Origin of the sequence: Bradyrhizobium sp., assembly GCF_016219575.1 — a bacterium.
GTDB lineage: Bacteria > Pseudomonadota > Alphaproteobacteria > Rhizobiales > Xanthobacteraceae > Bradyrhizobium.
Map to the genome: position 1 here is coordinate 113,744 of NZ_JACRMG010000020.1, position 113,904 is coordinate 227,647.

At 64.7% G+C, this 113,904-nt stretch carries 104 protein-coding genes and 2 pseudogenes (2 of these 106 only partly in view); 59 read left to right on the plus strand and 47 right to left on the minus strand.

Going from position 1 to position 113,904, the window contains the following annotated elements:
* On the minus strand, positions 1–288 hold the 5' portion of the coding sequence (gene hcrC / locus HZB49_RS17445; RefSeq protein ID WP_291613530.1) for a 4-hydroxybenzoyl-CoA reductase subunit gamma. 210 nt of this gene lie to the left of the window's left edge; the window shows 288 of its 498 coding nt (coding positions 1–288); the start codon lies at positions 286–288; its stop codon lies off the left edge, out of view.
* 179 nt (positions 289–467) lie between these two features.
* Between hcrC and HZB49_RS17450 the strand changes: the two genes are divergently transcribed.
* From HZB49_RS17450 to HZB49_RS17475, 6 genes are all read left to right on the plus strand, one after another.
* Positions 468–2,039, plus strand: a complete 1,572-nt coding sequence (locus tag HZB49_RS17450) for a benzoate-CoA ligase family protein (RefSeq protein ID WP_291613531.1) — start codon at positions 468–470, stop codon at positions 2,037–2,039.
* Positions 2,040–2,059: 20 nt separating this feature from the next.
* Positions 2,060–2,575, plus strand: coding sequence for a hemerythrin family protein (locus HZB49_RS17455; protein ID WP_291613532.1), 516 nt, complete (start codon positions 2,060–2,062; stop codon positions 2,573–2,575).
* Between the two features lie 9 nt (positions 2,576–2,584).
* Positions 2,585–3,358: an enoyl-CoA hydratase/isomerase family protein gene (locus HZB49_RS17460; RefSeq protein WP_291613534.1), complete on the plus strand. Its 774-nt coding sequence runs from the start codon at positions 2,585–2,587 to the stop codon at positions 3,356–3,358.
* Between the two features lie 22 nt (positions 3,359–3,380).
* The gene (locus HZB49_RS17465; protein WP_291613536.1) at positions 3,381–4,127 is read left to right on the plus strand and encodes an SDR family NAD(P)-dependent oxidoreductase; all 747 of its coding nucleotides are present in this window, start codon (positions 3,381–3,383) and stop codon (positions 4,125–4,127) included.
* A gap of 47 nt (positions 4,128–4,174) precedes the next feature.
* Positions 4,175–5,032, plus strand: coding sequence for an enoyl-CoA hydratase family protein (locus HZB49_RS17470; RefSeq protein ID WP_291613537.1), 858 nt, complete (start codon positions 4,175–4,177; stop codon positions 5,030–5,032).
* A gap of 112 nt (positions 5,033–5,144) precedes the next feature.
* Positions 5,145–5,600: a thioesterase family protein gene (locus HZB49_RS17475; RefSeq protein ID WP_291613540.1), complete on the plus strand. Its 456-nt coding sequence runs from the start codon at positions 5,145–5,147 to the stop codon at positions 5,598–5,600.
* Between the two features lie 16 nt (positions 5,601–5,616).
* Here HZB49_RS17475 and HZB49_RS17480 read toward each other — a convergent pair whose 3' ends face one another.
* Positions 5,617–7,170, minus strand: coding sequence for an indolepyruvate oxidoreductase subunit beta family protein (locus HZB49_RS17480; protein WP_291613542.1), 1,554 nt, complete (start codon positions 7,168–7,170; stop codon positions 5,617–5,619).
* On the minus strand, positions 7,167–9,317 hold the full coding sequence (locus HZB49_RS17485) for an indolepyruvate ferredoxin oxidoreductase subunit alpha (RefSeq protein ID WP_291613544.1): 2,151 nt from the start codon (positions 9,315–9,317) through the stop codon (positions 7,167–7,169). The genes HZB49_RS17480 and HZB49_RS17485 overlap by 4 nt, the downstream gene beginning before the upstream one ends.
* A 512-nt stretch (positions 9,318–9,829) precedes the next feature.
* Here HZB49_RS17485 and HZB49_RS17490 point away from each other — a divergent pair.
* A complete protein-coding gene (locus HZB49_RS17490; protein ID WP_291613749.1) occupies positions 9,830–10,909 on the plus strand; it encodes a TRAP transporter substrate-binding protein in 1,080 nt (359 codons plus the stop codon).
* A gap of 336 nt (positions 10,910–11,245) precedes the next feature.
* Here the strand turns inward: HZB49_RS17490 and HZB49_RS17495 are convergent, their stop codons facing one another.
* Both HZB49_RS17495 and HZB49_RS17500 read right to left on the minus strand, forming a co-directional pair.
* Positions 11,246–12,781, minus strand: coding sequence for a TRAP transporter large permease subunit (locus tag HZB49_RS17495; protein WP_291613546.1), 1,536 nt, complete (start codon positions 12,779–12,781; stop codon positions 11,246–11,248).
* A 2-nt stretch (positions 12,782–12,783) separates the two neighbouring features.
* Positions 12,784–13,368, minus strand: coding sequence for a TRAP transporter small permease subunit (locus HZB49_RS17500; RefSeq protein ID WP_291613548.1), 585 nt, complete (start codon positions 13,366–13,368; stop codon positions 12,784–12,786).
* Between the two features lie 289 nt (positions 13,369–13,657).
* Between HZB49_RS17500 and HZB49_RS17505 the strand changes: the two genes are divergently transcribed.
* Both HZB49_RS17505 and HZB49_RS17510 read left to right on the plus strand, forming a co-directional pair.
* The gene (locus HZB49_RS17505; protein WP_291613550.1) at positions 13,658–14,629 is read left to right on the plus strand and encodes a tripartite tricarboxylate transporter substrate binding protein; all 972 of its coding nucleotides are present in this window, start codon (positions 13,658–13,660) and stop codon (positions 14,627–14,629) included.
* Positions 14,630–14,672: 43 nt separating this feature from the next.
* Entirely contained in the window at positions 14,673–15,698 is a 1,026-nt protein-coding gene (locus HZB49_RS17510; RefSeq protein ID WP_291613553.1) for a histone deacetylase family protein, read from the plus strand.
* A 75-nt stretch (positions 15,699–15,773) separates the two neighbouring features.
* Here HZB49_RS17510 and HZB49_RS17515 read toward each other — a convergent pair whose 3' ends face one another.
* Together HZB49_RS17515 and HZB49_RS17520 are read right to left on the minus strand one after the other, a co-directional pair.
* On the minus strand, positions 15,774–17,876 hold the full coding sequence (locus tag HZB49_RS17515; RefSeq protein WP_291613555.1) for an ABC transporter permease: 2,103 nt from the start codon (positions 17,874–17,876) through the stop codon (positions 15,774–15,776).
* Positions 17,877–17,902: 26 nt separating this feature from the next.
* Entirely contained in the window at positions 17,903–19,174 is a 1,272-nt protein-coding gene (locus HZB49_RS17520; RefSeq protein WP_291613556.1) for an efflux RND transporter periplasmic adaptor subunit, read from the minus strand.
* Between the two features lie 322 nt (positions 19,175–19,496).
* Here HZB49_RS17520 and HZB49_RS17525 point away from each other — a divergent pair.
* Positions 19,497–19,649, plus strand: a pseudogene (locus HZB49_RS17525) (histone deacetylase family protein); the annotation flags it as partial.
* A 21-nt stretch (positions 19,650–19,670) separates the two neighbouring features.
* Here the strand turns inward: HZB49_RS17525 and HZB49_RS17530 are convergent.
* The gene (locus HZB49_RS17530) at positions 19,671–20,582 is read right to left on the minus strand and encodes a LysR family transcriptional regulator (RefSeq protein ID WP_291613558.1); all 912 of its coding nucleotides are present in this window, start codon (positions 20,580–20,582) and stop codon (positions 19,671–19,673) included.
* A gap of 122 nt (positions 20,583–20,704) precedes the next feature.
* On the opposite strand from HZB49_RS17530, the gene HZB49_RS17535 reads away from it, so the two are divergent.
* On the plus strand, positions 20,705–22,384 hold the full coding sequence (locus HZB49_RS17535) for an FAD-dependent oxidoreductase (protein ID WP_291613560.1): 1,680 nt from the start codon (positions 20,705–20,707) through the stop codon (positions 22,382–22,384).
* A gap of 66 nt (positions 22,385–22,450) precedes the next feature.
* Positions 22,451–23,431 carry a tripartite tricarboxylate transporter substrate binding protein gene (locus HZB49_RS17540; protein WP_291613562.1) on the plus strand — a complete coding sequence of 327 codons (981 nt, stop codon included), beginning with the start codon at positions 22,451–22,453 and terminating at the stop codon, positions 23,429–23,431.
* Positions 23,432–24,243: 812 nt separating this feature from the next.
* Here HZB49_RS17540 and HZB49_RS17545 read toward each other — a convergent pair.
* From HZB49_RS17545 to HZB49_RS17595, 11 genes are all read right to left on the minus strand, one after another.
* Positions 24,244–25,854 (minus strand): NAD-dependent malic enzyme, encoded by a 1,611-nt coding sequence (locus tag HZB49_RS17545; protein ID WP_291613751.1) that lies wholly within the window; start codon positions 25,852–25,854, stop codon positions 24,244–24,246.
* 144 nt (positions 25,855–25,998) lie between these two features.
* Positions 25,999–26,439, minus strand: coding sequence for a hypothetical protein (locus tag HZB49_RS17550; protein WP_291613564.1), 441 nt, complete (start codon positions 26,437–26,439; stop codon positions 25,999–26,001).
* Between the two features lie 101 nt (positions 26,440–26,540).
* Entirely contained in the window at positions 26,541–26,936 is a 396-nt protein-coding gene (locus HZB49_RS17555; protein ID WP_291613566.1) for a GrlR family regulatory protein, read from the minus strand.
* 90 nt (positions 26,937–27,026) lie between these two features.
* On the minus strand, positions 27,027–27,554 hold the full coding sequence (locus HZB49_RS17560; protein ID WP_291613568.1) for an NADH-quinone oxidoreductase subunit B family protein: 528 nt from the start codon (positions 27,552–27,554) through the stop codon (positions 27,027–27,029).
* Positions 27,554–29,068 carry an NADH-quinone oxidoreductase subunit C gene (locus tag HZB49_RS17565; RefSeq protein WP_291613570.1) on the minus strand — a complete coding sequence of 505 codons (1,515 nt, stop codon included), beginning with the start codon at positions 29,066–29,068 and terminating at the stop codon, positions 27,554–27,556. The genes HZB49_RS17560 and HZB49_RS17565 overlap by 1 nt, the downstream gene beginning before the upstream one ends.
* A gap of 6 nt (positions 29,069–29,074) precedes the next feature.
* On the minus strand, positions 29,075–30,526 hold the full coding sequence (locus tag HZB49_RS17570; protein WP_291613572.1) for a hydrogenase 4 subunit F: 1,452 nt from the start codon (positions 30,524–30,526) through the stop codon (positions 29,075–29,077).
* Positions 30,523–31,188: a hydrogenase-4 component E gene (locus HZB49_RS17575; RefSeq protein ID WP_291613574.1), complete on the minus strand. Its 666-nt coding sequence runs from the start codon at positions 31,186–31,188 to the stop codon at positions 30,523–30,525. The genes HZB49_RS17570 and HZB49_RS17575 overlap by 4 nt, the downstream gene beginning before the upstream one ends.
* A complete protein-coding gene (locus HZB49_RS17580; protein WP_291613576.1) occupies positions 31,189–32,145 on the minus strand; it encodes an NADH-quinone oxidoreductase subunit H in 957 nt (318 codons plus the stop codon).
* Positions 32,136–34,148 (minus strand): hydrogenase 4 subunit B, encoded by a 2,013-nt coding sequence (gene hyfB / locus HZB49_RS17585; protein ID WP_291613578.1) that lies wholly within the window; start codon positions 34,146–34,148, stop codon positions 32,136–32,138. Before hyfB ends, HZB49_RS17580 begins: the two co-directional genes overlap by 10 nt.
* Before the next feature lie 12 nt (positions 34,149–34,160).
* On the minus strand, positions 34,161–34,454 hold the full coding sequence (locus HZB49_RS17590) for a helix-turn-helix transcriptional regulator (protein ID WP_291613581.1): 294 nt from the start codon (positions 34,452–34,454) through the stop codon (positions 34,161–34,163).
* Between the two features lie 115 nt (positions 34,455–34,569).
* Complete coding sequence (locus HZB49_RS17595; RefSeq protein ID WP_291613582.1) at positions 34,570–36,093, minus strand: mannitol dehydrogenase family protein; 1,524 nt, start codon at positions 36,091–36,093, stop codon at positions 34,570–34,572.
* A 115-nt stretch (positions 36,094–36,208) separates the two neighbouring features.
* On the opposite strand from HZB49_RS17595, the gene HZB49_RS17600 reads away from it, so the two are divergent.
* From HZB49_RS17600 to HZB49_RS17635, 8 genes are all read left to right on the plus strand, one after another.
* Entirely contained in the window at positions 36,209–36,937 is a 729-nt protein-coding gene (locus tag HZB49_RS17600) for a FadR/GntR family transcriptional regulator (protein ID WP_291613753.1), read from the plus strand.
* 72 nt (positions 36,938–37,009) lie between these two features.
* Positions 37,010–37,969 (plus strand): sialic acid TRAP transporter substrate-binding protein SiaP, encoded by a 960-nt coding sequence (locus HZB49_RS17605; protein WP_291613755.1) that lies wholly within the window; start codon positions 37,010–37,012, stop codon positions 37,967–37,969.
* 87 nt (positions 37,970–38,056) lie between these two features.
* Positions 38,057–38,635: a TRAP transporter small permease gene (locus HZB49_RS17610; RefSeq protein WP_291613584.1), complete on the plus strand. Its 579-nt coding sequence runs from the start codon at positions 38,057–38,059 to the stop codon at positions 38,633–38,635.
* A 4-nt stretch (positions 38,636–38,639) separates the two neighbouring features.
* Positions 38,640–40,046: a TRAP transporter large permease gene (locus tag HZB49_RS17615; RefSeq protein ID WP_291613585.1), complete on the plus strand. Its 1,407-nt coding sequence runs from the start codon at positions 38,640–38,642 to the stop codon at positions 40,044–40,046.
* Complete coding sequence (locus tag HZB49_RS17620) at positions 40,043–41,092, plus strand: L-idonate 5-dehydrogenase (RefSeq protein ID WP_291613586.1); 1,050 nt, start codon at positions 40,043–40,045, stop codon at positions 41,090–41,092. Before HZB49_RS17615 ends, HZB49_RS17620 begins: the two co-directional genes overlap by 4 nt.
* A 25-nt stretch (positions 41,093–41,117) precedes the next feature.
* Positions 41,118–42,320, plus strand: a complete 1,203-nt coding sequence (uxuA, locus tag HZB49_RS17625; protein WP_291613587.1) for a mannonate dehydratase — start codon at positions 41,118–41,120, stop codon at positions 42,318–42,320.
* Positions 42,321–42,337: 17 nt separating this feature from the next.
* Positions 42,338–42,958, plus strand: coding sequence for a class I SAM-dependent methyltransferase (locus HZB49_RS17630; RefSeq protein WP_291613588.1), 621 nt, complete (start codon positions 42,338–42,340; stop codon positions 42,956–42,958).
* Positions 42,959–42,976: 18 nt separating this feature from the next.
* Positions 42,977–43,393, plus strand: a complete 417-nt coding sequence (locus HZB49_RS17635; protein ID WP_291613590.1) for a DOPA 4,5-dioxygenase family protein — start codon at positions 42,977–42,979, stop codon at positions 43,391–43,393.
* On the opposite strand, the gene HZB49_RS17640 is transcribed toward HZB49_RS17635, so the two are convergent.
* Positions 43,394–45,433 carry an acetoacetate--CoA ligase gene (locus tag HZB49_RS17640; RefSeq protein WP_291613592.1) on the minus strand — a complete coding sequence of 680 codons (2,040 nt, stop codon included), beginning with the start codon at positions 45,431–45,433 and terminating at the stop codon, positions 43,394–43,396. It abuts the gene before it with no gap.
* A 50-nt stretch (positions 45,434–45,483) separates the two neighbouring features.
* Complete coding sequence (locus HZB49_RS17645) at positions 45,484–46,524, minus strand: 5-methyltetrahydropteroyltriglutamate--homocysteine methyltransferase (protein ID WP_291613593.1); 1,041 nt, start codon at positions 46,522–46,524, stop codon at positions 45,484–45,486.
* Between the two features lie 143 nt (positions 46,525–46,667).
* Here HZB49_RS17645 and HZB49_RS17650 point away from each other — a divergent pair, with 143 nt between their 5' ends.
* The 6 genes from HZB49_RS17650 to hemC all read left to right on the plus strand — a co-directional run bounded on the left by HZB49_RS17650 (position 46,668) and on the right by hemC (position 53,809).
* On the plus strand, positions 46,668–47,693 hold the full coding sequence (locus tag HZB49_RS17650) for an aromatic ring-hydroxylating dioxygenase subunit alpha (protein ID WP_291613757.1): 1,026 nt from the start codon (positions 46,668–46,670) through the stop codon (positions 47,691–47,693).
* Between the two features lie 15 nt (positions 47,694–47,708).
* A complete protein-coding gene (locus HZB49_RS17655; RefSeq protein WP_291613595.1) occupies positions 47,709–48,461 on the plus strand; it encodes a GntR family transcriptional regulator in 753 nt (250 codons plus the stop codon).
* An 11-nt stretch (positions 48,462–48,472) separates the two neighbouring features.
* Positions 48,473–49,450 carry a PDR/VanB family oxidoreductase gene (locus tag HZB49_RS17660; protein WP_291613597.1) on the plus strand — a complete coding sequence of 326 codons (978 nt, stop codon included), beginning with the start codon at positions 48,473–48,475 and terminating at the stop codon, positions 49,448–49,450.
* Between the two features lie 110 nt (positions 49,451–49,560).
* Entirely contained in the window at positions 49,561–51,210 is a 1,650-nt protein-coding gene (locus HZB49_RS17665; protein ID WP_291613599.1) for a bifunctional 3-(3-hydroxy-phenyl)propionate/3-hydroxycinnamic acid hydroxylase, read from the plus strand.
* The gene (locus HZB49_RS17670) at positions 51,200–52,813 is read left to right on the plus strand and encodes a choline dehydrogenase (RefSeq protein ID WP_291613602.1); all 1,614 of its coding nucleotides are present in this window, start codon (positions 51,200–51,202) and stop codon (positions 52,811–52,813) included. The genes HZB49_RS17665 and HZB49_RS17670 overlap by 11 nt, the downstream gene beginning before the upstream one ends.
* An 18-nt stretch (positions 52,814–52,831) precedes the next feature.
* Complete coding sequence (hemC, locus tag HZB49_RS17675; protein WP_291613604.1) at positions 52,832–53,809, plus strand: hydroxymethylbilane synthase; 978 nt, start codon at positions 52,832–52,834, stop codon at positions 53,807–53,809.
* Between the two features lie 142 nt (positions 53,810–53,951).
* Here hemC and hemE read toward each other — a convergent pair whose 3' ends face one another.
* Positions 53,952–54,983, minus strand: coding sequence for a uroporphyrinogen decarboxylase (gene hemE / locus HZB49_RS17680; protein ID WP_291613606.1), 1,032 nt, complete (start codon positions 54,981–54,983; stop codon positions 53,952–53,954).
* Between the two features lie 63 nt (positions 54,984–55,046).
* The gene (locus tag HZB49_RS17685; protein ID WP_291613608.1) at positions 55,047–56,090 is read right to left on the minus strand and encodes a low specificity L-threonine aldolase; all 1,044 of its coding nucleotides are present in this window, start codon (positions 56,088–56,090) and stop codon (positions 55,047–55,049) included.
* Between the two features lie 118 nt (positions 56,091–56,208).
* Between HZB49_RS17685 and HZB49_RS17690 the strand changes: the two genes are divergently transcribed.
* Positions 56,209–56,430 (plus strand): hypothetical protein, encoded by a 222-nt coding sequence (locus tag HZB49_RS17690; RefSeq protein WP_291613759.1) that lies wholly within the window; start codon positions 56,209–56,211, stop codon positions 56,428–56,430.
* 7 nt (positions 56,431–56,437) lie between these two features.
* Here the strand turns inward: HZB49_RS17690 and HZB49_RS17695 are convergent, their stop codons facing one another.
* A complete protein-coding gene (locus HZB49_RS17695; RefSeq protein ID WP_291613610.1) occupies positions 56,438–56,653 on the minus strand; it encodes a SlyX family protein in 216 nt (71 codons plus the stop codon).
* The gene (locus HZB49_RS17700) at positions 56,650–57,381 is read right to left on the minus strand and encodes a rhodanese-related sulfurtransferase (protein WP_291613612.1); all 732 of its coding nucleotides are present in this window, start codon (positions 57,379–57,381) and stop codon (positions 56,650–56,652) included. Before HZB49_RS17700 ends, HZB49_RS17695 begins: the two co-directional genes overlap by 4 nt.
* Positions 57,382–57,564: 183 nt before the next feature.
* Between HZB49_RS17700 and ggt the strand changes: the two genes are divergently transcribed.
* Positions 57,565–59,151 carry a gamma-glutamyltransferase gene (ggt, locus tag HZB49_RS17705; protein WP_291613614.1) on the plus strand — a complete coding sequence of 529 codons (1,587 nt, stop codon included), beginning with the start codon at positions 57,565–57,567 and terminating at the stop codon, positions 59,149–59,151.
* Positions 59,152–59,267: 116 nt separating this feature from the next.
* Positions 59,268–59,678 carry an FKBP-type peptidyl-prolyl cis-trans isomerase gene (locus tag HZB49_RS17710; RefSeq protein WP_291613761.1) on the plus strand — a complete coding sequence of 137 codons (411 nt, stop codon included), beginning with the start codon at positions 59,268–59,270 and terminating at the stop codon, positions 59,676–59,678.
* Between the two features lie 228 nt (positions 59,679–59,906).
* On the opposite strand, the gene HZB49_RS17715 is transcribed toward HZB49_RS17710, so the two are convergent.
* Positions 59,907–60,122 carry a CsbD family protein gene (locus HZB49_RS17715; RefSeq protein WP_291613616.1) on the minus strand — a complete coding sequence of 72 codons (216 nt, stop codon included), beginning with the start codon at positions 60,120–60,122 and terminating at the stop codon, positions 59,907–59,909.
* Between the two features lie 136 nt (positions 60,123–60,258).
* Between HZB49_RS17715 and HZB49_RS17720 the strand changes: the two genes are divergently transcribed.
* From HZB49_RS17720 to HZB49_RS17730, 3 genes are all read left to right on the plus strand, one after another.
* Positions 60,259–60,783 carry a cupin domain-containing protein gene (locus tag HZB49_RS17720; RefSeq protein WP_291613618.1) on the plus strand — a complete coding sequence of 175 codons (525 nt, stop codon included), beginning with the start codon at positions 60,259–60,261 and terminating at the stop codon, positions 60,781–60,783.
* Positions 60,784–60,910: 127 nt separating this feature from the next.
* On the plus strand, positions 60,911–61,336 hold the full coding sequence (locus HZB49_RS17725; RefSeq protein WP_291613620.1) for a VOC family protein: 426 nt from the start codon (positions 60,911–60,913) through the stop codon (positions 61,334–61,336).
* 27 nt (positions 61,337–61,363) lie between these two features.
* Positions 61,364–61,852: a VOC family protein gene (locus HZB49_RS17730; RefSeq protein WP_291613622.1), complete on the plus strand. Its 489-nt coding sequence runs from the start codon at positions 61,364–61,366 to the stop codon at positions 61,850–61,852.
* A gap of 111 nt (positions 61,853–61,963) precedes the next feature.
* On the opposite strand, the gene HZB49_RS17735 is transcribed toward HZB49_RS17730, so the two are convergent.
* Positions 61,964–63,100 carry a hypothetical protein gene (locus tag HZB49_RS17735; RefSeq protein ID WP_291613624.1) on the minus strand — a complete coding sequence of 379 codons (1,137 nt, stop codon included), beginning with the start codon at positions 63,098–63,100 and terminating at the stop codon, positions 61,964–61,966.
* A gap of 2 nt (positions 63,101–63,102) precedes the next feature.
* Entirely contained in the window at positions 63,103–63,819 is a 717-nt protein-coding gene (locus tag HZB49_RS17740; RefSeq protein WP_291613627.1) for a FecR family protein, read from the minus strand.
* Positions 63,820–64,051: 232 nt separating this feature from the next.
* Between HZB49_RS17740 and HZB49_RS17745 the strand changes: the two genes are divergently transcribed.
* On the plus strand, positions 64,052–65,311 hold the full coding sequence (locus HZB49_RS17745) for a phospholipid carrier-dependent glycosyltransferase (RefSeq protein ID WP_291613629.1): 1,260 nt from the start codon (positions 64,052–64,054) through the stop codon (positions 65,309–65,311).
* Position 65,312: 1 nt separating this feature from the next.
* Here the strand turns inward: HZB49_RS17745 and HZB49_RS17750 are convergent, their stop codons facing one another.
* Positions 65,313–65,657, minus strand: coding sequence for a hypothetical protein (locus HZB49_RS17750; protein ID WP_291613631.1), 345 nt, complete (start codon positions 65,655–65,657; stop codon positions 65,313–65,315).
* A 62-nt stretch (positions 65,658–65,719) separates the two neighbouring features.
* Complete coding sequence (locus tag HZB49_RS17755; protein ID WP_291613633.1) at positions 65,720–66,367, minus strand: OmpA family protein; 648 nt, start codon at positions 66,365–66,367, stop codon at positions 65,720–65,722.
* Positions 66,368–66,773: 406 nt separating this feature from the next.
* Here HZB49_RS17755 and HZB49_RS17760 point away from each other — a divergent pair, with 406 nt between their 5' ends.
* From HZB49_RS17760 to HZB49_RS17770, 3 genes are all read left to right on the plus strand, one after another.
* Positions 66,774–68,171 carry a caspase family protein gene (locus HZB49_RS17760; protein WP_291613635.1) on the plus strand — a complete coding sequence of 466 codons (1,398 nt, stop codon included), beginning with the start codon at positions 66,774–66,776 and terminating at the stop codon, positions 68,169–68,171.
* A 383-nt stretch (positions 68,172–68,554) separates the two neighbouring features.
* Entirely contained in the window at positions 68,555–68,788 is a 234-nt protein-coding gene (locus HZB49_RS17765; protein ID WP_291613764.1) for a hypothetical protein, read from the plus strand.
* Between the two features lie 52 nt (positions 68,789–68,840).
* On the plus strand, positions 68,841–70,010 hold the full coding sequence (locus tag HZB49_RS17770; protein ID WP_291613637.1) for a crosslink repair DNA glycosylase YcaQ family protein: 1,170 nt from the start codon (positions 68,841–68,843) through the stop codon (positions 70,008–70,010).
* A 108-nt stretch (positions 70,011–70,118) separates the two neighbouring features.
* On the opposite strand, the gene HZB49_RS17775 is transcribed toward HZB49_RS17770, so the two are convergent.
* A complete protein-coding gene (locus tag HZB49_RS17775) occupies positions 70,119–70,958 on the minus strand; it encodes a class I SAM-dependent methyltransferase (RefSeq protein ID WP_291613639.1) in 840 nt (279 codons plus the stop codon).
* Between the two features lie 176 nt (positions 70,959–71,134).
* Between HZB49_RS17775 and HZB49_RS17780 the strand changes: the two genes are divergently transcribed.
* The 9 genes from HZB49_RS17780 (at position 71,135) to HZB49_RS17820 (ending at position 83,666) form a co-directional block, all read left to right on the plus strand.
* Positions 71,135–72,241, plus strand: coding sequence for an efflux RND transporter periplasmic adaptor subunit (locus HZB49_RS17780; protein ID WP_291613640.1), 1,107 nt, complete (start codon positions 71,135–71,137; stop codon positions 72,239–72,241).
* Positions 72,242–72,355: 114 nt separating this feature from the next.
* The gene (locus HZB49_RS17785) at positions 72,356–75,496 is read left to right on the plus strand and encodes an efflux RND transporter permease subunit (protein ID WP_291613642.1); all 3,141 of its coding nucleotides are present in this window, start codon (positions 72,356–72,358) and stop codon (positions 75,494–75,496) included.
* Between the two features lie 21 nt (positions 75,497–75,517).
* Positions 75,518–76,123, plus strand: a complete 606-nt coding sequence (locus tag HZB49_RS17790) for a TetR/AcrR family transcriptional regulator (RefSeq protein ID WP_291613644.1) — start codon at positions 75,518–75,520, stop codon at positions 76,121–76,123.
* A 123-nt stretch (positions 76,124–76,246) separates the two neighbouring features.
* Positions 76,247–76,870, plus strand: coding sequence for a flavin reductase family protein (locus HZB49_RS17795; RefSeq protein ID WP_291613646.1), 624 nt, complete (start codon positions 76,247–76,249; stop codon positions 76,868–76,870).
* Positions 76,871–77,123: 253 nt separating this feature from the next.
* Positions 77,124–77,366 (plus strand): hypothetical protein, encoded by a 243-nt coding sequence (locus HZB49_RS17800; protein ID WP_291613648.1) that lies wholly within the window; start codon positions 77,124–77,126, stop codon positions 77,364–77,366.
* 207 nt (positions 77,367–77,573) lie between these two features.
* Positions 77,574–79,841, plus strand: a complete 2,268-nt coding sequence (locus HZB49_RS17805) for an acyl-CoA dehydrogenase (RefSeq protein ID WP_291613650.1) — start codon at positions 77,574–77,576, stop codon at positions 79,839–79,841.
* Positions 79,841–81,124 (plus strand): acetyl-CoA C-acetyltransferase, encoded by a 1,284-nt coding sequence (locus HZB49_RS17810; RefSeq protein ID WP_291613652.1) that lies wholly within the window; start codon positions 79,841–79,843, stop codon positions 81,122–81,124. The genes HZB49_RS17805 and HZB49_RS17810 overlap by 1 nt, the downstream gene beginning before the upstream one ends.
* A gap of 2 nt (positions 81,125–81,126) precedes the next feature.
* The gene (locus HZB49_RS17815) at positions 81,127–83,241 is read left to right on the plus strand and encodes a 3-hydroxyacyl-CoA dehydrogenase NAD-binding domain-containing protein (protein WP_291613654.1); all 2,115 of its coding nucleotides are present in this window, start codon (positions 81,127–81,129) and stop codon (positions 83,239–83,241) included.
* A complete protein-coding gene (locus HZB49_RS17820; RefSeq protein ID WP_291613656.1) occupies positions 83,238–83,666 on the plus strand; it encodes an acyl-CoA thioesterase in 429 nt (142 codons plus the stop codon). Before HZB49_RS17815 ends, HZB49_RS17820 begins: the two co-directional genes overlap by 4 nt.
* Before the next feature lie 253 nt (positions 83,667–83,919).
* On the opposite strand, the pseudogene HZB49_RS17825 reads toward HZB49_RS17820, so the two are convergent.
* A pseudogene (locus HZB49_RS17825) lies at positions 83,920–84,216 on the minus strand (hypothetical protein); the annotation flags it as partial.
* A 185-nt stretch (positions 84,217–84,401) separates the two neighbouring features.
* On the minus strand, positions 84,402–84,845 hold the full coding sequence (locus HZB49_RS17830) for a nuclear transport factor 2 family protein (protein WP_291613658.1): 444 nt from the start codon (positions 84,843–84,845) through the stop codon (positions 84,402–84,404).
* A gap of 247 nt (positions 84,846–85,092) precedes the next feature.
* Here HZB49_RS17830 and HZB49_RS17835 point away from each other — a divergent pair, with 247 nt between their 5' ends.
* The 8 genes from HZB49_RS17835 (at position 85,093) to HZB49_RS17870 (ending at position 93,989) form a co-directional block, all read left to right on the plus strand.
* The gene (locus HZB49_RS17835) at positions 85,093–85,923 is read left to right on the plus strand and encodes a DeoR/GlpR family DNA-binding transcription regulator (protein ID WP_291613660.1); all 831 of its coding nucleotides are present in this window, start codon (positions 85,093–85,095) and stop codon (positions 85,921–85,923) included.
* Between the two features lie 392 nt (positions 85,924–86,315).
* The gene (glpD, locus tag HZB49_RS17840; protein ID WP_291613662.1) at positions 86,316–87,860 is read left to right on the plus strand and encodes a glycerol-3-phosphate dehydrogenase; all 1,545 of its coding nucleotides are present in this window, start codon (positions 86,316–86,318) and stop codon (positions 87,858–87,860) included.
* Positions 87,857–88,936, plus strand: coding sequence for an ABC transporter ATP-binding protein (locus tag HZB49_RS17845; RefSeq protein WP_291613664.1), 1,080 nt, complete (start codon positions 87,857–87,859; stop codon positions 88,934–88,936). Before glpD ends, HZB49_RS17845 begins: the two co-directional genes overlap by 4 nt.
* A 12-nt stretch (positions 88,937–88,948) precedes the next feature.
* Positions 88,949–90,034: an ABC transporter ATP-binding protein gene (locus tag HZB49_RS17850; RefSeq protein WP_291613666.1), complete on the plus strand. Its 1,086-nt coding sequence runs from the start codon at positions 88,949–88,951 to the stop codon at positions 90,032–90,034.
* Complete coding sequence (locus HZB49_RS17855) at positions 90,034–90,939, plus strand: sugar ABC transporter permease (RefSeq protein ID WP_291613668.1); 906 nt, start codon at positions 90,034–90,036, stop codon at positions 90,937–90,939. Before HZB49_RS17850 ends, HZB49_RS17855 begins: the two co-directional genes overlap by 1 nt.
* Complete coding sequence (locus HZB49_RS17860) at positions 90,936–91,742, plus strand: carbohydrate ABC transporter permease (RefSeq protein WP_291613671.1); 807 nt, start codon at positions 90,936–90,938, stop codon at positions 91,740–91,742. Before HZB49_RS17855 ends, HZB49_RS17860 begins: the two co-directional genes overlap by 4 nt.
* A gap of 2 nt (positions 91,743–91,744) precedes the next feature.
* The gene (locus HZB49_RS17865; protein ID WP_291613673.1) at positions 91,745–92,071 is read left to right on the plus strand and encodes a DUF2160 domain-containing protein; all 327 of its coding nucleotides are present in this window, start codon (positions 91,745–91,747) and stop codon (positions 92,069–92,071) included.
* Between the two features lie 136 nt (positions 92,072–92,207).
* Positions 92,208–93,989 (plus strand): ABC transporter substrate-binding protein, encoded by a 1,782-nt coding sequence (locus tag HZB49_RS17870; protein ID WP_291613675.1) that lies wholly within the window; start codon positions 92,208–92,210, stop codon positions 93,987–93,989.
* Between the two features lie 186 nt (positions 93,990–94,175).
* On the opposite strand, the gene HZB49_RS17875 is transcribed toward HZB49_RS17870, so the two are convergent.
* From HZB49_RS17875 to HZB49_RS17900, 6 genes are all read right to left on the minus strand, one after another.
* Complete coding sequence (locus tag HZB49_RS17875) at positions 94,176–95,162, minus strand: SGNH/GDSL hydrolase family protein (protein WP_291613678.1); 987 nt, start codon at positions 95,160–95,162, stop codon at positions 94,176–94,178.
* A 277-nt stretch (positions 95,163–95,439) separates the two neighbouring features.
* Positions 95,440–96,540, minus strand: a complete 1,101-nt coding sequence (locus HZB49_RS17880) for an alkene reductase (protein WP_291613680.1) — start codon at positions 96,538–96,540, stop codon at positions 95,440–95,442.
* Between the two features lie 86 nt (positions 96,541–96,626).
* Entirely contained in the window at positions 96,627–97,487 is an 861-nt protein-coding gene (locus HZB49_RS17885; protein ID WP_291613682.1) for an SDR family oxidoreductase, read from the minus strand.
* A gap of 118 nt (positions 97,488–97,605) precedes the next feature.
* Complete coding sequence (locus tag HZB49_RS17890; RefSeq protein WP_291613684.1) at positions 97,606–98,109, minus strand: DUF1993 domain-containing protein; 504 nt, start codon at positions 98,107–98,109, stop codon at positions 97,606–97,608.
* 201 nt (positions 98,110–98,310) lie between these two features.
* Positions 98,311–99,708, minus strand: coding sequence for a lytic murein transglycosylase (locus HZB49_RS17895; protein WP_291613685.1), 1,398 nt, complete (start codon positions 99,706–99,708; stop codon positions 98,311–98,313).
* 199 nt (positions 99,709–99,907) lie between these two features.
* Positions 99,908–102,223 (minus strand): lytic transglycosylase domain-containing protein, encoded by a 2,316-nt coding sequence (locus HZB49_RS17900; RefSeq protein ID WP_291613687.1) that lies wholly within the window; start codon positions 102,221–102,223, stop codon positions 99,908–99,910.
* A 504-nt stretch (positions 102,224–102,727) separates the two neighbouring features.
* Between HZB49_RS17900 and HZB49_RS17905 the strand changes: the two genes are divergently transcribed.
* Both HZB49_RS17905 and htpX read left to right on the plus strand, forming a co-directional pair.
* Positions 102,728–103,699, plus strand: coding sequence for a calcium-binding protein (locus HZB49_RS17905; protein ID WP_291613689.1), 972 nt, complete (start codon positions 102,728–102,730; stop codon positions 103,697–103,699).
* Positions 103,700–103,960: 261 nt separating this feature from the next.
* Positions 103,961–104,890, plus strand: a complete 930-nt coding sequence (gene htpX, locus HZB49_RS17910; RefSeq protein ID WP_291613691.1) for a zinc metalloprotease HtpX — start codon at positions 103,961–103,963, stop codon at positions 104,888–104,890.
* A gap of 62 nt (positions 104,891–104,952) precedes the next feature.
* On the opposite strand, the gene HZB49_RS17915 is transcribed toward htpX, so the two are convergent.
* Positions 104,953–106,146 carry a metallophosphoesterase gene (locus HZB49_RS17915; RefSeq protein WP_291613693.1) on the minus strand — a complete coding sequence of 398 codons (1,194 nt, stop codon included), beginning with the start codon at positions 106,144–106,146 and terminating at the stop codon, positions 104,953–104,955.
* Between the two features lie 285 nt (positions 106,147–106,431).
* Between HZB49_RS17915 and HZB49_RS17920 the strand changes: the two genes are divergently transcribed.
* Positions 106,432–106,941: a GFA family protein gene (locus HZB49_RS17920; protein ID WP_291613695.1), complete on the plus strand. Its 510-nt coding sequence runs from the start codon at positions 106,432–106,434 to the stop codon at positions 106,939–106,941.
* 12 nt (positions 106,942–106,953) lie between these two features.
* On the opposite strand, the gene HZB49_RS17925 is transcribed toward HZB49_RS17920, so the two are convergent.
* The 7 genes from HZB49_RS17925 to HZB49_RS17955 form a co-directional block, all read right to left on the minus strand.
* On the minus strand, positions 106,954–107,424 hold the full coding sequence (locus HZB49_RS17925) for a TspO/MBR family protein (RefSeq protein WP_291613697.1): 471 nt from the start codon (positions 107,422–107,424) through the stop codon (positions 106,954–106,956).
* 76 nt (positions 107,425–107,500) lie between these two features.
* Entirely contained in the window at positions 107,501–108,337 is an 837-nt protein-coding gene (locus HZB49_RS17930; protein WP_291613699.1) for a MipA/OmpV family protein, read from the minus strand.
* Positions 108,338–108,646: 309 nt separating this feature from the next.
* Positions 108,647–109,123 (minus strand): fasciclin domain-containing protein, encoded by a 477-nt coding sequence (locus HZB49_RS17935; protein ID WP_291613701.1) that lies wholly within the window; start codon positions 109,121–109,123, stop codon positions 108,647–108,649.
* Between the two features lie 445 nt (positions 109,124–109,568).
* Positions 109,569–110,075 (minus strand): DUF2177 family protein, encoded by a 507-nt coding sequence (locus HZB49_RS17940; RefSeq protein ID WP_365858326.1) that lies wholly within the window; start codon positions 110,073–110,075, stop codon positions 109,569–109,571.
* A complete protein-coding gene (folE, locus tag HZB49_RS17945) occupies positions 110,072–110,677 on the minus strand; it encodes a GTP cyclohydrolase I FolE (RefSeq protein WP_291613703.1) in 606 nt (201 codons plus the stop codon). The genes HZB49_RS17940 and folE overlap by 4 nt, the downstream gene beginning before the upstream one ends.
* 432 nt (positions 110,678–111,109) lie before the next feature.
* The gene (locus tag HZB49_RS17950) at positions 111,110–111,895 is read right to left on the minus strand and encodes a TerC family protein (RefSeq protein ID WP_291613705.1); all 786 of its coding nucleotides are present in this window, start codon (positions 111,893–111,895) and stop codon (positions 111,110–111,112) included.
* On the minus strand, positions 111,883–112,206 hold the full coding sequence (locus HZB49_RS17955) for a tryptophan-rich sensory protein (protein ID WP_291613707.1): 324 nt from the start codon (positions 112,204–112,206) through the stop codon (positions 111,883–111,885). The genes HZB49_RS17950 and HZB49_RS17955 overlap by 13 nt, the downstream gene beginning before the upstream one ends.
* Positions 112,207–112,407: 201 nt before the next feature.
* On the opposite strand from HZB49_RS17955, the gene HZB49_RS17960 reads away from it, so the two are divergent.
* The 3 genes from HZB49_RS17960 to HZB49_RS17970 all read left to right on the plus strand — a co-directional run.
* Positions 112,408–112,953, plus strand: a complete 546-nt coding sequence (locus HZB49_RS17960) for a sigma-70 family RNA polymerase sigma factor (RefSeq protein ID WP_291613768.1) — start codon at positions 112,408–112,410, stop codon at positions 112,951–112,953.
* Positions 112,950–113,600 (plus strand): ChrR family anti-sigma-E factor, encoded by a 651-nt coding sequence (locus HZB49_RS17965; RefSeq protein ID WP_291613709.1) that lies wholly within the window; start codon positions 112,950–112,952, stop codon positions 113,598–113,600. The genes HZB49_RS17960 and HZB49_RS17965 overlap by 4 nt, the downstream gene beginning before the upstream one ends.
* A gap of 143 nt (positions 113,601–113,743) precedes the next feature.
* On the plus strand, positions 113,744–113,904 hold the 5' end (the start) of the coding sequence (locus tag HZB49_RS17970) for a sigma-70 family RNA polymerase sigma factor (protein WP_291613711.1). 439 nt of this gene lie beyond the right edge of the window; 161 of the gene's 600 nt are visible here — the first part of the coding sequence; it begins with the start codon at positions 113,744–113,746; its stop codon lies beyond the right edge, outside the window.

Consider the following 113,904-nt stretch of genomic DNA (forward strand, 5'->3'; position numbering starts at 1 on the left):
CAGCCTGCCGAGGCGGCCCTGCGTTGCCAAGGCCTCGATTGTCTCGACACTCCGTCCCTCGCAGCGTACCGCAAGCGTGATGCAGGAAGGCACCGCCTCGCCGTCCACCAGGACGGTGCACGCGCCGCACTCGCCGCCGTCACAACCGGTTTTCGTGCCGGTGAGATGCGCGACCTCGCGCAGATAGTCGACCAGCAATGCCGTTTCGCTCACGGCGTCTTCGCGCCAGCGGCCGTTCACTCTCAGTCTCAGCAGGCGCTTCTTTGCTTCCGGGCCCGGTGCATGCATCTTGGGACGACCTCTGATCGAGAAGACGAGGCTGCGCCCTCCGGCATCATCCTTCCATGACAAAAATCAAGGCCATGCATCGCGTTGGCGCGTGCCGGACATTCGGCCTGACAGAAGTCAAGGATCGGCTTGCGCCCAGCCGGTAAGTGTGAGCGACGATAAACGCTCGGGCGACGCTCATGACAGCGCTTCGCGATTACAATGCCGCGGTTGATTTCGTGGATCGTCACGTTGCCGAAGGGCGCGGCGACAAGATCGCCTTTATCGATCCTTCCCGCAATCTCACCTATGGCGAACTGCGCGATGCGGCGGCGCGTATCGGCCCGATGCTGGCGCGCATGGGGGTCGAGCCGGAAAGCCGGATTGCGCTGGTCCTGCTCGACACCGTCGACTTTCCCATCCTGTTCTGGGGCGCGATCCGCGCCGGCGTGATCCCGGTTCTGGTCAACACGCGCCTGACGGTCGACCAGTATCGCTACCTCTTCGAGGACTCGCGAACCAAGGCCGTGTTTGTCTCGCCGGCGCTGCTGCCGGACGTCCAGGAAGCGGCCAGGGACCTGCCGGGCCTGAAGGGAATTGTCGTCGTCGGTGGCGGCCCGGATTCGTTGCCGCGGCTGGACTCGCTGCTGGCTGCCGAGAACGAGGGCTCGGCGCCGGCAAGGACGGTGGCCGACGAAGTCGCCTACTGGCTCTATTCATCCGGCACGACCGGAATGCCCAAGGGCGTCATGCATGTGCACTCCAGCCCGAGGATCATGGCGCAGAGTGCGGGGCAGCGGCGCATCGGCTACCGCGAAGACGACGTGGTGTTCTCCGCCGCCAAGCTGTTCTTCGCCTACGGTCTCGGCAACGCCATGATCTGCCCGATGTGGGTGGGAGCAACTTCGGTCTTCTATCCCGAGCGGCCGACGCCGCAAACCGTGCTCGAGATGCTGCGCGGCTATCAGCCGACGCTGTTCTTTGCGGTGCCGACGCTTTACACCGCCATGCTTGCCGATCCTGAATGCAGGCCGGAAAACATGTCCAGCCGGCTGCGGCTCTGCTTTTCAGCCGGGGAGGCGCTGCCTTCGCATGTCGGCATGGCCTGGAAGCAGCGGTTCGGCCTCGACATCGTCAATGGCGTCGGTTCGACCGAGCTGGGCCATCTGTTTCTGACGAACCTTCCCGGCGCCGTCGAGTACGGGACATCCGGCGTGCCGGTCGACGGCTTCAAGCTCAGGCTTGTTGATGAAAACGCGCAGGACGTCGGCGACAACGAGATCGGGGAGCTTCTCGTCAAGGGCGAGTCGGCGGCGGCGGGCTACTGGAACCAGCGCGAGAAATCGCGTCGTACCTTTCTCGGCGAGTGGACCCGCACGGGCGACAAGTACACGCGGCGGCCGGACGGGGTCTACACTTACTGCGGCCGCACCGACGACATGTTCAAGGTGAGCGGGATCTGGGTGTCTCCGTTCGAGATCGAGGAGGCCCTGATAGCCCATCCCGAAGTGCTCGAAGCCGCGGTCGTGCCGGCCGAGGATGACAACGGCCTGATCAAGCCGAAGGCCTTCATCGTGCTCAGGGACTGCGCGGACAAGGAGGTCGGCCGGGCGCTCTATGAGGAACTCAAGGTGCATGTGAAGCGCGCCATTGGTCCGTGGAAATATCCGCGGTGGATTGAATTCGTCGACAGCCTGCCGAAGACCGCGACCGGAAAGATCCAGCGCTTCATGCTTCGCGACCACGGCGTCGCCAACGGCGGAGATCACTGAAGTCGCGGAGTGCGCGCGACTTGCCGTTGACTTCAGTCAAGACCGTGCCGCGATTGCCCTTGTATCCTTCTCTTAATGACCGCCGCTTGCCGCTGATCGATGCCGGCAAACTCGTATTGAGGAGAATGGTCATGATCCTTGTGCAGTGGAGGGACGACTACAGTGTCGGAGCCAGGTCGGTCGATGATGAGCACAAGGCGCTCATCGGCCGGATCAACCGGCTTTACGATCAACTGATGGTCGAGGACGATCCTCTCGCGGTTTCGACCTTCTTCGAGAGCCTCATCAAGGCGATCACGGAACACTTCCTGCGCGAAGAGCGGTTCATGCGCGAGCGCGGCTACGATCAACTGCCGCAACACCGGGAGGACTACGAGCGGCTGCTCGATGAGATCGAGGCCTTGACCGACGAGTTCGATCGCAACGAGGAGGCGGGCCGGGAGGATCTTGCGATGCGGATCGACGGCTGGCTCTCGGATCATTTCGAAACTCATGATGCCCGCCTCGAAGAGGTGTTCGACCGGCGCAAGAACTGAGCGGAAGCGATGGCCGCGGCGATGTTCCAGACTTGCGTGGCCGGGCAGATCGCGACACTGACCATGAGTTCGCCGCCGGTCAATGCGCTCAGCGAGGCTTGGCTCTCGGGGCTTGCGCGCGAGATTGCGGCACTCGAGGCGCGCCAGGACTGGAAAGTTTTGCATCTGCGTTCCGGCCAGAAGGTGTTTTGTGCCGGCGCCGATCTCAAGGAGATGCGCGCGCGGTTCGACGCCGCCGACGGTCCCGACCGCACCTACGCTTATGTTGCCTCGATCCAGCGGCTGTATGCGCGAATTGAAGCGTTGCCGCAGGTGACGCTGGCGGAAATCGGCGGCGCCGCGCTCGGTGGCGGCTTCGAGCTTGCGCTGGCCTGTGACCTGCGCATCGCGGCCGTTGAAGCGAAGCTCGGTCTGCCCGAGGTGAATCTCGGTCTCATTCCCGGCGGCGGCGGCACCCAGCGGTTGACCCGGCTGGTCGGCCGCGGTCTGGCCGGCCGGCTCATTCTCGGCGCGGAAGCGGTCGACGGCGCCACGGCAGAGCGGCTCGGCCTCGTGCAATGGGCCTGTCCTCGCGCCGAACTCGCCGCTCGCGCGGAAGCAATCGCCGCTCGCATCGCCGCCTTGCCGGCGGCCGCGCTTGCCGCGGCCAAGCGCTGCGTGGCGTCGGCAGCCACGCCCGGCCGCGGCGGTTATGGCGACGAAATTGAATTCACACGCGACCTTCAGACCAACGCCGAGACGCGGGAGCGCATCAGCGCCTTCATCGCCGGAGCGCGGGCATGACCAATAGCAGGAGGAAGACGACATGGAATTCGAGGGCAAGATCGCGCTGGTGACCGGCGGCGCGTCCGGGATCGGCAAGGCGACCGTGATGGAGCTGGCACGCAACGGGGCGCGGGTGATCTGCGCCGACATCAACGAGACCGCGGGCCGGGCGCTGGCCGAGGAGGCGCGGCGCTGCAATCTCGACGTCGAATATGAACCGATCGACCTGACCGACAGCGCATCGGTGCGCCGCTGCGCCGCCGTCGTCACCGCGCGCCATCCCAGGATCGACATCCTGGTCAACGCCGCCGGCTTCAGCGCTTTCCATCCCTTCCTGGAAACGCCGCCCGAATATTTCGACAAGGTGATCGCCGGCAACCTGACCGGATCGCTGCACCTGACGCAGGCGCTGCTGCCCTCGATTATCGCCGCCGGCAACGGCCACATCGTCAACGTGGCGAGCGACGCCGGCCGAGTCGGCTCGACCGGCGAGACTGCCTATGCGGCGGCCAAGGGCGGCATGATCGCCTTCACCAAGTCGCTTGCCCGCGAAGTGGCGCGGCAGGGGGTTTGCGTCAACTGCGTGTGTCCGGGACCGACCGACACGCCGCTGCTCGACACCCGCTCCGACAAGCTGAAGGACGCCTTCGTCAGGGCGATCGCCTTCCGCCGGCTCGGCAAGCCGCAGGAGATCGCCGACGCCATCGTGTTCTTCGCCGGAGCGAAATCGAGCTACGTCACCGCGCAGGTGCTGAGCGTCAGCGGCGGTCTCACCTTCGCCGGCTGAGCGCGCCACCGCGCAATCGGCCGCTCCCAGCAACGAGGATTCTCAACATGACGGCAACTACCCTTCGCTTCAACCCGACCCGGGTCGATTTCTCGAACTTCACGCCGCGGCACTTCCAGTGGCGCCGCGACGGCAAGGTCGCGACCATCACGCTGAACCGGCCGGAGCGCAAGAATCCGCTGACGCTGGAGTCCTACGCTGAGCTGCGCGACACTTTTCGCGACCTGGTCTATTGCAGCGACATCGCCAACGTCGTCATCACCGGCGCCGGCGGCAATTTCTGCTCCGGCGGCGACGTGCACGAGATCATCGGTCCGCTGGTCGAGATGCAGCGCAAGGACGACATGGCGGGACTGCTCGCCTTCACCCGCATGACCGGTGATCTGGTCAAGGCAATGCGGGGCTGCCCGCAGCCGATCGTCGCCGCGATCGACGGCATCTGCGCCGGCGCCGGCGCGATCCTGGCGATGGCCTCGGACCTGCGCTTCGGCACGGCGCGCAGCAAGGTCGCGTTCCTGTTCGTCCGCGTCGGCCTTGCCGGCGCCGACATGGGCGCCTGCAACATGCTTCCGCGCATCATCGGTTCGGGTCGCGCCGCCGAACTCCTGTATACCGGCCGGGCGATGGACGGCGCTGAGGCCGAGCGCTGGGGTTTCTACAACAAGCTCTGCGAGCCCGACGCCGTGCTGGCGGACGCGCAGGCGATGGCAAAGACGCTGGCCGACGGTCCGACCTTTGCGAATGCCATGACCAAGAAGTGCATCCACCAGGAATGGAACATGGGCATCGACGAGTCCATCGAGGCCGAGGCCCAGGCCCAGGCGATCTGCATGCAGACCAGGGACTACGAACGCGCCTACGAGGCGTTCGTGGCAAAGCAGAAGCCAGTATTCCAGGGCAATTGAGCGGACGATGCTCCAGATCAAGTCCGGACTCCCCGGGATGCGCTAGACAGGGCGCGTGCCGGCGGGGGATGAGTCCTTGGTCCGTGCACGATCCTTGTTCGGGGTGATCGAGATGGCCAAACTGGAAATAGAAGGCATCGAGGCAGCGATCGGGGCTGCCTTCGAGCGAATGATCCCGTTCAATCGCGTGCTCGGTCTGCAGATCGAATCGCTCGATACCGAGGCGCCGAAACTGAAATTCGACATGCGGCCGGAGCTGGTGGGCAATCCGGTCCGCCAGATCCTGCATGGCGGCGTGATCTCGGCGACCCTCGACGTGGTCGGCGGCCTCGCCATTGCGCTCGCCTCGCTTGCCGCCAAACCGGAATTGCTGACCGTGACGCAATTCCCAAACATCGGCACCATCGATTTGCGCGTCGACTATCTGCGGCCGGGTCGCGGCAAGCATTTCGTGGCCACCGGCCGGGTGGTCAGGCTGGGCGGCCGCGTGGCGGTGGTCCATATGGACCTCGTCAACGATACCGGCGAGCAGATCGCGACCGGCTCGGCGGCCTATATCGTCGATTGAAGTAGAGCGGGCCGGGTCATCCCGCCTGCAACGCGCGGCTTCGCGGCGTATCGGACACCGTCCGGCTGCCGGCATCCAGGCTCTTGAGCCTGTCGATTTCCGCCTCAAGCGCCGCGCCGTCCTCGTCCTTGCCGGCTGCCGCGATCAGGCCCCGCAGCTGCATCGCCGCCGACGGATGATGCAGCCTGTCCGACATGAACGTGCAGATCGCCTGATATTTGGCGTGCCCGTGCTTGTTGGTGTCGCCGTATCCCTTGACGAGATTGCGCAGGCGGGCAAAGGCGATCGCAAGCGGGGCGTCGATGCCGGCTGCCCGGCGGACGCTCTCCAGCCATTCGCCGATGAAATGCATCTCGCGCGCATGGCGCAGCGAGCCGCGCCGCAACGGCTTGAGCGAGGCCACGCAATAAAGCAGCAGAAAGCCGCGCAGGGAGGTCGTGCGCACCATGCGTCCGCGCGACGTCAACCGGTTCAGCAGCGCCTTGACGGACCTGTTGCGCAGTATCCAGCGTCCGGTCGAGGCCGGCATGGTATCGGCGATCTCTTCGGTGCGGGGATGCATGAATTCGACGATCTCGACCACCTGGCCGGGATCGGCGCCGACTTCGGCGCGAACGCGGTCGAACCGGGCGCGCCGGATCTTCAGCTCGGCGACCCGTATGGTGTCCTCATATGTCATTCCCAGCGCGAGCTGACGCGCGAGCTCCGAAAGCAGTTGCTGCCCGGCATGTCCCATGGAGCTTGCGAGCGCCACAAACGGCGTGAGCCGCTCGACATATTCCCGTGCATAGGCCTTGTCCTGGTACTCCGCGGTGCGAGCGATGCCCATCGCGGTCAGCGCGCGTGCTTCGCCATCGAGGCCGGTCGGCAGAATTGCATCAGGCCCGCCGGCCGCCGGTTGATCTGATCCCTTGCCCGCAGCCGTCGGCGTGCCCGTGGGCCGCTCGGCGGCAGCAAAGGCCGCGGCGAATGCCGCTAGGCTCGCACTGACGCCGACGCCGTCGCTGCGGATGGCCGCTTCACAGGCCTCGCGCCCGAACGGCAGCGCCTGCGATCCGGCGATGGCGCCGAACAGCGCCGCGCTGATCACGCTTCGGTTTGCTTCCGCCAGCCGCGCCATGTCGAAACCAGTGAGTTTTCGGGCGGCGGCTTCGCAAGCCCCGATGATGGCGTCCGCATCGACGCGACCGTCCTCCAGCGCGGTCCTTTCGGTCATCGAGTAGACGCGATGCGTCGACGTCACCAGATGGGTGCGGTCCGGTGTGACCAGACCGCGCTGGATCGCGCGGCCGGCTTCCATCAGTTCGGATGCGACGACCAGGTCGACATCGCCCGGCATCGGCATCAGGCCGAGCACCGGCATCCGTCCGTCGCCGGGCAGGGCACTCTTCGGGAACAGTTCGAGATAATAGATCGTGGCGCCGGTCCGTTGCGACACGCCCGGGACCGACGTCGTCTGGGCAAGGTAGCCGCTGCTCTCGCCAACCTTCACCAGCCAGTCGGCCAGCACGCCGCCGCCTTCGCCGCCCATGGCGAGGATCGCGATATTGATCGATCTGGCGGCATTCATGCGCGCACTCCTGCCTCGCTCGCCCTGTCCAGCCGCCGCTGCAGGGCGGATATCACGACATTCCGCAGCCAGGCCCGCGCGCGATCCCACCGCGATGGATTGCTGACGATCGAGACGCGATAGAAGGACGGGCACAGCACCGCAGCATGCGCGACCTCGCCGCAAAGCCCGCAGCCGACGCAGGACTGCAGGACCTTGGTCACCGGCTCCCGCCGCAGCGGATCCGGATTCGGCGCGATGGTCAGCGAAGGACAGCCGGACAGGCGAATGCAGGAATGATCGCCCGTGCAGGTGTCGGGATCGACGCCGAAGCGTTCCTGCACCGTGCGCAGGCCCGCCTTGATCTGCTTCTGCAGCAGCGGCCGCTCGCGGCGCTGCCGGTTCAGCATGCATTCGGAACGGGCGACGATGACCTTGGGGCCGCGGGTCGCGGTCAGCAATGCCTCCTTCAGCGTGTCGCGCATCTGCCTCACGTCGTAGGTGCGCGAGATCGTGCGAACCCAGCCGACGCCGACGCCTCTCACGGCGCGCTCGATCGTGTTCCGCGTCGTGCGCTGGCGATTGTCCGCCTCCGAGGACATGATGTCCTGGCCGCCGGTCGCCGCCGAATAGCCGTTGTCGATGATGATCTGGACGCCGTCGTTCTTGTTGAACACGGAATTGCCGATCGAGGAGACCAGCCCGTTGTGCCAGAAACCGCCGTCGCCCAGGATCGCGATCGCGCGCTTGCCTTCGGCCGAGCCCATTGCGGCCGCGCCGGCGCCGCCGAGGCCGTAGCCCATCACGGTATTGCCGATCTCGAACGGCGGGAACGTCGAGAACAGATGGCAGCCGATGTCGCAGCTGATGTGATGTTGACCGAGCTCGCGCTCGGCGAGCTTGATGGCGGCGAAGATGGGTCGCTCCGGACATCCCGTGCAGAACGAGGGAGGTCGCCCCTGCACATGCGGCGCGACCAGCGACAGCGCGGTCTCCATCTTGCCATTGGCCGTCGCCGGCCCGGAGGCCGGCAGCAGGTCGGGACGATAGCTGCCGAGAAAGCGCACGAGCCCGGCCTTGACAACGGCGCCGGTATACTCGCCCGCCAGCGGCAGCATGCCCTTGCCTTCGAGTATCGTCGGCGCGGAGGCGCGACGCAGGATCGTGTTGATCGAATGCTCGATGAATTCCGGTTGGCCTTCCTCGACCAGGAGAATCGCGCGCTTGCCGTTGCAGAACGCGACGACCTCCGAATCCACCAGCGGATAGGTGACGTTCAGGACGTAGACCGGCACGCGGGTCTCGCCGAAGGCGTCGGCAAGTCCGATGGTCTGCAGCGCGCGCATCACGGTGTTGTAGAGCCCGCCCTGCACGACGATGCCGATGTCACGGGCCTCGCCGTCGAAGATTTCGTTCAATTTGTGGTCTTCGATGAACCTGACGGCCGCGGGCCAGCGCTGTTCGACCTTCTCCTTCTCGTGCTGATAGCTTGCGGGCGGCAGAATGATGCGGTCGGCGGCGCGCCGCGGCGAGGTGCGTGCATCCTGCAAGGTGAAGGCCGGCTGCACATTGTCCCTGGCCGTGAAAGCGCCGTAGACGTGGCACGCGCGAATGCGCAGCTCCAGCATGACGGGCGTGTGCGACGCCTCGGACAGGGCAAAGCCGGTTTCGACGGCTCGCACGATCGAGGGCAGGTTCGGGCGGGGATCGAGCAGCCAGATCTGCGATTTCATCGCGAAAGCATGGCTGCGCTCCTGCATGATCGAGGAGCCCTCGCCGTAATCCTCGCCTAGGATGATCAGCGCGCCGCCGGTCACGCCGCTGGACGACAGGTTGGCGAGTGCGTCGGAGGCGACGTTGACGCCGACGACTCCCTTGAACGTGATGGCGCCGCGCAGCGGATAGTTGACCGATGCCGCCAGCGTAGCGGCGGCCGTCGCCTCATTGGCGCTCATCTCGAAGCGGATACCGAGCTCGTCGAGGATGTCCTGCGCGTCCGACAGGACGTCGACGAGATGCGAGATCGGCGCGCCCTGGTAACCCGCGACGTAGTTGACGCCCGATTGCAGCAGCGCCTTGGTGACGGCCAGGATGCCTTCGCCCCGAAATTCCTGCCCGGCGCCGAGGCGCAGCAGCTCCACTTCCTTCTTGAACGAGCGCTCCGCCATGACCATTGCCTCTCGCCGCCGCTGCCGGCGCCGCGTTCCAAGCAGACGCATTTGAGACCAAAATTTGCCGCCGATACTTGACCGAAGTCATCCCGGCCGCCGCCGCGGCCGATAGGGTGGCGCAAGGCGAACGCGGCATCGGCGGACCTCGCCGTGTCGCGCTTGCCGGTCGGAAGCTCCGTTGGGCCGGACCTTCCGATCAATTCCTCGGGTACGGGACCTGCCATTCCAGCCTTGGCCTGGAGTGGCAGGTCGCGAGCCATGTGTACGATGCGATTCGCCTCTCCTCCGCGCGACCGCATTCGGTCAGAGCCCGTTCTGCTCGCACTGCAAGATGAACTCGCTGCCGCAGGCGGGATGCCGGGCAGGCGCTGGCGGATGGCGTTCAACTCGCGTAGGCTCCCGCGCAGGCGGGCTCGTCGCTTGCCTGCAATTTCTTGAGGGGAGAAACGACCAACAACAGGGAGGAATGACCGATGAGATACGCTTGGCTTGCAGGAGCGGCCTTGGCTGTGGCGATCGCCGCCACCTCGGGGTTCGCGGACAGCGCACACGCGCAACAGGCGCGAACGCTGAAGGTCCAGTCGGCGGTGCCTCCGTCGTCCACGGCGCAGGATGCCTTGAAGTTCTTCGCCGAGCGGGTCGACAAGTTGACGGCGGGCCAGCTCAAGATCGAGGCGCTGCCGGGCGGCGCGATCGTTCCGCCGTTCGAGATTCTCGACGCAGCGCACAAGAAGGTCATCGACGGTGCCTGGGGCATCTCCTACTGGTGGTTCGGCAAGAACAAGGCTGCGACCCTGTTCGCCAATACGCCCGCCGGCATCGCCGGCATGGATCCGGTCGACTTCATCGGCTGGGTGTACGAGGGCGGCGGCCTCGATCTGTGGAACGAGTTCTACCAGAAGGAGCTCAAGCTCAACCTCGTCGCATTCCCCAGCATGCCGCCGAGCCCGCAGGCGCTCGGCTGGTTCAAGCGCCCGATCAAGGACCTCGGCGACTTCAGGGGCATGAAGTGCCGCCAGACCGGCATCGTCGCCGAGCTCTATTCCAAGATGGGCATGGCTGTCGTCAACATGCCCGGCGGCGAAATCCTCCCCGCGGCCGAGCGCGGCACCATCGACTGTGCCGAGTGGGTCGGCGGCATCGAGGATTATCGGCTCGGGCTGCACACGGTGTGGAAGTATCACTACACGCCCGGCATGCACGAGAGCGCCTCGGTGGCGGAAATGGCCTTCAACAAGGAGGTGTGGGACAGCCTGCCGGACCAGAACAGGGAAGCCATCAGGTCGGCATTGTCGGAAACCTTCCTGCGCTGGTGGGCGAGCTATCAGCGGCAGAACGCGGATGCGATTGCCGAATTCGCCGAGAAGCACAATGTGAAGCTCCTGACCACGCCGCCCGAGATCAACCAGGCCTTCCTCAAGACCTGGGATGAATTCGCGGCCGCCGAGGCGGCGAAGAATCCCTTCTTCAAGAAGGTCTACGAATCCCAGCGGGCCTATGCCGCCAAGGTGGTGCCGGCCAAGCGCTTCATGTTCCCGCCCTACGCTTTCCAGGCGGACTATTACTGGCCGCCCAAGGAAGGCAAGTAGCAGCCGGGCAATGCCGGATCGAAGGGCGGCGGCAACGCCGCCCCTTTTTTCGAGAGGCGGCATCGGAATTCACCTCTCCCCGCCCTTTTGCGGGGAGAGGTCGACGCCGGAGCGCAGCGAAGGCGGCGGGTGAGGGGCAAGCCGAGAAGCTTGCCGCACAACATCGCTTACCGAATCTTTGGCTCAAAAAATTCGAGTCGGAAGGATTGTTGTCGCGGAGCCGCCGCGCCAGGCCCCTCACCCAGATTGCATTTCATGCCAATCCGACCTCTCCCCGCAAAGAGCGGGGAGAGGTGCTCCGAGCTGCCTCCTGCGATCCAACCAAAAGCCATCGCGCTACCGCACCATGTGCGGCAGCCACAGCGCGATCTGCGGCCACACCAGCAGCATGATAAGGGCGATGACCTGGATCACCATGTAGTCGGCCATGCCCTTGTAGATCGTCGAGAGACTCCAGCTCGGCACGACGTTGCGCAGATAGTAGGCGGACATGGCCACCGGTGGACTCAAATAGGCGGTCTGCATGTTGACGGCGGTCAGCGCGCCGAACCAGATCAGGAGGTCGAGCTTGCCGAGGCCGAGCTGGAGCTTTTCCACCACCGGCAGCGCGATCGGCAGGAACACCAGGATGATCACCGGCCATTCGAACGGCCATCCCAGCACGAAGAAGATCGCCATGATGAGGGCGAGCTTCCACCAGTCGCCCAGGGGGACCGCGAGCAGATAGCTGGTGATCAGGTTGGCCGAGCCGAGCTTGGTGAAGACGGCGCCGAACACGGTCGAGGCCACCGCCAGGAACAGCACCATGGCCGACGTCACCATGGTGCCGATGCCGGCGTTCTTCAGCGACTGCACGCTGAGCCGGCCGTACACCAGCGCCAGGACGCCGGCGCCGAACGCCCCGCAGGAGGCGGCCTCGGTTGGCGTCGCGAGCCCCCCGACAATGGTGCCGAGCGTGAAGCCGATCAGCGCGCTCAGCGGTGCGATGCCCAGCACCACGGCGCGGAAATAGGCGTTCTGGACATAGGCCCACGCCGCCAGCAGCGCCGGCAGCAGCGCCGTGACCGACAGATTGACGCGGCCGACCGGCACCGGCAGCGACGGGACACCGGCAAGTCCGAACACGAAGTCGGCAAGCAGATAGACCATGGCCATGAGACAGAACAGCGCCAGGACCAGCACCGGAAATCCGACCTTCTCGGTGGTCATCTCCTGGTAGGCCGTCTCGCGCTCCTCCATCGTCATGGCCGGGCCGAGCTTGGGGTTCACGAAGCTTCGCACCAGCGTGTAGGCGATGTAACAGCCGGCGAGCAGGAAGCCGGGGCCGAACGCGGCCGAGTAGAGCAGATTGACGGGAACGCCCATCACCGGGCCCATCACCACCAGCATGACGCTGGGCGGAATGAGAATCCCGAGCGTGCCGCCGGCCGCGATCGCGCCGGAAGACAGCCGGGCGTCGTAGCCGCTCTTGATCATCATTGGAGCTGCCATGATGCCGAGCACCGTGACGGCCGCGCCGACAATGCCCGTTGCCATGGCGAAGATGGTCGCCGTCAGGATGACGGCCAGGTAGAGCGAACCGCGCACCGGTGCGAGCAGGCTGCGCATGGCGCCGAACAGGCGCTCCATCAGTCCGGCCTGCTCGGTCATGTAGCCCATGAAGATGAACAGCGGCACGGCCGGAAAGATCTCGTCCTTCATCGTGCCCCAGATCTGCAAATAGCTGAGGTTGAAGGTCTGCTCCCAGCCCAGTCCCAGGCCGCCGAACAGGATGGCGAGGAACAGCAGCGTGAAGGAGATCGGGAATCCGATGAAGATGACGGCGACCATGCCGACGAGCATGATGAGGCCGAGAAGCTCCGATTGGCTCATGTTCAGACCTCGATCTTCTCGTGCCTGGTCAGGAACTCGCCGGTGCGCCACGCCCACAGGCTCTTCATCAATTCGGAGATGCCCTGCAGGCCCAGCATGAAGGCGGTGAGCGGGATGACCCCGCGCAGCGGCCACAATATCGGCGTCCAGGCGCCGGAGCTCGAGCGCTCGTCGATCGAGACCGAGTAGAAGAAGTCGTCGATGGAAATGTAGAACAGCACGGCCATCGTCGGCAGGAAGAACAGGATGAAGGCGAGGCTGTCGATCATGCCCTTGGTGCGGTCGGAAAACCCTTCCCACAGCATGTCGGTACGCACATGCGCTCCCTTGAGCAGCGCCAGCGCCGATCCCAGCATGAACAGCGCCGCATACGACATGGTCGTCACGTCGAGCGCCCAGATGGTGGGGCTCTTGAGGAAGTAGCGGGCGAAGACCTCGTAGACGTTGGCGAACACCAGCGGAATGATGAAGAGCACGAACAGGTGGCCGGTCCAGGTCGTGAACCTGTCGATGATGCGGATGACAGCCAGAAAGGACTGCGGCGGCAACGGTCTGGGCCTCGCCGCAGGCTCGTCTTGCGATTCCATCGCTGCTCCTCCCTCGTACTGTCACGCACGTGGTTGCGCTCTGTCCGCTCGGTTCTTCTTGACGAGGGCGCCGGGCTTACCGAACTGCCCCCTTTGCCGGCTTGCGTGGCATTGTTGATCGCTGGCGCCGCCTTGGCAAGGCTGACCGGTTTCACCCGGGACGAAGCCGCGGCGAGCCCGGGCTCACGCGTGCAGTGCGCCATTGCGGCATAGCCTGACGTGGCGGGGACCGCGCCGGTTGATGGCGGCGCGATCCCGCGGCAGTATCGCCGATCGAGGAGAACGTCCGATGGTCTTTTTGCGTCGCTTCGTCATTGCTTGCTGCGCCGCCGTCCTGTTCGCTCCCGCCGCCGCGGCGCAGGATTATCCCGCCCGTCCGGTCAAGATCGTGGTGCCGTATCCGGCCGGCGGCTCCAACGACATCATCGCCCGCATCGTGGCGCAGAAGCTCGGCGAGCGCAGCGGGCTGAATTTTCTGGTCGAGAATCGCGGCGGCGCCGGCGGCAATGTCGGCGCGGAAGCCGTCGCGGGCAGCGAGCCCGACGGCTACACGCTGCTGCTGACGGCGCCGCCGCCGCTTACGATCAATGCCGCGCTGTACAAGAACCTGCCGTTCGACCCCTCGAAGGCCTTTGCGCCGGTGGCGCTGATCGCCTCGGTGCCGATCGTGCTGGCGGTGCATCCCTCGCTCGGTGCAAAGGACGTCAAGGAGCTGGTTGCGCTCGCCAGGGCAAAGCCGGGCACGATCAATTTCGGCTCGTCGGGCATCGGCACGACCAATCATCTCGCCGGGGAACTGCTCAAGACGAAGACCGGCATCGACATCGTGCACGTCCCCTACAAGGGCGCCGCGCCCGCGATGAACGACCTGCTCGCCGGCCATATTCCGATGATGTTCGACAACATCCCGGCCGTGCTGCCGCAGGTGCAGGGAAAGTCGATCAACGCCATCGCGGTGGCAGGCGCGAGCCGCGCCAGCGCACTGCCCGACGTGCCGACCGTCGCCGAGCAGGGCGTCGCGGGCTTTGAAGCTTCCGCCTGGTTCGGCCTGGTCGCACCCGCCAAGACGCCGGCGCCCGTGCTTGCCAAACTGCAGGCCGAGGTCGCCGCCGTCCTGCAACTACCCGACGTGAAGAAGCGCTTCGTCGAGTTGGGCGCCGAGCCCGGCACGGTGTCGGGCGAGGCCTTTGCAAAATTCCTCGCCGAGGAAACCGTGAAGTGGGGCGGCATCATCCGCGCTTCCGGCGCGACGGCGAACTAGGGCGGCCGACCCTGTCACCGCGCGACAACAAGGGAAGTTTCAAGTGAAAGCCGTCTACACCGAACTCCATCGCTCCCACGATCCGCAATTCTTCCTCATCCGCGGCGTGGTCAGGCGCACGACCGAGCAGCCCGAGCGCGCCGACCGCCTGCTCGCCGGGCTCGCGGCGGGCAGGCACCAGCTGGTCGCGCCCGTCGTGTTCGGGCAGGGGCCGCGGACGCGCGTGCACAGTCCCGAATATCTGGATTTTCTCGAAACCGCCTGGGACGCCTGGTCGGCGCTCGGCGATGCCGGGCCCGAGATGGTCGCCAACGTGCATCCGGTGCGTCATGCCGCGACATACCCCACGCACATCGTCGGCCGGCTGGGCTGGCACACCGCCGACACCGGCTGTCCGATCGGGCCGGGCACCTGGGCCGCCGCCTGCGCCGCCACCGACGTCGCGGCCACGGCGGCGCAGATGGTGATGGACGGCGAGGAGGCCGTCTACGCGCTGTGCCGGCCGCCCGGCCATCACGCTTTCCGCGATGTCGCCGGCGGCTTCTGCTTTCTCAACAACAGCGCGGTGGCGGCGGCGCATCTGCGGCTCCGCCACGAGCGCGTCGCCATCCTCGACGTCGACGTCCACCACGGCAACGGCACGCAGGGCATCTTTTACGAGCGGCCCGACGTCCTCACCGTTTCCATCCATGCCGATCCGGCGTTCTACTACCCTTACGTCTGGGGCTATGCCCACGAGCGTGGCGAAGGCGCGGGCCTGGGGGCCAACCTCAACATTCCCCTGCCGCTCGGCACCAAGGACGACGGTTATCTCGCTGCGTTCGAAACTGCGGCAAGGACCGTCCGTGCGTTTGCGCCCGGCGCGCTCGTGGTCGCGCTTGGGCTCGACGCCTCCGAGCACGATCCGCTGGCGGGTCTCGCCGTCACCACCGACGGCTTCCGCCGCATCGGTGCCGCGATTGCGCGGCTAGGATTGCCGACCGTGCTGGTGCAGGAAGGCGGCTATCTCTCGGACATTCTCGGCGCCAATCTGACGGCAATGCTGGCGGGATTCGAGGCGGCGCGCTGACGGGCAGGGCCGCGTCCCCGGGGCTGCAGGTCCGTGACATGGGAAGCTGACAAAGCCGGGTCGCCCGGTTCTTGCCTACTCGTAGCGCAGCGCTTCGATGGGATCGAGGCGGGCGGCCTTTCGAGCGGGGTAGTAGCCGAAGAATATGCCGACGGCTGCCGAGAACAGGAACCCTCCGGCTATCGCTCCCGGCGATATCGGCGCGGGCCAGCCGGTGAGGACGGAAATGGCGGCGGAAAATGCCGCGCCAATGATAATTCCGACGATGCCGCCGCTGACGCTGATGAATATCGCCTCGGCAAGAAACTGCAGCAGGACGTGCAATCTCCGGGCGCCAATCGCCATCCGCAGTCCGATCTCCCGCGTTCGCTCTGTCACCGAGACGAGCAGGATATTCATGATGCCGATGCCGCCGACCACAAGCGATATCGAAGCCACTGCGGCCAGGAGGAGCGCCATGATGCGGCTGCTGCCTTCTGCGGTCTGCGCGATCTGACTGAGGTTACGAACGGAAAAATCGTTCATGCTCCCTGGCCGGATGCGGTGACGGCGCGCCAGGATTTCGGTGGCCTGACTGATCGCTGCTTCAATGCTGGTCTGATCGACCGCCTGCACGTAGATCTGATTCACATACCCGGTCATGCGCGGTTGAAGCCCATATGGATTCGGCGGCGCCGGATAAATCCAGTTAATAGCAGTTTGCTGCTGGCTTGGGGCCGCTACGCCGATAATCTTGCGCTCGGCCGTTGTGAAGGGAACCATGACCAGATCGTCCTGGTCCTGCCCAAAGGATGTCTGCCCCTTCGAGTCGAGAATTCCGATCACCCGCAACGACACGCCCTTCACCTGCACCATCGCGCCGATCGGGTTTTCAAAGGTGCCGAAGAGTTGCCGGCGCACGGTCTCACCAAGAACGGCAACAAGCGCCGAACTTCGCTCATCCTCCGGAGTGATCGCCCGCCCAGCGGCGATCTGCCAGTTCGTCATCGGAGGATAATTCGCGCTTACGCCCTGGATGCCGGCGGTCCAGTTCTGGTTCGCGAAGCGGATCAGCCCAGACTGGCGGATGAGATAGCTCACTGCCCCGACGGCAGGCGCCTCCTGTCGGAGTGCCCGCACGTCGGCAACGGTCAGCGTCGAAGCGCTTCCGGAGCCGCCGCGAGCGCCCCCGCTCGTGGCGGCGCCCGGCAGAACAACCACGAGGTTCGTTCCAAGCCTTGCGATTTCCTTGCGGACCGCCTCGTTCGCTCCCTGGCCGACAGATACCATGACGATCAATGCGGCGACGCCGATGAAGACCCCGAGCATTGTCAACGCGGAACGCATCTTGTTGCGCCAGATCGCCTCGGCCGCCGCCGTCATCACCATCCAGGCAAAGGGCCATGACGCGCCCGGCATTCCGATATGGGCCGGCGGTTCTCCGGGCTGGGTCAATTTTCCCCCTGCCTCGCTTGCTGGCCGGGGCGCCTTGTCGCGCCTTGTCCTCTTCACATCCGAGATGATCTGGCCGTCGCGCATGGTCAGCACGCGATCCGCAAAGGCAGCGACATCAGGCTCGTGGGTTACCACGATGATGGTGACACCTTGTTCGCGATTGAGCGAAGTGAGCGTCTGCATGATCTCATTGGAGGTGCGGGTATCGAGATTGCCCGTCGGCTCGTCCGCCAGCAGCAGGCTCGGCTGATTGATCAGGGCTCGAGCGATTGCAACGCGCTGCTGCTGCCCGCCGGACAGCTGGCCCGGCGTGTTGCGCTCCCGATCGCGCAGCCCAAGCTTGTCCAGAACTGCGCGAGCCCGCGCGAAGCGAGCGCGGGCATGGCTTCGGCCGGACATCGCGTAGAGAAGCGGCAAGGCAACATTGTCGATGGCGCTGGTGCGCGGCAACAGATTGAAGCTCTGGAATACGAAACCCAGCCGCTCGCTTCGAAGGCCGGCCAGATCCGGCTCCGCGAGCTGCGCGACATCGATGCCGTCGAACCAGTAACGACCGCTCGTAGGCCGATCGAGGCAACCAAGGATCGACATCAGCGTCGACTTGCCCGATCCGGACGCGCCCATGATGGCGATGAACTCGCCGTGTTCGACGATCAGGTTTGCGTCGGAAAGCGCGCGAACATCTATATCGCCGACATGATATATTCGCGATACTCCTTCAATCCTGATGACCGGCTCTGCCATGTCTTCAATCGCTGCGGCTGTTGTGACTAGAGTCGTGGTGGCGGTACGTTGGAACGCGCCTTCGGCGAATTCCGTTGCTCCGCGACGATCACCCTGTCGTTGACCTTCAGGCCGCCTTGCACAATCTCCGTAAACTCGTCGTCATCGAGCCCGACGGTAACCTCGACCGGAATTGGTGAACCGTCCCGGAGCACCCAAACGCGCGCTTGCCTGGTATCGCCTGGGAGGGTTCCGGACGGGACATAGCGTAAGGCCCGGTTCGGAACGCGGAGCACGTCGCTCCGCCTGTCGACGATGATCCTCGTCGCCGCCGTGAGGCCCGGCTTGAGCGCCAGATCAGGATTGTTGACGCTTATGACGACATCGTAAGTGATGACGTTCTGCACGGTTTGCGGGGACTGGCGGACCTGAGTTACCGCTCCTTCGAACAGACGTTTGGGATAGGCGTCCACGGTAAATGTCGCCTTGTCGCCCTTCTTGATGCCGCCAATGTCGCTTTCGCTTACATTGGCGTCCACCTGCATCCTGGTGAGATCAGTCGCAATCAGGAACAATGTGGGAGTCTGGAAGCTCGCCGCGACCGTCTGCCCGATGGTTACGGCGCGCGAAACGACCGTGCCATCGACCGGCGAGATGATGTTCGTATAATCGAGATTGACCTGTGCCGCAGCGAGCGCGGCCTGGCGCTGCTGGATGGTGGCTTCATCAAATGTAATTTGTGCCAGAGCCTGATCGTACACACTCTTTGCATTGTCGTAGGCGTCTTCCGACACGGCGCTTGTCTTGACGAGAGTTGCGAGGCGTCCCAAGTTGGTCTTGGCATAGGAGAGCGATGCCTTGTCCTTTTCCAGCTGTGCTTTCGCGATGGCGAGACTGGCCTTGGCTTGATCGACGATGCTCTGATACGGGCGTGGATCGATCTTGGCGCAAGTCTGTCCGCGTTTGACTTGCGTATTGTAGTCGCAGCTCAATTCCTGGATGACGCCGGATACATAAGTCCCGACAATGATCGTCAGTTCTGGGTTGACCGAGCCCGTGGCGTTTATGCCGCGCGCAATGTCGCCGATCGCGACGGGCGCCGTCTCATATCCAACTGCACCGTCGCTGCCAGCCGACCACCAGGTGCCCAGGGATGCAGCGAGTAGCAGCGCCGCGATGCCTGCGAAAATCCAGCGCTTGACGGCATGTTGTGGGTGTGCGCGTTGCTCCCCGATTGGGCACCGAGTCGACGGGCGCGGCACGTAGGGCAGAGCTTCCGTGCTTTCGGTTGTCGCCGCAGTGTCGGGCTGTATGTCCATTTTCGTATTATAGCTTTGACGGGGTCGAAATTGTTGATTGGGATCAAGTCGATCTCCTGGAGTGGGAGGTGGAACATGATGAAGGATGCCGGAGCCCTGTCGCGTGACAAATTCAGCACGACGGGCAAAAGGGTGCGGATTGCCAGAAAGGTATCAAGCCCAAACTCAAAAATATTTTGCTTTATCGGAATTACGATTCACGGCATCAATCGCCTGTCCCGGTCCGCTGACGGGCGTTTCGCGATCGTCACGATACGTTGGGCCAGTGATGCGATGGACGCGGCTATCTCAGTCGCTTCGGCTGCGGAGAGAGGTGGGCTTCCTCGCCGTCACCACCGACGGCTTCCGCCGCATCGGTGCGGAGCTTGCGCGGCTCGGATTGCCGACCGTGCTGGTGCAGGAAGGCGGCTATCTCTCGGACATTCTCGGCGCCAATTTGACGGCGGTGCTGGCGGGGTTCGAGGCGGCACGCTGACGGCCTTGGCTCGTCGGCAACTCATGGCAGCGTTCGCTCATGCTGATGCGCCAGCGTCTTCCGCGCGATGGCGACAAATGCTTGTGCGGCCGGCGACAGCGTTCGGCCCTCGCGCCGCAGCAGCGACACGGCCCGCGTGATGGCCGGCCGCGTCAGCGGCCTTGCGGCCAATGTCGGAAACTGGTCGGCCGGCAGCATCGTCGCCGGCAGGATGGCGAGCCCCAGCCCCTGCGCGGTCATGGCAAGCGCAGTATTGATCAGCGTCACCTCGTAGGTCGGCGTCAGGCGTTTGCCCGCATCGCCGAGCGCCCGGTCGATCTGCATGCGGATTCGCGTTTCGCGACGCATGGCGATCGTCGGCTGTTGCGCCAGTTCGTCCCAGGTCAGCGAGCGCCGCGCGGCAAACTCGCCGGTGCGGCGGCCGATCGCGCTCAGCCGCCCGCTGATCATGGTTTCGATCGTCATTTCCGCAATCTCGCCCTCGACGCTGCCGATGGCGAACTCCGCATCGCTCGCCATCATCCGCGGCACCAGATCGTCGGCGGCGACGTCGCGCATGTCGACGTCGATGTCGGGATATGCCGCGCGGAACCGCGCCAGCACCCGCGGCAGCAGGGCCGAGGCCGTGCCGGCGGAAGCGAGAAACGCGACGCGTCCGGCGCGTGCCTCGGCGAGATCGCGCATGCGCCGCGACAAGCCGTCCGCGTCGTTGAGCATTCGTTCGGCGGCATGAAAGGCCTCTTCGGCCGCCGGTGTCGGCTGCACGGCGCGCGTGGAGCGGTCGAACAGTTTCACGCCGAGCTGGGATTCCAGTTGCTGGATCAGCAGGCTCGCGGCCGACTGCGTGATTCCGAGCTCTCGCGCGGCCCGCGTGATGCTGCGCGCGCGATAGACGCCGGCGAACGCCCGAAGCTGCCGCAGGGTGACATTCATAGGAAAACCTCATCAATCAATGAGTTCTTTCAGACTTATCTCATAAAGCATGCTTTTCTAGAATGCACCCCGCACCGCAACGACGGGGCGCCGCAAGGCAGGCAAGGGCGATGGGGGAGGCGATGAAGACGCAGGTACTGATCGTGGGCGCCGGTCCGGTGGGGCTCACGGCAGCCATGGATCTGGCGTCGCGCGGCATCGACGTTCTGGTTGCCGAAATCCGGCACGCCGGCGATCCGCCCAGCGTCAAGTGCAATCACGTCTCTGCCCGCTCGATGGAAGTCTTTCGCCGGCTCGGCGTGGCCGCAAGGCTGCGCGCAGCGGGATTGCCCGCGGACTTCCCCAATGATTGCTCATACCGGACCACTGCGACCGGCATCGAACTCTGCCGCATCGAAATTCCTGGCCGCTCGACCCGCTACAGCGCAACCGGCGGTCCCGATACGTGGTGGCCGACGCCGGAGCCGCCGCACCGCATCAACCAGATCTATCTCGAGCCGATCCTGTTCAGCCATGCGGTCGCCCAGCCGCGCATCACCATTCTGGCGCGCACGGAGGTCGTGGCGATCGAACAGAACGAAGCGGGTGTCGTTGTACGGGCCTGCAACCTCGATGACGGCAGTTCGATCCGGATCGAAGCCGCCTATGCGATCGGGTGCGACGGGAGCCGCTCGCTGGTTCGCAAGTCGATCGGCGCGAGCCTGTCGGGGACCGAAGTGATCCAGCGCGTGCAGTCGACCTACATCGAGGCGCCGCAGCTCAGGGAATTGATGGCGCCGCACAAGCCCGCCTGGATGGTGCTCTCGCTCAACCCTCGCCGCTCGGGTACCACGGTTGCCATCGACGGTCATGATCGCTGGCTGATTCACAATCACCTCAGGCCTGACGAGCCCGAGTTCGACTCCGTCGACCGCGACTGGGCCATCCGCGCCATCCTGGGCGTCGGCGCGGATTTCCAGTATCGCATCATCAGCAGGGAAGACTGGGTCGGACGCCGGCTGGTCGCCGATCGATTCCGCGATCGCAGGATATTCATCTGCGGTGACGCTGCGCATCTGTGGATGCCCTATGCCGGCTATGGCATGAATGCGGGGATCGCGGATGCCGTCGATCTCTGCTGGCAATTGGCCGCGCATCTGAACGGATGGGCGCCGGCGTCGATCCTCGACGCCTACGAGGCGGAGCGCCAGCCGATCACCGAGCAGGTGTCGCGCTTTGCGATGGACCATGCACTTGCCATGATGGCGCAGCGTGGTGGCGTGCCCGTCGAGATCGAGGACGATACGCCGCGCGGTCATGCGGCGCGCGCCGCACTGGCCAGGGCGGCCTATGATCTCAACGTCCAGCAATATTGCTGTGCCGGATTGAATTTCGGCTACTACTACGACGCCTCGCCGATCATCGCCTATGACGGCGAGACCCCGCCGTCCTACACGATGGGCGGCTTCACGCCGTCGACCGTTCCCGGCGCGCGCGCGCCACACCTGTTCCTGCGCGACGGCCGGTCGCTCTATGACGCGTTCGGTCCCGGCTACACCCTGCTGCGGCTTGATCCGGCGATCGGCGTTGCGCCGTTGCTCGCCGCCGCGGAGAAGCGCGGCGTGCCGCTTGCGCTGGTCGACCTGATGCCGGGCGATACCGGCAATGCCTATGCCGAGAAGCTGGTGCTGGTGCGGCCGGACCAGCATATCGCCTGGCGCGGACAGGTCGCGCCTGAGGATCCCGATGCGCTGATCGCGCGCATCACGGGCGCTGCGGGCGTCGCGGCGGGAGCAAGGCCTGCTGTCGCGGTGCCGGCCTGACAGGAAATCGGTGAGCGTGCCGCGGCGGTCCGCCGGCAGGAAGAAGCAGACCCGGAGGGAGGAAATATGTTTCATATCGGAAGGCGTCAGCTTTTGGCCGCGCTGCTCGGCGCGGCGATCGCCATCGTGCCGTTGCAGGTCTGCTACGCAGGCTATCCCGAGCAATTGATCAAGATCATCGTCACGTTCCCGCCGGGCGGCAGCGCCGACATCGTGATCCGTGCGCTCGAGCCCGTTGTCGCCGCCGATCTCAAGCAGGGTCTGGTGATCGAGAACCGCGCAGGCGCCGGCGGCAACATCGGTATGGCCGCGGTCGCCCAGGCCAAGCCGGACGGCTACACGCTCGGCGTGGCGCCCGCCGGCGCGCTGACGGTCAATCCGCACTTGAACCAGGGGATGCCCTTCGATCCCAGGGATCTCGCGCCGATCACGCTGCTTGCGGAAATCCCCTTTGTCCTCGTCGCGTCCGCCGACGTGCCGGCGCGCAACACGGCAGAGCTGATTGCGCTTGCCAAATCGCAGCCAGGCAAGCTGTCGATCGGCCATGGCGGCAATTCGACCGCGATGCACCTGACCGCGGCCCTGTTCGCGCACAAGGCAGGCGTCACCATGGAACTGGTCCCCTATCGCGGCACGGCGCCGGCGGCTGTCGACGTGCTCGCCGGCCATGTCCCTTTCGCGGTGCTGGATATCCCTGCGTCGCGGCAGTTGATCCTCGATGGCAAGCTCAAACCCATCGGCGTTTCCTCCGCGCGCCGGTTGCCGTCCTTGCCCGATGTGCCGACGCTGGCCGAGAGCGGCATCGCCGGCTTCGAGTCCGTCGGCTGGTTCGGTCTCGTTGCGCCTGCCGGCACGCCGGCCGAGATCATTGCGAAGCTCAACGACGCCTTCGTCAAGGCGCTGAAGGATCCCGCAGTGGTCGAGAAAATCCGCACCCTCGGCGCCGAGCCGTCGCCGACGTCGCCGGGGGACTTCGCGCGCTTCATCGGGAGCGAGAGCGAAAAATGGGGCAAGCTCGTCAAGGAGGCCGGCATCAAGGCCAACTGACCGCGGGCATGGCCGGCGTTCGCTGCCGGCGTTCGCTAGCCAACTGCCCGACGGGCAAGTCAGTTCGGCCAGCCAGAATCGCTGTCAAGCCCCGACATCGAAAATAATTCGCTTTACACGAATTCTGATTTACGGTATGGATCGCGTGTCCCGGCCCGCTGAGGGGCGTTTCGCGATCGTCACGACACGTTGGGCCGGTGATGCGATGGACGTGGCTATCTCAGGCGTTTCGGCATGGTCCGTAAGGGGCATGGTCCGGGCGCCCGACGAAAGGGCGCCGCGTACGGCGAAGTCGTGTGGTCCTGGCGCCGCGACCCTGGCGTCTATCCGGTCCGCCTGTGCGGGCCCGGCAACGGTGACAATAAAGGCCGCTCACCGGGGAGAGTACGTATAAGCCGTAAAGCCATTGCGCGGGGAAAGCCGGGTTGCCTCGGCTGTACCTGTCAGATCCGTGTGCATCTTCTGTAGCACTTTTCGCACACGGCAATGCGGGCGCAGCCAGCGCCCGGCTTTCCCTGCGCCCTCTTCAAGGAAAGAGGGCCGACGACATGCAAAAACCCGGGCAGACCATGCCGCGGGAACGATCGCGCTCATCCCTCACGCTGTTTGAAATTTGAAGCCGCAACCTCGGTGTCGTCCCGTACAAGCGAGCGATAGTTGTAGCGAAAGTCGTAGGATGGGTTGAGCGCAGCGAAACCCATCATCGCATCCGCAGAAAGAAAAGTGATGGGTTTCGCGAAGGGCTCAACCCATCCTACGGCTGTGGTTATGGGTCCCGGCGTGCGCCGGGACGACAGTACTATGCCCCGCCCTCAATAATGCGGGTCGTACATCTGCTTTTCGACGAACCCCGACAGGTCGTTCGGCGGCGGGCCGTCGGCGAGGCCGTTCTGCCAGGCGACGTTGGCAACTGCGGTCGCGATGCGCGCGGAGACCTCGCGGATGCGCGGCAGCGCCGGATAGAGGCTGCCCTGGTCGAGATCGTCGGGGTTGACGCAGTCGGCGAGCGTATGCGCCGCCGTCATGAACATCTCGTCGGTCACCAGCCGCGATCCGCTGGCGATCGCACCGAGGCCGACGCCGGGGAAGATGTAGGAATTGTTGCCCTGGCGCGGCACGAAGGTCTTGCCGTTCAGCTTCACCGGATCGTAGGGACTGCCGCAGGCGAACAGTGCGCGTCCCTCGGTGTAGCGATAGGCCTCCTCCGCCGAACATTCCGCCTTCGAGGTGGGATTGGAAAGCGCGAACACGATCGGCCGCGCGTTGAGCTCAGCCATCATGCGCAGCACCTCCGGCGTGAAGGCGCCGCCGACGGCGGCCACGCCGACGATCGCTGTCGGCTTCAGTGTTTTGATCGCGGTGGCAAAGTCGGCAATCCCTGCGTGATCGTGGGCGTAGCGCAGCTTGTGGCCGGAAAGGCCGTCGCGGCCGCGCACGACGAGGCCGCGCGAATCCACCAGCCAGTTGCGCCGCAACGCCTCCGCCTCGGACATGCCCTCGGCCATCATCGCTGACACCACGAGGTCGGCAATACCGGTGGCGGCTTCGCCGGCGCCGAGGAACAGCAGCCTCTGGTCGGCGAGCTTGCCGCCGCTGACGCGCAGCGCCGAGAACAGCCCGGCGAGCGCCACCGCTGCGGTACCCTGGATGTCGTCGTTGAAGACGGGGGCCTCGCTGCGGTATTTGTGCAAGAAGCGAAAGGCCGAATGGTTGGCGAAATCCTCGAACTGGATCAGCACGCCCGGAAAGGTCTTGCGCGCCGCTGTCATGAACTCGTCGACGAATTCGTCATAGGCGGCTCCGGTCAGGCGCTTCTGCCGCAGGCCGAGATAATAGGGATCGCGCAGCAGCTCCTCGTTGTTGGTGCCGACGTCTAGCACGACCGGCAGGCACAGCTCGGGATGTACGCCCGCGCAGGCCGAATAAAGCGACAGCTTGCCGACGGGAATGCCCATGCCGTTGGCGCCGAGATCGCCGAGCCCCAGGATGCGCTCGCCGTCGGTGACGACGATCAGCTTCGCCTGATAGGGCCAGTTCTTCAGCACCTCGGCGATTTTCCCGCGCTCGTTGGCGGAAATGAACATGCCGCGCGGACGCTGGAAGATCAGGCCGTATTTCTGGCAGGCGAGCCCCACCGTCGGCGTGTAGATGATCGGCTGGATCTCGTCGATGTTGTCGCAGACGACGCGGAAGAACAGTGCTTCATTGCGGTCGTGCAGCGCGTTGAGCGCGACATACTTCTCGAGATCGGTGGGCAGGTTGCGCAAATTGATCAGCACGCGATCGGCCTGTTCCTGCATCGTCAGCACGCAGGGCGGCAGCAGGCCGCGCAATCCGAACCGGTCGCGCTCGGCTTCCGAAAACGCGGTGCCCTTGTTGAGAAGCGGATCGCGGAGCAGGGTCATGCCGTGCAGCAACGTCATGTCCTGGAATGGCGCCGGCTGTTTGCCGATCTTGTCAGGCTGGTGCACGCGTTCCCCCACACAATACTTCGAGGCGATGATAGTCACACCCGTTCGCGGCGGAAGGCAAGGCGAAATGCCGTTTGCGGCGATGCGGCAAGACGCCTATTCCTGCAGGAAAAGCCGGCGCGGAAGCTTGTAGGATCTTACCCATTCCTCCCACACGACGTCGGTCGGAAGGAAGGCTTCCTGCACGACGATCCACGACGCGCCGCTGCGACGCAGCAGCACCAGGACGAGGTCGCTGTCGAGATCGGGAACATAATCCCTGGCATATCGTGTTCTGCGATAGTCGATCCGCCCGCCCGCCTCGGTGCGCGGGTGCACTTCGGCAAATGCCCAGTCGCCGAATATGGCCAGCCGCTCGACCTCGAAGATGACCTTGATGCCGAGCCGCCGCTCGACCGGCACGCGCACGACGTCGAGGATCGCCTTTCGCTCGGGCGCACCGCGCGGGACGAGGACGATCGACTGGGCCTCGGCGCGCGTGGACGGGAGGATGGCAGTGAGGGCGAGAGCGGCAAGTATCGTGCGTCGGGACAACATGAGTGGTCCGTTCCGGAAAGTCGCGTGAACGCTACCGATACGGAACAACGGCGCGCGGCTCCTTGATACGGATCAACCCGCGGCGGGAGATGGCTTCCGCCTCATCCCGGCACCTTGAGCGCCAGCTGCGCGCGAAAGGGGATGCTGTAGGGGCCGACCAGCGCCGTGCCGTCGATATCGGCGGTGCCTTCGGCATAGCTGCCGGTGAATCCGCAGGTGACCTCGCGGCCGCCGAACACGAGGTTGAGGCCGGGCGCGTCGGTGTGCTGGTGCACGATCATCTCGCCGCGCCACTTGCCGCGGCTGAACGAGTAGGAGCCGGTGTAGTAGAAGAAGCTGTCGCCGCCCATGATGATGCCGCCCCTGAGCACGACGACGCCGGTGGCGCGGCCCTGCTTGACGCCCATCATTTCGATGCCGAGCGTGTACAGCCCGTCCCTCACGGACGGCTCGAATTCGGCCTCTGCGGGGCTGCCGGGTCCTTCCGCCACGCTCACGGTTCCGTTCCTTCATCCAGCGGTTGCCGCATTACACCCGCTTCCGCAACCCTTCGCAACGGACGCGCTGTCGCTGCCCGGATTTTGCGCTCAGCCTTTCGCGGTCGCGGCGGTTTGCAGCAGCGCCAGCAACCCGCGCAGGATCTGCAGCGGCGGCGGCGGGCAGCCGGGAATGTGCAGGTCGACCGGCACCACCGCGGAGACGCCGCCGGCCACCGCGTAGCTGCCGGCAAAGCAGCCGCCGTCGCGGGCGCAATCGCCGACCGCCACCACCCATTTCGGGTTGGGCGTCGCGTTGTAGGTGCGCTCCAGCGCCATGCGCATGTTCTTCGTGACCGGGCCGGTCACCAGCAGCACGTCGGCATGGCGTGGCGAGGCGACGAAGCGCAGGCCGAAGCGCTCGAGGTCGTAATAGGCATTGGCGAGGGCGTGGATCTCCAGCTCGCAGCCGTTGCAGGAGCCGGCATCGACCTCGCGGATCGACAGCGACCGGCCGAGGCTGCGCCGCGCGACGTTGGCGAGCGCCGCGCCAAGCTCTGCGAGTGCGGCGTCGTCGGCCGCCGGCGCCGGCTCGGTCAGCGACATCTGCACCAGGCTCTGGAACAGGAGTTTCCGCATCAGAGATCATGCCCCGAATAGGAACAGTTGAACGATTTGTTGCAGAGCGGGAAGTCGGCGACGATGTTGTCCTCGATCGCAGCTTCCAGCAGCGGCCACTGGAACCAGGAGGGGTCGCGCAGGTGACAGCGCGCGACGCGGTTGCCAGCATCGAGGCGCAGCCAGATGAGGATGTCGCCGCGAAAACCCTCGACCAGCGACATTCCCTCGCAGGGCCCGCTCGCCTGCGGCAGATCGATCCGCAGCGGCCCTTGCGGAAGGCCGTCGAGCAGCTGCGCGATCAACGCGAGACTCTGCTCGATCTCGCGAATGCGGATCCAGACCCTCGCATTGACGTCGCCGGCATCGAGCACGGGCACTTCGAAGCCGAGCTTGTCGTACGGCGCGTAGGCGAGATTCCTGCGCACGTCGAACGCGCGGCCCGAGGCGCGGCCGATATATCCGCCGGGCGCGTATTGCCGCGCGAGATGCGGCTTCACCGTTCCTGTCGTCACCGTGCGGTCCTGCAGCGAGGCGGTGTTGTCGTAGAGTTCGACCAATGCGGGGAACAGCGCCTTGATGTCTGCGAGCAGCGTGCGAATCGCCGCAACGCCTTCGCTGCCGGGATCGGCGGTCACGCCGCCGGGCACGATGCAGTCGCGCATCAGGCGGTGACCGAACGCGGTCTGCGCGGCGCGCAGCACCTTCTCGCGCAGCACGGCGCAGTGGGCATGGATCAGCGCAAAGGACGCGTCGTTGCAGATCGCGCCGAAATCGCCGAGATGGTTGGCGATGCGCTCCAGTTCCGCCATCAGTGCGCGCAGCGAAGCGGCTCGCGGCGGCACATCCGCACCGAGCGCTGCCTCCACCGCGCGCGCAAAGCCGAGACCATAGGCAACCGTGCTGTCGCCGGAAGTGCGCGCGGCAAGCTTGCCCGCTGCCTCCAGCGTGGCGCCCGCCATCAGGCCCTCGATGCCCTTGTGCACATAGCCGAGTCGCTGCTCCAGCCGCACCACCGTCTCGCCATTGGCGGTGAAACGGAAATGGCCGGGCTCGATGATGCCGGCATGCACCGGCCCGACCGGAATTTGATGCAGGCCATCGCCTTCGATCGGCAGAAATGTGTATGCCTTGTCGATTGGCGCCGGATCGGGCGCCGTGGCAAGCGGATGCCGGACGTCCCAGTTGCCGTGATCGAGCCAGCCGCGCGGGTCGGGCAGGCCCACCGGCTCGATGCCGAACAGATCCCGCGCGGCACGCTCCAGCCGAAGCGCGGGCGGATGATGTAATCCAACCGAGGGGTAGCGCCGCGCTGGGCAATCGAGGCTGACGACGGCGATAGTCTCGTCGGATTCATCGCGCAGCGCCATGTGAACGCGGTCCGGCTCGCCCCACAGGCCGAGCAGTTGCCATTGCCCGCCGGCCAGCGCCGCAATCGCCTCTTGCCAGATCTCCGCGGTGACGCGGGCGCGCGGCCACGGGCGGTGGTTCGCTGCGATGTCGCCCTTGCGCAGGAGTTCGTTGAGGCCCGCCATCGCCTGCTACCCCAGAATCTCTGCGACGTTGCGGAACCAGGCCACCAGCGTTGCCGGCAGGTAGATGCCGGCGATCAGCACGAGGCCGAAATGCACGAACATCGGTACGTAAGACGCATCGGACGGGGCGATGCTTCCAACCGGCTCGCCGAAGGCGAGCCCGTTGAGGTGCTGGAACAGCGCGCCCAGCGCCAGCAAGATTCCGAGCACCAGCGGAATGGCGAGCAGCGGCTCGCGTGCGAAGGTCGAGCTCACGACCAGGAACTCGCTCATGAACACGCCGAACGGCGGCAGGCCTGCAATCGCGACCACGCCGACCACCAGGCTCCAGCCGAGCCATGGATGCGTCTGCGTCAGCCCCCGGATGTCGGCGATTTTCTGCGTGCCCTTGATCTGCGCGATGTGGCCGACGGCGAAGAAGATGCCGGATTTGGTCAGGCTGTGCATTGCCATGTGAAGGAGGCCGGCAAAGTTCGCCACCGGCCCGCCCATGCCGAAGGCGAAGGTGATGATGCCCATGTGCTCGATCGAGGAGTAGGCGAACAGCCGCTTGATGTCGCGTCGGCGGTACAGCATGAAGGCGGCGAACAGCAGCGAGACGAGGCCGAGCGTCACCATCAGCGGACCCGGCGCGATGGCGCCGGGATTGGCCGCGAGCAGGATCTTGAAGCGCAGCACTGCATAGAGCGCGACGTTGAGCAGCAGGCCCGACAGCACCGCGGAGATCGGCGTGGGACCCTCGGCATGGGCGTCCGGCAGCCAGGCGTGCAGCGGCGCCAGCCCCACCTTGGTGCCGTAGCCGAGCAGCAGGAAGATGAAGGCGAGGTTGATCACCGCGGGATCGAACTGCGCGGCCTTGGTTACCAGCACGGTCCACACCATGCCGCTCAGGCCTTCGCCGACCACGGGCAGCGCCGCCACGTAGACCAGGATGGTGCCGAACAGCGCAAGGCCAATGCCGACGCTGCCGAGGATGAAATATTTCCAGGCCGCTTCCAGCGCCTCATGGGTGCGGTAGATGCCGACCATCAGCACGGTGGTGAGCGTCGCAAGCTCGATGCCAACCCACATCAGCCCGATGTTGTTCGCCGTCAGCGCGAGATTCATGCCGGCCATCATCACCTGATACATGGCATGATAGAAGCGCAGGTAAACCGGCGTCAGCCGCCCGGTCTCCAGCTCATGGCCGATATAGCTCGCCGAGAACACGCTGGTGGTGAAGCCGACGAAGGTGTTGAGCACGATAAAGGCGATGTTGAGGTCGTCGACGAAGAGATACGGCCCGCGCCCGCCGTGATCGCCGAAGAACAGCGACAGCGAGGCGAGGAAGGTCAGGCCCGACGCCAGCACGTTGAGGCGCGAGGAGATGCGGTAACCGGGGAGCGCGGCGAACAGTGCCGCGGCGGCCACGGGGATGACCAGGATGGCGATGACGCCGGTGGAGGCGGAGATGATCATCGGCGCTCTCCGCGGAAGCGGTCGAGCGCCTGCACGTCGACGGTGTCGAAGCGCTCGCGGATGCGGAACAGGAATACGCCGATCACGAAGAAGGCGATCAGCACCGAGAAGGCGACGCTGATCTCGACCACCAGCGGCATGCCGCGCGCCCCGGCGGCTGCGAGCACGAGCCCGTTCTCCAGCGACATGAAGCCGACCACCTGGCTTACCGCGTTGCGCCGGCTCACCATCATCAACAGGCCCAGCAGCACCACCGAAAGTGCAAAGGCGAGATCCTCGCGCGCCAGCGGATCGGCCCCGGGCGTTACCTTGAGCATCACCGTCATCGACAGCGCGACCAGGCCCATGCCGACCAGCATGGTGGTGCCGGAGCCGATCACGGTCTCGATCTCGCGATGGATGCCGAGCCGCTGGATGATCCGGTGCAGGCCAACCGGCACGATGATCGCCTTGAACACCAGTGCGATGAAGGCGGTGACGTAGAGATGGGGCGCGTGCTGGACATAGGCCTGCCAGGCGACCGAGAGCGAGAGCAGCACGGCTTGCAGAGCGAAGGCGTTGAGCAGCGCATAGAGGCGGTGCTGCGTGATCATCAGGAAGCTGACGAGCACGAGCCCGCCGGCCAGGAGATGCGCAACGTCGAAGGTGAGCCCGAGTCCCATCTACAGGCTCCTCGATACGAAGAGAAGCAGCGTCCCGAGCAGGCCGAGCATCAGGGCGCCGCCGACGAAATCGGGCAGGCGGAACACGCGCATCTTGGCGATCGCGGTCTCGAATACGGCAAGCAGGAAGCCGAGCGCGGCGAGCTTGGCGAGATAGAAGCCGAAGCCGGCGAGATGGGCAGCAATCGAGCCGTCGGGCTCGGCGAGAGTCCATGGCACGAAGATGCAGCCGATCAGCGAGATGTAGAGCAGCAGCTTCACCGCAGCGGCAAGCTCGATCATGGCGAGATGCCGGCCGGAATATTCCAGCACCATCGCCTCATGCACCATGGTGAGCTCGAGATGCGTCGCAGGGTTGTCGACGGGAATGCGGCCGTTTTCCGCAATCGCCACGATGATCAGTCCCAGCAGCGCCATGCCGAGCGAGACACGCAAGCCGACCTCGGATGTCGACAACACATCGGCGACCGCGGAAAGTTGCGTCGAGCGTGCGACCAGCGCCATTGTGAAGACAATCAGGAGCATCGCGGGCTCAGCGAGCGAGGCGATCATCACTTCGCGGCTCGAGCCGATGCCGCCGAAGGCGGTGCCGACATCCATACCGGCAAGCGCGAGGAAGAAGCGGGCGCTGGCCAGCAGCGCGATGATGGCGATGAGGTCGGCGGACCAGCTGAACAGCAGCCCGGTGGCGAACGTCGGCACCAGCGCGGCGGCGACCCAGGTGGTCGCGAAGATCACGTAGGGCGCAACGCGGAAGATCCACGACGCGTTGTCGGCAACCACCACCTCCTTCTTCAGGAGCCGCAGCATGTCGCGATAGGGCTGGATCAACGGCGGCCCCCGACGGCGCAACAGCCGCGCCTTCACCTTGCGCACGAAGCCGGTCAGCAGCGGTGCTGCGGCCAGCACCAGCAGCATCTGCATCGACTGCACGAGGAGGGCGGAAATCAGCTCCATATCGCAAGCACCAGCAAGAGCGCGACCAGCGAGAAGAAGACGAGGCTGAGATAGCGGCGGATGGTGAGGAACTGCAGATGATTGAGATGCAGCGACGCGAACTCGACGGCGCCGGCCAGGGGCTGGTAGAGCCAGGTCCAGACGGGATCGCTGACCACCAGCGAAAACCGCGCTGGTTGCATGTCGCCGGGCGCGGGCATCGTCACCTCTTCGTGCGTGGCCGAGGTGCGCGCCATGAAGACGCGGCGGACCGGTTGCGCAAAGCTGCTGCCGGAATATTGCGTGAGCGGACTGGCGTCGGGAAAGCCGCAGTCCCATGCCGGTCCGCGGCGGATCGCATGCGAAGCGAAGCGGTGGATGGTCCACACCGCCAGCATGGCGGAGGTCGCGATGAACAGGAACACGAGCAGCCCGTTATAGGAGCTGCCGCTCACTACCGCGGGCATGATGGTCAACCATGGCAGGTTCGCCTGCAGCGGCAGCGCGCCGCCGGTGAACTGCCGCGTGATCGGCGTAACCGCGTCGACGAAGTAGCCGGGCACGATGCCGGTGATCAGGCAGAGCATCGCCACCAGCGCCATCGCCGCCAGCGAAAATCGGTCCACCTCGCGGGCGGTTGCGGCTTCATTGCTGCGGGGGCGGCCGAGGAAGGCGATGCCGAACGTCTTGACGAAGGTCGCCCCGGCAAGTGCGGCGGCCAGCGCCAGCAATCCGCCGACCGCCGGCACCATGACCTTCAGCGCCCATTGCGGCAGGTCGGGGCTGAGCAGGATGGCCTGGAAGGTGAGCCACTCCGACACAAATCCGTTGAGCGGCGGCAGCGCGGAGATTGCGGTGCAGCCGACCAGGAACAGGAAGCTCGTCACGGGCATGCGATGGATCAGTCCGCCCATCCGGTCCATGTTGCGTTCGCCGGTGGCGACCAGCACGGCGCCGGCGCCGAAGAACAGCAGGCTCTTGAAAAGGGAGTGGTTGAGCACGTGCAGCAGCGCCGCCGTCATGGCGAGCGCGGCGGCTGCCTCCATGCCATTGGCGCGGAAGGCGAGCGCGAGGCCGAGCCCGATGAAGACGATGCCGATATTCTCGATCGTCGAATAGGCGAGCAGCCGCTTGGTGTCGTCCTGCATCAGGGCCTGCAGCACGCCGAGTACGGCGGAGAGGCCGCCGATAGCAAGCACCAGCGCGCCCGACCACCAGGGCAGGGAGCCTGCGAGATCGAAGACGATGCGGATGAAGCCGTAGACCGCGACCTTGGTCATCACGCCGCTCATCAGCGCGGAGACGTGGCTGGGCGCGGCCGGATGCGCCAGCGGCAGCCAGGCGTGCAGCGGCACGAGGCCGGCCTTGGATCCCGCACCGATCAGGACGAGCACGAGAACGATCGCAGCCGTCAGCGGCGTGCGCGTACCGGCGCGAATGGCCTCGAACGTATAGTTGCCGTCCGGGCCGGTGAGCAGGCCGAGCGCCAGCAGCAGCGCCAGCGTGCCGATCCCGGCCATGATCAGGTAGACGAAGCCGGCGCGCCGGTTCTCGGGATCGTGGTGATGCGCGATCACCAGCGCCCAGGAAGCAAGCGACATGAATTCCCAGGACAGGAGATAGCTGAATGCGTCGTTCGCCAGCACGACCAGATTCATGCCGGCGAGGAACGCGGCGAAGAACGGCAGCACGCGGTGCGGCTCGTCCTCATGCTGGCCGTAGCCGAGCGCATAAAGGCTCGCGGCGGCGCCGCCGACATTCACGGTGGCGAGGAAGAACGCGGCCAGCGCATCGATCCGGAAATGCGCGCCGATCCAGGGCAGGCCGATCGGCAGCACCAGGCCGGCGGGGGCGGCGAGGCCGACGAGGGTGGCGCACGATGTGATCGCGGCAGCCAGGGTAATGACCAGCGTGGCGCCATAGACGATCGGCGTCGCCGCATAGGCGCGCGCGCATGCGACCGCGAGCACTGCAACCCCCAGCAACGCGGCGGCGCAGAGCAAGAGGAATGCAACGGATGTCATCGAGATGGGTCCCTACGACTTCCCGCCCGCATGCTTGTCTTGACGCGGGTCGGAGGCGCGCGTGGTCCTCAACCGGAGGCCGCGGCCGCCGCCCTGGCTCATGGCGTTGTCGCTGATCAATTCGATCCCGGCCTTGTCGAGCGCGCCGATCAGTTTCATCAGCGAATCCACATTGCCGCGAATGACGCCGTCGCTCGCCTCCATCCGCTGGATGGTTGGGACCGAAAGTTCCGACAATTCCGCAAGCTGGCGTTGATCGAGACCGAGAAGCGCCCGCGCGGCCCGCAATTGTGCCGAGGTAATCATCGTGCGACGACCGACTTCGTTTCCGATGCATCGTAGCGATGCCCAGCGTATGCTAGATATCAATGAATATCTGTCAACTATAATCTTATTACTATCCAATATGATGTTTAAAACATCAAGTTGGCGGGATCTGGGACGCCAGCGCACGGCGGGCCCCATGCCGGTAGAGGTGCCCCAGCGCTCCCGTCACCGCGCTCGCTATGCGCGGATCGGCGCCGAGCGCGCCAAAGACGGGCTCGACCGCCAGCAGTGCGGGCGCCAGACGGTCGGCGAGCGGTCCTGCTTCGCGCGCGATCGTCGCCAGCTTTGCCGCGATCGGATCGCGCACGTCGATGTCCCTGCCTTGCTCGTCGCGCGCGGTGACGTAACGCATCCAGCCCGCGACCGCGAGCGCATGGGTATCGATCGAGAGGCCAAGCCGCAGCCGGTCCTGCATGGTGCCGAGGAGCCGCTGCGGCAGTTTCTGCGATCCATCCATGGCGATCTGCCAGGTGCGGTGATGCAGCGCCGGATTGGCGAAGCGCGTCAGGAGCGACGCCTGGTAGGCCGCAAGGTCGGTGCCATCAGGCATCCTCAGCGTGACCGCCGCTTCTTCCATCACGCGCGCGGCAAAGGCCGAGAAGTGCGGATCGGCCATGGTCGCGGCGATGGTCTCGTAACCGGCGAGATAGCCGAGATAGGCGAGCGCCGAATGGCTGGCATTAAGGAGACGCAGCTTCATATGCTCGAATGGCGTCACGTCGCTGACGAGCTTTACGCCGGCGGCTGCGAAATCCGGCCTTCCGGCGGCAAAGCGGTCCTCGACGATCCACTGTGTGAAAGGCTCGGTGATGACGGGCCATGCGTCGCTCATGCCGAGTGCGGACGACACCGCGGCGCGGTCGGCATCCGTCGTTTCCGGCACGATCCGGTCCACCATGGTGCAGGGGAACGCAACCTCGTGCTCGATCCACTTGCCGAGATCTTTCGACCGCAGCGTCGCAAAGCGGGTGACGATGCGCTGCACGGTGCGCCCGTTGGCGGAAAGATTGTCGCAGCAGAGCACCGTGAAGGGTGGTGCGCCCGATTGCTTCCGTCGCGCCAGCGCCTCGACGAGGAAGCCCGCGGCCGATCGCGGCGCGTGCGGATTGTCGAGATCGTGCACGATGTCGGGATGGCGTTCATCGAGCTCGCCGGTTTGCGGGGTGTGGCAGTAGCCCTTTTCCGTGACGGTGAGCGAGACGATGCGCGTTGCGGCATCGGCCATGCGCGCGATCAGGCGTCCGGGATCTTCGTTGCCGACTTCCATCCCGAGGATCGAGCCGATCACCCTGATCTCCGTGCCGGCGCCGGAGCGAACGGCAACCGCATAGAGACAATCCTGCGGGACGAGCGCATCGCGCGTGGCGGAATTGCGCAGGCTCGCGCCGACGATGCCCCAATCGGCAGGCCCGGCGGAGAGCAGGTCGTCCAGGACAACAGCCTGATGCGCCCGGTGAAATGCGCCGACGCCGAGGTGAATGATCCCGGGCCTGACCGCCGAGCGGTCATAGCGGGGACGCCGGACGTTGGCCGGCAGTCGGTCCAGGGTGGGGTTGGAGAGGCGCAAATTGCCTCCAATCGGGGCTGAAAGCAGGGGTTTCCGGGGTTCGCTTGACATGTTGCGGAATTTCCGTCAATCCTCTGGTCAATTGGTAAGGCCAATTATCCAATATTGACCGTATCAGACGGGGATGAGACCGACCCAGAACGGGTCGCCGGGAGGGATTTCGGGCGTGCCGCTGGAAGCCGTGGAAGCACGACGCCTTTATCGACAGGTCGCCGATCAGCTGCGCGCGCTGATCGATGGCGGCGAATATCCCGTCGGCAGCCGCCTGCCGACCGAGCGTGAACTTGCCGAGCAATTGAGGGTGTCGCGGCCGACCGTACGCGAGGCACTTATCGCGCTCGAGGTCGAGGGCAGGGTGCGCATCCGCGTCGGCTCCGGAATCTACGTCATCGAGCCGACCGCATCCGGCGTTCCGGCCTCGGCCAATATCGAGGGCCCGTTCGAATTGCTGCGCGCGCGCGAGTTCATCGAGGGCGCGATCGCCGGAGAGGCCGCGCGGCTCGCAACGTCAGAGGATATCGCACGGATCGACGCGGCGCTCACAGCGATGGCTACCGTCGAGCACCCGAGCGAGGCCTCGATGATCCATGACCGCGCCTTCCACGTCGCAGTGGCCGGGTCCCTCGGCAACGCCGTGCTGGTGCGCGTGGTCGGTGAATTGTTCGACCAGCGCCTCAATCCCTATTTCGCGAAGCTTGCGACCTATTTCGAGAACCCGGAGTCGTGGCGCGCGGCACATGCCGAGCACGAAGCGATCCGTCACGCCATCGTGGCGCGCGATTCCGAACGCGCGCGTACCGCGATGCGCGACCATCTGGCGCGTTCGCAAGGGCGCTTCGCCCAGAGTTTTGGTGCGGAGGCCGCGGTATCCCGCGTCCTCGCGAAAAGCGGATGACGCGGTTCTTTTTCAACTGAACAGAAAAGAATTCAAACCAGGGAGGTAGTTCAAGTGTTCAAGAAAGCAACGATGCTGTCCATGGCGGCTGCGGCCGCGCTGATGGCTGCACCCGGCGAAGGATTCGCCCAGACCAAGCTGAAATGGGCGCATGTCTACGAGACGTCGGAGCCGTTCCACACCGCGTCCGTATGGGCCGCGCAGGAGATCGGCAAGCGCACCAACAACCGCTACCAGATCGACGTCTATCCGGCGTCCCAACTCGGCAAGGAAACCGACATCAACCAGGGCCTGTCGCTCGGCTCGGTCGACATCATCATTTCCGGCTCGAGCTTCGCGGCGAAGACCTATCCGCCGATCGGCGTGACCTATTATCCCTATACTTTCCGGGATGCGGATCATCTGCTCGCCTACACCAAGAGCGACGTCTTCAAGGAGCTTGCCAAGGGCTATGAGGACAAGAGCGGCCATCATATCGTCGCCGTCACCTATTACGGCGTGCGCCAGACCTCCTCGAACAAGCCGATCAAGGCCTGCGCCGACATGAAGGGCCTGAAGATGCGGGTGCCGGACGTGCCGGCTTATCTGGCGATGCCGCGCGCCTGCGGCGCCAACACCGCGCCGATTGCGTTTGCCGAAGTCTACCTCGCGCTGCAGAACGGCACGGTGGAGGCGCAGGAGAATCCGCTCACCACCATCGAGGCAAAGAAGTTCTACGAGGTGCAGAAGCACATCGTGCTGACCGGGCACATCGTCGATCACCTCAACACCGTGGTTGCAGGCGGACTCTGGAAAAAGCTGAGCGAGGAAGACCGCAAGATCTTCACTGACGTGGCGCAGGAGGCGGCTGCGAAAGCAACCAACGAAATCAAGGCCAACGAGGCCAAGCTCGTCGCCTTCTTCAAGGACAAGGGCCTCACCGTCACGGAAGTCAACAAGGACGAGTTCCGCGACACGGTAATCAAGGCGATCAGCTTCGAGAGCTTCGACTACCGCAAGTCCGATTGGGACCGCATCCAGGCGGTCAAGTAACGCCGACAAGCGTTCGCCCTTCCCCGTCGCATCGGCGGGGAAGGGCGAACTGCGCCCGCAACGCCAAGCCCGGTTAGGTAGAGACGCATGTCCACGGCCGAAGTGCATCGGCAGATCACCGCCGACGAAATCGCCCATACGTTCGAGGAGGGCGAACCTGTAACCGCCGACCTCGGTCCCTATGCCGCCGAGGACTGGCTGGCGCTGGTGATCTTCTGGGTCATGGCTCTGTGCGTGTTCCTGCAGTTCTTCACCCGCTACGCGCTCAACGACAGCTACGCCTGGACCGAGGAAATCGCGACCTATTGCCTGATCGCCGTCGTCTTCATCGGATCGGCAATGTGCGTGCGGCTGTCGCGGCACATCCAGGTCGACCTGCTGTTCCGCTACCTGCCGCGTTTGCCGGCGCGCGCACTTTCCATCGCGATCGACGCCATCCGGATTGCCTTCTTTGCCTATGCCATCAAGCTGGTCTGGATTTTCATCGAGGTGATCGGCGATGAGCGGATGACGACCATCAAGTTTCCGAAGAAATACGTCTACTACCTCGTCCTGCTCGGCTTCGTGCTGATGGCTGTACGCTCGATACAGGTCGCAGTCCAGAACTGGCGGCGCGGCTATTCCATCCTCGAACGCCCCGGTGCGTTCGACGGCACGGAGGGCTGACACCATGCTGCTGCTGCTCGGATCGTTCCTCGTCCTGATGCTGGTCGGCCTGCCGGTAGCGCTGGCCATGGCGGTCGCCTCGCTGCTCTATATCCTCGTCACGGGCATCACCCCCGACGTCACGCTGGCGCAGCGCATGATCGCCGGCGTCGAGAGTTTTCCCTTGCTCGCGGTGCCCTTCTTCATTCTGGCCGGCAACCTCATGAACATCGCCGGGGTCACCGGCCGCATCTACCGATTCGCAGTGGCGCTGGTGGGCTGGATGCGCGGCGGTCTCGGCCACGTCAACATCATCGGCTCGGTGATCTTCTCCGGCATGTCCGGCACTGCGATTGCGGATGCCGCCGGTCTCGGCACCATCGAGATCAAGGCGATGAAGGAACACGGCTACTCCACCGAGTTTGCCGTCGGCGTCACTGCGGCTTCTGCGACGCTCGGGCCGATCATCCCGCCGTCGTTGCCCTTCGTCATCTACGGCATGATGGCGAATGTCTCGATCGGAGCGCTGTTCCTCGGCGGCCTTATCCCGGGCGTGGTGATGACGCTCGCCATGATGGCGACGGTCGCCTATTTCGCCCACAAGAATCGCTGGGGCAGCGATGCGCCGTTCTCCTGGCCGCAACTCGGCTCCGCGGCGCTCGAAATCTTCATCGTGCTCGCCTTCCCGTTTGCAGTCTGGCTGCTCGTCGTCGCCGGTCTCTCCGTCAATCTGGCGGTCGGCATCGGCCTCGTCGTGCTGCTCGCGATCGACTGGTACTTCGATTTCTCGGCGGTGATGGCGCTGATGGCGCCGGTGATCCTGATCGGCGGCATGACGCTCGGCTGGTTCACGCCGACCGAAGCCGCCGTCGCCGCCGTGATCTGGTCGCTGTTCCTGGGATTGGTGCGCTATCGCACCATGACGCTGCGCACCGTGGCGAAGGCGACGTTCGACACCATCGAGACCACGGCCTCGGTGCTGTTCATCGTCACCGCGGCCTCGATCTTCGCCTGGCTGCTGACGGTGTCGCAGGCCGCGCAAACGCTGACCGATGCGATGCTGTCCTTCACGCAGAACAAGTGGGTGTTCCTGCTGCTCGCCAACATCCTGATCCTGTTCGTCGGCTGCTTCATCGACACCATCGCCGCGATCACGATCCTGGTGCCGATCCTGCTGCCGATCGTGCTCAAGCTCGGCATCGATCCGATTCACTTCGGCTTGATCATGACGCTGAACCTGATGATCGGCCTGTTGCATCCGCCGCTCGGCATGGTGCTGTTCGTGCTGGCGCGGGTGGCGAAGCTCTCGGTCGAACGTACCACCATGGCGATCCTGCCCTGGCTGGTGCCGCTGCTGATCGCGCTGATCGCCATCACCTACATCCCGGAACTCACGCTGGGGCTGCCGAAATACATGGGACTCGCGAAATGACATCGACAATAATCGCCGCCACGCTGTTTGGCCCTGAAGATCTACGCATTGTCGAGCGGCCGCTCGATCCGCTCGCGTCCGGCATGGTGCGCGTCCGCTTCGGCGCCGGCGGCATCTGTGGCTCGGACATGCACTATTTCCGCCATGCCCGCACCGGCGATTTCGTCGTGACCTCGCCGCTGGTGCTCGGCCACGAGATCGCGGGCGAGGTCGTGGAGATCGCAGGCGCCGCGCCGGGGGTAAAGCTCGGCGACCGCGTCGCCGTCAATCCGTCGCGGTGGTGCGGCCATTGCACGCCGTGCCGCGAAGGGCGGCTGAACCTATGCGAGAACATCTTCTTCATGGGCTCAGCCTCGAAGACGCCGCACATGCAGGGCGGCTTCGCCAGCTACTTCGACGCCATTCCCGCGCAATGCGTGAAGATTCCGGACCATGTTTCGTATCAAGCGGCGGCGCTGGCCGAACCGCTGGCGGTGTGCCTGCATGCGGTGGCGCGTGCCGGCGACATCAGGGGCAAACGCGCCGTGCTGTTCGGCGCCGGCCCGATCGGCCTTCTGACCATGCTGGCGGCGCGTCGTGCGGGCGTCGCCGATGTCACCGTCGTCGATATCGCGCAGGCGCCGCTTGCCTTTGCGAGCCGGCTCGGCGCCGATCGCGTGTTTGACATTTCCGGCGGTGACGATGGCTTGAAGGCGCAGGCCGCGACGGCGCCCTTCGACGTGGCCTTCGAAGTCTCGGGAACGGCGGCCGGGCTTGCCGGGGCCATCGGCATCGTCAGGCGCGGCGGCACGGTAGTGCAGATCGGCAACCTGCCGGGCGGCCAGATTCCGACGCCTTCGAATGCCGTGATGGCCAAGGAGATCGACCTGCGCGGCTCGTTCCGTTTCGGACCGGAGTTCATGACCGCGGTGGAGCTGATCTCCGACGGCAGCGTGGATGTGCTGGCGCTGGTGACGGCGCAACGTCCGCTCAGCTCGGCGCCTGATGCGCTGCGGCTGGCGCTGGACCGCTCGCAGAGCGTCAAAGTCGTGCTGACCGCGCATTGACGCTGCCGTTCAGGAGATTGTCGACATGCTCGAGGGATGGCGCTGGTACGGCCCCGATGATCCGGTTTCGCTGGACGATGTGCGACAGGCGGGAGCCTCGCATGTCGTCACCGCACTGCATCAAGTGCCGATCGGCGATGTCTGGACGCGCAAGGCGGTCGAGGAGCGCAAGAACATCATCGAGAAGAGCCAGCCAGGCCGTTCTGCGCTGTTCTGGTCGGTCGTGGAATCGATCCCCATTCCGGACGACGTCAAGCGGCTCGGCGGCAAGGCGACGCGCTCGATCGAGGCATGGATCGCTTCTCTGGAAGCGGTGGCCAGCGCCGGCATCAAGGTCATCTGCTACAATTTCATGCCCGTAGTGGACTGGTGCCGCACCGATCTCGAATGGGAGCTGGCGAACGGTGCGCGCGCCATGCGCTTCGACCAGGATCGCTTTGCCGCCTTCGAGCTGCACATCCTGCAGCGCGCCGGAGCATTGACGGAGTATTCGTCCGCCGCGCAAACTCGGGCACGCGCGGTCTTTGAGCGGATGACGCAGGCCGACATCGACTATCTCGTGATGGTGATTGCCAGCGCGCTGCCGGGCTCGACCACTGAGCCGATGACCATCCCGCAGTTCCGGAACCGGCTCGAGCAATATCGCGACATCGACTCGAAGGTGCTACGAAAACACCTGATCGAGTTCCTTGCCGAGGTGACGCCGGTGGCAGAGCAACTCGGCGTGACGCTGACGCTGCATCCCGACGATCCGCCGCGGCCGCTGTTCGGACTACCGCGCATTGCCTCGTCAGCGGAAGACTACCAGGCGCTGTTCGATGCGGTGCCTTCGAAAGCGAACGGCATTTGTCTCTGCACCGGTTCGCTCGGCGTGCGCGCCGAGAACGATCTTCCCGCCATGGCGGAGCGCTTCGCGCCACGGATCGCATTTGCCCATCTGCGCGCGACCAGGCGCGAGGCTGATGGGCTCTCCTTCCATGAATCCGACCATCTCGACGGCGACGTCGACATGATTTCGGTGCTGAAGGCGCTCCTCAGGGAGAATCGGCGCCGCGCGGCCGATAACAGGATCGTGTTCCGGCCGGACCACGGTCATCGCATGCTCGACGACCTTGCCGCCACCAAACGGACCAATCCCGGCTATACCGCGATCGGGCGTCTGCGCGGGTTGGCCGAATTGCGCGGTGCCATCCGCGCCATCGAACATGATAGGATGGCGGCGGCGTAACCGACCGAGCCGCTAACATGACTGCCTCCGAGCGCCAGTCGCACTGGCAGAACGTCTATCTGAACAAGGGCGAACGGCAGGTCAGCTGGACGCAATTCGACCCGCAACCTTCGCTCGGCCTGATCGAGAAATTCGCTGCTGACCTCAACGCCTCGATCGTCGACATCGGCGGAGGCGCCTCGCGGCTGGTCGATGCGCTGCTGGCGCACGGCTTTGCCGCGATCACGGTGCTCGATCTGTCCGACGCCGCGCTGGAATCGGCGAAGGCGCGTCTGGGCGAGCAGGGCGGCTCCGTGCGATGGATCGCGGCCGACGCGGCCGCATGGCAGCCGCCGCAGGCGTTCGACATCTGGCATGACCGTGCCGCGTTCCACTTCCTGGTCGAGGCAAAGGACCGCGCGGCCTATATCGACCGCCTGCATGCCGGCGTGAAGCCGGGCGGCCACGCCATCATCGCGACCTTCGCGCCCGACGGCCCCGAGAAATGCAGCGGCTTGCTCGTGCAGCGCTATGACCCCGAAAGCCTGAGCAGGACCATTGGCAGCGCGTTCGAACTGGTCGAACATCTGGGCCATCGCCATGTCACCCCGTGGGGCGCGGAGCAATCGTTCCAGTTCAGCGTGCTGCGGCGGCGCTGATTGCCGGAGGATACAGAGATGACCAACAGCGCAGTCCCGCGCCCGATCAGGGAGATCGCGAGCTACCACGCCCATGTCTATTACGACCCCGCGACGACCCGCGCGACAGCCGAACGGCTGCTCAACTGGATGGGCGAGCGCTTTTCCGTCACGCTCGGGCGTTGGCATGACGTCAAGGTCGGGCCGCACGACCAGGCCATGTATCAGGTCGCCTTCGCCAGGGAAGTGTTTGCCGAGCTGGTGCCGTGGCTGATGCTCAACAGCGGCGGGCTCTCCATCCTCGTGCATCCCAACACGACCAATCCGAAGCGCGACCATCTGGTCGATCCCCTCTGGATCGGCACGCCGCTGCACGTCCATGGCGACAAGCTGCCGGAGGAGGCCGAAGCCGAGCTGCCGCTGACGCCGAACACCAACCCGACGCTGCGGCCGTGATCAGGCGCTGCGCCTGGCGTAGTCCTTTGCGAAGGCGACATACCAGTCGAGGCAGCCGGGATTGGCCATCGCGTCCTTGTTGATGACCTTCTCGATGGCGTGGCCGAGCAGCAGCTTCTTGATCGGCAATTCCTGCTTCTTGCCCGACAGCGTGCGCGGAATTTCCGACACCGCAATAATCTCGTTGGGCAGGAAGCGGCGCGACAGGCTGGCCTCGATTGCCTTGTTGATGCGCGCCTTCATCGTGTCATCGAGCGCAAGACCTTCGCGCAGCACGACGAACAGCGGCATGTAGCTTTCGCGGCCGAGATATTCGAGATCGACCACCATGGAATCCAGCACTTCCGGCAGCGCCTCGATCGCCGAATAGAGCTCGCTGGTGCCCATGCGCAGGCCGTGCCGGTTGATGGTGGCATCGCTGCGGCCATAGATGACGCAGGAACCGTCGGCGTGGATCTTCAGCCAGTCGCCGTGGCGCCACACCGGACCGCGGCCCGAGCCGTCGAAATTGTCGCCATAGGTGTCGAAATAGCTGCCGAGATAGCGCGCGTTGTCCTTGTCGTTCCAGAAATACAGCGGCATCGAGGGCAGCGGCTCGGTGCAAACGAGTTCGCCGACCTCGTCGATCACGGCGCGGCCTTGCTCGTCGAACGACTCGACGGCGCAGCCGAGGACCCGGCACTGCATGGTGCCCGCTACAAGCGGTAATTCAGGATTGGCGCCGATGAAGGCGCCCGCAAAGTCGGTGCCGCCGGACATGTTGGCCCAGCGGATGTTCTTCTGCGCCGGATTGCCGTTGACGGCGGCCAGCCGCGCAAAGCCGTCGGTGAACCACGCTTGCGTTTCGGCCGAGAGCGGCGAGCCGGTAGAACCCAGCGCGCGCAGTCGCGAGAGATCGCCGGCGCAAGCCAGATCGATCTCCGCCTTCTGGCAATTGGCAAAGAACGCCGCGCCCGCGCCGAAGAAGGTCGCCTTCGCGTTGGCGGCAAAGCGCCACAACGTCGTCCAGTCGGCCTTGTCCTTTGCGCCGCCGGGGCTGCCGTCGAAGATGCAGCAGGTGGTGCCGCCAAGCAGGCCGTTGACCTGGCAGTTCCACATCACCCAACCGGTCGAGCTGTACCAGTGGAAACGCTCGCCGAATGAATTTTCGGCATAGCTGCAGCCGATGTCGTTGTGCAGCACGTTGAGCGGCAGCGCCACGACGATGATGCCGCCATGACCATGCACGATCGGCTTGGGCAATCCGGTAGTGCCGCTGGAGTAGACGATCCAGAGCGGATGATCGAAGGGCAGCCAGACCGGTTCGAAGGAATCGATCTCGCTGCCGGTGGCCGACAGGATGTCTTCGAGCCGGATATTGCCGTCCGCAGCCGGCTCGCCGTGCCGGATGAAATGCGCAACCGTCGGCAGCGCGCGGCGCAGTTCGTCGATCACGCCACGCCGGTCGTGCCGCTTGCCGGCATAGGTCACGGCGTCGCAGGCGATCAGCACCTTCGGCTCGATCTGCTTGAAGCGATCGATGACGGCAGGCGCGGCCATGTCGGGCGCGCATACGCTCCAGATCGCGCCGATGCTGGCAGCGGCCAGAAACGCGACGATCGTCTCGGGAATGTTGGGCAGATAAGCCGCGACGCGGTCGCCGGAGCCGACGCCCTGCTTCCTCAGATGGATCGCGAGCGCCGCGACCTGGCGCCGCAACTCGCCCCAGCTCGTTTCCTTGATGACGCCGTCCTCGCCGCTGCTGACGATTGCCGGTACGCCGGCGGCATCGCCCGATTCGACGTGCCGCAACACCTGCCTGGCATAGTTGACGGACGCGCCCGGAAACCACACCGCGCCCGGCATCTTGCGTTGCGCCAGCACCGCGCTGTGCGGCGTCGGCGATTGCAGATCGAAATAGTCCCAGATGCTTTGCCAGTAGGCGTCGATATCGCGAACCGACCATTGCCGCATTTCCTCGAACGAGGAGAATTTCAACCCGCGCCTGTCGGCGAGCCATTGGCGATAGAGCGCGATCTGGGGAATATAGGGTGCTTTCATGGCCCTCGGATATCATTGGGCGCGCACGGCAAACAAGGGCCTGTCGCGTGTTAGCTGATCTCCTTCCGCACCGTCGCAGCCGCCTCGCACATCGCCTTCAACTTGCCGAACGCGACGTCGCGCGGCATGTATTTCATGCCGCAGTCGGGCGCGACCACCAGCCGTTGCGGGGGCACATGCTTCAGCCCGTTGCGGATGCGGTCGGCGACGACGGCGGCCGGCTCGACCTGGGGATCGCCGAGATCGAGCACGCCGAGCATGATCTTCTTGGACGAGAGATCCCTGAGGACGCCAAGATCGAGCTTCGGCTGCGCCGCCTCGATCGAGATCTGCTCGGCGATGGTGTCGTCGAGTTCGGCGAGGAAGGCGTAGCCGGCCGGCTTGGATGAGCCGCGCACGACTGCGGCGTAACCAAAACACAGATGCACCACGGTCGGCACCGTGATGCCCTCGAGCGCGCGGTTGATCGCCTTCACCGCATAGCGTCTGGCCAGCTCCGGATTGTTGCGCACCCAGGGCTCGTCGAACTGGATCACATCGGCGCCGGCCTTCTGCAAATCCAGCGCCTCGGCGTTGACGGCTTCCGCGAACGCCATCGCGAGCGCTTCGTCATCGCCATAGAATTCGTCCCTGGCCTGCTGGCCCAGGGTGAAAGGGCCGGGCAGGGTGATCTTGGCGGCATGGTCGGTGTTGCGGCGGAGGAATTCCATGTCGCGCAGCTCGACCGGCCGGCTGCGGCGGATTTTTGCAACCACGCGCGGCACCGGCGTTTCGATCCCCGTGCGGGAGGTGATGATCGCGGGGTTATCGGTGTCGATGCCCTCGAGCGCGGTGGCAAAGCGGTTGGAATAGCTCTCGCGGCGAATCTCGCCGTCGGTGACGATGTCGATGCCGGCGCGCTCCATGTCTCTGATAGCAACGATGGTCGCGTCGTCCTGCGCCTGCTCCAGGTGCTCCGCCGGCAGTCGCCACATCCCCTGCATGCGGGTGCGCGGCACCGATTTCGACAGCATCGCGCGATCGACCAGCCAGTCCGGCTGCGGGGTGCTGCCGACGACGGTGGTTGGCAGCAGATGGGTCGGTAGAGGCATGGATTCTCTCGCATTTCTGTCACGAATGTATACCGGAGAGCCAAGATATGCACAATTATCTCTTCTTCTTGCCCTATTCTCCCCAATAATGTATACAGTAGGTATCCAAACGAGCAGGGAGCGTAGCCGTGAAGCCCTTCCCCATGAACGCCTGGTATGCCGCTGGCTGGGACGCCGAGGTCAAGGGCACGCTGCTGCCGCGCACGATCTGTGGCAAGCATGTCGTGATGTACCGCAAGGCCGACGGGCAGGTGGCCGCGCTGGAAGACGCCTGCTGGCATCGCCTGGTGCCGCTCTCCAAGGGCCGGCTCGAGGGCGACACCGTCGTCTGCGGCTATCACGGGCTGAAGTTCAATGCGCAGGGGCGCTGCACCTTCATGCCCTCGCAAGAGACCATCAACCCCTCGGCCTGTGTGCGTTCTTATCCCGTGGTCGAGCGGCATCGTTTCATCTGGCTCTGGATGGGCGATCCTGCGCTGGCCGATCCTGCGCTGGTGCCCGACATGCACTGGAACCACGATCCGGCCTGGGCCGGCGACGGCAAGACCATTCACGTCAAATGCGACTACCGCCTCGTCGTCGACAATCTCATGGATCTCACGCACGAGACGTTTGTGCACGGCTCCTCCATCGGCAATGACGCCGTGGCCGAAGCGCCGTTCGACGTCACCCATGGCGACAAGACCGTCACGGTGACGCGCTGGATGAAGGGCATCGAGCCACCGCCCTTCTGGGCCGCGCAACTGGGCAAGCCCGGTCCGGTCGACCGCTGGCAGATCATCAATTTCGAGGCGCCGTGCACCGTCACCATCGACGTTGGCGTGGCGTCCGCCGGCGGCGGCGCGCCAGAGGGCGACCGGTCGAGCGGCGTCAACGGCTTCGTGCTCAACACCATCACCCCGGAGACCGAGAAGACCTGCCACTATTTCTGGGCCTTCGTGCGCAATTATCGCCTCGGCGAGCAGCGCCTGACCTCGGAGATCCGCGACGGCGTCTCCACTATCTTCCGCGAGGACGAGATCATCCTCGAAGCGCAGCAGCGCGCGATGGACGAAAATCCTGATCGAGTGTTCTACAATCTCAACATCGACGCCGGGGCGATGTGGGCGCGGCGGGTGATCGACCGCATGATCGCCAGAGAAACGCCGCAGCTGCAGGCGGCGGAGTAGGGCGGAGAAACCAAAATGGCCGAGCGCGACGCCGACCGCTCCGTATCGCAAACCGTTCGTGCGCAGCTGGCGCTGCGCGACCAGATCCTGTCAGGGGCCTTGCGCCCCGGCGAGCGCATATCCGAATTGCAGGCGGTGGAGACCGCGGGCGTCTCTCGCACGCCGGTTCGGATGGCGCTGGTGCGGCTGGAAGAGGAGGGGCTGCTGGAAGCCATTCCTTCCGGCGGTTTCATGGTGAAGGCATTTTCCGAGCGGGACATCCTCGATTCCATCGAGCTGCGCGGCACGCTGGAAGGGCTAGCGGCGCGCTTTGCCGCCGAGCGCGGCGTCTCCGCGCGCGATCTCGAGCCGTTGAAGGAATGCCTGAACGAGATCGACGGCCTCGTGCGCCAAAGCCCGATCTCGGTCGATGCATTCTCGGCCTACGTCGCGCTGAACGCGCGTTTCCATGCGCTGCTCACCGAACTGTCGCGCAGTCCGCCGTTGATCCGGCAGATCGACCGCGCCTCCGCGCTGCCCTTTGCCTCGCCCAGCGGTTTTGTGATGGCGCAGTCGGCGCTGCCCGAAGCGCAGCAGATCCTGCTGATCGCGCAGGACCATCACCGCATCGTCGTCGACGCCATCGAGAACCGCGAGGGCTCCCGCGCCGAGGCGATCATGCGCGAGCATGCGCGGCTTGCCGTGCGCAACTTGCGGCTCGCGCTGCGCAACCGCACGCATCTTGATCTGTTGCCTGCCCTGGCGCTGATCCGGACGCCGGAAGTGTAGGGGAGGACGTCATGCGCTTTGTCGACACCTGGACTTCGGCGACGCTGCTCGCCACCCGCGACCTCACCGCCGATGTCAGGGAATTCCTGCTGCGTCCCGATGCGCCGGTCGCGTCCTTCGCGCCCGGCAGCCACATCAATGTCGGCGTCGATATCGGCGGCCGGCCGGAGACGCGTTCCTATTCGCTGATCGGCGAAGCCGATCCGCAGGGCCTGCGCATCGCGGTGCGCCGCGCGCCGGATTCGCGCGGCGGCTCGCGCTATATGTGGCAGCTGGCTCCCGGCGCACGGCTCGACATCACTTTGCCGACCTCCCAATTCCAGATCGACTGGATGCGCCCGCATTATTGCCTGATCGCCGGCGGCATCGGCATCACGCCGATCCTGGGGATAGCGCAGGTGCTGGCTCGCCGCCATGCGGATTTCGTCGTGCATTATGCTGTGCGCTCGCGCCGCGATGCGGCCTACCTCAGGGAATTGCAGGAAATGCCGGGCAGCCGTCTGGTCCTCCACGCTGGCGATGAGGGCGGGCGCCTCGATCTGGCGGCTGTGTTCCGGGAGCTGCCGCCGCAGGCAATGACGCTGTTCTGCGGGCCGATGCGCATGCTGGATGCCGCGCGCCACGCCTTCCTCGCCGCCGGCCGGCCGCTTGCCGATCTCTCCTACGAGACATTCGGCTCGAGCGGCCTGTTGCCGACCGAACCCTTCCGCGTGCGGCTCGCGGACGCCGGCGCCGAATTCGTGATCCCGAGCGACCGTTCGATGCTCGACGTGCTCAACGAGGCCGGCCACGAGGTGATTTCCGACTGCCGCCGCGGCGAATGCGGCGTCTGCGCCATCGACGTCGTCGGCATCGACGGCGAGATCGACCACCGCGACGTCTTCTTCAGCGATCACCAGAAGCGCGAGAACCGGAAGATTTGTCCCTGCGTTTCGCGCGCCCGCGGCGTCCTGACCGTCGATACGCTGCATCGCACGCAGGCCGCCTGAGGCGGTCCGCGGCCCCAATCGTTCCGACATGGCTTGAAACCCGGCGACATATTCGTGAAAACTTGCGGCGCTGCTAAGCGTGAAATGTCTTGCCCGCCGGGAATGCCGCCTTGGAAGAAGTTCAGATTTACGACGTCGCGATCGTCGGCTATGGCCCGGTCGGTGCGGTCTTCGCCAACCTGCTCGCAAAACGCGGGCTGAATGTTGCGGTGATCGAGCGAACGGCCGCCGTCTACGACAAGCCGCGCGCGATCGCCCTCGACCACGAGGCGTTGCGCATTTTCCAGGCGGTCGGCCTTGGCGACTACATGGACGGCGCAATTGCGCCGCATAACGGGACGCATTTCCTCGGCGTCGACGGCGAGATCATCAAGATCTTCGATCCGTCGCCGCCGCCTCATCCGCTGGGGTGGATTCCAAACGCGACCTTCGTGCAGCCCGACGCCGAAACGGCGCTGCGCGAAAAGCTTTCCGAATACGACAATGCGGACATCTTCCTGTCGGCCACAGGCTTCGCGCTGGCGCAGGATCAGAACTCCGTATCGCTGTCGGTGCGGCGCGACGATGGCAGCGAATTCACGCTGCGCGCGCGTTATCTCGTCGGCTGCGACGGCGCCAACAGCTTTGTACGCAAGCAGATCGGCGCAGGCCTCGAGGATCTCGCCTTCGATGAATGGTGGGTAGTGGTGGATACGCTGACCAGCGATCCCGCCAGGCGCCCCGCGAAAGCCTTTCAGTATTGCCGGCCCTCGCGCCCCGGCACGTTCGTGCCCGGTCCCCGCCGGCTGCGCCGCTGGGAGATCAAGCTGCTGCCGGGGGAGGATCCCGAAGCCGCCGGCGCACCCGACAACATCATCCGCCTGCTCAAGGGATTCACCGACACCACCGACCTCACGATCTGGCGCTCGGCGGTTTATCGTTTCCACGCGCTGCTCGGCCAAGGCTGGCGCGACCGCCGTATCCTGCTGATGGGCGATGCGGTGCACCAGACGCCGCCATTCCTGGGACAGGGCCTCTGCGCCGGCGTCCGCGATGCCGCCAATCTCGCCTGGAAGCTTGCCCTTGTGCTGCGCGGCGATGCCGGCGACGGCCTGCTCGACAGCTACGAGATCGAACGCAAGCCGCATGTGCGCTCGGTGGTCGCAAGCGCCAAGGAGTTTGGCACGATCATTGGCGAGCTCGACCCCGCAGCCGCAGCTGTGCGCGATGCGCGGCTGCGTGAAGACTTGAAGTCCGGCAAGGCCGAGACGGTGCGGCAACGGTTCATCCCCGATCTCGTCTCCGGCCTGATCGCGCCGGATACAAAGCTTGCGGGAAAACTGTTCGTGCAGCCGCGCGTGCGTGGGCCAGACGGCATGGCGCGGCGGCTCGACGATCTGCTCAAGCCGGAATTCGCGATCGTGACGGCGAGGCCGGAGCCGATGGCGTGGCTGTCGAAGACCTTGCTCGCCGACTGGTTGCGGCTCGGCAGCGAGCGCGTCGTCGTGGCCGCCTCCGGCGAGCCTTCCGCGGGCGAGGGAATCCTCACGGTCGTCGAAAGCGAAAACCTGTTCGGCGACTGGATGCGGCAAAACGCCGTCGCCGCAGTCATCGTCCGGCCGGACCGCTATGTCTACGGCGCGGCCGGGAATGCGGCGCAGCTCAACATGCTGATCGGGCATTTGCTCCAGAACCTGCGCGCAGGGCGGCAGGCTTTTCAAGCGGCGGCTTTGTCTGTACCACCGGATCTGACAACGCCCCGGGAAAGCAATGAACAATAACAACGATACTGTCGAGTTCGATTACGTGGTCGTCGGAGCCGGCTCGGCCGGCTGCGTGCTGGCCAATCGCCTCTCGGCCGACGGCAAGTATTCGGTGCTGCTGCTGGAAGCAGGTCCCAAGGACAGCAACATCTGGATCCACGTTCCCATCGGCTACGGCAAGCTGTTCAAGGAAAAGGCCGTCAACTGGATGTACCAGACCGAGCCGGAGCCCGGGCTGAACGGACGCCAGGTGTTCCAGCCGCGCGGCAAGGTGCTGGGCGGAACGAGCTCGATCAACGGACTGCTTTATGTGCGCGGCCAGCATGAGGATTACGACCGCTGGCGCCAGCGCGGCAATGCCGGCTGGGGTTTTGAGGACGTGCTGCCCTATTTCAAGAAGGCCGAGAACCAGCAGCGCGGCGAGGACCAGTATCACGGCGCCGGCGGCCCGCTGCCGGTGTCGGACTGGCGGCATCACGATCCGCTGTCGGAAGCGTTCGTGAAGGCGGCGGGCGAAGCCGGCATTCCCTTCAATCCGGATTTCAACGGCGCGAAGCAGGAGGGCGCGGGGTTCTTCCAGAGCACAACGAGCCGCGGCCGGCGCGCCAGCAGCGCCTTCTCTTACCTGCGACCGGCGAAGAACCGCGGCAATCTGCATATCGAGACCGACGCGCTGGCGCAGCGCATCCTGTTTGAAGGCCGCCGTGCGCGGACCGTGGAGTACAGGCAGCGCGGCCAGTTGTGCAGCGTGCGCGCGCGTCGCGAAATCCTGGTATCGAGCGGCGCCTATAATTCGCCGCAGCTGTTGCAGCTCTCCGGCGTCGGCCCTGCCGATCTTCTGAAAAGCCACGGCATCGACGTCGTGCTGGATTCGCCCGGCGTCGGCAACGATTTGCAGGATCATCTGCAGGTGCGCATTGTCATGCGTTGCCCGCAGCGCATTACGCTCAACGACGTCATCAACAATCCGGTCCGCCGCGTGCTGGCCGGCATGCAATGGGCGGCGCTGCGCAGGGGGCCGCTGACGATCGCGGCGGGCACGTCCGGCGCGTTCCTCAAGACCAGCCCGCGCCTGGCATCGCCCGACGTCCAAATCCACTTCATTCCGTTCTCCACCGACAAGATGGGGGAGAAGCTGCACCCGTTCTCCGGCTTCACCGCCTCGGTGTGCCAGTTGCGCCCGGAGAGCCGCGGGACGCTCCGCATCAGGAGCGCCGACCCGGCGCAACCGCCGGAAATCCGCATCAATTATCTCGCCACTGAAACCGACCGCCGCACCTTCATCGACGGCATCGGGATTTTGCGCGGCATTCTGGCCAAGCCCGCGCTCAGGGAATACGTGACGGAAGAGGTCTATCCCGGCGCCAAGGTGGTCAGCGACGACGATATCCTTGCTTTCTGTCGCCAGACCGGCTCGACCGTCTATCACCCGACCTCGACCTGCCGGATGGGCAACGATCCGCTCGCGGTGGTGGACCAGCGGCTCAAGGTGCGCGGCATCGAGGGCCTGCGCGTGGTCGATGCCTCCGTGATGCCGGACTTGATGTCGGGCAATACCAATGCCCCCACAATCATGATAGCCGAGAAGGCATCTGATATGATCCTGGCGGACGCGCGGTAGCGCCGTCGAGGGGGACTGATGACAACCATGCGGATCGGCACGCGCAAGAGCGCCATGGCGCTCGCCCAGACCGACGAGATTGCGCGGCAGCTGTCGCGCGTCTCGCCCGGCCTTGCCGTCGACATCGTCAAGTTCGAGACGACCGGCGATACCGACCAGACCGGAAAATTGCTGCCGCATGGCGGCAAGGGCGGCGCCTTCGTCGCACAGATCCGCGCAGCGATGCTGGCGGGCGAATTGCAGGCGGCGATGCATTCGCTCAAGGACATGCCGGGTAATGAGGACACGCCCGGCCTCGTCATCGGTGCGACGCTGTCGCGCGATCCGCCCGGCGATGCGCTTGTGCTGCGGCCGGGGCTCTCGCTCGACGATTTCAGGCGCATGCGCGGAAAGGGCTTCAAGATCGGCACCAACGCGGTGCGGCGCGCGGCCTATGCACGAAAGTTGTTTCCGGATGCCGAGATCATCCATTACCGCGGCGCCGCCGACACCCGCGTGCGCAAGCTCGACAATGCCGAGATGCAGCGGCTGCCCGATGGCGGCGCGGTGGGACCGGCCGACGCGCTGATCATGGCGCGCTCGGGCCTGCAGCGTGTCGGGCTCGCCGGCCGCATTGCCTATGAATTCTCGGTGCAGGAAATGCTGCCGGCCGTGGGACAGGGCATCGTCGCCGTGGAATGCAGCGCGCGCGATTTTCAGACCCGGCAGACGCTCTCGCTGATCGACGATCCCGTCGCCCACGCTTGCGCCGATGCCGAACGCGAGGTGCTGTGGGTGCTCAACGGCCATTGCAACTCGCCGATCGCGGGCCATGCCGAGATCAGGGGCGCGGAGATGTCGCTCACCGCCTCGGTGCTCGACCACGCCGGTAGCCGCATCATCGAGACCACGCGCACCGGTCCCGCCGATCGTCCGCGCGAACTCGGCCGCGCCGTCGGCCTCGAGCTGCTCGCCCGGGGCGCTGCCGACATCATCGAGCGCAGCCGGCCGGTTTAGCCGGGTACGCTCCGCAAATCCCGCGGTCATCATCCGCGAAAGCGGATGATCCAGTACGCCGGGACCTATCGATTCCAAACGCTGGGCGGCGACTACTGGATGCCCCGCTTTCGCGGGGCATGACAACCGTTTGCTGGGCCGGTCAGCCCTTATATTCCCGCACGCGTCGCACCATCTGCTCGACATGCGCGATCGGCGTTTCCGGCTGGATGCCGTGGCCGAGATTGAAGATCAGGCGGCCCTTGCCGTAATTCGCCAGCACATCGTCCACCGCGCGATCGAGCGCGGCGCCGCCCGCGATCAGCACCAGCGGATCGAGATTGCCTTGCACGGCGACCTTGGTTTGTACGCGCTCGCGGATCAGTGAGGGATCGGCGGTCCAGTCGATGCTGACGGCATTGACGCCGGTTGCTTCCACATAGGCCGGCAATTGCCCTGCCGCGCCGCGGGGAAAGCCGATGATCTTGGCGTCAGGCACCCGCTTGCGCACGCCTTCGACAATGCGCCGCGTCGGCTCGATCGACCAGCGCTCGAACTCGCGCGGCGGCAGCACGCCGGCCCAGGTGTCGAAAATCTGCAGCGCGTCCGCGCCGGCCTTCAATTGCCCCACCAGATACTGGATCGAGTTCTCGACCAGCACGTCGATGATTCCTGCGAAGGCTTCCGGATGCCGGTACGCCATCATTCGTGCCGGCGCCTGGTCCGGCGTGCCTTGTCCGGCGACCATATAGGTCGCAACCGTCCATGGCGCGCCGCAGAAGCCGATCAGCGCGATTCCTGAATCGAGCCCGGCGCGCACGCGGCGCAGCGCTTCATAGACCGGTTCGAGCTTGCCGAAATCGGCATGCGCGGCCAGTGTCGCAACCTGGTCCGGCTTGTCCAGCGGATCGAGCCGCGGCCCTTCGCCGGCCTCGAACCGCACGGAGCGGCCGAGCGCGTGGGGTATGACGAGGATGTCGGAGAAGATGATCGCGGCATCGAAGTTGAAGCGGCGGATCGGCTGCAGCGTCACCTCGGCGGCGTATTCCGGCGTAAAGCAGAGATCGAGGAAGCTGCCGGCCTTCTCGCGCAGCGCGCGGTATTCCGGCAAATAGCGGCCGGCCTGCCGCATCATCCAGAGCGGCGGCACTGCCTGCCGCCTTCCGGCCAAAACGTCGATAAAGGGCTTTGTCACTGGCTTCCCGCGATCGCTATTTTCGGCTGTCCTGATACACGTCCCGGCGGCTTTGGCCAACCTCTAGCTTGCCGTGCTGACGGCGCGGATATCGCGGGCGAGCGCGTCGACCCGCGCGGGATCGGCGTCCCAGGCGAACATGAAGCGCGCTCCGCCGCCGATGAAGGTGTAGAAGCGCCAGCCGCGATCCCGCAGCGCCTGCAATCGATCCTCGCTGGCGGCGAGGAACACGGCATTCGCCCGCACGGGAAACATCAGCTTGAAATCGGGGAGATCGGCGACCGCCTCGGCAAGGCGTTTGGCGCAGGCATTGGCGTGCGCGCCGTTCTTCAGCCAGGCGCCGCCTTCCAGCAGGCCGACCCAGGGCGCGGCGAGGAAGCGCATCTTCGAGGCGAGCTGGCCGGCCTGCTTGCAGCGGTAGTCGAAATCTTCCGCCAGCGCAGGGTCGAAGAAGATCACGGCTTCGCCCACCGCCATGCCGTTCTTGGTGCCGCCGAAGCAGAGCAGGTCGACGCCGGCCTTCCACGTGATCTCGGCAGGCGAGCAATTGAGGCTCGCGCAGGCATTGGCAAAGCGCGCGCCGTCCATGTGCAGCCGCAGGCCGAGTTCGCGGCAGGTCGCGGAGAGCTTCTTGATTTCATCGACGCTGTAGACCAGTCCGGTTTCCGTCGCCTGCGTGATCGTCACCACGCGCGGCTTGGGAAAGTGAATGTCCGACCGGCTCTTCGCGAGCGCGCTGACCAGCTCCGGGGTCAGCTTGCCGTCGGGGCTTTGCGCGACGAGAAGCTTCGAGCCGTTGGAGAAGAATTCCGGCGCGCCGCATTCGTCGGTCTCGACATGGGCCGAGGAGGAGCAGATCACGCTGTGATAGGACTGGCAGAGCGAAGCCAGCGCCAGCGAATTGGCCGCGGTGCCGTTGAAGGCGAAGAACACCTCGGCGTCGCTCTTCTCGAACAAGGCGCGGAATGCGTCCGCGGCGGCCTGCGTCCATTCGTCCTCGCCATAGGCGGGAACGTGGCCGTGGTTGGCCTTTGCCATCGCCGTCCAGGCTTCCGGGCAGATTCCCGCATAATTGTCGCTCGCAAACTGCTGCAGTTCGGCGCTCATCGCAAATGCCTCGTTCTCGGCCGGCCCGGGTTCCCAATACACCGGCGGTCGCAGGGAGGGAACCGTGGACCGGTCGGAAGCGTTATCCCGCCAAATGGAGGCTTTCATGGCTGAAAAACTGGCTGAAAAGTTCGATCCGGCGCCGCACGACAAGCATGCCGTCGATCCGCAGGAGGCGCTGAAAGCCGACAGCGAGATTCATGCGAAGCTAGAGAAGGGATTGATCGACACCTTCCCGGCGTCCGATCCCGTCAGTGCAACGCAGCCGGCGAAATCGAAGCCCGACGGTGACCGCGAGAATGCCTCGCTGTGGGAGAAGGTTTTCGCGATGTTCCGCTGACGCGCCCTCAATAATGCGGCGGGCGCTCGTTGGCGGGCCCGGGTGCGCGCGCCTCCGCATCCTGCAAACGATCGCTCAATGCCGTGACCTGCCGCGAGAGCGCGTCGATCTGCTTCCACTGCGCGGTGATAGTCGCATTCAGCGCCTCGATGGTGTCGTCCTGGTAGGCAACGCGCGCCTCCAGCGAATCGATGCGGTCGTTCAGCGACGTCAATTCGCTCATTTCTGCCGCTCCCGCAAACCGTGGCCGAGCGCGACGCGCTCGTCGAACACGAAGCACTCGCCGCGCCAGCGGCTCTCGCTCTCCGGCACGCCTTCCAGGTATTTCAGGATGCCGCCCTTGAGGTGGAACACCTCGGCAAAGCCGCGTGCCAGCAGATAGGCGCTGGCCTTCTCGCAGCGGATGCCGCCGGTGCAGAACATCGCGATCCTGCGATGCTTTGCAGGATCGAGCCTCTCGGCCGTAAATTGCTTGAACTCGCCAAAGCTCCTGATCCCTGGATCGACCGCGCCTTCGAACGTGCCCATCGCGACCTCGAAAGCGTTGCGGGTATCGAGCACCAGCGTGTCGGGATCGGATATCAGCGCGTTCCAGTTGATAGCATCCACATAGGTGCCCACTTGCCTTGTGGGATCGGCGGCATCGCCCAGCGTGACGATCTCCTTCTTCAGCCGCACCTTCAGGCGCCGGAACGGCGTGGCATCGGCGGTCGAATATTTCAGCTCGAGATGGTCGAGCCGGCCGGCGAAAAGCGGTCCATGCTGCAGCGCGTCCACGAAGGCCGCAATGCCCTCGTCGTTGCCGGCAAGCGTGCCGTTGATGCCTTCATGGGCCAGCAGCACGCTGCCCTTCAGTTGAAGCGCCGCGCACAGCGCACGCAGCGGCTCGCGCAGCTCGCGGAAATCCGGCAGCGCGGCGAACTGGTAAAAGGCGGCGACCCTGTGAGCCATGGCCGTGGGTTTATCAGGGGGCCAGTCGGGGGAAAACCCCGGAGAAGGCGCGATCATCCCGGCCCCCGTGCCGGTGCGTCATGCGCCCGCGGCCATTGCGCAGCCAGCCCCGAATATGTCATCTAGCCCGGCTTTTTCCGGCATTCCGTGCCTGCCGCCCAACGAAGACAGAGAGCCCCCGCAATGAGAAGCTTCCATTTCGCCGGCCGGTCGACCGTCCATGCCCAGAATGCGATGGTGGCGACCTCGCACCCGCTGGCGGCGCTGACGGCGATCGAGGTGCTGCGTGCCGGCGGTACGGCGGCGGACGCCGCGGTGGCGGCCTGCGCGCTGCTCGGTGTGATCGAGCCGCAATCGACCGGCATCGGCGGCGACTGCTTTGCGCTGTTGCAGAAAAAGGGCGAAGGCAAGATCACGGCCTATAACGGCTCCGGCCGCGCGCCGATGGCGGCGAAGGCGGAATGGTATCTCGAGCGCAAGATCAATTCGGTGCCGCTGACCTCCGCGCATGCCGTCAGCATTCCCGGCGCGGTCGATGCCTGGGAAGTCATTTTGCGCGACCACGGCAAGTTCGGCCTCGACCGGCTGCTGCAGCCGGCGATCGATGCGGCGGAGCAGGGCTATGTCGTGTCGCCGCGCATCGCCTTCGACTGGAAGAACCAGTTCGACAAGCTGAAGAAGGGCACCAACACCGAGCGTTATCTCTTGCCCGGCGGCAAGCCGGCGGTGGCCGGCGACGTCATCCACCAGCCTGAACTGGGCAAGACGCTACGGGCGATCGCCGGGAACGGCCGCGATGCCTTCTACAAGGGCGCGATCGCCGAGGACATGGTGGAGACGCTGCGCGGCATCGGCGGCCTGCATACGCTTGACGATTTCGCCGCCCACACCACCGAGACCACGCTGCCGATCGGCACCGACTACAAGGGTTATGAAGCCTGGCAGTGCCCGCCGAACGGTCCGGGCATCACCATGCTGGTCATGCTCAACATCCTCTCGCGTTTCGACCTGACGAAATTCGCGCCGCTCAGCGTCGAGCGTTTCCACATCGAGGCCGAGGCCGCCCGCATCGCCTACATGATGCGCGAGCAGTTCATTGCCGATCCCCAACAGGCCGACGTCGACGTGGCGCGGATTCTTGCGAAGAATTTTGCCGAGGAGCATGTCGGCAAGATCCGCATGGACCGCGTGCTGGAATTGCCGAATGTGGCGCCGCCGATGAACCCCTCGACGATCTATGTCACCGTGGTCGACAAGGACCGCAACGTCTGCTCGTTCATCAATTCGATCGCGCATTCCTTCGGCTCGGCGATCGTCTCCAACAAGACCGGCATCCTGCTGCAGAACCGCGCCGGCGGCTTCCGCATCCAGCCCGGCCACCCCAACTGCATCGCGCCGGGCAAGCGGCCGCTGCACACCATCATCCCCGGCCTTGCGACGAAGAACGGCCGCGCCATCATGCCGTTCGGCGTGATGGGCGGGCAGTACCAGCCGACCGGGCAGTGCCACGTGCTGACCAATATCCTCGACTATGGCTGCGACCTGCAGGAAGCGATCGACATGCCGCGCGGCCTGCACTACGAGGGCGTCTACCAGCTCGAGGACGGCGTGCCGGCGGACGTGGTGGAAGGGCTGAAGAAGCTCGGTCACAAGACCACCAGCATCGTCAGCCCCCTCGGCGGCGGCCAGGCGATCTGGATCGACTGGGACAAGGGCACGCTCACCGGCGGCTCCGATCCGCGCAAGGACGGCTGCGCGCTCGGCTACTAGAGCATGATCCCGAAAAGTGGGAACCGGTTTTCGGAAAAGATCATGCTCAGACGAAAGAATTCATTCAACGAGAGGCAACAGCAATGCGATCTTCCCGGCGCACCATCCTCACGACCATGCTCGGTGGCGTCGCCGCCGCGATCGCCACAAGCGCCGCGGCGCAGACCAAAGGAAAGTCCATGACCACAGCATCAGGTTTGCAGATCATCGACATCAAGGAAGGCGCCGGCGCCTCGCCGAAGCCGGGCCAGACCTGCGTCATGCATTACACCGGCTGGCTCTACGAGAACGGCCAGAAGGGCAAGAAATTCGACTCCTCGGTGGATCGCAACGAGCCGTTCGACTTCCCGATCGGCCAGGGCCGCGTCATCAAGGGCTGGGACGAGGGCGTCGCCAGCATGAAGGTCGGGGGAAAACGCACGCTGATCATTCCGCCCGCACTCGGCTACGGCGCGCGCGGTGCCGGCGGCGTGATCCCGCCGAATGCGACGCTGATGTTCGACGTCGAATTGCTCGCGGTGAAGTGAGGCGCGAAAGCTCTCTCGTCTCCCTCGCCCCGCACTTCGCGGGGAGAGGGCGGGGTGAGGGGTGTTTCGGCATCGGGACTCGTTGAGAGTCCCCCTCACCCGTATCGCATCTGCGATGCGATACGACCTCTCCCCGCAAGCGGGGCGAGGTAAGAAGAAGCCGGACGGGCAAGCAGAAGAAGGCCGGCCCCGATGGGACCGGCCTTTGACTCTCAGCTCGCTAATCGATCACAGTTTCTTGTTGGCGGCGGCCGCGGCGCGGTTCATCGCGTCCTTGGCGGCCTCTTTGGCATCGCCAAGCGCCTTCTGGCCCTTGCCCTTCATTTCCTGCAACGCGCCTTCGCCTTCGAGGCGCGCGTCGCCGGTGGCTTCGCCCAGACCCTGCTTGGCCTTGCCGATGGCCTCATTGGCAGTGCCCTTGATCTTGTCAGCCGTGCTACCCATTACTTTCTCCCTTTCGATGATTTGGGCTTCGGCGAGACAACGCAGCAATGCGCCAGCCGTTCCCGCAACGGTCTGGTTTGCTCCCGGCGTTTTCGCTAGGCTTGCAGGGAACGAAAACTCCCTTTGAAGGCGCCTCATGTCCGGTTCCCACGATCACACCCATCCGCACGACCATCACCACGATCACGCCGACATGGAACGCTGGAAGCATGACGGCGTGCGCGTCATTCCCGGCAACCAGCTCGATCCCAACGTACCGTCGACGCCTGGCATGGATCGCAAGGCGGCGATCAATTTCGCCCGCGCCGGCGCGCAGAAGCTGTGGGCGGGCACCGTCACCATCCGGCCCGACGCCAAGACCGGCGCGCACCATCACGGCCATCTCGAAAGCATCATCTATGTGGTGAAGGGCAAGGCGCGGATGCGCTGGGGCGAGAAGCTGCAGTTCACCGCCGAGGCCGGACCGGGCGATTTCATCTTCGTGCCGCCCTACGTGCCGCACCAGGAGATCAATGCCAGCCGCGACGAGGCGCTGGAATGCGTGCTGGTGCGCAGCGACGGCCAGGCGGTCGCGATCAATCTCGATATCGAGCCGGTGGAGAAGCCGGAGACGGTGCTGTGGGTCGATCCGGTGCACCGCGATCCAGCGGAGAGCAATTAGCTCCGGCCGGCGCCGATGCGGCCTGACGCCGGGGTCCCGCAATACCGGCAAGAAAATTAGCGAAGCCATGTCGGATCGCGGCAGGCCCGGGCGTCCTTGGGCCGGAACCCCCGCAAAGGAGCCCGCTATGGCCAGGATGATCTTCGTCAATCTGCCCGTCACAGACCTCGCGCGCGCCACCGCCTTCTATGAGGCGATCGGTGTCAAGAACCCGCAATTCTCCGACCACACGGCGTCCTGCATGGTGTTTTCCGACACCATCTACACCATGCTGATGACTCACGAGAAATACAGCCAGTTCACGTCCAGGAAGATCGCGGACGCCAAAACGACAAGCCAAGTATTGCTCTGCCTCTCCGCCGACAGCCGCAGCGAGGTTGATCGGATCGTGAGCAAGGCCGCCGACGCAGGCGGCGCCGCCGATCCCGGACCGAAGGACGAATACGACTTCATGTACGGCCGCAGCTTTGAGGATCCCGACGGCCATCTTTGGGGAGTGAATTGGATGGATGTCGAGGCTGCCACGGCGCAGTTCGCCACCGAGAACGCCTGACCGAAACCCATTCAAGGAGTATTGCCGATGTCGAAGATCACCCCCTGCCTGTGGTTTGGCAACGAAGCCGAAGAGGCCGCTGGCTTCTATGCGTCGCTGCTGCCCGATTCGAGGATCGAAAAGGTTCAGCGCGCGCCCGCGGATTATCCTCACGGCAAGGCCGGCCAGGCGATCATGGTGGAGTTCACGCTCGCAGGCCAGCGATTCACGGCGCTCAACGGCGGCATCCGCATGGAATACACCAACGCCGTCTCCTTCATGATCGATTGTGCCGACCAGGCCGAAGTCGATCGCCTTTGGGACGCGATACTGGCCCATGGCGGCAAGACCGAGCAGTGCGGTTGGATCCGGGATCGCTATGGCCTGGCCTGGCAGATCATCCCGACGGCGCTCGGAAAATACCTCGGCGGCTCTGACAAAGCCGGCGCACAGCGCGCGATGCAGGCGATGCTCGGCATGGTCAAGCTCGACATCGAGGGCCTGAAGCGCGCGTATGAGGGAAAATCGGCGGCGTAAGGCTGCCTGTCGGCGCCCGGCTTGTCCGGGCGACCCAGTGCGCCGGGATGCTGGAAGTTCACTCGACACGCCGCGGCGTACTGGATGCCCCGCATTCGCGGGGCATGACGGTCAGTAGTTGATCCTGAGCCCGATGCCGCCGTGTGCGGTATTGCCGACCGGCTGCGGCCCGAGCGTGCCGTTGACGAAGACGTCGAAGACCCAGCCCTTGCTGACGCGGAAGCCGAGCCGGCCGCCATATTCGAACCAGCCCTGATTGCCGATGGTCGGCGTCACCATGCCCTGGCCGGTGACGGCGGCGACGACGCCGGACTGCGTGCCGAAGGCATGGACGTAGCCGCCGTTGATATTGCCTTCGATGCCGTTGGTGATCAGGTGCGTCCATTGCCCGCCGATCTTGGCGAGCGTGGTCCTGTCGGTGCCGGAGTTGAAGGTGGTGTCGAACGGATTGAAAGCGATCGACTGGTCGGTATAGCCCTTGACCCGCTGCCAGAGCTGCCAGACCTCGACCGCGGCGGCGACCTCGTCGCGCGGCGATATCCGTCCGATCCAGCCGGCGCGGCCGTAGACCGCGTAATTCTCCGCGGTGGTGTTGCCGTCGACCGTCACTGCGCCGAGGCTGGTCTGGTAGCTGCGGCGGTATCGCACCTTTTCGTAAGGCGTCAGGATGGTGCCGATATCGAAGAACGGTCGCGACTTGCCCCAGTCCGTGAAGTCATAGCGCAGCGCCAGAGCGCCGATCGGTGCGGCAGTCACGCTGTAGCCGTTCTCGCCGTAATGCGTGTAGGCAAGGCCCGCGAGCAAAGCGAGATTGTCGGTGATGTTCTTGCGGCCGTGCACGCCCGCCGAGAACGAGCCGACCGAGCCGAAGGCGCTGACGCAGTCGTTGCAGTTGATCTGCTCGTTGATGCCGAGCAGCACCGTGCCGAGCACGCGGTTGGTGATCATCTGGTTGAAGCGCTGCTTGGCGACGTCGTTGACCCCGGCGCTGGGATCGGAACCCGTGAGGCAGGGCGGGGCTGCCGCGGCGGCCGGGCCGTCGCCAGGGGTGTCCAGCGCGGCGGCAGTGAAATTGTTGGTAGAGGTCGGGCTCGACGTCGATGTAGACGTCGAAGTGGACGTCGATGTCGAACACGACGTCGGCGCCGACTGCGCGTAGGCGACGCCGGATTCACCGCGCAGGAACAGCAGCGCGGCCGCCACCAGCAAGGTGGCGAAGACGATCCAGCTGCGGGAGAAGCCTGCCAAGATCACCTCCCGCACAGCATGCCGGTGGGATCGTCGACCACCGCCGGCGTGATCGTGGGCGTGCCCGCAAATTCGGTGGTGGTGCACAGCCCCGCCGTGGCGCCGCAGTTGCTCGCAAAGGTCCAGGGCGGGCTGTTGGACTTCTGGATCGTGACCTTGCCGTTGGCCGAGGAGGTGATGATCGCGGTGTCGCCGGGTTGGGTCAGCTCGATGCACTGGAAGTTCAGCGTGCAGACGCGCGAGGCGCCGTCCTGCAGCACGACCACGGTCCGGCCGCGCTGCGAAAGGATGTCGAGAATGGTTCCGCGTATGCCGATGGTCGCGAGCCCCGTGGTGATCTTGTAGGCGTTCTTGTCGGAATGGCCGGTGACGAAGCGGAACGCGCCGGTCGTCATGCGGATGGTGACGTCCTTGTAGCTGTGCTCGTCGTTGAAGACGGTGCGGTCGAGCGTGATCGAGGAATTCGCGCCCAGCGACAGATTGGTGGAGTCGATCATCACCAGCCGCGTCGCGCTGGCGGTGCCGGTGCGCACGGTCTCGTTGCGCAACACGGCATCGCCGACATTGATCTGGGTGCCGCCCGTTCCGGAAACGCGGATCACCTCGTTCTGGACCACGGCCGCTTCGCCGACGCGCGCGGGCGCCTGCGCGGAAGCGATACCGATTTCCGACGAGATACAGATCGTCAGCGCCGCAAGAATGTAGTTACGCCAATTCATTTCCCACCGTACAATCTGCGCATCTATTTAGCGGATTGTGCGGGCCAGCCATGTAGTATTATTGCCACAAGTCCCACACACTTTCCCGGCCCGTCGATTAGTGATCTCCAGACGCAAATCGGTTCGAAAAGAAAAGGCGCGCAATGTCGAGCGCGCCGAAGACACAATTTTGCCCGAAAGTGCCGACGGGGCCGCGGGCAAATCCGGGTCTGTTCCGCATAGTCCTATCGGCATGGTTGCAGCCATTGCGGCTGCAATCTTCGTCGTCGCGCATCTATTGCTGCTGATCGGGTTAACCACGCCGGACAAGATTGCATTTGACGAAGTGCATTATGTTCCGGCGGCCAAGCAATTGCTCGAGAAGGGGCCGCACGCGCCTCTGCTCAACCCGATGCATCCGCCGCTCGCCAAGGAATTCATGGCGGTCTCGATCAAGGTCTTTGGCGACAATCCGCTTGGCTGGCGCTATCCGGGCGTCGTGTTCGGCGCGCTCGCCATCGTCGCGATCTATCTGTGCGGGCTGGCACTGTTCGCCTCGCAGGGTGCTGCGCTGGCGGCCGCGGCGCTGACCTTCCTCAACCAGATGGTTTTCGTGCAGTCGCGCATCGCCATGCTCGACATCTATGCGCTGACCTTCGATCTGTTCGGCATTGCCGCGTTCATTCACGGCTACAACAGGCAGAGGCCTGAAATCGCGTTCGGCCTGGCCGGGCTCGCCTTCGGTCTGGCCGGCGCCAGCAAATGGAGCGGGTTCTTTCCGCTCGGCGTTGCGATTGCGATCGTTGCCTTCGTATATCTGCTGCAGGGATGGCGTACGCAATTTGCCGAACCGGACGCGCAGGACTGGTACCGGCCCGATCGCTGGCCGGAGTTTCGCTACCATCACTTTGCGCTTTGCTTCATCCTCGTGCCGGCCGTCGCGTACTTCATCGTCTGGATTCCGGTGACGGGGTTCTCGGTCTCGGCCTTGATCGAGGCGCAGCGCCGCATCTTTGCGGAAAATTCCGCTTCGCATCCCCCTCATCTCTACATGAGCTCGTGGCCGTCCTGGCCGCTGCTGATGCGGCCGATCTGGTATCAGTTCGACAAGCTGGCGGACGAGCGCTTTCAGGCCATCGTCTTCCTCGGCAATCCCCTGATCCTCTGGCCGGCGCTGGCGGCGCTCGCCATCTGCGCGCGGGATTTCATCGTCGCGCGGCGGACGCAGGCATTCCTCATTCTCGCGTTTTACATCGGCCCGTGGCTCGCCTGGGCGACGCTGCCGCGCACCATCGGCTTCATCTATTACTACCTGCCGTCGGCGACGGTGGCGTCACTGGCGCTGGTCTATGTGCTGACGCAGGGCGAACGCGCGCCGCCGCGCTGGGCGCTATGGGCGTTCGTTGTGGCTTCGGCGGCAGGCTTCCTTGCCCTGCTGCCGATCTCGGCGTCGTCAATGGGAACGTCGATGCAGACCTATCAGCGCCTGATGATTTTTCAGAGCTGGATCTAGATCAGAACCAGTTGAACCAGGCCAGCCTGCGCCAGGAAATGTTGTGGCGGTGAAGGTGCGGTATGTAGAGCGGGAACGGCTCCCAATAAGCATACTGCCGATATTGCTTCTTGGCGTAGCGGCGAGCTTTGCGCGGCTTCGCATCGGTCGTTGCGGGGACGGCGCCTTCCACGGTCTTCGGCATGATCGAGGGACGCGGCACGCTGGCCGGGCGATCGTTCGGACCCGCGGCAGGCGTGGCGGCGTTGGCGGGAGCGGCCGCATTGGCCGTCTCTCCGGCGCTGCCGCGGACGGGCGCAAAGGCGAGCAGGGCTGCAAAGGCGATACCGAGCGAGCGCGTCTTCATGGCCGTGGTCCTTGCCTTGGGGTGTCCGCCCGCCGGTGAGGCGGGCGGATCGCATGGTGCCGTTATTTCTCGGCGGTCTTGCTGACGTCCATATTGACCACCTGAACGCGGCGGTTGGTCGGATCCATCGGCGCGTTCGCATCCTTCGGCTTGGTCTTGCCGTAGCCGACGGTCACGAGGTCGCTGCCGTTGATGCCGTACTTCTCGGTCAGGTACTTCTTGATGGTGTCGGCGCGCCGCTCCGACAGGCCCTGATTATATTCCTCGCCGCCGATCGCATCGGTGTGGCCGGCGACCACGAAGGTCGAGCCCTTCAGGCTCGGGTCGGACAGCGCCTTGCCGAGTTCCTGCACCGCCTGCACCGAGGTCTTGCTGATGTCGGCCGAGTTGTAGTCGAAGCGGATTTCGAGATCGATCTTCGGCTTGTTCGCCGCGAGCTGCGCGACTTCCTCACGCTCGCCGAGCGAGAGCGACCGCGTCGAGCGGTTGCGCAGCGAGTTGACGAATTTCGCTTCCTTGGCCTGAACCGCGGTGTCGACCTGCTGGGTGCCCGCCGACAGGCCGCGGGTCAGCGGCTTCGGCTGCAGTGCCTTGGAGATCTGATCGGCGGAAATGACGTTGTCGCCGGCCAGCGCCAGGCCTGCCGTCATCGACAGCGCGGCGCCGAGCGCAATGGCCGTAATTCCGGAAAGTCTGGAAATGCTGGTCATGGTCGTCTTCCTTTGGGGTTACGCCTGCAAATGTTGCCTGCATGCGTCTTGGATGGTGGGACCTTAGGGCAGGTTCAAAGCGCCGAATGTGACTTAAGTCACTGGTAAACCGCGGCGATCTCCCTGCTTTTCGTCGTCGGCTGGGTAGCCGCGCGGCGCCGCAAGGCGGCTGAGGCGATGTTAGCCCCTCGCCAGTGTCGGTGTCTGCGCATTTCGTCCGTTTCGGTGGTTTTGCCTGCGAATTCGCTCGTTTCACCTCGCGTCGCATCGTCTTTTGCGCCGGTTCGATCCGCTTCGTCGGCTGTGTGATATAGATCACGGTAGCTACATTAAGAAGTGTTCAGATTGCTCCCCATGGATCGGGCCTCATTCGCGAGGCGAAGTTTCGGGTCAAGGGAGAACGAAGATGCGCTACTTGATCGCCGCCCTGTCAGCCGCAAGCCTGCTCATCAGCGCCAGCACGGATGCCTTCGCCGACAAGCGTGTTGCCTTCGTCGTCGGCAACGGCGCCTACAAGAATGTGCCCGCGCTGCCCAATCCGGCCGTCGACGCCCGGTCGATGGCCAAACTGCTCCGCAACGTCGGCTTCGAGGTGGTCGAGGGTTCGAACCTCTCCCGCGACAGGATGACGGAAAAGCTCCTGGACTTCGGCAAGAAGGCGGAAGGCGCCGACGTGGCGCTGTTCTTCTATGCCGGCCATGGCATTGCCGTGAACGGCGCCAACTACCTGCTGCCCATCGATGCCGACCTCAAGTCCGAGATGGACGTCAAGCTCGGCGCCGCCATCAATGTCGACCTCACCCTCGAACAGACCATGGCCGATGCCAAGGTCAAGCTGGTGTTCCTGGACGCCTGCCGCGACAACCCCTTCGCGGCCAAGATCCGTTCCGCCAAGGCGACACGCAGCGCCAATGTGGGAAGCGGCCTCGCCGAGATGAAGTCGGGCGAAGGCACGCTGCTCGCCTTCGCCACCGGCCCCGGCCAGACCGCGCTGGACGGCGAATCCGGCACCAACAGCCCCTTCACCCGCGCGCTGCTCGCCAACATTGCCCAGCCCGGCGTCGAGATCCAGCAGGCCATGACCAAGGTCCGCGCCCAGGTCAACGAGGAGACCTCGAAGGGCCAGCTGCCCTGGGGGCACACCAACCTGATCGGGTCAGTTTATCTCAATCCCGCCAAGTCGGCCGGCGGCGCGACCGAAGCGCCGAACACGCCGGCCCCGACTTCCGTCGCCGCTTCCGAGGTCGAGCTCGAGTTCTGGCGCTCGATCAAGGACTCCAACAAGGTCGAGGAGTTTAATGCCTACCTGACCAGCTATCCCAGCGGCACCTTCAAGTCGATCGCGCTGTCCCGTGTCGCTGCGCTGCAGGATGGTCCATCCAACGCCACCCGCAACCTCACCACCGGCACCGATATCGACCAGGCGGTCTTCTCGGACGAAGCCACGCAGGTGACCGAAGACCAGCTCGGCCTGAGCAAGACGCAGCGCCGCGACGTGCAGCGCCGCCTCACGGGCCTCGGCTTCGACGTCAAGGCGACCGGCAAGTTCGATGAGGCCACCCGCGCCGTCATCACCCGCTGGCAGGCCGCCCGCGGCTATCCGAAGACCGGCTACCTCAACGCCATGCAGCACAAGGCGATGCAGTCCGAGATCCTCGCCACCCGCGTCGCCTCCAGCGATGACAGCTCCGACGACGAGCCGCGCGCGTCGCGTCGGCGCAGTGGTGGCGGCGGCGGCGGTTATCGCCGCAGCGGTGGCGGCGGCCCGCCCAATCTCTTCCGGATGATGCCCATGTTCCGGTGAGTTGCTCCGAAACGAGACAGCAAGGCGGCCCTCGAAGGCCGCCTTGCTTTTTTGGCGACGCCGTTCCCCGTCGTCGTTCATGCAGGCGACACGATTGTTCCGTCGCCGAAACTTTCGCCCGTACAAAAACGGATGAACGCGCGCTGCATCAACTTCGCGCTTTACAGTTTCAAATCACAATGCTGGTCTTGATAAGTCGCGCGAGTGCCGATCTGCGAACACGAATTCGACCAGAAGGGACGATAATGAGGTTTCTTCGCGAAGAAAAAGCGCTCAGAAGCGAAGCAGGGGCCGTGTTGCAGTCAGTCAAGCAGGTGAAAAGGCAGAGCGAGTACCAGGGTTTTCGCGCGGGTCCCACGGACCAGTCAGGTTCCAGCCACACCATGCCGATCGTGATCGGCGCAGCGATGATCGCAGCCGCGATCCTGCTGTCCACGCTGATCACCGCGCTCGGCCAGCGCTATGTCGGGTTCGAAACGCCCAACGAGGAAAGCGCCTGGCTGATCGACCGCCTCACCGGCAGCGTCTACAAGTGCTCGGTCGCCGAGCGCGGCAAGGCGTCCTGCGAGGCGCCCGATGTTGCGACCGGCAGTATCCTCGGCCGGGGCAAGCGCTGAGGCGGCCGGGCGGGATGTTCGGCCGGGCGAATCCGGCTAAGTTCCGGGGCCCATGCCCCGCAGGACCGAACCCCTTCCACTGACCAAGTCACAGGCGCGCCGCATCTGGTTGCAGGCACAGCGGCTGGACAGGGTGGCGCCGTTCGGCGAGGGACCGGCCGCCACGGCGGCTGCGGTCGAGCACCTCGGCTATGTCCAGATCGACACCATCAACGTGATCGAGCGCTGCCACCACCACATCCTCTATAGCCGCATCCCGGCCTATCGCCGCGCCGACCTCAAGCAGGCGCAGAGCGTCGACAAGAGCGTGTTCGAATACTGGACGCATGCCCTGTCCTATGTGCCATCGAGGGATTTCCGCTACTTCATGCCGCTGATGCGCGAGCACAAGCGTGAGGGGCACCAATGGTATGCCTCGGTCAAGCCCGCCGACATGCGCAAGGTGATGCGGCTTATCAAGGCCGGTCCGTTGACCATCCGCGACATCGAGGACGACGTGCTGACCGAAAAGGAGCATCTCTGGCAGAGCCGGAAGCCGTCGAAACACGCCCTGGAGCTTGCCTTCTACACCGGTGCGCTTGCAGTCAGCGAGCGCAACGGCATGCTCAAGACCTACGAGTTGATGATGCGGCATTTCGGCTGGGACGAGCCGCCGAAGACGGCGAGTGCCGGGGAAGTCGCCGCCTATCTGCTCGACCGCAGCCTTCGGGCGCAGGGCGTGGTGAGCCTGGATTCGATCTGCCATCTCGACGCGCCGAGCAAGCCCGCGGTGCGCCGCGCGATCGAGGCCCGCGTTCGCAGGAAGGAACTGCTACCGGTCGCGATCGACGGCGCGGGCAAGCAGGAACACTGGGCGCGGCCGGAGGCGCTGGAAGGTGCAGGCGAGGGCGCTGCGCCTCTCGTGCACATCCTCTCGCCCTTCGATCCCCTGATCATCCAGCGCAAGCGCACCGAGCTCATCTTCGGCTACGGCCACAAGTTCGAGGCCTATGTGCCCAAGGCCAAACGGGTTCTCGGTTACTTCGCGCTTCCCGTTCTGGTGGACGATGAGATCGTCGCTGCGCTCGATCTCAAGACCGACCGCCAGAACAAAAAGCTCCTGATGCAGAAATGGAACTGGGTCGGCCCCGGCAAGGCAGCGAAAGGCGAGGCGCGGAAAGCATTGAAGCGCCGCATCGAGGAGGAACTCGATCGTTTCGAGAAGTTCCAGCTGGATGAGTAGGGCGGATTAGCGAAGTCGTAGGGTGGGCAAAGCGCAGCGTGCCCACCTTTGCGGGCGAGAACTGGAAGGTGGGCACGGCGCAAGCGCGCCTTTGCCCACCCTGCGGTATCACCCGCGCTTCACCGCCGTGAATCTTGCCCCGCCCATCGCCTTGCGCTGCACGAGATCGACGAACAGCACGTAGGACCGGTAGAAATCATCGTGGCCGGACGGCGTGCCGGCGGCCTGCGCCTCGCCGCGCAATTTTTCATACATGCGCAGCCGCTCGCCGAGGATCACGCCCCACGATTCCGTCTCGTCCTCGACCGCCTCGATTTCGAAACCGGCGCCGCGCAGCAGTTCGGCGTGACGGTCGATGCCAACAAGCGTGGCCGCCGCCATGCCGTCCCACAGCAATTGCCGCTGCGCCTCCGACAACGGCCGGTGCACGATCCAGTTGGTGAAGGCGATCCGCCCGCCCGGACAGAGGACGCGATGCGCCTCGGCAAAGGCGCGCGCGATGTCGGGCACATGCAGCAGCGCTTCCTGGCTGACCACGGCATCGTGGCTTGCGTCCGGCAGCGGCAAATCCATCACATTGCCTTCGAGCACCCGCACCTGGCCGTCCAGCCCGACGCGCCGCGACAGCTCAGCGGCGCCTGCAACCCGCGCCGGCGTCAGCTCGATGCCGGTGACGATGGCGCCATAGCGGTGCGCTAGATAGCGTGCCGGCCCGCCGAGGCCCGCGCAGAGATCGACCACCTTGCTGCCGATGCCGATCCGCGCCGCCAGAGCCAGCGCATCGTTGGCGGCGAGCCCGCCATAATGGTCCTGGTCGTGCGCAAACAGATCGTCCGGCTGCAGCCCCTCCAGCGTTCCGCGCGCCGCTTCGAGCTTGGCCAGGATGATCTGCGCCGAGATCGGGTGGCGATCGTAGAAGTCGACGGCCGAGCGGATCTGAGAGGTCATGCGGACTCCATCGCGTAGCGCCAGCACCATACCCCTTTGCCGGGCGGTTCACCGGGCAGAGGGCCAGCTCGCGTAAACTCACCATTAACTCACATACATGTGTCTACTGACGATTATTGACATTCGTCAGTGAACACTCGATACTTCTCAGCAAAGCTCAGCCACAGGGGTATCCGATGTTGGTCCGATCGATTTTATCGAGCTATCTCAGACTGTTGACGGGTGCGTTGCTGGCCGCTTCGGCGATCGCGCTGACCGGCTGCCAGGAATCGACGGCCGAGAAGGTCGTCCCTGGACGCCCCGTTCTGGTCGCCACCGTCAAATATGAAGCCGCTTCCCCCGAGCGCAGCTTCGTCGGCACCATCAAGCCCCGGATCGAGACCGACATGGGCTTCCGGGTCCCCGGCAAAGTGGCAAAACGCCTCGTCGAGGTCGGCCAGACCGTCGAACTCGGCCAGTCCCTGGCGCTGCTCGATGAAGTCGATCTGAAGCTGCAGGCCGAGCAGGCGCAGGCCGAATTCTCCGCCGCCACCGGCGTACAGGCGCAGGCGTCAGCCGCCGAGCAGCGCGCGAAGGACCTCCGCGCCAAGGGCTGGACCACCGATGCGCAGATGGATTCGGCGCGCGCCGCCGCCGACGAGGCGAGGGCTCGGCTCAATCGTGCCGAGCGCCAGGTCGAGTTGACCAAGAACTCTCTTTCCTATGCGACGCTGGTGGCCGATGCCCGCGGCGTCGTCACCGCGACGCTGATCGAGCCTGGCCAGGTGGTTGCCGCGGGCCAGTCCGCGATCCGCGTCGCGCGCTTTGCCGAGAAGGAAGCCGTCGTTGCGATCCCGGAGACGCTGGTCGGCCGCGCCAAGGAAGGCGTCGCCTCCGTCACGCTGTGGTCGGAGCCGGACAAGAAATATGCGGCCAAGCTGCGCGAGATCGCGCCGTCGGCCGATCCCGCCACGCGCACCTACCTCGCAAAGTTCTCGCTGCCGGGCGCCGGCGACAATGTCTCGCTCGGCATGACCGCGACGCTCACGCTCGCCGATCCCGCGACCGATCGCGTGGCCAAGCTGCCGTTGTCCGCACTCTATAACCAGGGCGGCAGCGCCTCGCTCTATGTCGTCGATGCCGCCGGCAACATCGCGCTGAAGCCGGTGACGGTGAAAGCCTACGAGTCCGGCAACGTCGTCATCGCCGACGGTGTCGACGAAGGCGCCAGGGTCGTCGCCCTCGGCGTGCAAAAGCTCGATCCCGCGCAAAAGGTGCGCGTGGTGTCGTCATTGTCGTTCTAGTTGGCTGTCATTCCGGGATGGTCCGAAAGACCAGACCCGGAATCTCGAGATTCCGGGTTCGATGCTTCGCATTGCCCCGGAATGACGAAGAGAGGATTTCATTAGGAGAGCGAGATGAAAAACTTCAATCTCTCAAGCTGGGCCGTCAGCCATCCGACCCTGGTCCTGTTCCTGATGATCATCCTCGGCGTCGCCGGCTACTTCTCTTACCAGAAGCTCGGCCGCGCCGAGGATCCGTTCTTCACGGTGAAGGTGGTCAACGTCTCCGCGATCTGGCCCGGCGCCACCGCGCAGGAGATGCAGACCCAGGTCGCCGATCCCATCGAGAAGAAGCTACAGGAGCTGCCCTTCTTCGAGAAGGTGCAGACCTATTCGAAGCCGTCCTTCACCGCGATGCAGGTGACGTTCCGCGATTCCACCCCGCCGAAGGACGTGCCCTATCTCTTCTATCTCCTGCGCAAGAAGTTGGTCGACGTGCAGGACCAGCTGCCTGCAGGCCTGCTCGGCCCCGTCGTCAACGACGAATTCTCCGACGTCGACTCCATCCTCTACATGATGACCGGCGACGGCGCCGATTACGCGCAGCTGAAGAAGACCGCCGAAGGCCTGCGCCAGAAGCTGTTGAAGGTGAACGGCGTCACCAAGGTCAATCTTTACGGCACCCAGGCCGAGCGCATCTTCGTCGAATTCTCCCACGCCAAGCTCGCTACCCTCGGCATCACGCCGCAGGCGCTGTTCGACTCGCTCGCCAAGCAGAACAACGTCACGCCCGCCGGCACGGTGGAAACCTCGGCGCAGCGCGTGCCCTTGCGCGTCACCGGCGCGCTCGACGGCGCCAAGGCCGTGGCGGAAAGCCCGGTCGAGAGCAACGGCCGCGTGTTCCGTTTGGGCGACATCGCCACCGTCACCCATGGCTACGTGGATCCGCCGTCCTTCATCGTGCGCCAGGAAGGCAGGCCCGCGCTCGGCATCGGCGTCGTCACCGCCAAGGGCGCCAACATCCTGGAGCTCGGCAAGGACGTCGAGACCGCCACCAAAGACTTCATGAAGGCGGTGCCGCAGGGCATCGAGGTCGAGCAGATCGCCGACCAGCCCAAGGTCGTCGAGCATGCCGTCGGCGAGTTCGTGCACTCCTTCATCGAGGCGCTCGCCATCGTTCTGTTCGTCTCCTTCGTGGCGCTGGGCTGGCGCACCGGCATCGTGGTGGCCGCCTCCGTGCCGCTGGTGCTCGCCATCGTCTTCATCGTGATGAGTGCGATGGGGCTCGACCTGCACCGCATTACGCTCGGCGCGCTGATCATCGCGCTCGGCCTGCTGGTGGATGATGCCATCATCGCGGTCGAGATGATGGTGGTGAAGATGGAGCAGGGCTGGGACCGCATCCGCGCCGCCTCCTTTGCCTGGGAGTCCACCGCGTTCCCGATGCTGACGGGCACGCTGGTCACCGCGGCCGGCTTCCTGCCGATCGGTTTCGCCAATTCCGCGGTCGGCGAATATGCCGGCGGCATTTTCTGGATCGTCGCGATCGCCCTGGTCGCCTCCTGGTTCGTCGCCGTGATCTTCACGCCCTATATCGGTGTCAAGCTGCTGCCGAACCTCGCCCACCATGCCAGCCACGATCCGCATGCGGTTTATGAGACCCGCATCTATCGCGGGCTGCGCGCCGTCGTGCAGTGGTGCGTAGATCACAGGATCAAGGTGGTGCTTGCCACCGTCGGCGTGTTCGTGCTGTCCATTATCGGGTTCGGCAATGTGCAGCAGCAGTTCTTCCCGCTGTCCGAGCGGCCGGAGCTGTTCCTGCAGCTGCGCCTGCCGGAAGGCACCGCCTTCAACGTCACCGAAAAGACGGTGAAGAAGGCCGAGGAACTGCTGAAGGGCGACAAGGACATCAATACCTATACCGCCTATGTCGGCCAGGGTTCGCCGCGGTTCTGGCTCGGCCTCAATCCGCAGCTGCCGAACGAGGCTTTTGCCGAGATCGTCATTGTCTCGAAGGACGTCGAGGCGCGCGAGCGCATCATGGCTAGAATCGAGAAGGCGGTCGCCGACGGCGCCCTGCCGGAGGCGCGCGTCCGCGTCGACCGCTTCAATTTCGGCCCGCCGGTCGGCTACCCCGTGCAGTTCCGTGTCATCGGCCCCGACGCCAACAAGGTGCGCGACATCGCCTATCAGGTGCGCGACGTCGTCCGCTCCAACAAGAACGTCAAGGAAGTCCAGCTCGACTGGAACGAGCAGTCGCCTTACCTCAAGCTGGTGGTGGACCAGGACCGCGCCCGCGCGCTGGGCCTGACCCCGCAGGAGGTGTCGCAGTCGCTCGCCATGCTGATCTCCGGCGCGCAGGTGACGACCGTGCGCGACGGCATCGAGAAGGTCGGCGTGGTCGCCCGCGCCGTTCCCTCCGAGCGGCTCGATCTCGGCAAGGTCGGCGATCTCACCATCACCTCGCGGGGCGGCATCGCCGTGCCGTTGCAGCAGATCGCCAAGATCGAATACGCCCACGAGGAGCCGATCATGTGGCGGCGCAACCGCGACATGGCGATCACCGTGCGCACCGACGTCGTCGACGGCGTGCAGGCGCCCGACGTGACCAACCAGATCTGGCCCAGGCTGAAGGACATCCGCGACAGCCTCGAACCGGCCTACCGGATCGAGCCGGGCGGGGCGTTCGAGGAATCGGCGAAGGGTAACGCCTCGATCTTCATCCTCTTCCCGGTGATGGTCATGGTGATGCTGACGCTGCTGATGATCCAGCTGCAGAGCTTCTCGCGTTTGACGCTGGTGTTCCTCACCGCGCCGCTCGGCATCGTCGGCGCTTCGCTCGGCCTCAACGTCGCCAACCAGCCGTTCGGTTTCGTGGCGCTGCTCGGCCTGATCGCGCTGGCCGGCATGATCATGCGCAACACCGTGATTCTGGTCGACCAGATCGAGACCGACGTCGCCCACGGCATGACGCGCCGCGAGGCGATCGTGGAGGCCACCGTCCGCCGCGCCCGCCCGGTGGTGTTGACCGCGCTGGCCGCGATCCTGGCCATGATCCCGCTGTCGCGCTCGGCATTCTGGGGCCCGATGGCGATCACCATCATGGGCGGACTGTTCGTGGCAACCTTCCTGACGCTCCTGTACCTGCCGGGCCTCTATGCCCTCTGGTTCAGGAAGAGCCTGGAAGAGAGCGGCGCCGGCGAGCAGCCGGCTCCCGCGCCGCAGCATGGCAAGGACGAACAACTCGCATTTCCGCTTGCCGAGGCCGCGGAATAATTGAACATTGAGATCAGGATCATGACGCTAGTTTCCGAACATCCCGAAACCGACACCCGCGAGCGCATCCTCGTGGTGGCGGAGCGTCTGTTCCGGCAGATCGGCTACCAGAAGACCACGGTCGCCGACATCGCCAAGGAATTGCGGATGAGCCCCGCCAACGTCTATCGCTTCTTCGATTCGAAGAAGTCGATCCACGAGAGCGTGGCCCGTGCGCTGATGGGCGAGGTCGAGACCGAAGCGCGGCGGATCGCGGCGCAGCCGGGACCTGCGAAGCCTCGCTTGCGCGAACTGCTCAAGACCATCAATCGCATGAACACGGAGCGCTATGTCGGCGATTCCAAGCTGCACGAGATGGTCGCGATCGCGATGGAGGAGGACTGGGACGTCTGCGTCACCCATATCGAATGCATCGCGGGCATCATCGGCGAGGTCATCGCGCAGGGCGTGGCGTCCGGCGACTTCGAGGCTCCCGACCTGCCGCTGACTGCGCTCTGCACCTGCACCGGCATGATCCGCTTCTTCCATCCGCAGATGATCGCCCAGGCCGTCAACAAGCCCAGCGCCACGATCGACCAGATGGTCGATTTCCTCTTCCGGGCGCTGGAGCCGCGCAACGCGAAATAGCCTCCCGGCGGGATAGCCGGTATAAGCGTCATTGCGAGCGTAGCGAAGCAATCCAGGGTCCCGCATCGGGATAGATGGATTGCTTCGTCGCCGTCGCTCCTCGCAATGACGGAACAGAACAACGTGACCGAAAAAGTCCTCCACTACTACGAGCCCGCCAAGGGCCACGGCCTCAAGCACGACCCCTTCAACGCCATCATCGCACCGCGCCCGATCGGCTGGATCTCCTCCCGCGATGCAAAGGGCCACGTCAACCTCGCGCCCTACAGCTTCTTCAACGCCTTCTGCTACAAGCCGCCGATCATCGGCTTCTCCTCCACCAACTGGAAGGACAGCGCGGGCAATATCCAGGAGACCGGCGAGTTCGTCTGGAATCTCGCCACGAGGGACCTGGCGCAGCAGATGAACGCCACCGCCGCCCACGTCGCCCAAGACGTCAGCGAGTTCAGTATCGCCGGCCTCACCGCCGTACCCTGCAAGCTCGTCAACGTGCCGCGGGTCGGCGAAAGCCCGGTCGCCATGGAGTGCAAGCTGACCCAGATCATTCAGCTCAAGGGCGCCAATGGCGAGAAGGCGCAGGCTTGGGTCACCTTCGGCGAGGTCGTCGCCGTCCATATCGACAAGGCCCTGATCAAGGACGGCGTCTACCAGACCGCGTTGGCCAGGCCGATCGTCCGCGCCGGCCGCAGCGGCGACTACTTTGAGATCAAGCCGGAAAACATGTTCGAGATGGTCCGGCCGGATTGATCGGCAATTCCGGGCACACGGGACGATGACAACTGAACCGCTCTTCTGCCATGATGGCGAGCAGGGTCACGCAGGAGCGGGGAGAGCGATGCGGGGTACTTTCATTTCGCGCATTTTATTTGGATCATTTCTTGTAGCTGCACTGGTGTCGAGCCCATGGAAGTTGGGGTCTGCTTCCGGTGTCACGGAGGCCCTCGCACAGGTGCCGTCCTCGGCAAGGCCCGGCATCCGCTCTTGCGCCGAGCGCGGCAGTATGCGCTCGGAGCATTCGAGGGAGCCGACCAAGGTCACCTTCGTCAACAAGTCCGGCATGTACCGCGCGTTGATGTGGATCGACTTCAAGGGAGGCTTCAAGGACTATGGCGGCTTGAACTCCGGCGAACAGAAGACCATCAGTACCTTCCGGACCCATCCCTGGATGATTACGGACGGCCCGGGCAATTGTATCCAGATCATCCTGCCGGCCGCCGAACCCGGAACGGTTGCGCTGAAGTAACAGCATGCCGGCGGGTGACGTTCGGCGTTGAGCGGCAAGCTGCCGCAATAGCTCGCGTTTCCGGAACGGAATCCGGACCTTGCCGTTAACAAAGCGCAACTCCGGCCGCGTCAAATTCGCTTCATTTTCAAGGCGAAGTGTTCACCCGGGACAGGCAGTTTCCGCTAGAATTCCCGCCATCTGCGCCGAACCATGAGGGCCCCCGCCATGAGCTTTCGCCGCGACTACATCACCAGACCGATTTTCTCCTTTGCCCGCGGCGTGCTGCCGCCGATGTCCGACACCGAGCGCGAGGCGCTCGAGGCGGGCGACGTCTGGTGGGATGCCGATCTCTTCACCGGCAATCCCGACTGGTCGAAGCTCCTGGCCAACGCGCCGGCCGCGCTGACCGAGGAGGAGAAGGCTTTCCTCAACGGCCCCGTCGACGAGCTCTGCGCCATGCTCGACGACTGGAAAATCAACTGGGAGTGGCGCGACCTGCCCCCGGAGGCCTGGGACTTCATCAAGCGCCACAAGTTCTTCGGCATGATCATCCCGAAGGAGTTCGGCGGGCTCGGCTTCTCGCCCTATGCGCATTCCGAAGTCGTGCGCAAGCTGTCCTCGCGCTCGCTGGCGGCCGCCGTCACGGTGATGGTGCCGAACTCGCTCGGGCCCGGCGAATTGCTGATGCGCTTCGGCACGAAAGAACAGCAGGACCGCTGGCTGCCGCGTCTCGCTGACGGCCGCGACATTCCCTGCTTCGGTCTCACCAGCCCCGAGGCCGGCTCGGATGCGGCCTCGATGATCGACACCGGCATCATCTGCAAGGGCACCTTCGAGGGCCGCGAGGTGATCGGCCTGAGGCTGAACTGGCACAAGCGCTACATCACGCTCGGCCCGGTCTCGACGCTTTTGGGTCTCGCCTTCAAGGCCTATGACCCCGACCATCTCGTAGGCCCCGAGGAAGACCTCGGCATCACCGTGGCGCTGATTCCGACGCACCTTCCCGGCGTCCGGATCGGCCATCGCCATCTGCCGGCGATGCAGGTTTTCCAGAACGGCCCGAACTGGGGCCACGATGTCTTCATACCCCTCGACTACATCATCGGCGGCCAGGAGCGGCTGGGCCAGGGCTGGAAGATGCTGATGACGGCGCTCGCCGCCGGCCGCGGCATTTCGCTGCCGTCACTCTCCGCGGCCGGCGCCGCCTATGCCGCGCGCACCACAGGCGCCTATGCCCGCATCCGCGAGCAGTTCGGCATCTCGATTTCGAAGTTCGAGGGCATCGAGGAGCCGCTCGCCCGCATCGCCGGAACGGCCTATCTGCTCGATGCTGCGCGCCGGCTGACCTGCGCTGCGCTCAATCAGGGTCATCATCCCGCAGTCATCTCGGGGATCATGAAGCTCCATGCCACCGAGCGCATGCGCATCGTGATCGACGACGCCATGGATATACACGGCGGCAAGGCCGTGATCGACGGTCCGCAGAACTACATGGGCAGCCTCTACCGCGCGGTGCCGGTCGGCATCACGGTGGAGGGTGCCAACATCCTCACCCGCAATCTCATCGTGTTCGGGCAGGGCGCCATCCGTGCCCATCCATATCTGCTCGCCGAGATGAACGCGCTACGCGACGAGGATCGCACGCGTGGGCTTGAAGCGTTTGACAAGTCCCTCTGGAGTCATGTCGGCCACAGCTTCCGGACGCTGTTCCGCGCCTGGGGCCGCAGCTGGAGCGGCGGCATCTTCGCGCCGGCGCCGGAGGCGGGCGCTGCGACGCGCTTCTACCGCCAGCTCTCGCGCTACTCATCGGCCTTTGCGCTTGCCGCCGACATGGCGTTGCTCACGCTCGGCGGCGCGCTGAAGCGCAAGGAAATGCTCTCCGCGCGGCTCGGCGACATCCTCTCGGAGCTCTATCTTCTCTCCGCCGCACTGAAGCGCTGGGAAGACGAGGGCCGCCAGCAGGCCGATTTCCCCGCGCTCGAATGGTGCATGGCGAGCGGCTTCAAGACGATCGAGAATCGCCTCGCCGAAATCCTCGGCAATCTGCCCAACCGTTTCGTCGCCGTGCTCCTGAAATTTTTCCTGCAGCCGTGGGGTGCACGCGTGCTCGGGCCCACCGATCGCGTGGTGCATCAATGCGCCCAGCTCATCCTCGAGCCGTCGGCGGCGCGCGAGCGCCTGACGCCGGATCTCTCCCATGTCGATGACGACCGCGGCGTGGCGCGGCTGGAAAAGGCATTCCGGCTTTATGCGGCTTCCGAGGATATCCGCAAGCGGCTGCATGCCGCGCGCATCCACGAATGGAAGGAAGGTGTGAAGAAAGGCGTCATCACCCAGGCCGAGGGCGAGAAACTCGCCGCCGCGCATGACGCCGTCATGATGGTGATCGAGGTCGACGATTTCGCGCCCGAGGCGCTGTCGCCGATTTACAAGAAGAGCGCCGATGTGCATCAATTCTTCCAGGAGTTGGGTGAGCAGAGGGCGGCGAGCTGATGGCGCGACCGGTTTTCATCATCGACGGCAGCCGGACGCCGTTCATCAAGGCTCGCTCGGGTCCAGGTCCCTTCACCCCCGTCGATCTTGCCGTGCAATGCGGCCGGCCGCTCTTGGCGCGGCAGCCCTTTGCGCCCACCGCCTTCGACCAAGTGATCCTCGGTTGCGTCAACGTCATTGCCGACGAGATGAACCCGGCGCGCGTGGCGGCGCTACGGCTCGGCATGGGCGAGAAGATGGTCGCCTTCACCGTGCAGATCAATTGCGGCTCCGGCATGCAATCGATCGACACGGCCTATCGTTACATCCGCGAAGGCGCCGCCGATCTGATTCTGGCCGGCGGGGCGGAAGCACTGAGCCACGCGCCGCTGGTCTGGCCGCAGGCCGGCGTGCGTTGGTTTGCGGGGCTGGCAGGCGCACGCGGCCTTGGCGCGAAGATCATGGCGGCGCTGAAAGCAAGACCGTCCGATTTCAAGCCGATCATTGGGCTGGAGCGCGGGCTCACCGATCCCATCACCGAGCTCAACATGGGCCAGACCGCCGAAGTCGTCGGACAGCTATTCGGCATCACGCGCGAGCAATCCGATGCCTATGCCGCCGAGAGCCACAGGCGGCTGGCGCATGCGCAGGCCGACGGTTTCTTGAAAGGCGAGCTCGAGATCGCATTTTCGCGCGATGGCAAGTTCTACGACCACGATGACGGCGTGCGTCCCGATTCGACCGCGGAGTCGCTGGCGAAACTGAAGCCGGTATTCGAGCGTCCGTGGGGCCAGGTCACCGCCGGCAATTCCTCGCAGATCACCGACGGCGCGTCCTGGGTCATCCTCGCCTCCGAGGAAGCCGTGGTGAAGCACGGGTTGACGCCGAAGGCCGCGATCATCGACAGTCAGTGGTCGGCGCTCGATCCCTCCATCATGGGCCTCGGCCCGGTGTTGTCGGCGACCGCGCTGCTCAAGCGCAACGATATCACCCTGCAGGACGTCGAAACCTGGGAGTTAAACGAGGCGTTCGCCACGCAGGTGCTCGGCTGCCTCGCCGCGTGGAACGACGAAAAATTTTGCAAGGAAGTGCTCGGCCTCGACGGTGCGGCTGGCGAGCTTGACCGCGCCAAACTCAATGTCGATGGCGGGGCGATCAGCCTCGGCCATCCCGTCGGCACCTCCGGCAACCGCATCGTGCTGCATCTGGTCAACGCCATGAAGCGGCTCGGCACCCGCCGCGGCATCGCTACCGAATGCATCGGCGGCGGGCTGGGCGGCGCCATGCTGATCGAGATGGTGTGACCATGGCCGAGAAGATCATGGATGTGCTGGGCGAACGCGTGCTCGAACTCGGGCCCAAGCCCGACCCCGGCCGGCCCTATCACGATTTCCGCCTGACCCGCGATGCCGACGGCGTCGCCTGGCTGCTGTTCGATCGCGCCGATTCCAGCGCCAACACGCTGTCGGCCGAGGTGATCGAAGGGCTCGACCGCGTGCTGGCGGAATTGGAGACCAATCGCCCGACCGGACTCGTCATCCGTTCCGCGAAGACGTCCGGCTTCATCGCGGGCGCCGACGTCAACGAATTCCGCGCCGCCGCCGATCCCAAGCAGGTCGAGACCGCGATCGGCCGCGCACATGCGGTGATCGACCGGCTGGAAGCACTGCGCATTCCGACGGTGGCGGTGATCCACGGTTTTTGTCTGGGTGGCGGCCTTGAAGTGGCGCTGGCCTGCCAGATGCGCATCGCCATCTCCGATGCACGCTTCGGCTTCCCCGAGGTGATGCTGGGCCTGCATCCCGGCCTCGGCGGTACCGCGCGTTTCACCGGGCTCGTCAATCCCATGCAGGCGATGACGCTGATGCTGACGGGTCGCACCATCGACGCGCGACGGGCGAAGTCGCTCGGCCTGGTCGATGCCGTCTGCGAGGAGCGCCACGTCCGCAATGCCGTCAAGGACGCAATGTCGGGCAAGCTCAAGCGCGCCAAGAAGAGCCCGCTGGTGACCTTGCTCAATCTCGGTCCCGTGCGCCGCCTGCTTGCGGGCCGCATGCGCGCCGAGGCGGAAAAGGCCGCACCCCATGAGCACTATCCCGCACCCGATGCGCTGATCGATCTCTGGGAGCGCTACGGCGGCGACAAGGCCACGATGCTGGCGGCGGAGAAGACGTCGTTCGCCTATCTGATGGTGACGCCGGCCGCGCAGAACCTGATCCGCGTCTTCTTCCTGCGCGAGCAGATGAAGAAGCTTGCGGGAAGCGGCAACCGGATCGAACATGTCCACGTCATCGGCGCCGGCGCCATGGGCGGCGACATCGCCGCCTGGTGCGCCGGGCAGGATTTGCGCGTCACGCTCGCCGACATGAAGGCTGAGCCGATCGCAGGTGCGATGAAGCGCGCCGCCGATCTCTTCGGCAAGATTTTGCGCAAGCGCACCGCCTCGCGCGATGCGCTCGATCGCCTGATCCCGGACATGGTGGGTGAGGGCGTGCGCGGCGCCGATCTCATCATCGAGGCGGTACCGGAGAAGCTCGAGCTCAAGCAAAAGGTCTATGCCTCGATCGAGCCCAAGATGAAGCCCGGCGCGATCCTCGCGACCAACACCTCCAGCATCCCGCTGCAGGATCTGCGCACAACGCTGCAAAGGCCGGAACGTTTGCTCGGCCTGCACTTCTTCAATCCGGTGTCGCGGCTGCAACTCGTCGAGGTCGTCAGCCATGACGGCACCGATGCGCAACTGCACAAGCAGGCGCTGGCCTTTGTCGGCGCCATCGACCGCCTGCCGCTGCCGGTGAAGAGCTCGCCGGGCTTTCTCGTCAACCGTGCGCTGACGCCCTACATGCTGGAAGCCATGGTGATGCTGGACGAGGGGATCGCCCAGACCGTCATCGATGCGGCGGCGAAAAAGTTCGGCATGCCGATGGGCCCGATCGAGCTCGCCGACCAGGTCGGCCTCGACATCTGCCTCGACGTCGGTGACATGCTGCGCTCGAAGTTCGGCGACGCGCTACCGCCGACGCCGGCATGGCTGCGCGAGAAGGTCGCGCGCGGCGAACTCGGCCGCAAGACCGGCAAGGGCTTCTACGCCTGGAAGGATGGCAAGCCCGAAGCGCCGCTGGGCTCGCAACCGCAAGGGGAGGCGCTGCAGCCGGCCGAGCCGACGCCGGAGATGATCGACCGCCTGGTGTTGCCGATGTCGAACGTCTGCGTCGCCTGCCTGCGCGAAGGCATCGTCGACAATGCCGACATCGTGGACGGCGCCATGATCTTCGGCACCGGCTATGCACCGTTCCGCGGCGGGCCGTTGAACTACGCGCGCACCCGCGGGCCTGAAAACGTCGCCGGCACCCTGCGCGCTCTGGCGCAGAAGTTCGGCGGCCGCTTTGCGCCCGATCCGGGCTGGGAGACGTTCAAGTGACGGAAACGCATGTTCACGCCCCGCCAAGCGACGAGATAGGGCCGCGCGGCGACCTGTGCACGCGGACGCTGGCCATGCCGGCCGACACCAACGCCAATGGCGACATTTTTGGTGGCTGGCTGCTCAGCCAGATGGATATCGCCGGTGGCGTTGCCGCCTCGAAAGTCGCGAAATCCCGTACGGTCACGGTCAGCATCGACGCGATGAATTTCCGCAAGCCGGTCTATGTCGGCGATCTCGTTTCCGTGCACGCCAACCTGGTCCGGGTCGGCCGCACCTCGATGACCATCCATCTCGAGGCCTGGGTGGTGCGCCGCAAGGAGACCCAGCCGATCCTGGTGACCGACGGCAATTTCACCTACGTCGCGATCGACGAGCAGGGCCGCCCGCAACCGATCCAACGAAATGAGCCGCTGACCGCGTGATGCGGTGGCAGCGGCTCTCTTTCAGTTCAGAATTCGTAGGATGGGTTGAGCGTCAGCGAAACCCATCGAGTCCTATTGCGGCAAAGATGATGGGTTTCGCTTCGCTCAACCCATCCTACATTTCTCAGATGCAACGCCGGCGGTAGCCGTAGCGATCGATGAACGTGCCGTCGCGGGGATCGAAGGTCGGCGAGCGCGTGCAGGGCGGGCCATAGACTTCGCGGCTGTAGTAGCGCTGCGGCGGCGGACCGGCGCAATAGGCGGGATCGACCAGCACATAGGCGCCGTCGGAGCGCGGCAGGTAGCAGCCGTTGTTGTAGTAGTAATAGCCGCCCGGCCGGGGGTCGCCCTGGGCCGCCACGGCCGCGCCGGTGCCCGCGCCGAGCACTGCACCGATCGCCGCTCCGCGGCCGCCGCCGATCGCGCCGCCGAGGATCGCGCCGGCCGCACCGCCAAAGATGGCGCCGCCAAGCGCGTCCTGCGCCGCCGCCTGCCTGGGCGGAATCAGGGTCGCCAGCGCAAGCAACGCTATGAGAGCCAATCTGGTCATTCTCTGTTTCTCCGGTGGGATAAGGCTTCCTACCACGATTCGCAGGTTCGACCGGTTAAGGTCAAGCCCCGGGCGGGGCCCGGTTTGATGCCAAAACCATCAATTTTGCGTTGTTTTCGCTGGCTGCCGGATGAGCCGCGGCGTACCGGGTCCCCCGCCTGCGCAGGGGACGACGGCCGGGTTTGTCAGAGCTTCGTTGCCGCGCGCGACAACAGCTTCCAGTCACTGCCCTGCTTCTGCCAGTTCATCAGGATGTGCAGGTTCTGTGGAGTCTTCTTGCCGTCGGTGAATTCCTGCTCGCCGACGAAGGTGAAGCGGACGATCGCGTTCGGCCCGACGACCTTGATCGTCGGATCCTTGTACTCGAGCATCGTCCATTTGTAGTTGGCCTTGGCGATGCCGTCGAGCAGCGACGCCTTGGTATCGATCTTGGCGTTGGAGTGGCTGTAGCTGAGTTCTTCCGCACAGAGCGGACCGATCGGATCGGCCTTGCCGGCGGCTTGCGCTGCGCGGAAGGTTTCGAGGTTTTTTGCGATGGCGTCTTCATCCGCGCCGGCGAAGGCTGGCAGCGCGGTCAGCAGTCCAAGCGCGAGTGCGGGCAAGGCGAGCTGGCGGCGATCGAGTTGCATGGTTTCCTCCCTTGTCGTCGTGAAGGTTTGTTGTTCGAACAGTTTCTCAGCCGCATTTCGCTTTGTCGAGCAGGGCAGCCCGGCCGGCATGAAATGATTTCAAATCATTTTTGCGGCTGCGAACCCAACAATGCGTCTTAACCAGGATTGCGGTTTCGTCAGGTCCGCGGCCCGCGCCATGCATCTGCCGCGTTGACCGCGCCTGCGAACCGCCGCACCATGACCTCCCTTGCCGGAAGGATTGGCCGTGGCCGGACTGTCGCATCGCCAGACTGAAATCCTCAACATCGCCCGCGCCTTCGGACGGGTGATGGTGGAAGACCTCGCCCGGCGCTTCGAGGTGTCGGCGCAGACCATCCGGAAAGATCTCAACGATCTCTGCGACCAGCGCTCGCTGACCCGCATCCATGGCGGCGCGATCATCGCCTCCGGCGTCGAAAACCTCGCCTACGAGGCGCGCCGCTTCGTCGCCGCCGAGGAGAAAAAGGCGATCGGCGCTGCGGCGGCGGCGCGCATCCCCAACGGCTGCTCGCTGTTCATCAACATCGGCACCACGACGGAAGAGGTCGCGGCCGCGCTGACCTCGCATGAGGACCTGCTCGTCATCACCAACAACCTCAATGTCGCGATGCTGCTCTACCGCCATCCGCGCATCGAGGTGATCGTGGCGGGAGGCGCGGTGCGCCGCGCCGACGGTGCCGTGGTCGGTTCCACCGCCACACAGCTGATCGGCCAGTTCAAGGTCGACTACGCCATCATCGGCGCGTCCGCGATCGACGAGGAGGGCGCGTTGCTCGACTTCGACTATCGCGAGGTGCAGGCGGCGCAGGCGATCATCGCCAACGCCCGCAGCGTCATGCTGGTTGCCGACTCGACAAAGCTGCGCCGCAGCGCCGCGGTTCGCATCGCGCATCTCTCGCAGATCCAGACCTTTGTGACGGATTCGCCGCTGCCCGCCGGACTCGCCAGCATCTGCCATCACCGCGGCATCGAGGTGGTCGTCGCGATGGACAAGCCCGTCGCCGACCTCGACGAGACCGAATCCGAGCCCGCGCCGCCGGCACTGCGCAGCGTGTAGCGCATAGCTCTCCTCGACTTTCCCGACGCGTCATCACCCGCGAAAGCGGGTGATCCAGTATTCCAGGGGCGCCCGTGGTCGACCGAGAAGCCGCGGCGTACTGGATGCCCCGCTTTCGCGGGGCACGACAGGGAGAACGACGTGGCCTCATGGTTCGCCAGGCGATGCGAAGTCTCGCCCGGAGACGCGCGTGCCGCGCTCCTCGCCATGAGGGTCTAGAAACCCCGAACCGCCATCAGACCCTGATCCTGAGGAGTGCGCTTTTCGCGCGCGTCTCGAAGGATGAAGGCTCCAATTCCAACTTTCGCTTGCTTTCGCTTTTCGTTGTGCTGTAATCGAAAACGAAAGTGAAATCGCCGAAGCGAAGAAGGCGATTGCCGGGGAAGCGTTCGTTGGATCGGGTGTACGACCTCGCCATTATCGGAGGCGGAGTGAATGGCTGCGGCATCGCGCGCGACGCCGCCGGCCGCGGCAACTCTGTTTTCCTTTGTGAAATGAATGACTTGGCGAGCGGGACGTCGTCCTGGTCGACCAAGCTCGTGCATGGCGGGCTGCGCTATCTCGAATATTACGAGTTCCGCCTGGTCCGCGAAGCCCTGATCGAGCGCGAAATCCTGTGGGCGATCGCGCCCCACATTATCCGCCCCCTGCGTTTCGTTTTGCCGCACCACGCTGGATTGCGCCCGGCCTGGCTGCTCCGCCTCGGGTTGTTCCTCTACGACCATATCGGCGGCCGCCATTTGCTGCCGCCGACCCGTTCGGTGGACCTTGCGACCGATGCCGTCGGCAAGCCGCTGATATCAGGCCGTTACAAAAAGGCTTTTGAATATTCCGACTGCTTCGTCGACGACGCGCGCCTCGTTGCTCTGAACGCGCGCGACGCCGCCGACCGCGGCGCCGACATCCGCACCCGTTCGCGCGCGGTCGAGATCAGGCAGGCCGATGGCATCTGGCAGCTCACGGTGGAGGACACTCTGAACGGCGGCCGCTCTACCATCCACGCCCGCGCGCTGATCAATGCCGGCGGCCCATGGGTGGAGCAGGTGCTCTCCGCCGGCGCCGGGGTCAACGCGAAGGCAAAGGTTCGGTTGGTGCAGGGCTCGCACATCGTGGTGCGTCAGCTCTACGCCCATGACCGCGCCTACATGTTCCAGAACGCCGATGGCCGCATCGTCTTCGTCATCCCCTACCAGGACGACTTCACGCTGATCGGCACCACCGACCGCGACTATGACGGCGATCCCGCCGACGTGAAGGCGACCGCGGAAGAGATCGAATATCTCTGCAGCTCCGTCAGCGAATATCTGGCGAAACAGGTGAAGCCCTCGGACGTCGTCTGGTCCTATGCCGGCGTGCGGCCGCTCTATGACGATGGCGCCAGCGAAGCCAAGGCCGCCACCCGCGATTACGTGTTCGAGCTCGACACGCCCGGCGGCGCGCCGCTGCTGTCGATCTATGGCGGCAAGATCACGACCTATCGCCGCCTAGCCGAAGAGGCGCTGGAGCGGCTCGCGCCGTATCTGAACAGCGCCAAGGCCAAGGAAGGCTGGACCGCGACGGCGCCATTGCCCGGCGGCGACATGGATGTCTCCGCCGTGGTGGCTCTGACAGCGGAACTGATGCGCGAACATCCGTTCCTGGCGCATGCGCATGCCAACCGGCTCGCCCATGCCTACGGCACCCGTGCGAGGAAATTGCTCGGCGCCGCGAAATCGATGTCCGATCTTGGCCAATGTTTTGGCGATACCCTCACCGAGGCCGAGGTGCGGTATCTGATGGCCAATGAATGGGCCGTGAGCGCCGAGGACGTGGTGTGGCGCCGCTCCAAGCTGGGCCTGCGGCTGACATCGGCGGAAATCTCCGCCCTCGACAGCTGGATGGCGGCGCATCGCGCCGCGAGCGAGCGTCCGTTGCGCGAAGCGGGAGGGCGGACATGAGCGTCACGCTCGACCATGTTACCCGCACCGTCGATGGCGTTGCCACCATTCGCGACGTCTCGCTGACGCTGGAGCGCGGCACACTCAGCGTCCTGCTCGGACCGACGCTGTCGGGCAAGACCTCGATCATGCGGCTGCTCGCCGGCCTCGACAAGCCGGCTTCCGGCCGGGTGCTGGTCGACGGCAAGGACGTCACCGGAGTCGACGTGCGCCAGCGCTCGGTTGCGATGGTGTACCAGCAGTTCATCAACTATCCCTCGCTCACCGTCTACGAGAACATCGCCTCGCCCTTGCGCGTGCAGGGCCGGCCGAGGGAAGAGATCGATCGCCGCGTGCAGGAAGCGGCAAGACTCCTCAAGCTCGAGCCTTTCATGAGCCGCACGCCGCTGCAGCTGTCCGGCGGCCAGCAGCAGCGCACCGCGATTGCGCGCGCGCTGGTGAAGGGCGCCGATCTCGTGCTGCTCGACGAGCCGCTCGCCAATCTCGACTACAAGCTGCGCGAGGAGCTCCGCGCCGAGCTGCCGCGCATCTTCGAGGCCTCGGGTGCGATCTTCGTCTATGCCACGACCGAACCGTCGGAGGCGCTGCTGCTCGGCGGCAACACGCTGTGCATGTGGCAAGGCGAGGTGTTGCAGCACGGCGAGACGCCAAAGGTCTATCGCCACCCCGACACGCTGCGGGTGGCGCAGGTGTTCTCCGACCCGCCGCTCAACATCATCGGCATCGAGAAGAAGAACGGCTCCGTGCAGTATGCCGGCGGCATCAATGCGCCGGCGACCGGCCTTTACGCCGATCTTGGCGACGGCGCCTATCGCGTCGGCTTCCGCGCCCATCAGCTCGAAGTCGCCAACGGCGTCGCGGGCCGCCACGCTTTTTCCGCGACCGTGACGGTGACCGAGATCACGGGCTCGGAGAGCTTTGTGCATCTGCATCGCGACTCCCAGAATTGGGTCGCGGTGCTGCACGGCGTGCACGAATACGAGCCCGGTGAGAGGCTGGACGCGGCGCTCGATCCGAATAACGTTTTTGTCTTCGACGCGGCGGACCGTCTGGTCGCCGCTCCGAAAAGCTCATGAGGGAGATGCGAGATGGCCCGCATTGACCTCGTCGACCTCGCGCACTCCTATAGCGGCAACGACGCGCCGCCGGAGTCCTTTGCGCTGAAGCCGGTCACCATGACCTGGCGGCAGGGCGGGGCCTATGCACTGCTCGGCCCCTCCGGCTGCGGTAAGACCACGCTGCTCAATCTCATTTCCGGCATCGTCACGCCCTCGCGCGGAAAGATCCTGTTCGACGGCACCGACATCACACAGGCCTCGACCCAGAAGCGCAACATCGCCCAGGTGTTCCAGTTCCCCGTCATCTACGACACCATGACGGTCGGCGAGAACCTGGCATTTCCGCTGAAGAACCGCGGTGTGCCGCCAGCCGAGATCGCGGTGCGGGTGAAGCAGATCGCCGACCTGCTCGACCTCACACCCTACCTCAATCGCAAGGCGACGCGGCTGACGGCGGACGCCAAGCAGAAGATCTCGCTCGGCCGCGGCCTGGTTCGCTCCGACGTCGCCGCCGTGCTGTTCGATGAGCCGCTCACGGTGATCGATCCCGAATTGAAGTGGCAGCTGCGCTCGAAACTGAAGGCGCTGCACCGCGAGCTCGATCTCACCATGATCTACGTCACCCACGACCAGACCGAGGCGCTGACCTTCGCCGACACCGTGGTGGTCATGCATGACGGCCGCGTCGTGCAGAGCGGCACGCCGGCCGAGCTGTTCGACAAGCCCGCCCATACCTTCGTCGGCTATTTCATCGGCTCGCCGGGCATGAACATCGTGCCCGCAGTGGTCGGCGCCCGCGAGGCGCGGATCGACGGTCATACTATCGCGCTGAAGCGGACCTACAGCGGCCTTCCGGCGGGCGCGAAGATCGAGATCGGGGTACGCCCCGAATTCGTCGACATAGCCGCACCCCTGCCGGGGCTGCTCTCCGCCAGGCTCGAGCGCATCGACGATCTCGGCCGCATCCGCTTCGCGCGGGTTCGCGTCGGCGATGCGAAGTTCGCCGCGCGCGTGCCGCCGGGTTTTTCGCCCCAGGGCGACGTTGCGGGGCTCGTGTTCGATCCCGCTCATGTCCATGTCTACGCCGACAGTCTCCTGGTCGAAGGGGCCGCCTGATGGAAAAGACGGTCAACCAGAAGGCCTGGTTCCTGGTGCTGCCGGTGTTCCTGATCGTGGCGTTCTCCGCGGTCCTGCCGCTGATGACGGTGGTGAACTATTCGGTGCAGGACACCTTCGGCAACAACCAGTTCTTCTGGAACGGCGTCGGCTGGTTCAAGGAATTGCTTGACCCCCATACCGACCTCGGCGAGCGCTTCCTCGCCTCGATCGGGCGCAATCTGTTGTTCTCCGCCATCATCCTCGCCATCGAGGTGCCGCTCGGCATCGTGGTGGCGCTGTCGATGCCGCGCCATGGCTGGCAGGTCGCCGCCTGTCTCGTCATCCTCGCGCTGCCGCTGCTCATTCCGTTCAACGTGGTCGGCACCATCTGGCAGATATTCGGCCGGCCCGACATTGGCCTCCTCGGCTACGTCCTGAACAGGATCGGCTTCAACTACAATTACGTTTCCAACGATCTCGACGCCTGGTTCACCGTGATCGTGATGGACGTCTGGCACTGGACCAGCCTGGTCGCGCTGCTCTGCTATGCCGGCCTGAAATCGATCCCCGATGCCTATTACCAGGCGGCGCAGATCGACGGCGCCTCGCGCTGGGCCGTGTTCAAGGCGATCCAGCTGCCGAAGATGAACCGCGTGCTGCTGATCGCAGTGCTGCTGCGCTTCATGGACTCCTTCATGATCTACACCGAGCCCTTCGTCGTCACCGGCGGCGGCCCCGGCAATTCCACCACCTTCGTTTCCATCGAGCTCGTCAAGATCGCGCTCGGCCAGTTCGACCTCGGCAAGGCCGCCGCGCTCTCGCTGGTCTACAACATCATCATCCTGATCGTCTGCTGGGTGTTCTACACCGTGATGACCAATGCCGGCGCCGAGCGGCCCACGCAGAAGGAGGGCGTCGCATGAACACGATTCCCGGCCGCCGCATCATCATGACGGTCTTCCTGATCTTCCTGCTGTTGCCGATCTATTGGCTCGTCAACATGAGCTTCAAGACCAACAACGAGATCGTCACCAGCATGCATCTGTGGCCGTACCAGCCGACGATCGAGAACTACAAGCGCATCTTCACCGACGAGAGCTGGTACTCCGGCTACCTCAACTCGCTGAAATACGTCATCATCAACACGATCATCTCGATCTCGGTCGCGCTGCCCGCGGCCTACGCGTTCTCGCGCTACCGCTTCCTCGGCGACAAGCATTTGTTCTTCTGGCTGCTGTCGAACCGCATGGCTCCGGCGGCGGTATTCGCGCTGCCGTTCTTCAACCTCTACTCGGCGATCAACCTGTTCGATACGCCCTGGGCGGTGGCGCTGGCGCACTGCATCTTCAATGTGCCGCTCGCGGTGTGGATCCTCGAGGGCTTCGTCTCCAGCGTGCCGCGCGAGATCGACGAGACCGCCTTCCTCGACGGCTACTCCTTCCCGCGCTTCTTCGTGAAGATCCTGATCCCGCTGATCGCGAGCGGCATCGGCGTCGCCGCGTTCTTCTGCTTCATGTTCTCCTGGGTCGAACTGCTGCTCGCGCGCACGCTCACCTCGGTGGCCGCCAAGCCGATCTCGGCCACCATGACCCGCACGGTTTCCGCCGCCGGCGTCGACTGGGGCCTGCTGGCGGCTGCCGGCGTGCTCACCATCATCCCCGGCGCGCTCGTCATCTGGTTCGTCCGCAACTACATCGCGCGCGGCTTCGCGCTCGGACGGGTGTGATCATGGAACACATTGCATGGATGGCCTGGACGTTGCCTACCGCGATCTTCTTCGCGGCGCTGGCCTCGACCCTGGGCGTCATGACCTGGCTTGCGGTCGCTTATCCGGAAGCGGAGCGCGTAGGCGTCCTGCGCATCCCGACCACGCGCGGCGACCGCCTTTTCATCTCGCTGGTTCTCGCTGCCGTCATTCACCTGCTTTGGATTGCTTTCGTCGGGACCGATCCGATCGCCAGTTTGCCGATCGGGGAGGGCGTGGAGATCACGAGCCTCTGGCTCGCAACACTGATTTCGTTTGGCGCGGCCGTTGCGATCTTTCGCACCGTCTGAGCCAGGCGAGAAGGGGCTGATCCGGGGTCAACCCGGACTTGAGGACGAGCATGATGCGGAAAAGTGGATACGGGATTTCCGGCAAGATCATGCTCAACACGAAAGAGTTTCTGTCGCTTTCAACGGAGGAACCAAAATGCGACACTTGAGGAGAAAGAAAGACAGTCTGTTGGTCAGGACCAGCGCGGCAGCGCTGTTTGCGACCACCATGACCATCGCCGTGCCCGCTTTCGCGGACGACGCCACCATCCAGAAATGGATCGACAGCGAGTTCCAGCCTTCGACCTTGTCCAAGGCCGATCAGCTGAAGGAGCTGCAGTGGTTCGAAAAGGCCGCCGCACCCTTCAAGGGCATGGAAATCAACATCGTGTCGGAAACCATCGCGACACATGAATACGAGTCCAAGACGCTGGCCAAGGCCTTCACCGAAATCACCGGGATCAAGCTCAAGCACGACCTGATCCAGGAAGGCGACGTGGTCGAGAAGTTGCAGACCCAGATGCAGTCCGGCAAGAACGTCTATGACGGCTGGATCAACGACTCCGACCTGATCGGCACGCATTCGCGCTATAATCAAACGGTGATCCTGTCGGACTACATGGCCGGCGAGGGCAAGGACGTCACCAATCCCGGGCTCGACGTCAACGACTTCATCGGCAAGTCCTTTACCACGGGTCCGGACGGCAAGCTTTACCAGCTGCCCGACCAGCAGTTCGCGAACCTCTATTGGTTCCGCTACGACTGGTTCTCCAATCCGGAGTACAAGGCCAAGTTCAAGGCCAAGTATGGCTACGATCTCGGCGTGCCCGTGAACTGGTCGGCCTATGAAGACATCGCTGAGTTCTTCACCAACGACATCAAGGAGATCAACGGCGTCAAGGTCTATGGCCACATGGACTATGGCAAGAAGGATCCCTCGCTCGGCTGGCGGTTCACCGACGCCTGGCTGTCGATGGCCGGCAACGGCGACAAGGGCATCCCGAACGGCAAGCCCGTCGACGAATGGGGCATCCGCATGGAAGGCTGCCGTCCGGTCGGCTCCTCGGTCGAGCGCGGCGGCGACACCAACGGTCCTGCGGCGGTCTACTCGATCACCAAGTACCTCGAATGGATGAAGAAGTATGCCCCGCCGCAGTCGCAGGGCATGACCTTCTCCGAAGCAGGTCCGGTGCCGGCGCAAGGCGCGATCGCCCAGCAGATCTTCTGGTACACCGCCTTCACCGCCGACATGGTGAAGCCCGGTATCCCGGTCGTGAACGCGGACGGCACGCCGAAGTGGCGTATGGCTCCGTCGCCGCACGGCTCGTACTGGAAGGAAGGCATGAAGCTCGGCTACCAGGACGCAGGCTCCGCGACGCTCCTGAAGTCGACCCCGCCTGACCGCCGCAAGGCGGCCTGGCTCTATCTGCAGTTCATCGTCTCCAAGTCGGTGTCGCTGAAGAAGAGCCATGTCGGTCTCACCTTCGTGCGTGAGTCCGATATCTGGGACAAGTCGTTCACCGAGCGCGCGCCGAAGCTCGGCGGCCTGATCGAGTTCTACCGCTCGCCCGCGCGCGTGCAGTGGACCCCGACCGGCAACAACGTGCCTGACTATCCGAAGCTGGCCCAGCTGTGGTGGCAGAACATCGGCGATGCGTCATCCGGTGCGAAGACGCCACAGGCGGCGATGGATGCGCTCGCGGCAGCCCAGGACTCGGTGCTCGAGCGTCTTGAGAAGTCCGGCGTGCAGGGCGCTTGCGGTCCGAAGCTGAACAAGAAGGAGACCGCCGAGTTCTGGTTCGCCAAGGCCCAGAAGGACGGCACCATCGCGCCGGCCCGCAAGCTCGCCAACGAGAAGCCGAAGGGCGAGACGGTGGACTACGACGCGCTGATCAAGTCGTGGCCCGCCACCCCGCCGAAGCGGGCGGAGGTGAAGTGACCGGTCTTGTCGTCGCCCGGCGAAAGCGCGAAGCGCGTCTTTGCTCTGAAGACCGGGCGACCCAGTACACCGCGGCGTCTCGGATCTGTCGCTGACGGCTGTGTTTACTGGATGCCCCGGTTAAGCCGGAGCATGACAAGGAGAGCAAAGTCAAAGGCCGGGAGCGATCCCGGCCTTTTTCTTTCGTCATCGGGAAGCGCCGTCGACCCGGATATCGTGCTTCGACAGGAAGCCGGAAAGGAGTTCCGTAACCGCGCGATGGCCGGCCGGCGTCCAGTGCGAACCGAAATCGCTGGCGTAGGCTTCAGCGCCATCGAAAGCGACGAACGGAATTTGCCTGCCACTCAGGTGCTGCATCAGCCTCTCGTCGCTCCTTTGCAGGCCGACCAGTAGTCGTGCACCGCGGGCCGCCACGAAGTCGCGTATCCCATCGACGAGTTGTTCGGTTGGATCGGCCACCACCACTCGCGGATAGCGGATTTCGACATAGGCCGCCACGGCGGTGCGGGCGAGCCAGAGATTCCGCACCAGCCAGCTGTTGCTGACATGGTTCTGCAGCGACCAAGGCACCGGCTGGCCGCGCAGCGTCAAACCGTTGTCGGAGGGCACGTAGAGCGGCTTGCGGTATCCGTCGTAGCGGATGTTGGTCTGGTTGTCGGCCCGGTCGTTGTCGGTGCAGAAGACCAGCACCACGATGTCGGGCTTCACGGTCGGCCATATCCGCTGCAGCAGCAGATATTCCTGATCGGTGCCGAACCCGGAAACGCCGGCATTGACGAGTTGATAGTTTGAAAGCCGGTCCTTCAGCAGATCGGTAAATCGTTCGCCGGCTTCTGCATCGACTCCCCAGACAAAGGAGTCGCCGAGAAACAGCAGCACCGGGCGGCCGTCACGCTGGAATTCGATATCGCGAAAGCCGAGGCGATTGTGCAGGGCGTGGATCGTGCGGGCATTGGTAACGGTTGAACTGGAAGCCGGTACCGGCGCCCAGCCGAGTTCCGCATCATGTCGATAGACCAGGGACCGCTCGCTCTTGCCTGCCCGCAACGCGCGAAAATCGGCGACGCGGAGGATGACCTCGAGGACAGCCAGTGTCACCAGGGTCGACAGAAGCACGGCAAACGCGGACCGGGTTATCTCGCGCAGCCTTCCAGGCCTGATCGAACGTTGCATCTTGCCACCCGGGCAGCGGACCTTGGTTGCGTGGTGGTCAGCCGCGTCCGGGCGAAACTGGCATAGACGGGGATAGTGCGCAAATCAGCGCGCCGACAAGGGCGAAAGGCCGGGAGCGATCCCGGCCTTTTTTCCCGCTGTCATTCCGGGGCGAGCGAAGCGAGAGCTATGGGGCGCAATTGCGCACCTGAGAATCCACACTCGCGATGGTGGTTATGGATTCCGGGCTCGCGCCAATTGGCGCGCCCCGGAATGACGATGGTGATGGTCGCTCGCGCTACTCCGCCGCTTCCGTCGCTGCCAGCGTCGGATAGTCCGTGTAGCCCTTCGCACCGCCGCCGTAGAACGTCGCCTTGTCCGGCGCGTTCAGCGGCGCGCCCTTCTTCAGGCGCTCGACGAGGTCGGGGTTGGAGATGAAGGGCTTGCCGAACGCGATCAGGTCGGCTGCATTCGCATCCAGCACCTTGTTCGCCAGCGCGAGGTCGTAGCCGTTGTTGGCGACGTAGGCCTGCTTGAAGCGCTTGCGCAAGCTGGCGTAGTCGAACGGCGCATTGTCGCGCGGCCCGCCGGTCGCGCCTTCGATGACGTGGATATAGGTCAGCTTGAGTGCATTGAGGTGATCGACGATGTAGTCGAACAGCGGCTGCGGATTGGAATCCGACACGTCATTGGCCGGCGTCACCGGCGAGATGCGGATACCGGTGCGCTCCGGGCCTGCCACCGCCGCGACCGCCTTCGAGACTTCCAGCATCAGCTTCGCGCGGTTCTCGATCGATCCGCCGTAAGCATCCGTGCGCTTGTTGGTGCCGTCCTTGGCGAACTGGTCGAGCAGGTAGCCGTTGGCGCCATGGATCTCGATGCCGTCGAAGCCGGCGGCGATCGCATTCTCTGCGCCGCGCTTGAAGTCGTCGATAATCCCCGGGATTTCGGAAAGCTCCAGCGCGCGCGGCTCGGAAATGTCGGTGAAGGTGCCGTTGACGAAGGTCTTGCCCTTGGCGCGGATCGCCGACGGCGCGACCGGCTTGCCGCCGCCGGGCTGCAGCGAGTCGTGCGAGATGCGGCCGACATGCCAGATCTGGACGAAGATGCGCCCGCCGCGCTCATGCACGCGGTCCGTAACCTTGCGCCAGCCCGCGACCTGTTCCTTCGAGTAGATGCCGGGCGTGTCCTGATAGCCCTGGCCCTGTTGCGACACCTGGCTCGCTTCGGTGATCAGCAGGCCGGCGGAGGCGCGCTGTCCGTAATAGTCGACCGCAAGCGGGCTCGGCACCATGCCGGGCGGCACCGCGCGGTTGCGCGTCAGCGGCGCCATGACGACGCGGTTGGGCAGCGTGATCGGGCCGAGCTTGAAGGGCTCGAAGAGTTTGGACTGGCTCATTTCGGGGCTTTCGGGAAGTGGAAGATGGGGGAGAGTTGGGCATCGCGGCAAATTGCGCAAGCGGCCAGCCATTCGCGTGGCGCATCCTACCCCCGCACGATCCCGCCCATGTGGCCGGCGTCGAGCATCAGCGTGTGGCCGTTGACGTAGGAAGATTCGTTCGAGATCAGGAACAGCGCAGCATAGGCGACCTCCCAGCCGGTGCCCTGGCGGCCGAAAGGCACCGTAATGGCGCGGTCGGGCCGGCGGCGGCTGGCGTCGCGGCCCATCGGGCTGTCGATGAAGCCGGGCGCGATCACATTGCAGCGAACGCCGTTTTCCTCGCCCGCGCGCGCGATCGCACGGCCGAGCGCGATCTGCGCCGCCTTGGAGGATTCATAGGCCGGGTTGCGGCCATTGGCGCGCTGGCTCGCCATCGACGAGGTCAGCACAATAGCGCCGCCCGGCGCCATCATGGTCAGCGCCTTCTGCGCGAATAGCATGTGGCTGCGCACGTTGACGGCGTAATCGCGGTCCCAGGCTTCCGCCGTCATCCTGGCCAGCGGCAGCCCGCAGGAAATCCCGACATTGAGCGCGAGCCCGTCGAGCCCGCCGAGCTTCTGCACACAGCGTTCCACCGCAGGCGCGATCGCCGCGGCGTCGGAAACGTCGACGACTTCCGTGAACGCCTTGCCGCCTTCGGATGTGATCTGCGCCACCGTATTTTCGGCCGCCTCCTTGCTGATGTCGATGCAGGCGACATACGCGCCTTCGCGCGCAAACAGCACGCTCATCGCCCGGCCGTTGCCGATCGGCGGATCCTCGTCGACGATCTTGCGCTGCCCCGCGCCGACCACGATGATTTTCCGCCCCGCCAGTCGCCCGCGGCCGGATGCGAGCCCGAGCGACTCCGCATGGAGCGAAGCGGACGGATCGATCTGCTTCGGCGCTTGCGTGGTGGTGGACATGGCGTGCTCCCGTGCTGATTGTTCTTTTCGTCATTCCGGGATGGTGCGCAAGCACCAGACCCGGAATCTCGAGATTCCGGGTTCTCGCCTTGCGAGCCCCGGAATGACGGCTTCGCCGTCACCGCACCCCGAGAAAATCCCGCTTGCCGATCTCGACGCCGTTGTGGCGCAGGATGCCGTGGGCGATGGCAGCGTGGAAATAGAAATTCGGCAACGCAAACGCCGAGAGGAATTGCTGGCCCTTCAGCGTCATCTGGTTGGTGGGGCCGACCGGGAAGGTGACGTCGTGGCTGTCGGCACCGTCGAACTGCGCCGGCTTGAACGCCTTCACATAGTCCATGGTCTTTGCGATGCGCTGGCGCAATTCCTCAAAACTCTTCTCGGTATCGGCCGTGACCGGGACTTCGCTGCCGGTGAGCCGCGCGCAGCTCTTGGCCGCGAAATCGCACGTGGTCTGGATCTGCCGGGTGAATGGAAACATGTCCGGATAGAGCCGCGCTGACAGCAGCACCTCCGGCTGGATGTTCTTCGCCTTGCAGTGCGCCTCGGCCTTGCCGAGGATGGCGTCAAGCGCGCCGAGGATCTGCAGGAAAGCGGGCACGGTGGCGTCGTAAAAGGACATGGGGAAGCTCTTTTCGTGAGGTGGAAATTCCGGAAGGGCGCGATCGGCCTTGCTCGACATGGGGCGGCGTGCAGTGAAATACAACGCTTGCTGCAGCGCGGGGGGATGTGAAAATTCGCCGTCATTCCGGGGCGCCGCGCAGCGGCGAGCCCGGAATCCATACGCCGGGACGGTCGTTGTTCGCGTGACTGGTTGACGGCTTCACCGCGCCTGCGGCATCACCGCGCCGGCGGGCTGCGCCTGCGCGCCGGGGCCGCGCATGCGCGCCAGCAACTCCGCAGTCGGCCAGGAATCCGCCGGCAGTCCGTATTTCTGCTGCATCGCCTTGACCGCGACGCGGCTCTGCTGGCCGAGCACGCCGTCGACCTTGCCGACGTTGAAGCCCGCGCGCACCAGGAGTTGCTGCAATTCCTTGATCTCGGCAAACTGCAGTTGCGCCACCGGCTGCGCGGGCTGGCGCATCGGCGGCGCGCCCGCGATGCGGGTGGCGAGATAGCCCGCGGTGGTCGCGTAGATCAGCGAGTTGTTCCACTCGGTGTAGGCCGCGAAATTGGGATAGGCCATGAACGCCGGCCCGGTGCGTCCCATCGGCAGCAGCACCGACGCCGGCAGGTCGTCGTTCGGCAGCGGCTTGCCGTCGGGATAGGTCACGCCCCACGCCGCCCATTTCGAGCGCGGGTGCTTGGTCGAGAGGTCGGTCTGCTCCCACGGCAAATTCGGCGGTACCCGGATTTCCTGCAGCCAGGGCTCGCCGCGCCGCCATTTCAGTCCGGTCGCGATGTAGTTCGCGGTCGAGCCGATCACGTCCGGCGCGCTGCGCAGCAGGTTGCGATGGCCGTCGCCGTCATAGTCCACGGCATAGTTGAAATAATGCGTCGGCAAAAATTGCGTCTGGCCGAGCTCACCGGCCCACGAGCCGATCATCTCCGATGGAGAGAGATCGCCGCGCTCGATGATCTTCAGCGCCGCGATGGTCTCCTTCTCGAACATTTCCGAGCGGCGGCAGTCATAGGCCAGCGACACCAGCGAGGGCAGCGTCGGCAGATTGCCCATGTTGGCGCCGAAATCGCTCTCCAGTCCCCAGAACGCGGCGATTACGGCCGGCGGCACGCCATATTCCTTCTCGGCGCGCGAAAACGCCGCCGCATGGGTCTGGATGCGCTGCTGGCCCTGCTGCATGCGATAGGGCGCGGCCATGCGGCCGGCGAACTGCGTGAAGATCTGACCGAACACGCGCTGGCCGCGATCGCGGTTGACGATGCCCTGGTCGTAGACGAGATAGGGCGCAGTCGCCGCCAGTGTCCGCTGCGATACGCCTTCGCCCGCTGCACGCTGCTTGAGGTCGGCGAGAAACTTGTCGAACGACGCGCCGCCATGGCACGCCGCCGCGCGCGGCGAGGGCGCGCTCGCCACGGGGCGCGGCGCCTGCGGGGCGCCGGGCGCGGGCGCCGTCGCCGCAGGCCTTGGCGCTACAGGCTTTGGCGCGGCCGGCGCAGGCCTCGGTTGCGGTTGTTGCTGAAATTGCGCGGACGCGGCGGTGGAAAGCAGCAGCGTTGCCGCCACCGCCGTCAGTCTCAATCCGCGTGCAATTGTCGGCATCGCTGTCCCCGCTGGCCCGAAGGAGTCAGCCGATTTGTATCTGATTCTTACCTCGCCCTGCTTGCGGGGAGAGGTCGCCGCGCGCTTGCGCGGCGGGTAAGGGGGACCCTCCGCGAGTCCCCGTGCTGAGACAGCCCTCACCCCAACCCTCTCCCCGCGAAGAGCGGGGCGAGGGAGGAGAAATATTCGCCGTGGTTTGTCACTGCGCCCCGACCGCGGCGGCAGCAGATGCCGCAGCCGGTGCATCGGCCTTCGCGGTGGCCTGGCCCGGCGCGGGCGCCTGTTCCTGCTTTGCCATGGCAGGCGCGGATGTGCCGGTGCCGAAGCGGACGCGGTACACGCCGAGATTCTCGATCACGCGCTGCACATAGTTGCGCGTCTCGGAGAAGGGGATGCGCTCCACCCAATCGACCGCATCGACATTGGGGTCGCGCGGATCGCCGCGCAGCTTGATCCAGTCGCGCACGCGGCCGCGGCCGGCATTGTAGCCGGCAAAGGTCATCACCAGCGAACCCTTGTATTCCGTCAGCAACGCCGACAGCTCGCCCGCGCCCATCTGGGTGTTGTAGACGGGATCCTTGCGCATCTTCGTCCAGTCGTATTTGACGCCGAACCGCTTGGCGGTGTCCTTGCCGGCTTCCGGCGTCACCTGCATCAGCCCGACGGCGTCGGCGTGGGAATGGTCGCGCTGGTCGAACGCGCTCTCGGTGCGCGCCACCGAATAGATCATGCCGTGCTCGATCGCAGGCTCCCACTGCGTGTGCGGGGGAATGCCGACAGTGGGGAAGGCGTAATGCTCCATGGCGAAGCCGCGGCCGAGCGCGTTCTTGCCGAGCTGCAGCATGGCGACCGCGTCCTCGCGTGCGTAGGTGAGCTCGCCCAGCGCCGCCATCACGGCCTCGTCGCGGCACTCCTCGCCGAGATCGTGCGCAAAAGCCTTCACCATGTCCTTCTCGCCGACGGCATAGAGCATCTCGGCGGCGCGCACGCGCTCGTCGGAGCTTGCGGCGGCGACCGTGTCGGGCTGCGGCATGCGCAGCGCCGATGTCTCGATGCCGATCTTGGCGCGCGACAGCTGCCCGTAATAGGCCGTCGGATATTTCGCCGAGACCTCGTAGTACGCGCGCGCCGCACGCGCATCGCCCGCCGCTTCCGCCGCGCGCGCCCGCCAGTAATTGGCGCGCGCCAGCGTGATCGGATTGAAAAGGCCCTTGTCGATGTCGGCGAAATGCTTCTGCGCGGTTGCGGGATCGTTTAGATAACGCAGCGCAATCCAGCCCGGCATGAAGGCGTAGTCGGCGCGGTAGGCTTCCAGCCCCGGCCTCGCAGCGTCCTTCACCACGTCGTAGGCCAGCTGGAGTTCGCCCATGTCGAGCAGCTTGCGCGAGATGGTGCGGCGGTCGCGCCACCATTCGTCGGTGTCCTGCTGCGCCATGGTCTCGGGCGCCGCCGCCACGATCAGTTTCGCGGCCTCGACGATCTTGTCCTTCTTCATCGCCCATTTGACGCGGCAGAGCACATAGCCGAGATCGCCGCGCGCGGCTTCCGGCACGTCGTTGAGCTTGCCGAGCGCCTTGTCGGCGTTTCCATTCACCGCGGCGCAGGCCTTCACGATCGCGACGTCATCGTCGCCGAGCCGCTTGGCGGCGCGCATCGCGGCGGAAATCTCCTTGGCGCCGATCCGCTTGTTCATGCGGGCACGATGATCCTCGCGCGCGAGCAGCTCCCTGAATTCCTCGTACGCCACCTCCTCGGTGGCTTCGCCCAGCTCCTCCGCACGCCAGGCCGCCTTCACTTCGCGCGAGGCGGCGAGCCGGTCGCCCTCGGCGAGCAGGGCGCGCGCCAGCGCGAAGCGGCCCTTGGCGCTGAGCGGCGCCTTGTCGGCAAAGAACGCGCGGATGGTGGCGGCATCCGCCTTCTCCTGCCACAGCCGCGCTTCCGCGCGGCGGCGCATCAGCGCGTGGCTCGGCCACGCCGGATTGCCGGCAATGAAGGCCGCGTAGCGGGCAAAGCGCGCCTGCGTCTCGGAGTGGCGCAGGATGAACCATTCGGCGAGCTTCCGGCCCGCGGGATCCTCGATCGTTCCGGCGGCTTCGGTGGCGTCGTCCGTCTCGCCATCGCGCGCGAGATCGATCACCTTCTTCACGATGGCAAGGTCGCCGGTCAGCGGCGGCGTTGACGGCTTCTGCTCGTCCTCGTCGTCATCCTCGTCGGCGGCCGGCTTCTTGCCGCGCTTGGCCTTGGCCGCGTGCTTGGCCGGCTTGCCCTTGCGATGCGCGGTCTTCTTGGCCGCGGCCTTCTTGCCGGAGGCGGTGTGCGCAGGCTTGGCGCTTTGCTTCGCCGAAGATTTTGCCTCGGGCTTCTTGGCTTCCTGCTTCTTCGCCGGCTGCACCACGCGCTGCTTCGCATTGGTGGCGGCGCTTGCGGCTGTCGCCGGTACGACGAGCCAGCAGGCTGCGCAGAGCGCGATCAGGGCAAAGATGTTCAGGAGTCGCTTCGCGTGGGTCTTTGCCATACGCTGCCTTGAAATGAAGGAAGTGGGCTCGGGTTCCGCTATGCGGCGTGCCCTGCTTTAGCATGGTGCGGACTGATTTGTCCGCGGCAAAGTCCCCGCAAAATCACCGGTTCCAACGCAAAATCGCCGCAATGTCGTTTCGCGCCGCGGGCCGGCAAACGTTAACTTTCGTCGCGGCCGCGGCAAGCCCCGGTATCCCGCAGCGGCAGTCCTGCCGCGACGCCTCGCCGCAGCCATTCGCGCGCGGGCCGTGGCAAAGCCGCAACCTGATCGCGAGTGGGTCCGCATCGCGGCGATCGCGCACAGTCGCGTCGCATTTTCGTCAGCGCGACGCAAAATCGCCTTGCGCGCGCGAAAGGCCCGCCACGCACGGGTCCTTTCGCCGACGCCTTCGCCTGTTGATTTGCCGGGCGGCGGGAGCACGCCTCATCTCCCTCCCGTGCGCGCGCGCTTTGCGCGTTGCGTCGACGTCCACACGAGGCGGTTTACTCTGGGAGTATCAGAATGGCGCGTTACTCACTGCTTGAACAGTTGCTGCGAAGCGATTCGGGGTTTGCGGATTTCCTGGCCTCGCTCACCGGCGGCTCTTCCGGCCACGACCATCTCAACGGCACCGCCGGCGGCAACTTCCTGTTCGCCGGCGCCAGCGCCGATTCCATCGCCGGCATGGCGGGCAACGACACGCTCAATGGCGGCAGCGGCGACGACAAGGTCTGGGGCGGCTCCGGCAATGACAGCCTCGCCGGCGGCACCGGCGCCGATCTGCTGGTCGGCGGCTTCGGCGCCGACCGCATGGACGGCGGCAACGGCAACGACGTGCTGCTGTCGCGCTCCGACGCCGGCGAGATGGTGGCGGCGCAGGACGGCAAGACGCAGATCTTCGCCGCCGAGACCGCGGCCTTCACGGCGAAGAACGACACCATGACCGGCGGCCGCGGCGCCGATACCTTCCGCTTCGAAGGCATGGTCAACGCCAAGGACGAGATCGTCGCCAAGCACGTCGACGCCGACGGCACCGTGGACTGGGTCGGCGTCACCGGCGAGAACAACGCCGTGCACGACCACTGGGTCGACGGCTTCGGCAGCGACGTCATCACCGACTTCCACCGCAGGGAAGGCGACAAGATCGAGATTTCGGCGCACACCGCCGAGGTCAAGTCGATCAAGCATGTCGACGCCAACGGCGACGGCCGTGCCGACTACAGCCTGATCACCGTCATCAGCCAGCAGGGCAATGCCGGCGCGCATGACGAGGATCTGCTCGGCACCATCAAGGTGTACGGCGACCTGGTGAAGGCGAGCGACATCGCCGTCACTCAGACCGTCTACGGCGCCTATGAGAAGGTCGGCGAGCTCGGCGCCGGCGTGCATTTCGAGATCGAGGACGACGGTGTGCTGCCCAATGGCGGCACCGACGCCGGCCACCACAACGCGGCCACCGCGGCGATGGCCAACATGGCGATCACCAGCCACTGACGGCTGCCCGGACCGGGCCGCGTTCGTGCGGCCCGGACATGCGGTAGGATGGGTGGAGCGAAGCGAAACCCATCGCGCCTGCGGCACCATGATGGGTATCGCTTCGCTCCACCCATCCTACGCCCCCTTGGCCCGCCGAAGCCTTGGCGAAGGCGGCGGCCATGACGAAATCGTAAGGTTTCCCGCGGCGCCGCGACGCAGTTTCCGGCCCTTGCGCGGCAGGTTCCCCGATCCCTACCTCTACCCGCGGAGGATGGAACCATGAACTATTTCCGCACCGCGCTTCTGCTCGCAGGCCTCACCGCGCTCTTCATGGGCGTGGGCTTCCTGATCGGCGGCAAGGGTGGAGCGCTGATTGCGCTGGTCATCGCCGCCGGCATGAACCTGTTCACCTACTGGAATAGCGACCGCATGGTGCTGTCGATGTACGGCGCCCATGAGGTCGATCGCAACTCTGCGCCCGACCTCTACAATCTCGTCGCCGAGCTCGCCGCCCGCGCGCAGCTGCCGATGCCGCGCGTCTTCCTGATGGACGAGGCGCAGCCCAACGCGTTCGCCACCGGCCGCAACCCGGACAACGCCGCGGTCGCCGTCACCGTCGGGCTGATGCAACAGCTTTCCCGCGAGGAGCTCGCCGGCGTGATCGCGCACGAGCTCGCGCACGTCAGGAATCACGACACGCTGACCATGACCATCACAGCGACCATCGCCGGCGCCATCGGCATGATCGCGCAGTTCGGCATGTTCTTCGGCGGTCACCGCGACAACAACAGCGGCCCCGGCATCATAGGCTCGATCGCGATGATGATCCTGGCGCCGCTCGCCGCCATGCTGGTGCAGATGGCGATCAGCCGCACGCGCGAATATGCCGCCGACGATCTCGGCGCGCGCATCTGCGGCAACCCGATGTGGCTGGCGTCCGCGCTTTCCCGCATCGAGAACGCCGCCCATCAGGTGCCGAACGTCGACGCCGAGCGCAACCCCGCCACCGCGCACATGTTCATCATCAACCCGCTGAGCGGGCAGGGCATGGACAATCTGTTTGCGACCCATCCCTCGACCGCCAACCGCATCGCCGCGTTGCAGCAGCTCGCCGCGGAGATCGGGCAGGGCGGCATGCCGACGGGCGGCCGCGCCTATCCGCCGCGCAGCCCGTGGGGCGGCGGCGCGCGGCGCGGGCCGTGGGGGTGAGAACGTCGGGCGGATCAGCGCTGGCGTAATCCGCCATTCTCCGGGCAGGAAGCCGCAGGCGGTCACTCCTCCTCGAGCAGGCGCAGCGACTGCCCTGCGGCGAGACGGATCGGTTTCGCCGAATAGGAGAAGCTGTCGGCCTTGACGTATCCCGCCGGGTCCGACCACGATTCCTGCGGGCGCGGCACGGTCGTGAAGAAGCCCTCGATCCGCTCGGCCGTCACCTCGAAGGTCCCGAAGCCGTGGCGGCTGTCGATGCCGGCGACGAGCCGGGCGCCGCTTTGCGCGTCGGTGTGACCCACCGCGACGTTCAGGTAATGGAGATTGTAGTATCCCCCGTTCCCCATGACGAAGAACGGCAGCGCCTTTCCGTCATGGGTCTTCTCGATCCGCTGATAGTTGTGAACATGCGCCGTCAGGATCACGTTGGGCACGCGGCGCGCCTGGTTGATGGCATTCTCGATCGAACGGGCCATCACCACGCTTCCGCTGTGATGGTCGTCGAACGAATAGATCGGATGATGCACCGCCAGGAACAGCGCCTTGTTGCCGGGCGCCTCGGCAAGCTGCTCGGCAAGCCAGTTCTCCTGGGCATGATCGAGCCGGCCGCCCTCCGGGACGTTGCTGTACAGCCCTATGAAACGGGCCAGTGGCGTGTCGAGGATCCAGTAGGGATACGGCAGGCACATGGCCATGCGTCCCGTGTCCATCGATTCGTCGGTATAGGTATCGACCGGCGCACAGAAGTTTCGCTCGAACCCTGCAAGCGAGCGCTGGTGAGCGCGACGATCGACCTGCCCGTCGTGATTTCCGGGGATGGCAAGGATCGGCGCGGGGTAATGCTCATAGGGGTCGTAGAACTGGTCGAAATAATTGTCGATCTCGCCCTTGTAATAGACGACGTCGCCGAGGTGATAGAGGAACGAGGCCGGCCTGGCGTTTCCCGCAAAGGAAGCCTCCAGGCCCCTGGCGACCAGCACCTGCGATTTTCCATCCTTGACCCCGCCCGTGTCGCCCATCGTGTGGAAGACGAGACGGCCGGATGCCGCGATCCTGTCGACGGCCTCGTTGCCGAGGATCTGCTCGAGACCCACCCGATACGGATAGGGCCCCTTCGGCTCGAACGGTATCAGCTGGAAACTCACGCGCTCGGCTGCTTCCAGCGTCAGCGCTTCCGGTCCCACTGCCATGCTCGTGCGCTCGGCCGCGGCTAGCGGACCGCCCGACGGACGCGGGCGGTAAAAATTCATCGCCATCGCAAAACCCTCCAAAAAATAAATTCAATCTGAAGGGGTTTATTGTGTACGATGCACCCAAGCAGTCAAGTCCCGGGCATCGTTCTTTGCAAGGAGGAGCGCGGGGCGCTAGCGCTCGGCGCACGCGTCTGTCCGCCCGGGTCCTCGCGCGCGATCTCGGCCGGGGGCTGCCGCCGGGAATCCCGGATGTCCGTTTCGCGTCAAAACCGCCAACGTCCCGGCAGATATTTTCCGATCGGGTCCTCAAAGCGGATATTGCGCTCCCGAAGCACTGAGGAGACTGCAATGTCCTGGAATCACGGCGGCTGCCTTTGCGGCGCGCTTCGCTACGCAACCGCCGCCAAGCCGCTGCGCGTGACGTTCTGCCATTGCAAATTCTGCCAGCGGGCGACCGGGTCGGCGTACATGGTGGAGCCGATCTTCGAGAGAACGAATTTCGCGATGACGGCGGGAACTCCCGCGATCTATGCCCTGGCCTCGAAAGGCAGCGGCAAGCGGGTCAGCATCAATTTCTGTGCAACCTGCGGCACTAGGCTGTTTCTGGCATTCGAGCGTTTCCCGGACATTCTCGGTGTCTATGGCGGAACGTTCGACGATCCGGACTGGTTCGAGCGGACGCCGCTGACGTCGCGGCACATCTTCCTCGACTCCGCCCGGCAGGGGACGATCATCCCCGCCGGCGTCCGCGCATATCGTGAGCACACGATGCTCAACGATGGAACGCCGGTCGAGCCCGTCATTTTCGAACAGCCGCACGAGATCGGGAAGCGATCCACCGGGAGCGCCTGGCGCTAAAACGCCGCACCCTCAATTCAATCGATAGATCGACCAGTTGAGAGCGGTCGCAAACGCGACCCATGCGGCATAGGGCACGAACAACAGCGCAGCGACGCGATCGGCGCGCCATTGCAGCACGATGAACGCGGCGATCGCCGTGAGCATGGCGACGATGATGCCGAGTGCGAGGCCAATGCGGTGCATGCCGAAGAAGGCCGGCGACCACAGGAAATTCAACGCCATCTGCGCTACCCAGGCCGCCATGGCCGGGCCGCGCGGATCGCGCGACCAGGCTCTGGCGCCGGCGACGCCAATGCAGACATAAAGCCCGAGCCATACCGGCGCGAACACATAGTTCGGCGGATTGAATGCGGGCTTGTTCAGCGCGGAATACCAGCCGCCGGGGGTGTTGACATAGCCGAGCAAGAGCCCGGCGAGCACCACGCCGCCGACGAAGAGCATCAGGGTCTTCCAGCCCGTCTGGTCATTGCCACGCGTCATTCCCTGATAACGTGCCCCGCGGGCCCGCAGATCACTGCTTGCCGGATTTTTCCGCTTCCAGTGAGCCGATGGCGGACTAGTCGTCAAACAACTTTAATCTAAATTTGTAGCTCAGGCCGAGTTTGGCGGTGAGTTGGTTTTCATCGCCTGCTTTGACAATCGGAGAAGCCGCGGCGTCTCCGATCAACCTTTCATAATAGGCCAAGCCGACCAGAGCCCATTGCTCAGTTAGCTCGTATCGACCGGAAACTTCCAGACCGGCGCCTTTGATCCCGCCGCCCGGGCTGTATGCGCCGAGTCCTGATCGAGCCGATTCGGCCGGCGTCACACCAAAGTATGTCCTCATGTACTCACTCGTCGCGAAGCTCGCGCGAGGCCCTATCGCAAATTCGGTTACTGCACTTGGGCGGAATCTAAGATCAAGACCGGTCTCAGCGACCATGCCGCTATGACCGCCAAATCCGTAACGCACCGCCAGCCACGGCCGAAACAAGCTCCATTGATATGCGATCCTGCCACCGAGTTCATATGCAGCGTCGATATTGCCAAGGCCGCGCAGTTCCGGCTGGTCGTCGCTATCGCGCTTGTACACATATCGAAAGGAGGGACCGATGGAAAAGCCCTCAGCCGCGCGCTCCTTCTTTACGTCGCCGATGCCGGGAAGCCACAGGTAGTGAAGGGTGAAGAATCCGGTGGGGTTGAATTCGTACCCCTTCGCTCCTTCGTAGGCTGGCCGCATTGCTCCGCCTGCCCCGATTTCGAGGACAATGTCATACGGCCGAACGGGCGCGGCGTCACCTGTGGGAAGTGGCGACTGCGGAGCGGGCTCATCGGCCGCCGGCGCCTCTCCCGTGAGAAATACGCTGAAAGCGAGGGCCATCAAACGCAGCCGGGCTTTGTTGGATTTAGTCATCGATTTACAGAACCAGACCACATACGAGTTCGACCAATATAATACTGCTCCTGATTAATCAATTTACTCGCATGTTAGCGACTTCGTTCCGTCGGCAAAGCGCGGCATGGCATAACTTGCATGTCGCGCCAAAGCCCCGAGATTGTAAACGAAGCTGTTACGACGTTGAGCTGAGCGCTTCGGTTTCAGATCGAAGCCGTTGTCCAATGGCAGATAAGCCGGATGCTACTCAGAAGCCGGCGCTTTCCAGCCAGTCAAAGCGCGCTTGCTACGCCCTGACTGGCTGCCTCCGTTGTAGCTCGACAATTGTCACTTCGGCAGCAGCACCTTGTCGATGACGTGAATCACACCATTATCTGCAATGATGTCGGCCTTTACTACACGCGCGTTGTTCACGCGCACGCCATGCTTGCCGTTGACGTGGACCTGGCCCCCTTCGACCGTTGTCGCTGCGGTTGTCTTGCCTGCGAGGTCCGCGGCCATGACTTTTCCGGGCACAACGTGATAGGTGAGTATCTTGACGAGCTTGCCCTTGTTCTCTGGCTTGAGCAGACTTTTCACCGTCCCCTTGGGCAACTTCTTGAAGGCAGCATCGGTCGGCGCGAAGACGGTAAATGGCCCCGGGCTCTTCAACGTTCCGACAAGGTCCGCCGCCTTGACAGCTGCAACGAGTGTCTTGAACGAACCGGCAGCAATGGCCGTGTCAACGATATCGGCGGCTTTCGATCCCGACGTTGACACGATCAGGGCGAGCGCCCCTGCGGCGAGCAGCTTTACGAGTTTCATAGTCTCGGATCCTCTGGCGATTGGGTTGGAAGCGTTCGACCTCAGGGCGGTCGAGCCGCGAATGGTGCTAGTCATGCCGTGAGATTCAGAACGAACTCACGGAACTGTAACGACGCTGCCGATAGATTGGATCACAACCATCGCACATACTGTGAATGGGTCGATTGGATGCTTTTCGGATTGCTATGCGTCTCTCTTCAGGAACTTTCCGAGCTGGCGGCAGAAAATCGGACTCGCGTCAGGAACACTTTCAGTTTTTTGACGGTTCTGAGACATCAACGGTCTCATGAGCGAAGCTGCCTTTTCTGCACTTTCGCGCATGCCCTCAAATTGAGGCGGCGGGCATGCTTGCCAAAAAACACAAGTGCTCTGCAATTTCGGCAAATGATCCAGCCAATTGATGCGCTTCGAGTATCTCACGCTCGCGATCATGGCGAACTGCACGCTATTCGAGGGGTGCAAAGCACCTTACCGCAATGAAGCCAGCCACGGATGCCAGAGCCGTTATAAAGGTGCCCCAAACCATATCGACGATAGTGATTACAAGAGGCCATCGGCTCAGTGTCGCAAGATTCGTCAGGTCATAAGTGGCATATGCAACTAGCCCAAGCAGCCCGCCTAACAATGATGCGGAGACCCATCCGCCATTCCTGGCCGCGGGCATGATCGCAAATACAACGATCCCGACGAAATAGATTGAGTAGAACGCGGCCGCTGCAAATAGATTCGGTTTGTCCGCGAGCAAATCCCCCAGTGAGTTCCTGTAGAACCCCATGGCACGACTAAGCCAGATGTAATCCACGGCCAGGAAAACGACCGCCGTCACGGCATAAGCCATTATATAGCGGATCATATCGTGATCTCTTGGCTTCTCGTCGCGGGGGATATTGAGATTCCGAAGAACGGCTGCAATAAACATGCGAACAGGAATGATTGCATTCGTAAGAGTCATTCTTTGGTCATAGCCAAGAATTCCTGACGAGTTGCGGAGTTATCGCGAAAGCAGCCAAACATGCAGCTTGTCACCATTTCCGCTCCAACCTTGTGGACGCCCCGGCTCGACATGCAGTGATGAACAGCCTTTAACACGACTCCAACGCCTTGGGGCTGCAGGACTTGCTGGACGGCCGAAGCGATCTCCGAAGTCATCCGCTCCTGGATCTGCAGTCGTTTGGCATAGGCATCGACAACGCGCGCCAGCTTGGAAAGGCCGACGACGCGGCCACTGGGAACGTAAGCCACCCAGGCCTGACCGACGATCGGTGCGAGATGATGCTCGCAATGGCTTTCGAAGGCTATTCCACGGAGAATGATCATTTCCTCGTAGCCGCCGGTTTCGTCGAAGGTCTTGTCCAGAATCGCCAGAGGGTCCTGTTCGTAACCGGCAAAATACTCGCGAAAAGCCCGCGCGGCCCTGGACGGGGTTTCAATCAATCCTGGGCGATCGGGATTCTCTCCAGCCCAGCGAATGATCGTCCGGAATGCGGCCTCGGCTTCTTCACGAGAAGGCGGGCTGATGGCTTGCTGAGACAAGTCATTGATTTGAATATTCACCTCGCGTTTCCTTCTCAATTCGCATGCGGGGCCTTGAGCATTCGATTCGTGGCAAGCGATGGACTTTGTTTGCCTTTAGAAAAAGTTCCCCGGTCGAGGGGGCTTATCGACCGGGGATTTACCGGGGATGGGGGTGCAGCGGCGACGCTGCAGTCCCGGCAGCAATTAAACGAGACCAAGCGAAAATTGGATCACAGGAAAAGAACAAAATTCCCGAGGTGGAGAATCTTGGTTATGCGCCGCTCGCGATAACGGCCGGCGTGTTCTCTATGGCGTTTCCGGCGATCGAATCTTTGGATGTCTACACACGATTGAGTGGCTATGGAAACTATCGCGACTCATCACGCCGCTGCACCTGGCCCGCGGACCGCGCCCTGTCCTGCTCCGGCGACATTAGGACGTGCTGGCTGCGAGGCGTGGATAAGTTGGATGTCAGCGGGCCTCAGATTGTTCCGAGGGCGCTTCGTCGCGCATCCTCTGTGCCGTGAGTCTCTGCCGGGCCCGCCGGTCGAGCATTTTCAGTCCTTCGACCAATGCCGAGAACGCCATGGCAGCATAGATGTAGCCCTTCGGCACATGGGCGCCAAAGCCCTCCGCTATCAGCGCCATACCGATCACCATCAAGAAGGCGAGCGCAAGCATGACGATTGTCGGATTTGTACTGATGAAGTTGGAGAGCGGAGTGGCTGCCATCAGCATCACCAGAACGGCAACCACGACTGCGATGACCATGATCGGGACGTGGTCGGTCATTCCGACCGCGGTAATGATGCTGTCAATGGAGAATACCAGATCGAGGAGCACGATCTGGCCTAGTGCGGCAGCATAACCCAGTTGCGCGGCCCCGGATTCGAACAAGTCGGGGGTGGGATGCGGATCGACTCGATGATGAATTTCCCTGGTCGCCTTCCAGACCAGGAACAATCCCCCCGCTATCAGGATCAGATCGCGCCATGAGAACTCCTGACCGAACATACTGAAGATAGGTGTCGTCAGACGCACAATGAATGCGATGGTACCAAGCAGGAGAAGGCGGAGGATGAGCGCCAAACCGATACCAATACGACGCGCGCCCGCGCGTTGATGCTCAGGCAGCTTGTTCGTTAGAATGGCGATAAAAATGAGATTATCGATCCCAAGCACTACCTCCATTGCGATGAGCATCGCGAGGGCGGCCCAGGCTGTCGGATCGAAGGCCAATGCAATCAGCGCGTCCACGGGAGCACCATCATACGTCTTCGAGCCACGAAGCTTTCCGCCGGCATCGGTGGTCGCGAACTCGACTGAATCGTGGCAAGCAGCGCATCTGGCACTTGCCGGACGATCGTCTGTTTGCACACATAGGGCACGAGCCATAACAGCGCGAACACATAGTTCGGCGGATTGAAGGCGTGCCTATTCAACGCGGCGTACCAGTCGCCCGGCGTGTTGGCATAGCCGGGCATTAGCCCGGCGAGCACCACGCCGCAGACGAAGAGCAGCAGGGTGTTCCAGCCGGTCTTGCTATTGCCTTGCGTCATTTCCCTCATAACGCGCCTCGGTGGCCCGCAGATCACCGCCCGCCGGATTTTTGTTGGTTCCGGTGATCCGGTCCGGCTTTCCCTTCGTTGCTGCGAACGGAAAGTATGAAGATGTCGGTATTGCTGCAGCGGCAAATCTCGGGGCATGCTAGGCGATCGGGATCGATCGCGAAGAGATGGCCGCGGGTGAAGGAAAGACCTGAAATCGCAGTGGATTGGGCCGGCCTGATCGGGCAAATCGCCTTGCGCAGGGATCGCGAGGCCTACCGGCGGCTGTTCGAGTTCTTTGCTCCGCGCATCAAGGGATACCTGATGCGGACCGGCTCGAGCGAAGCCGAGGCGGAGGAGATCGCACAGGAGGCCATGATCGCGCTGTGGCGCAAGGCCGACAGGTTCGATCCGGCGACGTCGGGCGCGGTGGCCTGGATTTTCACCATCGCGCGCAACTTGCGGATCGATGCCGTGCGCCGCGGCCGTCGCGCCGAGCGGATGCTGCAGGTGGTCGAGGCGGAATACCTGCCCGAGCCGGTCGAGAGCACGGAATCGGCCTTCAGCCGCAGCCAGGAGGCCGGTCACGTCGAGTTCGCCCTGCAGCGCCTGCCGGCGCAGCAATCCGAAGTCATCCGGCTATCGTATCTGGAGGAGAGACCGCATTCCGAGATTGCCGAATTGCTCGGCATTCCCCTGGGGACGGTCAAGTCGCGGGTTCGCCTGGCAATGAGCCGTCTCAGAGAGCTGTTGGACGTTTTGAAATGACGATAGAGCATCATCCCCCCGAGGAACTCCTCGCCCGCTTCGCGGCAGGCCGGCTCGATCAGGCCGAGCATATCGTGATGTCCGCGCATGTCTCGATGTGCGTACGCTGCCGGCGCTTCGTCGCCGCCTTTGAGCGGCTCGGCGGCGCAGCGCTCGAAGCCGCCGAGCCGGCCGCGCTCGCTGCCGGCGCCTTCGATGCCGTGATGGCGCGGATCGGGGGCGGTGAAGCTGCTTCGCCCGCACCCGCCGTTCCGCGGCCGCGCCGCGCCGACGATGCGGGCTTGCCGAAAGTGCTGGACCTCTACGACATCGGGCGGGTCAGGCGCATCGCGCCGGGCCTCAGCATGCGGCCGATCATGATCCCCGGCGCCGGGAAATCCCGGGCGTTCCTGCTCAGGTCTGAGCCGGGGACGCGCATGCTGGAGCATACGCATACGGAGACCGAGCTGACCTGCGTGCTTGAGGGCAGCTTCAGCCACGAGGGCGGCCATTTCGGTCCCGGCGATTTCGACCTCGGGGACGACACGATCGACCACCGGCCCATCGTCGGCGCCGACATGCCCTGTGTCTGTCTGGTGGCGATGAGCGGCAAGCTGCGCATCAACGGCCTTCTGGGAAGGCTGATCGAGCCCTTCATTCGCCTCTGAGGCCTGCGGTCGAACTCTGTATTCACCTCTCCCCGGCGGGGAGAGGTGAATACCGTTGCCGGTCGACCGGCGCACGAGACTCAAGAGCGACACTGATCCAAACGCACCGCGGCGTCGTTTCCTGAATCGAAAGAGGGGACGCCATGGTACACCGGAGAATTTCGACCGCCGCCGAACTTCACCATCTGGCGACGCTGCTGGAGCAAGTCGGCCGCGGCGATGCACGGGCCTTCGCCGCGCTTCATGCGCTGACCTGCCGGAAGCTGCGGCGGACGGCCGCATCCGTGTGCCCCCTATCCAGCGA

Coding starts and splice junctions, on each gene's coding strand:
- HZB49_RS17450 (WP_291613531.1), top strand. CDS start 468: ATGACAGCGCTTCGCGATTACAATGCCGCGGTTGATTTCGTGGATCGT.
- HZB49_RS17460 (WP_291613534.1), top strand. CDS start 2,585: ATGGCCGCGGCGATGTTCCAGACTTGCGTGGCCGGGCAGATCGCGACA.
- HZB49_RS17465 (WP_291613536.1), top strand. CDS start 3,381: ATGGAATTCGAGGGCAAGATCGCGCTGGTGACCGGCGGCGCGTCCGGG.
- HZB49_RS17470 (WP_291613537.1), top strand. CDS start 4,175: ATGACGGCAACTACCCTTCGCTTCAACCCGACCCGGGTCGATTTCTCG.
- HZB49_RS17475 (WP_291613540.1), top strand. CDS start 5,145: ATGGCCAAACTGGAAATAGAAGGCATCGAGGCAGCGATCGGGGCTGCC.
- HZB49_RS17480 (WP_291613542.1), bottom strand. CDS start 7,170: ATGAATGCCGCCAGATCGATCAATATCGCGATCCTCGCCATGGGCGGC.
- HZB49_RS17485 (WP_291613544.1), bottom strand. CDS start 9,317: ATGGCGGAGCGCTCGTTCAAGAAGGAAGTGGAGCTGCTGCGCCTCGGC.
- HZB49_RS17495 (WP_291613546.1), bottom strand. CDS start 12,781: ATGAGCCAATCGGAGCTTCTCGGCCTCATCATGCTCGTCGGCATGGTC.
- HZB49_RS17500 (WP_291613548.1), bottom strand. CDS start 13,368: ATGGAATCGCAAGACGAGCCTGCGGCGAGGCCCAGACCGTTGCCGCCG.
- HZB49_RS17505 (WP_291613550.1), top strand. CDS start 13,658: ATGGTCTTTTTGCGTCGCTTCGTCATTGCTTGCTGCGCCGCCGTCCTG.
- HZB49_RS17515 (WP_291613555.1), bottom strand. CDS start 17,876: ATGGCAGAGCCGGTCATCAGGATTGAAGGAGTATCGCGAATATATCAT.
- HZB49_RS17520 (WP_291613556.1), bottom strand. CDS start 19,174: ATGGACATACAGCCCGACACTGCGGCGACAACCGAAAGCACGGAAGCT.
- HZB49_RS17530 (WP_291613558.1), bottom strand. CDS start 20,582: ATGAATGTCACCCTGCGGCAGCTTCGGGCGTTCGCCGGCGTCTATCGC.
- HZB49_RS17535 (WP_291613560.1), top strand. CDS start 20,705: ATGAAGACGCAGGTACTGATCGTGGGCGCCGGTCCGGTGGGGCTCACG.
- HZB49_RS17540 (WP_291613562.1), top strand. CDS start 22,451: ATGTTTCATATCGGAAGGCGTCAGCTTTTGGCCGCGCTGCTCGGCGCG.
- HZB49_RS17545 (WP_291613751.1), bottom strand. CDS start 25,854: ATGACGTTGCTGCACGGCATGACCCTGCTCCGCGATCCGCTTCTCAAC.
- HZB49_RS17550 (WP_291613564.1), bottom strand. CDS start 26,439: ATGTTGTCCCGACGCACGATACTTGCCGCTCTCGCCCTCACTGCCATC.
- HZB49_RS17560 (WP_291613568.1), bottom strand. CDS start 27,554: ATGCGGAAACTCCTGTTCCAGAGCCTGGTGCAGATGTCGCTGACCGAG.
- HZB49_RS17565 (WP_291613570.1), bottom strand. CDS start 29,068: ATGGCGGGCCTCAACGAACTCCTGCGCAAGGGCGACATCGCAGCGAAC.
- HZB49_RS17570 (WP_291613572.1), bottom strand. CDS start 30,526: ATGATCATCTCCGCCTCCACCGGCGTCATCGCCATCCTGGTCATCCCC.
- HZB49_RS17575 (WP_291613574.1), bottom strand. CDS start 31,188: ATGGGACTCGGGCTCACCTTCGACGTTGCGCATCTCCTGGCCGGCGGG.
- HZB49_RS17580 (WP_291613576.1), bottom strand. CDS start 32,145: ATGGAGCTGATTTCCGCCCTCCTCGTGCAGTCGATGCAGATGCTGCTG.
- hyfB (WP_291613578.1), bottom strand. CDS start 34,148: ATGACATCCGTTGCATTCCTCTTGCTCTGCGCCGCCGCGTTGCTGGGG.
- HZB49_RS17590 (WP_291613581.1), bottom strand. CDS start 34,454: ATGATTACCTCGGCACAATTGCGGGCCGCGCGGGCGCTTCTCGGTCTC.
- HZB49_RS17595 (WP_291613582.1), bottom strand. CDS start 36,093: ATGTCAAGCGAACCCCGGAAACCCCTGCTTTCAGCCCCGATTGGAGGC.
- HZB49_RS17605 (WP_291613755.1), top strand. CDS start 37,010: ATGCTGTCCATGGCGGCTGCGGCCGCGCTGATGGCTGCACCCGGCGAA.
- HZB49_RS17610 (WP_291613584.1), top strand. CDS start 38,057: ATGTCCACGGCCGAAGTGCATCGGCAGATCACCGCCGACGAAATCGCC.
- HZB49_RS17615 (WP_291613585.1), top strand. CDS start 38,640: ATGCTGCTGCTGCTCGGATCGTTCCTCGTCCTGATGCTGGTCGGCCTG.
- HZB49_RS17620 (WP_291613586.1), top strand. CDS start 40,043: ATGACATCGACAATAATCGCCGCCACGCTGTTTGGCCCTGAAGATCTA.
- uxuA (WP_291613587.1), top strand. CDS start 41,118: ATGCTCGAGGGATGGCGCTGGTACGGCCCCGATGATCCGGTTTCGCTG.
- HZB49_RS17630 (WP_291613588.1), top strand. CDS start 42,338: ATGACTGCCTCCGAGCGCCAGTCGCACTGGCAGAACGTCTATCTGAAC.
- HZB49_RS17635 (WP_291613590.1), top strand. CDS start 42,977: ATGACCAACAGCGCAGTCCCGCGCCCGATCAGGGAGATCGCGAGCTAC.
- HZB49_RS17640 (WP_291613592.1), bottom strand. CDS start 45,433: ATGAAAGCACCCTATATTCCCCAGATCGCGCTCTATCGCCAATGGCTC.
- HZB49_RS17645 (WP_291613593.1), bottom strand. CDS start 46,524: ATGCCTCTACCGACCCATCTGCTGCCAACCACCGTCGTCGGCAGCACC.
- HZB49_RS17650 (WP_291613757.1), top strand. CDS start 46,668: ATGAACGCCTGGTATGCCGCTGGCTGGGACGCCGAGGTCAAGGGCACG.
- HZB49_RS17655 (WP_291613595.1), top strand. CDS start 47,709: ATGGCCGAGCGCGACGCCGACCGCTCCGTATCGCAAACCGTTCGTGCG.
- HZB49_RS17660 (WP_291613597.1), top strand. CDS start 48,473: ATGCGCTTTGTCGACACCTGGACTTCGGCGACGCTGCTCGCCACCCGC.
- HZB49_RS17670 (WP_291613602.1), top strand. CDS start 51,200: ATGAACAATAACAACGATACTGTCGAGTTCGATTACGTGGTCGTCGGA.
- hemC (WP_291613604.1), top strand. CDS start 52,832: ATGACAACCATGCGGATCGGCACGCGCAAGAGCGCCATGGCGCTCGCC.
- HZB49_RS17685 (WP_291613608.1), bottom strand. CDS start 56,090: ATGAGCGCCGAACTGCAGCAGTTTGCGAGCGACAATTATGCGGGAATC.
- HZB49_RS17695 (WP_291613610.1), bottom strand. CDS start 56,653: ATGAGCGAATTGACGTCGCTGAACGACCGCATCGATTCGCTGGAGGCG.
- HZB49_RS17700 (WP_291613612.1), bottom strand. CDS start 57,381: ATGGCTCACAGGGTCGCCGCCTTTTACCAGTTCGCCGCGCTGCCGGAT.
- ggt (WP_291613614.1), top strand. CDS start 57,565: ATGAGAAGCTTCCATTTCGCCGGCCGGTCGACCGTCCATGCCCAGAAT.
- HZB49_RS17710 (WP_291613761.1), top strand. CDS start 59,268: ATGCTCGGTGGCGTCGCCGCCGCGATCGCCACAAGCGCCGCGGCGCAG.
- HZB49_RS17715 (WP_291613616.1), bottom strand. CDS start 60,122: ATGGGTAGCACGGCTGACAAGATCAAGGGCACTGCCAATGAGGCCATC.
- HZB49_RS17720 (WP_291613618.1), top strand. CDS start 60,259: ATGTCCGGTTCCCACGATCACACCCATCCGCACGACCATCACCACGAT.
- HZB49_RS17725 (WP_291613620.1), top strand. CDS start 60,911: ATGGCCAGGATGATCTTCGTCAATCTGCCCGTCACAGACCTCGCGCGC.
- HZB49_RS17730 (WP_291613622.1), top strand. CDS start 61,364: ATGTCGAAGATCACCCCCTGCCTGTGGTTTGGCAACGAAGCCGAAGAG.
- HZB49_RS17740 (WP_291613627.1), bottom strand. CDS start 63,819: ATGAATTGGCGTAACTACATTCTTGCGGCGCTGACGATCTGTATCTCG.
- HZB49_RS17745 (WP_291613629.1), top strand. CDS start 64,052: ATGGTTGCAGCCATTGCGGCTGCAATCTTCGTCGTCGCGCATCTATTG.
- HZB49_RS17750 (WP_291613631.1), bottom strand. CDS start 65,657: ATGAAGACGCGCTCGCTCGGTATCGCCTTTGCAGCCCTGCTCGCCTTT.
- HZB49_RS17755 (WP_291613633.1), bottom strand. CDS start 66,367: ATGACCAGCATTTCCAGACTTTCCGGAATTACGGCCATTGCGCTCGGC.
- HZB49_RS17760 (WP_291613635.1), top strand. CDS start 66,774: ATGCGCTACTTGATCGCCGCCCTGTCAGCCGCAAGCCTGCTCATCAGC.
- HZB49_RS17765 (WP_291613764.1), top strand. CDS start 68,555: ATGCCGATCGTGATCGGCGCAGCGATGATCGCAGCCGCGATCCTGCTG.
- HZB49_RS17770 (WP_291613637.1), top strand. CDS start 68,841: ATGCCCCGCAGGACCGAACCCCTTCCACTGACCAAGTCACAGGCGCGC.
- HZB49_RS17775 (WP_291613639.1), bottom strand. CDS start 70,958: ATGACCTCTCAGATCCGCTCGGCCGTCGACTTCTACGATCGCCACCCG.
- HZB49_RS17780 (WP_291613640.1), top strand. CDS start 71,135: ATGTTGGTCCGATCGATTTTATCGAGCTATCTCAGACTGTTGACGGGT.
- HZB49_RS17785 (WP_291613642.1), top strand. CDS start 72,356: ATGAAAAACTTCAATCTCTCAAGCTGGGCCGTCAGCCATCCGACCCTG.
- HZB49_RS17790 (WP_291613644.1), top strand. CDS start 75,518: ATGACGCTAGTTTCCGAACATCCCGAAACCGACACCCGCGAGCGCATC.
- HZB49_RS17800 (WP_291613648.1), top strand. CDS start 77,124: ATGCGCTCGGAGCATTCGAGGGAGCCGACCAAGGTCACCTTCGTCAAC.
- HZB49_RS17805 (WP_291613650.1), top strand. CDS start 77,574: ATGAGCTTTCGCCGCGACTACATCACCAGACCGATTTTCTCCTTTGCC.
- HZB49_RS17810 (WP_291613652.1), top strand. CDS start 79,841: ATGGCGCGACCGGTTTTCATCATCGACGGCAGCCGGACGCCGTTCATC.
- HZB49_RS17815 (WP_291613654.1), top strand. CDS start 81,127: ATGGCCGAGAAGATCATGGATGTGCTGGGCGAACGCGTGCTCGAACTC.
- HZB49_RS17830 (WP_291613658.1), bottom strand. CDS start 84,845: ATGCAACTCGATCGCCGCCAGCTCGCCTTGCCCGCACTCGCGCTTGGA.
- HZB49_RS17845 (WP_291613664.1), top strand. CDS start 87,857: ATGAGCGTCACGCTCGACCATGTTACCCGCACCGTCGATGGCGTTGCC.
- HZB49_RS17850 (WP_291613666.1), top strand. CDS start 88,949: ATGGCCCGCATTGACCTCGTCGACCTCGCGCACTCCTATAGCGGCAAC.
- HZB49_RS17855 (WP_291613668.1), top strand. CDS start 90,034: ATGGAAAAGACGGTCAACCAGAAGGCCTGGTTCCTGGTGCTGCCGGTG.
- HZB49_RS17860 (WP_291613671.1), top strand. CDS start 90,936: ATGAACACGATTCCCGGCCGCCGCATCATCATGACGGTCTTCCTGATC.
- HZB49_RS17865 (WP_291613673.1), top strand. CDS start 91,745: ATGGAACACATTGCATGGATGGCCTGGACGTTGCCTACCGCGATCTTC.
- HZB49_RS17870 (WP_291613675.1), top strand. CDS start 92,208: ATGCGACACTTGAGGAGAAAGAAAGACAGTCTGTTGGTCAGGACCAGC.
- HZB49_RS17875 (WP_291613678.1), bottom strand. CDS start 95,162: ATGCAACGTTCGATCAGGCCTGGAAGGCTGCGCGAGATAACCCGGTCC.
- HZB49_RS17880 (WP_291613680.1), bottom strand. CDS start 96,540: ATGAGCCAGTCCAAACTCTTCGAGCCCTTCAAGCTCGGCCCGATCACG.
- HZB49_RS17885 (WP_291613682.1), bottom strand. CDS start 97,487: ATGTCCACCACCACGCAAGCGCCGAAGCAGATCGATCCGTCCGCTTCG.
- HZB49_RS17890 (WP_291613684.1), bottom strand. CDS start 98,109: ATGTCCTTTTACGACGCCACCGTGCCCGCTTTCCTGCAGATCCTCGGC.
- HZB49_RS17895 (WP_291613685.1), bottom strand. CDS start 99,708: ATGCCGACAATTGCACGCGGATTGAGACTGACGGCGGTGGCGGCAACG.
- HZB49_RS17900 (WP_291613687.1), bottom strand. CDS start 102,223: ATGGCAAAGACCCACGCGAAGCGACTCCTGAACATCTTTGCCCTGATC.
- HZB49_RS17905 (WP_291613689.1), top strand. CDS start 102,728: ATGGCGCGTTACTCACTGCTTGAACAGTTGCTGCGAAGCGATTCGGGG.
- htpX (WP_291613691.1), top strand. CDS start 103,961: ATGAACTATTTCCGCACCGCGCTTCTGCTCGCAGGCCTCACCGCGCTC.
- HZB49_RS17915 (WP_291613693.1), bottom strand. CDS start 106,146: ATGGCGATGAATTTTTACCGCCCGCGTCCGTCGGGCGGTCCGCTAGCC.
- HZB49_RS17920 (WP_291613695.1), top strand. CDS start 106,432: ATGTCCTGGAATCACGGCGGCTGCCTTTGCGGCGCGCTTCGCTACGCA.
- HZB49_RS17925 (WP_291613697.1), bottom strand. CDS start 107,424: ATGACGCGTGGCAATGACCAGACGGGCTGGAAGACCCTGATGCTCTTC.
- HZB49_RS17930 (WP_291613699.1), bottom strand. CDS start 108,337: ATGACTAAATCCAACAAAGCCCGGCTGCGTTTGATGGCCCTCGCTTTC.
- HZB49_RS17935 (WP_291613701.1), bottom strand. CDS start 109,123: ATGAAACTCGTAAAGCTGCTCGCCGCAGGGGCGCTCGCCCTGATCGTG.
- HZB49_RS17940 (WP_365858326.1), bottom strand. CDS start 110,075: ATGACTCTTACGAATGCAATCATTCCTGTTCGCATGTTTATTGCAGCC.
- HZB49_RS17955 (WP_291613707.1), bottom strand. CDS start 112,206: ATGAGGGAAATGACGCAAGGCAATAGCAAGACCGGCTGGAACACCCTG.
- HZB49_RS17965 (WP_291613709.1), top strand. CDS start 112,950: ATGACGATAGAGCATCATCCCCCCGAGGAACTCCTCGCCCGCTTCGCG.